The sequence below is a fragment of the Bacillus sp. PK6-025 genome (genome assembly GCF_056530265.1).
Window position 1 is genome coordinate 331,851 of record NZ_CP096509.1, and the last position, 115,343, is coordinate 447,193.

Annotated in this window: 97 protein-coding genes, 1 pseudogene and 1 riboswitch (2 of these 99 cut by a window edge); of the genes and pseudogenes, 64 read left to right on the forward strand and 34 right to left on the reverse strand. The window is 47.3% G+C overall.

What is annotated here, in order from left to right; genetic code table 11:
- Positions 1–243 carry the 3' end of a YcdB/YcdC domain-containing protein gene (locus tag M1D67_RS01810; RefSeq protein ID WP_025810798.1) on the forward strand. 1,155 nt of this gene lie to the left of the window's left edge, so 243 of the gene's 1,398 nt are visible here — the last part of the coding sequence; the start codon falls outside the window, past its left edge; its stop codon occupies positions 241–243.
- Between the two features lie 53 nt (positions 244–296).
- On the opposite strand, the gene M1D67_RS01815 is transcribed toward M1D67_RS01810, so the two are convergent.
- Positions 297–1,148, reverse strand: a complete 852-nt coding sequence (locus M1D67_RS01815; protein WP_186440101.1) for a sulfurtransferase — start codon at positions 1,146–1,148, stop codon at positions 297–299.
- Between the two features lie 154 nt (positions 1,149–1,302).
- On the opposite strand from M1D67_RS01815, the gene M1D67_RS01820 reads away from it, so the two are divergent.
- A complete protein-coding gene (locus M1D67_RS01820; RefSeq protein WP_023857795.1) occupies positions 1,303–1,731 on the forward strand; it encodes a cell wall hydrolase in 429 nt (142 codons plus the stop codon).
- Positions 1,732–1,777: 46 nt separating this feature from the next.
- Here the strand turns inward: M1D67_RS01820 and M1D67_RS01825 are convergent, their stop codons facing one another.
- Positions 1,778–2,770: an LLM class flavin-dependent oxidoreductase gene (locus M1D67_RS01825; protein ID WP_230631817.1), complete on the reverse strand. Its 993-nt coding sequence runs from the start codon at positions 2,768–2,770 to the stop codon at positions 1,778–1,780.
- A gap of 297 nt (positions 2,771–3,067) precedes the next feature.
- Between M1D67_RS01825 and M1D67_RS01830 the strand changes: the two genes are divergently transcribed.
- A complete protein-coding gene (locus M1D67_RS01830) occupies positions 3,068–4,414 on the forward strand; it encodes a C40 family peptidase (RefSeq protein ID WP_023857797.1) in 1,347 nt (448 codons plus the stop codon).
- A gap of 51 nt (positions 4,415–4,465) precedes the next feature.
- Here the strand turns inward: M1D67_RS01830 and M1D67_RS01835 are convergent, their stop codons facing one another.
- Together M1D67_RS01835 and M1D67_RS01840 are read right to left on the reverse strand one after the other, a co-directional pair.
- Positions 4,466–5,278 (reverse strand): ABC transporter permease subunit, encoded by an 813-nt coding sequence (locus M1D67_RS01835; RefSeq protein ID WP_023857798.1) that lies wholly within the window; start codon positions 5,276–5,278, stop codon positions 4,466–4,468.
- Positions 5,275–6,162 carry an ABC transporter ATP-binding protein gene (locus M1D67_RS01840; RefSeq protein ID WP_262723229.1) on the reverse strand — a complete coding sequence of 296 codons (888 nt, stop codon included), beginning with the start codon at positions 6,160–6,162 and terminating at the stop codon, positions 5,275–5,277. Before M1D67_RS01840 ends, M1D67_RS01835 begins: the two co-directional genes overlap by 4 nt.
- A 148-nt stretch (positions 6,163–6,310) precedes the next feature.
- Here M1D67_RS01840 and M1D67_RS01845 point away from each other — a divergent pair, with 148 nt between their 5' ends.
- Together M1D67_RS01845 and M1D67_RS01850 are read left to right on the forward strand one after the other, a co-directional pair.
- Entirely contained in the window at positions 6,311–6,898 is a 588-nt protein-coding gene (locus tag M1D67_RS01845) for a TetR/AcrR family transcriptional regulator (RefSeq protein ID WP_023857800.1), read from the forward strand.
- Between the two features lie 113 nt (positions 6,899–7,011).
- Positions 7,012–8,907, forward strand: a complete 1,896-nt coding sequence (locus M1D67_RS01850; RefSeq protein ID WP_145929806.1) for a DUF2207 domain-containing protein — start codon at positions 7,012–7,014, stop codon at positions 8,905–8,907.
- Positions 8,908–8,951: 44 nt separating this feature from the next.
- Here the strand turns inward: M1D67_RS01850 and M1D67_RS01855 are convergent, their stop codons facing one another.
- Together M1D67_RS01855 and M1D67_RS01860 are read right to left on the reverse strand one after the other, a co-directional pair.
- Positions 8,952–9,440 carry a DUF4188 domain-containing protein gene (locus tag M1D67_RS01855; protein WP_023857802.1) on the reverse strand — a complete coding sequence of 163 codons (489 nt, stop codon included), beginning with the start codon at positions 9,438–9,440 and terminating at the stop codon, positions 8,952–8,954.
- Complete coding sequence (locus M1D67_RS01860; RefSeq protein WP_025810795.1) at positions 9,433–9,996, reverse strand: PadR family transcriptional regulator; 564 nt, start codon at positions 9,994–9,996, stop codon at positions 9,433–9,435. The genes M1D67_RS01855 and M1D67_RS01860 overlap by 8 nt, the downstream gene beginning before the upstream one ends.
- A 315-nt stretch (positions 9,997–10,311) precedes the next feature.
- Between M1D67_RS01860 and M1D67_RS01865 the strand changes: the two genes are divergently transcribed.
- The 10 genes from M1D67_RS01865 to M1D67_RS01910 all read left to right on the forward strand — a co-directional run bounded on the left by M1D67_RS01865 (position 10,312) and on the right by M1D67_RS01910 (position 18,475).
- Positions 10,312–10,914, forward strand: coding sequence for a TerD family protein (locus M1D67_RS01865; RefSeq protein ID WP_020450063.1), 603 nt, complete (start codon positions 10,312–10,314; stop codon positions 10,912–10,914).
- Between the two features lie 27 nt (positions 10,915–10,941).
- On the forward strand, positions 10,942–11,523 hold the full coding sequence (locus tag M1D67_RS01870; protein ID WP_020450064.1) for a TerD family protein: 582 nt from the start codon (positions 10,942–10,944) through the stop codon (positions 11,521–11,523).
- Positions 11,524–11,602: 79 nt separating this feature from the next.
- A complete protein-coding gene (locus M1D67_RS01875; protein ID WP_020450065.1) occupies positions 11,603–12,181 on the forward strand; it encodes a TerD family protein in 579 nt (192 codons plus the stop codon).
- 65 nt (positions 12,182–12,246) lie between these two features.
- The gene (locus tag M1D67_RS01880) at positions 12,247–13,020 is read left to right on the forward strand and encodes a TerC family protein (protein WP_020450066.1); all 774 of its coding nucleotides are present in this window, start codon (positions 12,247–12,249) and stop codon (positions 13,018–13,020) included.
- 92 nt (positions 13,021–13,112) lie between these two features.
- Positions 13,113–14,294 carry an HpcH/HpaI aldolase/citrate lyase family protein gene (locus M1D67_RS01885; protein ID WP_020450067.1) on the forward strand — a complete coding sequence of 394 codons (1,182 nt, stop codon included), beginning with the start codon at positions 13,113–13,115 and terminating at the stop codon, positions 14,292–14,294.
- Positions 14,295–14,444: 150 nt separating this feature from the next.
- Entirely contained in the window at positions 14,445–14,666 is a 222-nt protein-coding gene (locus tag M1D67_RS01890; protein WP_003178729.1) for a helix-turn-helix domain-containing protein, read from the forward strand.
- Between the two features lie 5 nt (positions 14,667–14,671).
- Positions 14,672–16,276 (forward strand): YceG family protein, encoded by a 1,605-nt coding sequence (locus M1D67_RS01895; RefSeq protein WP_231005768.1) that lies wholly within the window; start codon positions 14,672–14,674, stop codon positions 16,274–16,276.
- Between the two features lie 16 nt (positions 16,277–16,292).
- Entirely contained in the window at positions 16,293–17,387 is a 1,095-nt protein-coding gene (locus M1D67_RS01900; RefSeq protein WP_020450069.1) for a toxic anion resistance protein, read from the forward strand.
- A 151-nt stretch (positions 17,388–17,538) separates the two neighbouring features.
- Positions 17,539–18,240 (forward strand): cytochrome c biogenesis CcdA family protein, encoded by a 702-nt coding sequence (locus tag M1D67_RS01905; protein ID WP_026580495.1) that lies wholly within the window; start codon positions 17,539–17,541, stop codon positions 18,238–18,240.
- 34 nt (positions 18,241–18,274) lie between these two features.
- Complete coding sequence (locus M1D67_RS01910; RefSeq protein ID WP_025810794.1) at positions 18,275–18,475, forward strand: hypothetical protein; 201 nt, start codon at positions 18,275–18,277, stop codon at positions 18,473–18,475.
- A gap of 88 nt (positions 18,476–18,563) precedes the next feature.
- Here the strand turns inward: M1D67_RS01910 and M1D67_RS01915 are convergent, their stop codons facing one another.
- Positions 18,564–19,769 (reverse strand): nitrate/nitrite transporter, encoded by a 1,206-nt coding sequence (locus M1D67_RS01915; protein ID WP_079289461.1) that lies wholly within the window; start codon positions 19,767–19,769, stop codon positions 18,564–18,566.
- A gap of 450 nt (positions 19,770–20,219) precedes the next feature.
- Here M1D67_RS01915 and M1D67_RS01920 point away from each other — a divergent pair, with 450 nt between their 5' ends.
- From M1D67_RS01920 to M1D67_RS01930, 3 genes are all read left to right on the forward strand, one after another.
- A complete protein-coding gene (locus M1D67_RS01920; RefSeq protein WP_048350469.1) occupies positions 20,220–21,179 on the forward strand; it encodes an L-lactate dehydrogenase in 960 nt (319 codons plus the stop codon).
- 49 nt (positions 21,180–21,228) lie between these two features.
- Complete coding sequence (locus M1D67_RS01925) at positions 21,229–22,851, forward strand: L-lactate permease (RefSeq protein ID WP_025810793.1); 1,623 nt, start codon at positions 21,229–21,231, stop codon at positions 22,849–22,851.
- 109 nt (positions 22,852–22,960) lie between these two features.
- Positions 22,961–23,599 carry a LysE family translocator gene (locus tag M1D67_RS01930; protein WP_023855684.1) on the forward strand — a complete coding sequence of 213 codons (639 nt, stop codon included), beginning with the start codon at positions 22,961–22,963 and terminating at the stop codon, positions 23,597–23,599.
- Here M1D67_RS01930 and M1D67_RS01935 read toward each other — a convergent pair whose 3' ends face one another.
- The gene (locus M1D67_RS01935; protein ID WP_105980691.1) at positions 23,600–24,934 is read right to left on the reverse strand and encodes an amino acid permease; all 1,335 of its coding nucleotides are present in this window, start codon (positions 24,932–24,934) and stop codon (positions 23,600–23,602) included. It abuts the gene before it with no gap.
- Between the two features lie 176 nt (positions 24,935–25,110).
- On the opposite strand from M1D67_RS01935, the gene nadE reads away from it, so the two are divergent.
- The 7 genes from nadE (at position 25,111) to M1D67_RS01970 (ending at position 33,451) form a co-directional block, all read left to right on the forward strand.
- Positions 25,111–25,929: an ammonia-dependent NAD(+) synthetase gene (gene nadE / locus M1D67_RS01940; RefSeq protein WP_020450077.1), complete on the forward strand. Its 819-nt coding sequence runs from the start codon at positions 25,111–25,113 to the stop codon at positions 25,927–25,929.
- A 121-nt stretch (positions 25,930–26,050) separates the two neighbouring features.
- Positions 26,051–26,578 carry a shikimate kinase gene (locus M1D67_RS01945; protein ID WP_059230719.1) on the forward strand — a complete coding sequence of 176 codons (528 nt, stop codon included), beginning with the start codon at positions 26,051–26,053 and terminating at the stop codon, positions 26,576–26,578.
- Between the two features lie 261 nt (positions 26,579–26,839).
- The gene (locus M1D67_RS01950) at positions 26,840–27,610 is read left to right on the forward strand and encodes a nucleotidyltransferase domain-containing protein (protein ID WP_026580500.1); all 771 of its coding nucleotides are present in this window, start codon (positions 26,840–26,842) and stop codon (positions 27,608–27,610) included.
- A 370-nt stretch (positions 27,611–27,980) separates the two neighbouring features.
- Positions 27,981–28,892: a proline dehydrogenase family protein gene (locus M1D67_RS01955; RefSeq protein WP_171866290.1), complete on the forward strand. Its 912-nt coding sequence runs from the start codon at positions 27,981–27,983 to the stop codon at positions 28,890–28,892.
- Positions 28,893–28,915: 23 nt separating this feature from the next.
- Positions 28,916–30,466, forward strand: a complete 1,551-nt coding sequence (gene pruA, locus M1D67_RS01960) for an L-glutamate gamma-semialdehyde dehydrogenase (protein ID WP_059230714.1) — start codon at positions 28,916–28,918, stop codon at positions 30,464–30,466.
- A 163-nt stretch (positions 30,467–30,629) separates the two neighbouring features.
- Positions 30,630–32,051, forward strand: a complete 1,422-nt coding sequence (gene putP, locus M1D67_RS01965) for a sodium/proline symporter PutP (RefSeq protein WP_229029969.1) — start codon at positions 30,630–30,632, stop codon at positions 32,049–32,051.
- A 155-nt stretch (positions 32,052–32,206) separates the two neighbouring features.
- Positions 32,207–33,451 (forward strand): PucR family transcriptional regulator, encoded by a 1,245-nt coding sequence (locus M1D67_RS01970; RefSeq protein ID WP_023855679.1) that lies wholly within the window; start codon positions 32,207–32,209, stop codon positions 33,449–33,451.
- A gap of 37 nt (positions 33,452–33,488) precedes the next feature.
- On the opposite strand, the gene M1D67_RS01975 is transcribed toward M1D67_RS01970, so the two are convergent.
- Together M1D67_RS01975 and M1D67_RS01980 are read right to left on the reverse strand one after the other, a co-directional pair.
- On the reverse strand, positions 33,489–34,334 hold the full coding sequence (locus tag M1D67_RS01975) for a TIGR03943 family putative permease subunit (protein WP_026580503.1): 846 nt from the start codon (positions 34,332–34,334) through the stop codon (positions 33,489–33,491).
- A 4-nt stretch (positions 34,335–34,338) separates the two neighbouring features.
- A complete protein-coding gene (locus M1D67_RS01980; protein ID WP_050820827.1) occupies positions 34,339–35,250 on the reverse strand; it encodes a permease in 912 nt (303 codons plus the stop codon).
- 179 nt (positions 35,251–35,429) lie between these two features.
- On the opposite strand from M1D67_RS01980, the gene M1D67_RS01985 reads away from it, so the two are divergent.
- The 3 genes from M1D67_RS01985 (at position 35,430) to M1D67_RS01995 (ending at position 37,233) form a co-directional block, all read left to right on the forward strand.
- On the forward strand, positions 35,430–36,386 hold the full coding sequence (locus M1D67_RS01985; protein ID WP_035337279.1) for an acetylxylan esterase: 957 nt from the start codon (positions 35,430–35,432) through the stop codon (positions 36,384–36,386).
- An 86-nt stretch (positions 36,387–36,472) separates the two neighbouring features.
- Positions 36,473–36,901, forward strand: coding sequence for a MarR family winged helix-turn-helix transcriptional regulator (locus tag M1D67_RS01990; protein WP_043054046.1), 429 nt, complete (start codon positions 36,473–36,475; stop codon positions 36,899–36,901).
- Entirely contained in the window at positions 36,892–37,233 is a 342-nt protein-coding gene (locus tag M1D67_RS01995) for a DUF3147 family protein (protein ID WP_020450088.1), read from the forward strand. Before M1D67_RS01990 ends, M1D67_RS01995 begins: the two co-directional genes overlap by 10 nt.
- An 86-nt stretch (positions 37,234–37,319) precedes the next feature.
- Here the strand turns inward: M1D67_RS01995 and M1D67_RS02000 are convergent, their stop codons facing one another.
- From M1D67_RS02000 to M1D67_RS02010, 3 genes are all read right to left on the reverse strand, one after another.
- Positions 37,320–37,646 carry a hypothetical protein gene (locus M1D67_RS02000; protein ID WP_229105605.1) on the reverse strand — a complete coding sequence of 109 codons (327 nt, stop codon included), beginning with the start codon at positions 37,644–37,646 and terminating at the stop codon, positions 37,320–37,322.
- A gap of 533 nt (positions 37,647–38,179) precedes the next feature.
- The gene (locus tag M1D67_RS02005) at positions 38,180–38,863 is read right to left on the reverse strand and encodes an amino acid ABC transporter permease (RefSeq protein ID WP_026580507.1); all 684 of its coding nucleotides are present in this window, start codon (positions 38,861–38,863) and stop codon (positions 38,180–38,182) included.
- A gap of 11 nt (positions 38,864–38,874) precedes the next feature.
- Positions 38,875–39,750: a transporter substrate-binding domain-containing protein gene (locus M1D67_RS02010; RefSeq protein ID WP_026580508.1), complete on the reverse strand. Its 876-nt coding sequence runs from the start codon at positions 39,748–39,750 to the stop codon at positions 38,875–38,877.
- A gap of 183 nt (positions 39,751–39,933) precedes the next feature.
- Between M1D67_RS02010 and M1D67_RS02015 the strand changes: the two genes are divergently transcribed.
- The 3 genes from M1D67_RS02015 to M1D67_RS02025 all read left to right on the forward strand — a co-directional run bounded on the left by M1D67_RS02015 (position 39,934) and on the right by M1D67_RS02025 (position 42,812).
- Complete coding sequence (locus M1D67_RS02015) at positions 39,934–40,485, forward strand: NAD(P)H-dependent oxidoreductase (RefSeq protein ID WP_035337275.1); 552 nt, start codon at positions 39,934–39,936, stop codon at positions 40,483–40,485.
- Between the two features lie 95 nt (positions 40,486–40,580).
- The gene (locus M1D67_RS02020) at positions 40,581–41,306 is read left to right on the forward strand and encodes an AAA family ATPase (protein WP_020450093.1); all 726 of its coding nucleotides are present in this window, start codon (positions 40,581–40,583) and stop codon (positions 41,304–41,306) included.
- A gap of 69 nt (positions 41,307–41,375) precedes the next feature.
- Positions 41,376–42,812: a glycoside hydrolase family 1 protein gene (locus M1D67_RS02025; RefSeq protein WP_479831560.1), complete on the forward strand. Its 1,437-nt coding sequence runs from the start codon at positions 41,376–41,378 to the stop codon at positions 42,810–42,812.
- A 39-nt stretch (positions 42,813–42,851) separates the two neighbouring features.
- On the opposite strand, the gene M1D67_RS02030 is transcribed toward M1D67_RS02025, so the two are convergent.
- Together M1D67_RS02030 and M1D67_RS02035 are read right to left on the reverse strand one after the other, a co-directional pair.
- Positions 42,852–43,250, reverse strand: coding sequence for a competence protein ComJ (locus M1D67_RS02030; protein ID WP_023855672.1), 399 nt, complete (start codon positions 43,248–43,250; stop codon positions 42,852–42,854).
- 17 nt (positions 43,251–43,267) lie between these two features.
- A complete protein-coding gene (locus M1D67_RS02035) occupies positions 43,268–43,714 on the reverse strand; it encodes a NucA/NucB deoxyribonuclease domain-containing protein (protein ID WP_020450096.1) in 447 nt (148 codons plus the stop codon).
- A 302-nt stretch (positions 43,715–44,016) separates the two neighbouring features.
- Between M1D67_RS02035 and M1D67_RS02040 the strand changes: the two genes are divergently transcribed.
- Together M1D67_RS02040 and M1D67_RS02045 are read left to right on the forward strand one after the other, a co-directional pair.
- The gene (locus tag M1D67_RS02040) at positions 44,017–44,184 is read left to right on the forward strand and encodes a hypothetical protein (RefSeq protein WP_479831561.1); all 168 of its coding nucleotides are present in this window, start codon (positions 44,017–44,019) and stop codon (positions 44,182–44,184) included.
- 5 nt (positions 44,185–44,189) lie between these two features.
- Positions 44,190–44,993 (forward strand): serine/threonine protein kinase, encoded by an 804-nt coding sequence (locus M1D67_RS02045; RefSeq protein ID WP_458117744.1) that lies wholly within the window; start codon positions 44,190–44,192, stop codon positions 44,991–44,993.
- A gap of 405 nt (positions 44,994–45,398) precedes the next feature.
- Here the strand turns inward: M1D67_RS02045 and M1D67_RS02050 are convergent, their stop codons facing one another.
- A complete protein-coding gene (locus M1D67_RS02050) occupies positions 45,399–46,139 on the reverse strand; it encodes a ribonuclease YeeF family protein (RefSeq protein WP_075212964.1) in 741 nt (246 codons plus the stop codon).
- A gap of 404 nt (positions 46,140–46,543) precedes the next feature.
- Here M1D67_RS02050 and M1D67_RS02055 point away from each other — a divergent pair, with 404 nt between their 5' ends.
- The 10 genes from M1D67_RS02055 to licTE all read left to right on the forward strand — a co-directional run bounded on the left by M1D67_RS02055 (position 46,544) and on the right by licTE (position 81,420).
- Complete coding sequence (locus tag M1D67_RS02055; RefSeq protein WP_479831562.1) at positions 46,544–48,598, forward strand: hydantoinase/oxoprolinase family protein; 2,055 nt, start codon at positions 46,544–46,546, stop codon at positions 48,596–48,598.
- Positions 48,599–48,600: 2 nt separating this feature from the next.
- Entirely contained in the window at positions 48,601–50,595 is a 1,995-nt protein-coding gene (locus M1D67_RS02060) for a hydantoinase B/oxoprolinase family protein (protein ID WP_448156647.1), read from the forward strand.
- On the forward strand, positions 50,592–51,680 hold the full coding sequence (locus M1D67_RS02065; RefSeq protein WP_105979333.1) for an ABC transporter substrate-binding protein: 1,089 nt from the start codon (positions 50,592–50,594) through the stop codon (positions 51,678–51,680). The genes M1D67_RS02060 and M1D67_RS02065 overlap by 4 nt, the downstream gene beginning before the upstream one ends.
- 9 nt (positions 51,681–51,689) lie before the next feature.
- Positions 51,690–52,808, forward strand: coding sequence for an ABC transporter ATP-binding protein (locus M1D67_RS02070; RefSeq protein ID WP_479831563.1), 1,119 nt, complete (start codon positions 51,690–51,692; stop codon positions 52,806–52,808).
- Positions 52,795–53,661, forward strand: a complete 867-nt coding sequence (locus tag M1D67_RS02075) for an ABC transporter permease (protein ID WP_020450103.1) — start codon at positions 52,795–52,797, stop codon at positions 53,659–53,661. Before M1D67_RS02070 ends, M1D67_RS02075 begins: the two co-directional genes overlap by 14 nt.
- The gene (locus M1D67_RS02080) at positions 53,654–54,466 is read left to right on the forward strand and encodes an ABC transporter permease (protein WP_023855666.1); all 813 of its coding nucleotides are present in this window, start codon (positions 53,654–53,656) and stop codon (positions 54,464–54,466) included. The genes M1D67_RS02075 and M1D67_RS02080 overlap by 8 nt, the downstream gene beginning before the upstream one ends.
- 465 nt (positions 54,467–54,931) lie before the next feature.
- Positions 54,932–55,018: riboswitch (cyclic di-GMP riboswitch) on the forward strand.
- Between the two features lie 184 nt (positions 55,019–55,202).
- Positions 55,203–65,954, forward strand: coding sequence for a lichenysin non-ribosomal peptide synthetase LicA (licA, locus tag M1D67_RS02085; RefSeq protein WP_479831564.1), 10,752 nt, complete (start codon positions 55,203–55,205; stop codon positions 65,952–65,954).
- A gap of 19 nt (positions 65,955–65,973) precedes the next feature.
- The gene (licB, locus tag M1D67_RS02090) at positions 65,974–76,743 is read left to right on the forward strand and encodes a lichenysin non-ribosomal peptide synthetase LicB (protein ID WP_479831565.1); all 10,770 of its coding nucleotides are present in this window, start codon (positions 65,974–65,976) and stop codon (positions 76,741–76,743) included.
- A gap of 57 nt (positions 76,744–76,800) precedes the next feature.
- Positions 76,801–80,649 (forward strand): lichenysin non-ribosomal peptide synthetase LicC, encoded by a 3,849-nt coding sequence (gene licC / locus M1D67_RS02095; protein WP_479831566.1) that lies wholly within the window; start codon positions 76,801–76,803, stop codon positions 80,647–80,649.
- Positions 80,650–80,652: 3 nt separating this feature from the next.
- Positions 80,653–81,420, forward strand: coding sequence for a lichenysin biosynthesis thioesterase LicTE (gene licTE / locus M1D67_RS02100; protein WP_479831567.1), 768 nt, complete (start codon positions 80,653–80,655; stop codon positions 81,418–81,420).
- A 20-nt stretch (positions 81,421–81,440) separates the two neighbouring features.
- Here licTE and M1D67_RS02105 read toward each other — a convergent pair whose 3' ends face one another.
- On the reverse strand, positions 81,441–82,352 hold the full coding sequence (locus tag M1D67_RS02105) for a DMT family transporter (protein WP_020450109.1): 912 nt from the start codon (positions 82,350–82,352) through the stop codon (positions 81,441–81,443).
- A 135-nt stretch (positions 82,353–82,487) separates the two neighbouring features.
- On the opposite strand from M1D67_RS02105, the gene M1D67_RS02110 reads away from it, so the two are divergent.
- Complete coding sequence (locus tag M1D67_RS02110; protein WP_020450110.1) at positions 82,488–83,837, forward strand: aminotransferase-like domain-containing protein; 1,350 nt, start codon at positions 82,488–82,490, stop codon at positions 83,835–83,837.
- An 11-nt stretch (positions 83,838–83,848) separates the two neighbouring features.
- Here M1D67_RS02110 and M1D67_RS02115 read toward each other — a convergent pair whose 3' ends face one another.
- Complete coding sequence (locus M1D67_RS02115) at positions 83,849–84,529, reverse strand: 4'-phosphopantetheinyl transferase family protein (RefSeq protein WP_020450111.1); 681 nt, start codon at positions 84,527–84,529, stop codon at positions 83,849–83,851.
- 70 nt (positions 84,530–84,599) lie between these two features.
- Here M1D67_RS02115 and M1D67_RS02120 point away from each other — a divergent pair, with 70 nt between their 5' ends.
- The 3 genes from M1D67_RS02120 (at position 84,600) to M1D67_RS02130 (ending at position 86,323) form a co-directional block, all read left to right on the forward strand.
- Entirely contained in the window at positions 84,600–85,415 is an 816-nt protein-coding gene (locus M1D67_RS02120) for an alpha/beta hydrolase (RefSeq protein WP_020450112.1), read from the forward strand.
- Positions 85,416–85,455: 40 nt separating this feature from the next.
- A complete protein-coding gene (locus M1D67_RS02125; RefSeq protein ID WP_479831568.1) occupies positions 85,456–85,770 on the forward strand; it encodes a helix-turn-helix domain-containing protein in 315 nt (104 codons plus the stop codon).
- Between the two features lie 67 nt (positions 85,771–85,837).
- Positions 85,838–86,323 (forward strand): GyrI-like domain-containing protein, encoded by a 486-nt coding sequence (locus M1D67_RS02130; RefSeq protein ID WP_311179153.1) that lies wholly within the window; start codon positions 85,838–85,840, stop codon positions 86,321–86,323.
- A gap of 52 nt (positions 86,324–86,375) precedes the next feature.
- Here M1D67_RS02130 and M1D67_RS02135 read toward each other — a convergent pair.
- Positions 86,376–87,014, reverse strand: a pseudogene (locus M1D67_RS02135) (YczE/YyaS/YitT family protein); the annotation flags it as partial.
- Between the two features lie 365 nt (positions 87,015–87,379).
- On the opposite strand from M1D67_RS02135, the gene M1D67_RS02140 reads away from it, so the two are divergent.
- On the forward strand, positions 87,380–87,568 hold the full coding sequence (locus M1D67_RS02140; protein ID WP_020450116.1) for a hypothetical protein: 189 nt from the start codon (positions 87,380–87,382) through the stop codon (positions 87,566–87,568).
- An 8-nt stretch (positions 87,569–87,576) separates the two neighbouring features.
- Here M1D67_RS02140 and M1D67_RS02145 read toward each other — a convergent pair whose 3' ends face one another.
- Positions 87,577–87,825: a hypothetical protein gene (locus M1D67_RS02145; protein WP_020450117.1), complete on the reverse strand. Its 249-nt coding sequence runs from the start codon at positions 87,823–87,825 to the stop codon at positions 87,577–87,579.
- Between the two features lie 237 nt (positions 87,826–88,062).
- Here M1D67_RS02145 and M1D67_RS02150 point away from each other — a divergent pair, with 237 nt between their 5' ends.
- From M1D67_RS02150 to M1D67_RS02165, 4 genes are all read left to right on the forward strand, one after another.
- The gene (locus M1D67_RS02150) at positions 88,063–89,724 is read left to right on the forward strand and encodes a pyridoxal phosphate-dependent decarboxylase family protein (RefSeq protein WP_050820856.1); all 1,662 of its coding nucleotides are present in this window, start codon (positions 88,063–88,065) and stop codon (positions 89,722–89,724) included.
- Positions 89,725–89,738: 14 nt separating this feature from the next.
- A complete protein-coding gene (locus M1D67_RS02155; RefSeq protein ID WP_020450119.1) occupies positions 89,739–91,463 on the forward strand; it encodes a methyl-accepting chemotaxis protein in 1,725 nt (574 codons plus the stop codon).
- A gap of 384 nt (positions 91,464–91,847) precedes the next feature.
- Positions 91,848–92,501: a TetR/AcrR family transcriptional regulator gene (locus M1D67_RS02160; protein WP_035337257.1), complete on the forward strand. Its 654-nt coding sequence runs from the start codon at positions 91,848–91,850 to the stop codon at positions 92,499–92,501.
- A gap of 45 nt (positions 92,502–92,546) precedes the next feature.
- Positions 92,547–93,011, forward strand: a complete 465-nt coding sequence (locus M1D67_RS02165; RefSeq protein WP_035337254.1) for a hypothetical protein — start codon at positions 92,547–92,549, stop codon at positions 93,009–93,011.
- 64 nt (positions 93,012–93,075) lie between these two features.
- On the opposite strand, the gene M1D67_RS02170 is transcribed toward M1D67_RS02165, so the two are convergent.
- The 4 genes from M1D67_RS02170 to M1D67_RS02185 form a co-directional block, all read right to left on the reverse strand.
- Positions 93,076–93,819 carry an amino acid ABC transporter ATP-binding protein gene (locus M1D67_RS02170; RefSeq protein ID WP_003178866.1) on the reverse strand — a complete coding sequence of 248 codons (744 nt, stop codon included), beginning with the start codon at positions 93,817–93,819 and terminating at the stop codon, positions 93,076–93,078.
- A 15-nt stretch (positions 93,820–93,834) separates the two neighbouring features.
- A complete protein-coding gene (locus M1D67_RS02175; RefSeq protein ID WP_020450121.1) occupies positions 93,835–94,539 on the reverse strand; it encodes an amino acid ABC transporter permease in 705 nt (234 codons plus the stop codon).
- On the reverse strand, positions 94,526–95,332 hold the full coding sequence (gene tcyA, locus M1D67_RS02180; RefSeq protein WP_020450122.1) for a cystine ABC transporter substrate-binding lipoprotein TcyA: 807 nt from the start codon (positions 95,330–95,332) through the stop codon (positions 94,526–94,528). Before tcyA ends, M1D67_RS02175 begins: the two co-directional genes overlap by 14 nt.
- A 115-nt stretch (positions 95,333–95,447) precedes the next feature.
- The gene (locus M1D67_RS02185; protein WP_023855659.1) at positions 95,448–96,860 is read right to left on the reverse strand and encodes a sigma-54 interaction domain-containing protein; all 1,413 of its coding nucleotides are present in this window, start codon (positions 96,858–96,860) and stop codon (positions 95,448–95,450) included.
- Between the two features lie 242 nt (positions 96,861–97,102).
- Between M1D67_RS02185 and M1D67_RS02190 the strand changes: the two genes are divergently transcribed.
- The 3 genes from M1D67_RS02190 to rocF all read left to right on the forward strand — a co-directional run bounded on the left by M1D67_RS02190 (position 97,103) and on the right by rocF (position 100,808).
- Positions 97,103–98,305: an ornithine--oxo-acid transaminase gene (locus M1D67_RS02190; protein ID WP_479831569.1), complete on the forward strand. Its 1,203-nt coding sequence runs from the start codon at positions 97,103–97,105 to the stop codon at positions 98,303–98,305.
- 213 nt (positions 98,306–98,518) lie between these two features.
- Positions 98,519–99,922 carry an amino acid permease gene (locus tag M1D67_RS02195; protein WP_223254835.1) on the forward strand — a complete coding sequence of 468 codons (1,404 nt, stop codon included), beginning with the start codon at positions 98,519–98,521 and terminating at the stop codon, positions 99,920–99,922.
- Positions 99,915–100,808: an arginase gene (gene rocF, locus M1D67_RS02200; protein ID WP_020450126.1), complete on the forward strand. Its 894-nt coding sequence runs from the start codon at positions 99,915–99,917 to the stop codon at positions 100,806–100,808. Before M1D67_RS02195 ends, rocF begins: the two co-directional genes overlap by 8 nt.
- Before the next feature lie 48 nt (positions 100,809–100,856).
- Here rocF and M1D67_RS02205 read toward each other — a convergent pair whose 3' ends face one another.
- The gene (locus M1D67_RS02205) at positions 100,857–101,729 is read right to left on the reverse strand and encodes a LysR family transcriptional regulator (RefSeq protein WP_224146471.1); all 873 of its coding nucleotides are present in this window, start codon (positions 101,727–101,729) and stop codon (positions 100,857–100,859) included.
- Positions 101,730–101,850: 121 nt separating this feature from the next.
- On the opposite strand from M1D67_RS02205, the gene M1D67_RS02210 reads away from it, so the two are divergent.
- Genes M1D67_RS02210 through M1D67_RS02225 form a run of 4 tightly spaced genes read left to right on the forward strand, consistent with a single transcriptional unit; the run spans position 101,851 to position 104,573 of the window.
- Positions 101,851–102,420, forward strand: a complete 570-nt coding sequence (locus M1D67_RS02210; protein ID WP_020450128.1) for a non-oxidative hydroxyarylic acid decarboxylases subunit B — start codon at positions 101,851–101,853, stop codon at positions 102,418–102,420.
- Positions 102,421–102,433: 13 nt separating this feature from the next.
- Positions 102,434–103,855 carry a non-oxidative hydroxyarylic acid decarboxylases subunit C gene (locus M1D67_RS02215; RefSeq protein ID WP_023855656.1) on the forward strand — a complete coding sequence of 474 codons (1,422 nt, stop codon included), beginning with the start codon at positions 102,434–102,436 and terminating at the stop codon, positions 103,853–103,855.
- A gap of 19 nt (positions 103,856–103,874) precedes the next feature.
- Complete coding sequence (locus tag M1D67_RS02220; RefSeq protein WP_020450130.1) at positions 103,875–104,102, forward strand: non-oxidative hydroxyarylic acid decarboxylases subunit D; 228 nt, start codon at positions 103,875–103,877, stop codon at positions 104,100–104,102.
- Between the two features lie 15 nt (positions 104,103–104,117).
- Positions 104,118–104,573 carry a PNPOx family protein gene (locus M1D67_RS02225; protein WP_020450131.1) on the forward strand — a complete coding sequence of 152 codons (456 nt, stop codon included), beginning with the start codon at positions 104,118–104,120 and terminating at the stop codon, positions 104,571–104,573.
- A 34-nt stretch (positions 104,574–104,607) separates the two neighbouring features.
- Here M1D67_RS02225 and M1D67_RS02230 read toward each other — a convergent pair whose 3' ends face one another.
- From M1D67_RS02230 to M1D67_RS02270, 9 genes are all read right to left on the reverse strand, one after another.
- Entirely contained in the window at positions 104,608–105,054 is a 447-nt protein-coding gene (locus M1D67_RS02230; protein ID WP_020450132.1) for a hypothetical protein, read from the reverse strand.
- A 25-nt stretch (positions 105,055–105,079) separates the two neighbouring features.
- Positions 105,080–105,421, reverse strand: coding sequence for a hypothetical protein (locus tag M1D67_RS02235; protein ID WP_020450133.1), 342 nt, complete (start codon positions 105,419–105,421; stop codon positions 105,080–105,082).
- A gap of 58 nt (positions 105,422–105,479) precedes the next feature.
- Entirely contained in the window at positions 105,480–105,926 is a 447-nt protein-coding gene (locus M1D67_RS02240; RefSeq protein WP_229129448.1) for a hypothetical protein, read from the reverse strand.
- 20 nt (positions 105,927–105,946) lie between these two features.
- On the reverse strand, positions 105,947–106,627 hold the full coding sequence (locus M1D67_RS02245) for a hypothetical protein (protein ID WP_145930094.1): 681 nt from the start codon (positions 106,625–106,627) through the stop codon (positions 105,947–105,949).
- Between the two features lie 338 nt (positions 106,628–106,965).
- Positions 106,966–107,271: a DUF4176 domain-containing protein gene (locus M1D67_RS02250; RefSeq protein WP_035400541.1), complete on the reverse strand. Its 306-nt coding sequence runs from the start codon at positions 107,269–107,271 to the stop codon at positions 106,966–106,968.
- A 5-nt stretch (positions 107,272–107,276) separates the two neighbouring features.
- Positions 107,277–107,543, reverse strand: coding sequence for a hypothetical protein (locus M1D67_RS02255; RefSeq protein WP_026580529.1), 267 nt, complete (start codon positions 107,541–107,543; stop codon positions 107,277–107,279).
- A 10-nt stretch (positions 107,544–107,553) separates the two neighbouring features.
- The gene (locus M1D67_RS02260; protein ID WP_479831570.1) at positions 107,554–108,942 is read right to left on the reverse strand and encodes a ribonuclease YeeF family protein; all 1,389 of its coding nucleotides are present in this window, start codon (positions 108,940–108,942) and stop codon (positions 107,554–107,556) included.
- Between the two features lie 17 nt (positions 108,943–108,959).
- Positions 108,960–109,238, reverse strand: coding sequence for a YwqI/YxiC family protein (locus M1D67_RS02265; RefSeq protein ID WP_020450144.1), 279 nt, complete (start codon positions 109,236–109,238; stop codon positions 108,960–108,962).
- Between the two features lie 13 nt (positions 109,239–109,251).
- Positions 109,252–109,635, reverse strand: a complete 384-nt coding sequence (locus M1D67_RS02270) for a YwqH-like family protein (protein ID WP_003178893.1) — start codon at positions 109,633–109,635, stop codon at positions 109,252–109,254.
- 508 nt (positions 109,636–110,143) lie between these two features.
- Here M1D67_RS02270 and M1D67_RS02275 point away from each other — a divergent pair.
- From M1D67_RS02275 to mmsA, 5 genes are all read left to right on the forward strand, one after another.
- Positions 110,144–111,133 carry a substrate-binding domain-containing protein gene (locus M1D67_RS02275; RefSeq protein ID WP_309539704.1) on the forward strand — a complete coding sequence of 330 codons (990 nt, stop codon included), beginning with the start codon at positions 110,144–110,146 and terminating at the stop codon, positions 111,131–111,133.
- Complete coding sequence (locus M1D67_RS02280) at positions 111,126–112,889, forward strand: cache domain-containing sensor histidine kinase (RefSeq protein WP_479831834.1); 1,764 nt, start codon at positions 111,126–111,128, stop codon at positions 112,887–112,889. The genes M1D67_RS02275 and M1D67_RS02280 overlap by 8 nt, the downstream gene beginning before the upstream one ends.
- Entirely contained in the window at positions 112,882–114,084 is a 1,203-nt protein-coding gene (locus M1D67_RS02285; RefSeq protein WP_448156667.1) for a response regulator transcription factor, read from the forward strand. The genes M1D67_RS02280 and M1D67_RS02285 overlap by 8 nt, the downstream gene beginning before the upstream one ends.
- A 126-nt stretch (positions 114,085–114,210) precedes the next feature.
- A complete protein-coding gene (gene chvE / locus M1D67_RS02290; protein WP_458117754.1) occupies positions 114,211–115,290 on the forward strand; it encodes a multiple monosaccharide ABC transporter substrate-binding protein in 1,080 nt (359 codons plus the stop codon).
- A gap of 4 nt (positions 115,291–115,294) precedes the next feature.
- Positions 115,295–115,343 carry the 5' portion of a multiple monosaccharide ABC transporter ATP-binding protein gene (mmsA, locus tag M1D67_RS02295; protein ID WP_079289541.1) on the forward strand. 1,520 nt of this gene lie beyond the right edge of the window, so 49 of the gene's 1,569 nt are visible here — the first part of the coding sequence; it begins with the start codon at positions 115,295–115,297; its stop codon lies off the right edge, out of view.

A 115,343-nucleotide genomic window follows, 5' to 3' on the forward strand; every position in this document is an offset into this window, starting at 1 on the left:
AGGGTCGTCGGTTATAACGGTCCGGAAATCGAGCCGGAAGCGCTGGCCGATCTGAGTCCTTCGCCATCTATTTCAGAGGAAGAAGCGAAAGCGGTTTTTGCAGCGGCATTTGATGTGAAGCTGCAATGGGAAAGGGATTACAGTCGGGAAAAGGATGACTTCTACAGGCTTATTTACCGGCCGGTCTACCCGTACTTTATCGATGCCCATGACGGAAAGGCGTTTATGAGCAAAAACATGTAATAAACGGCGGCTGGCTAAGGCACAAAGGCCCCCGGCCGCCGTCTCTTGTAAGATCAGGTGTCGTCCTCTGTCCCAGTGGAGATCGGATGGTCGGGGTAGCTGATCCAATCGCTCCAGCTGCCGGCATACAGCTTCACATTTTCAAATCCGGCTTCTTTCAGGCCGAGCACATTTGGGCAGGCTGATACGCCCGATCCGCAATAGACGACAATTTCACTGTCCGGGTCTAAAACAGCATAGTGCTGTCTGAGTTGTTCTTTGCTTTTCCATAATCCGCTTTCGGTCAGATTGCCTTTCCAAAAAAAGTTTTTGGCTCCGGGAATATGGCCGGCCCGGTGATCGAGTGGCTCGTTTTCCCCTGTGTATCGAGAAGGATCACGCGCATCAATCAGGATGGAGTTTTTTCTGCCGATTCGCTTCAGCACGTCTCCGGCATCAAGGAGTTCGTTTTCTCTGAGCGCCGGCTTAAACTCGCGCTGGATAGGACGGGGAACCTCGGCGGTCATCGCATAGCCCGATTTGATCCAGTTGGACAGACCCCCATCCATAATATAGACGCTGTCATGCCCGAGGTAGTGAAGCTGCCACCAAAAGCGCGCTGCAAACATGCCGCCGCTGTCATCATAAACAATGACATCTGTTTCCCGGTCAATGCCGATTTTCCCAAGCTTTGCGGCCAGACGGTCAGGGTCTTGAAGCGGATGTCTGCCGCCGTGCACTTCCGCATTACGCGACAGATCCTCTTTTAAATCAATGTAAACGGCTCTCGGCACATGGCTTTTCGTATACGTTTTCCGGCCTTCGTCCGGTTTTGTCAAATGAAACCTCACATCGACAATAACCGTTTGGTCCGGATTTTCCCTTAATCGTTTGTATACCCATTCAGGGCTTTTCAATACTGACAATCCGATCCCTCCGCTCCCCTTTGTTTTTTCTCGGGTTCTGATAATAGAAGAATAGCTTTCTTTCAAGGGGAATGTCAAAGATAAATCCCGAAATCGTCATCACCTAAATGAAACAGAATATGATAAAGGTGACGACATCATGGGGGTGACTAATATGGCAGTAGTTAAGGCTTCTTCTAAAGATATCAATCTTTTGGCCAGACTTTTGAGAGCGGAGGCTGAAGGCGAAGGCGTGCAAGGAATGCTGATGGTCGGAAATGTCGGAATCAACCGCATCAGGGCAAACTGTTCCGACTTTGTGGGACTTCGCACCATTCCGCAGATGATCCATCAGCCGCATGCGTTTGAAGCCGTGACGCACGGTTATTTCTATCAAAGGGCACGGGAAAGCGAAAGGCGCTTGGCGCGCAGGGCGATCAACGGAGAGCGGCTCTGGCCGGCAAAGTTCAGTTTGTGGTATTTCAGACCGGCAGGGGCGTGTCCCGCACAGTGGTATAATCAGCCGCATGTCGGCCGCTTTAAAGCGCATTGTTTTTATGAGCCGACAGCGGAAGAGTGTGAGAATGTCTATAATACGTTTTAATAAAAACATCCCTTTTCAACGGATTTTGAAAAGGGATGTTTTTTGGTCAAAATAACTCTGCAAGTCTTTCGTAAGACTGCTTCTTATCTTCAAACCGGTAAACGTTCGTCAAAACCATAAACTCATCTGTTTGATACCGGTCAGAGAGCTCGAGCAGTTTTCTTTTGACCGTTCGAGGAGACCCGATCACCATACGGCTGCGGTTGTGGGCAAGCTTTTTTTTATCGGCAGCGGTGTAAGTGGCAGATTTTGCCTCCTCAATGCTTGGGACAAGACTGTCCAATCCTTTTTCAACTCTTAGAAGCCATAAATCCTGGCTCAAGCAAAGCTCCTCAGCTTTTTCATCGGATTCCGCACAAACGACGAAAACGGCGGCTAAAGATTGGGGGCGCTTAAAGAAAGGAGAAGGCCGAAAGCTTTCCCGATATAATTGAAAGGCGTTCCTCCCTCTTGCGGAATTGATGAAATGTCCGAATACGTATCCCGCTCCCATGTCACCGGCCAATTTCGCGCTGTTTTCTCCAAGCCCTAAAAGCCACACCTCCGGCGGCGAATCTGTCAAAGGGGCCGCTTTGATTCCGAAATAATCGTGTCCGGAAGGGACGGAATCAGTCAAAAAGCCCAACAAGTCTTGAAGCTGTCTCGGGAATTCGTCCAGGCTTTTATGAACCCCGTCTGTCAGCGCCAGCCTCGTTTTGGCTGTGCCTCCCGGAGAGCGGCCGATCCCCAGGTCAATCCTCCCGGGATAAAGGGCTTCAAGCTGCCGAAAGCTTTCAGCCACTTTAAAGGGACTGTATTGAGGAAGCAGAACACCGCCCGAACCGACGCGAATATTTGCAGTTTTTGCCGCAATGTGTGCGATCATGATTTCGGGAGCGGTACTGGCAAGTCCGCGTGTGCTGTGATGCTCGGCAAACCAATACCTTTTGTACCCCCATTGATCCGCGAGCTCTGCCAGCTCTGCAGAATGCTTCAAGGCTGAATACGCATCTGAGCCTTTTGATATTGGAACCTGGTCAAGAACACTGAGCTGCATCATTTGTCACCGGCCTTCCTTTTCAGTAAGACAAGCATATGAAAAACAGCAGGAAGGGTCAAATCGAAGAGAATACGAGAGTTAAAACAAGATGAGTCAAAACATGACACTGCTGAAACAAAAACGAAATATAAATGTAATATAAATTGACGCCTATTGTCGAAAATAGATGGTATAATAACGTCTGTACATCGGTAACGGATATATTAATCATAGGTCATAAGATTCATTTTTTAATAATGTTCAAGCGAATTTACATAATGAAAAAACAAGAATACATAAAGGAAAGAGGAGTAGAAAGTGAAAAAAAAGGTTTATACTTTTGGTTTAGCGTCGATTCTCGGAACAGCTAGTCTATTTACCCCCTTTATGAACAACACGGCATCGGCAGAAACCTCTCAGCAAAAACAAGAAATTCAGCAAAAGCGTTCTGAAGTGAATTCAGGCATCGAGGGCAAACGGAAAGAAATCGCCAAGCTGCAAGACGAGCAGAAAAAGCTTGAAGCCAAAATCCAAGAGCTTGATAAAAAAGCACTTGAAACAAGCAACAAAATCGAAGACAAAGAAAAAGAAAACAAAAAAACCAAAAAAGAAGTGGAAGCTCTGAAAAAAGAAATCAAAGAAACTGAAAAGCGGATTGAAGAGCGTTCAAAAGTGATTAAAAATCGCGTGCGCAGCCTGCAGGAAAACGGCGGATCCCAAAACTATCTGAATGTCCTTCTGGGCGCACAAAGCTTCGGAGATTTTATCACTCGTGCAACGGCTGTTTCAACAATTGTTGACGCGGATAAAGACCTGCTTGACGAGCAGGAAAAAGATAAAAACAAGCTTGAAAAAGCAATGTCTGACTTAAATACAAAACTGGATGAAATCCAAAAAACTTTAGCCGATTTAAAAACGCTTAAATCGGATCTTGATAAACAGCTGAAAGAACAGGCGAACCTTTCTAAGCAGCTGCAAACGAAACAGGCGGCAGCAGAATCAGAGCTGAGCGATCTGAAAAAAGAAGCGGGCTCACTGACAAAAGAAGAAGCCGCTCTTGAACAAAAACTTAAAGAAGAAAGAGCTGCAGTGGCTGCAGCAGCAAAAGCGAAAGAAGAATCTGCTACGGCTGAAAAGTCAGACTCAGGATCAACCTCAGGTTCAGTCAGCAAATCCAACGGATCGTCCAACAGCGGTTCTTCAAGCAGCAAGAAAAGCAGCAGCCCGTCAAGAAACTACTCTTCCGGTTCTGTTGTCAGCAGCAATGGAAACGCAATTGAAGCTGCCATCAGCACAGGTTCAAGCATCGTCGGCAGATCTCCGTACGTATGGGGAGGCGGACGTTCTCAAGCTGATATTGACAACCGTCGTTTCGACTGCTCATCATTCGTACGCTGGGCTTATGCATCAGCAGGCGTAGAGCTTGGATTCGGTGCGACAACAAGCACGCTTGTCGGCAAAGGACGAGCTGTGAGCGCGTCTGAAATGAAGCGTGGAGACTTGGTCTTCTTTGACACATACAAAACGAACGGCCACGTGGGTATTTATCTTGGCAATGGCACATTCTTGAACGATAACAGCTCACGCGGGGTATCCGTCGATTCTATGAGCAACCCGTATTGGAAGAAAGCCTTCAGCGGAGTTGTCAGACGGGTCGTTGAATAAAATATCATACAGAAACAAACGCCGTTCCTGATCGGGAGCGGCGTTTTTATATTACAGCGGCAAGTCGCGCTTTTTAAAGATGAGAATGCTGAGTGCGAAGGCGGCAAAACCGACCGCGGCAAGAACAAGAGACACTTGAGCGATATCGGCGCTCCCGTTTACAATATCGCCAGGTCTGAATAAAGAGAAAACCGATAGGCTCCTCATCCATTCCGTCTTTTCGCTTAGTTTGCCGAGCAAGTCGAAGCTGAAGAATAAAAACGTGATGCCTCCGGAAAGTCCGAGGGCTCTTTTTTCGTCATTTGAAATGGCCGAAAAGAGGAACGAGATGCCGCCGACGGCAAAGAAGAGCAGAAAGCCGAGCAAGTTCAGAACGAGAAACCTTGACACATTAAAATCGTAATCACCGCCCAGCATCAAATGGTAGCCCGCCAGCCCGGCCGCTGTCGTCACGGCCATAATGATCAAAAGACCTGTCGTTAAAACGGCTGCTTGGGTGAAAGCCACTTTGCCGCGCGTTGTCGGCGCAGACAGAATATAGGCCATTGACCCTTGATCCACGAGCTTTGCCAAAAGCTTAGTCGACAGCATGACAGAGAAGATCGACAAAATCACGATAAAGATTAAACCGTAATACTCTCCAGACATAAAATCTTCAAGATTCCCCAGTCCGTTTTCAAACCCAAAAGCATTGAGAAAGCCTTCCGGCATCGATTTGATCATTTTCTCAATATCCTCCGCATTGCCCGCGATGCTTGGATAAATGCCCAGTATCAAAAGAATATAGAAAGCGGAGCCTGCCCCGTAGCTTATGATTCCTTTCATGTTTGTTCTCATCATTTGTTTGTACAGGGAGAAGTTCATTTCACTGTCCCCTTTCTGTCATAGTAGTTCATGAAAATCTCTTCCAGGCTTTGTGAAGAAGAATCAATGTGCCGAATGTGATATTTGGCGGTTTCTTTAATAAATTGATCATGGTTCCCTAAAACGGCCACTTTGACACGATTGTCCGTCCGGGATTCGATTTGCAGACCCGAATTCATGAAGGCGGGAATGTCGCCCTTGTTTTCAAATGTAACTTCGAATACCTTTCGCTGCATCGACTGCAGTTCATGGATATCTTTGACGGCAATGATGATGCCGTCTTTTATAATGGCGGCTCTGTCACAGGTTCGTTCGATTTCAGGAAAGCTGTGGGAAGACATTAAAAACGTCGTTCCTCTCGCTTTTTCTTCGAGCACGATTTCAATAAACACTTTTTGCATCAGCGGATCGAGGCCTGATGTCGGTTCATCAAGAATGATGACTTCAGGGCTGTGCATAAAGGCAGCGACAATCCCGACTTTTTGCTTCATTCCTTTCGACATTTTTCTGATCCGCGTATGAACATCGAATTGGAGCCGTTCGATGAGTTCATTGCGCTTAGCTGTATCTTTTAAACCATGCATGTTTGCCATGAAATCGAGAAATTGTTTTCCCGTCATTCCTTCGATAAATGCAATCTCTCCGGGAAGATAGCCGATATGCCGCTGAATGTCGCCTTGATGATTCCGGACGTTCATTCCGTTTACTTTGATATCGCCTTGATCAGGCTTCATAAACCCCATGATATGTCGAATGGTTGTTGATTTTCCAGCTCCGTTTGGACCTAAAAATCCAAACACTTCACCTTTTTGAACATGAAATGAAACATCAAATATACCTTTGCCATTGGAAAACTTTTTCGTAAGACGTTCAACTGTCAGCATGTGACACCTCCAAAATGAAAATTATGAAATAATAGTGATTAATAATTACAAAACTAATTTTACGTTCTTATGAACTTTTTTGTCAACGGAATTAGTGAAATATTTTTATGTTATAATTTCATTAAGAAAGATATGTAAGGATGGTTATATGAACGGATTTGAAAAAAGGGCTTTGCTGATTAAAGAGAAAATCAAAAAGACGGCTTTGGATATGCTCAAAACATGGGAGCCAAAGCGCATCCGGATAACCGATATCGCAAAAGCGGCAAATGTTTCGCAGGTGACGATCTATAATTACTTTGGAAGCAAAGAAGCGCTCCTGAAAGAGGTTTTCAAAGACTATATCGATCAGTCCATCAGCGATTTTGAAGAATATATGAACAAAGATATTTCCGTTAAAGAAAAGATCGAATTGATGATTTTGCAGAAAAGGGAAGCCAATAATCAAAAATTTGCTCTAACGGTCGTCAAAGAGGTGATGATCGAAGACAGTGAAATAATGGATTATGTAAAGCGGCAATACGATGAAAAAATCATTCCCCTTATGCTCCAAATGATTGAAAAAGGTCATCGGTCAGGCGAAATCTCTCCCAAGATCACCGCGGAAAGCTTTCTCATCTTTATGAATATGATCATTGAACATTCAAAAACTCTGGGTGAAGCCTTTGAAAAAAACAGACAGTTTACAGAGGAAATGATGCATATTTTCTTTTATGGCTTGTGCGGCAGACCGTAGATGTGCTTTTATAATAAAATTGTCATCTCTGTCATTTCTGTGAACCGCTGAAACAATTTCCTTGCTTTTCCGTATATAAGGCAGATACAAAAAACGAAAGGATTTACTAAACGATGAAGCACTCCTTTTTCTTTTTTATGTTCATTGCCTTTTTTCTCGTCACAGGCTTTTCTGAAGCAGGCAAATCCTTTTCGATCGAGCGGGCTGATATACGCGCGACAGTAAAAGAAAACGGTAATTTAAGCGTAGAGGAAGTTTACACATACGATTTTAAAGGCTCTTTCGAAGGGGCGACAAGATCGTTCAGCGAAGAAACCGCGAGCCGCTTGAAGAATTTTAAAGCCTATCTGCTTCCCAATCATCAAAAAAAAGGCGATCAAGCCATCCCGTTGAAGACAAAGAAAGAAGACGGGACTTATTATGCTTATTCGGCATCAAAGGATGAAACAAAAAAAGTGATGTTTCGCTATGTGATCGAAGATGCCGCCCAAAAGTTTGAAGACACGTCGATTTTGATTCATTCATTTTACCAAAAGGCAAATACGGATTTCGGCCGGGTAAAGATTGAAGTGCATCTGCCTGATTCGGTAAAGGCACGTGATATTCATGCGTTTTTGCGTGAAAAAGGAAACGGAAAGATTACGAAGGTGAACGATTCATCAGTCATCTACGAGACAGGACTCTATCGCGCAGGCACGGGCTCGGAACTGAGGATATATTTTCCGCAGAGCGCCTTGAAAGAGGCGGTCCGGCACCCTTCTTATCAGACAAAGGATGAGCTGCTGAAGGAGGAGAAAGACGAGGCGAAACGCTACGCCGATCGGGATGAACGGATTGCCGGCGCAGACAGGATGATTTGGATATTTTCGGGGATTGTCGGGTTCATGGTCATCATGGCTGTCATGCTTTCGTTTTTGAAGAAGAGACGCCGTGCCATGCTTTCGTTTGCAGAACTCGAGTCCTTAGATCCTGTACTTGTCGCTTTTCTTTACAAAAAAGGCCGTTTCACAGACCGTGATCTCCTGGCCGGCATGCTTTCGCTTTATCAACGGGGATTGGTCACTATGCGGAAGGTACAGGCGGAAGAAAGGTTTCTTGACGATCCTGGGGCGCCTGATGACACATACCAATTCGAATTTTCCGGGAGCAAGGCGGATTTGCCAAAGCCTGATCAGCTCTTAATTGAAAAACTTTTTGAGCAAACGGGCAGCGATACCTATATGTTCAGGCTGGATTCCCTCAGCGGGCCGACTGAGGAAGAATGCAAGCATAAGGAACAGCTGGGCAAATATGAACGAAAGAGGATCATTCTTCAAAACGTGGTTCAAAAATGGACGGAAAGTGTCAGACAAGCGCCTGAATTCAAGGAGCTGTTTCAAGAAAACCGCTGGCTGAGAATGCTGTCGCTTTCACTGCTTTCGGTCCATACCGGACTCCTGCTCTTTATCCTGTATGCAGACGTGGTGCATCAGGCCGGATTCATGGCGGCTTGCGTCATATTTGGCTTTGCACTGTCGGCGGGCATTGTTCTTGCAAAATCAAAGCTGTATACGATTTTGTTTTTGGCCGGCTTGTTTTTAGCATCTGTGTTTATCGACAGCATCCATACCATTTTGTATTACGGCATATGCGTCGGGCTGTCTATCTTATTGATTGCCTTCATTCCGGCCGTAAAAGAGAGCAGGTACGCTTCCATCTGCCGAAGATCGATTCTTTCTTGGAGAAACCATCTGAGAAAAGAAGATTTGTTTTCAGGGAGAAGCCTGTCTCAAAACGAAAAGACGATGATCTATGCAATTGTGCTTGAAGTTGAGGATGAATCTGCAGGATGGTTTAATCAATCAGCAAGCAGGCTTGATTACGCTTCCCCTGTCCTGGGTATGGCCGCAGCAGGCTGTTTGCATTATCCGTTTTACAGCTGGCAGCTGCCGTCTTCGCAGGAGCACGCCGGGGCATATGATGCGGGCGGTCCCGGAGCGGGCGGAGGCGACGGGGCAGGAGCTTTTTAAGCAGAAAAGGGGCCTATCGGGTAACCGATAAGGCTCCTTTCTGCTTATTTCCCCGCTATATCTGATCCCCGCATTCGCTGCTCAGCGGTTTTGATTCTGCTGGTGACAGGTTGATGTCCGTACGCTTTTGCCAAGCCGAACAACGGCATGTTATGGTAAAAAGCCTCATAGCGCCCTTTTGGAACTGTATACGTTTCATGATAGATGCCAACGGCTCCTGATGCGGCAGTTTTCTGATAAAAACGGCGCCAAGCCGCCATATGTTTATCAGCCTTTGCATATGCTGTCAAATCTTCGAAAGAACGCCAATATTGAATGAGAAAAATCGTCCTGAAATTGATGGATGATTCCGTTGCCAGAAAGCCGAGGTCTTTGTTTTGATGAAGCTCTTTTATCATAGGGGCCATAGCGGTAAAAACCGGCCACCATTTATGAACAGCATGCCACTTGTTTATTCTCATCCCGATCACAAATACAACGACTTCATCTTCAGGGGCGGCAGTAAAAGGCTTGTTGATGATCGTTTTACCCATTGGTCCCTTCCTTTCCATTCAGCCGGTTGATTGTGGCTTCACACCATTCAATTCCGGCCGAGGTGGTGCGTTTTCCATAATCCAAAGTGAAAAGCCAGTACTCTCTGTCCTTTGAATGGGAGCTGCATGAAAGAATTGACTGCTCGATTGCTTGATATGCCTCAAGCCGTTCTTCAAGCTTTCGTTGGTACTCCTTGACTTTCAAAGCGGTTTTCTCCCGCTCTTCTTCCTTGCTGAAAAACAGCTTCAGCAAAAATTCGTTTTTTTCTGAGGCGATGCCATTGATCGGTTCTTCAAGCCAGCTATGCAGTGCTTTTTGACCTTCATCGGTAATCAGGTACTCTTTTCTGTCCGGCTTTTTGTCCGAGAGCGTCGGAGATGCAGCGACCCAGCCTGCTTCTGTTAATTGGCGCAGCGCGGGATAAATTTGGCCGTAGCTGATTTTCCAAAAATGATTCAAACTTTGGTCGATCATTCGTTTCATTTCGTAACCCGTCTGGTAGCCGGCCGTAATCAATCCAAGGAGAGCGTAAGTCGTGTGATTTCTTTTTGTCATACATACCGCCTTCTGTATCTTTTTGATATATATCTTTTAGATATACTATACCAAACACGATGACTTCGTGCAATCGCTACTATTGTCGTCTCTCTTTTGGCCAGGATGAAAAGATGATAAAAAAATATTGAAAAACCGCGAAACTTTCCCCTGAATCTTTCCGTATATATAGTTAAGCAGGTTAAATAATGATTCATTGGTCTTGTAGTTGTGAAGATATGAATCACGCTGGCGTGATAATTGGATCTATCAAACTCTTATTCTCATCCAGCACTGTGATCTTGAAAGTCATGATTCAACGGAGGAGTGAACAGTTTGGCTATTTCTTTAGAGAAAGGTCAGCGGATTGATTTAACAAAAGGGAAAGCGGGGCTTTCGAAGATTTTGGTCGGTCTCGGCTGGGACCCGGTAGCATCCGGAAGCGGCGGTTTTTTTGGAAAGCTGTTTGGAGGAGGAGCCCCGAATATTGACTGTGACGCATCCGTGCTGATGCTGGAAAACGGAAGAGTCACAGAGAACAAGAACGTCATTTATTTCGGAAACTTGAAGAGCAGATGCGGCAGCATCGAACATACCGGAGATAATCTGACAGGGGAAGGCAGCGGAGATGATGAACAAATCATCGTAGATTTGCAAAAAGTTCCTTCGCATATTCATAAGCTTGTCTTTGTCGTGAATATATACGATTGCGTGAAACGAAGCCAGCATTTCGGAATGATTGAAAATGCCTTCATACGCATCGTCAATATGAACGATCGCGTGGAGATGGTCAAATACAATCTGCGGGACGATTATTCTGGACGGACAAGCCTGATCGCGGGCGAGATTTACCGTGACGGCGCCGAGTGGAAATTCACCGCTGTCGGAGAAGGCACAAACGATACGAGCATTACGGAAATCGTCAAACGCTACGCCTGAAATTCATAAAAGAAATGGGGAGATAACATGGCAATTTCATTAGCGAAAGGACAAAAGATCGATTTAACAAAAACAAATCCCGGATTGTCGAAAGTCGTCGTGGGCCTTGGCTGGGACGTCAATCAATATGACGGCGGCGCTGATTTTGACCTGGATGCGAGCGTGTTTCTGCTCAATGCAGAAGGCAAATGCGCTTCTGAAAAGGACTTTATTTTCTATAATCAGACCGAAGGCGCAGGCGGAGCTGTCATACATACAGGCGATAATCGAACAGGTGAAGGCGAAGGAGACGATGAGCAGGTAAAAATCAATTTGAATGCAGTGCCTGCCGACATTCAAAAGATTTCTTTTGTGATTACGATTCATGAAGCGGAAGCGCGCCGCCAAAACTTTGGACAGGTGTCAAATGCTTATGTTCGCGTGATCAATGAAGACTCGAATGAAGAGTTAATCCGCTATGATCTGGGTGAAGATTTCTCGATTGAAACAGCGCTGATCACGGGAGAGCTGTACCGTCACGGAGAAGAATGGAAATTCTCAGCGATCGGCTCAGGCTATCAAGGCGGGCTGGCGAGGATCGCCACCGATTTCGGCCTGCAGGTCGGCTGATTTTGACGATCCGGACAGCAGTCGCCGCCCTGGCGTCCGTTTGTCCGGTGCCTGACATTTCTTAAAGGAGGTCCTATCGATGGCGATTCAATTATCTAAAGGGCAAAGGATCGATTTAACGAAAACGAACCCCGGTTTGACGAAAGCGCTGATCGGTTTAGGCTGGGATACAAACAAATATACTGGCGGCGCCGATTTTGATTTGGATGCGTCGGCTTTTCTTGTCGATCAGAACGATCGTTGCATCAATGAACGCGACTTCGTCTTTTACAACAACCTCGAGCATCCGAGCGGCGCCGTGATTCATACGGGTGACAACCGGACAGGAGAAGGTGAAGGCGATGACGAGCAAATCATCGTCGATTTCTCAAAAATACCCGACCATGTTGAAAAGATCGGCATCACGGTGACGATTCACGAGGCGGAAAGCCGCAGCCAAAACTTTGGACAAGTCTCAAATGCGTTTGTCCGGCTCGTTGATGAATCAACAAATGAGGAGCTGCTTCGCTTTGACTTGGGAGAGGATTTTTCGATTGAGACAGCGGTTGTTGTTTGCGAATTGTACCGTCACGGAGCCGATTGGAAATTCAATGCGATCGGCAGCGGATTTTCCGGCGGATTGGCATCGCTTTGCCGCAACTACGGCCTGCAAGTCTAGTTTTGCCGGCTGAATCACGTTTGCGTGGTTCAGTCTTGCTTTTTCATCATTAGGAGGTAACCAAAGTGGATTTATTTCATCATATTATGTCAGTTTACGCCTCATTTTTCGATTGGGAAATGTGGGTGGAAGTATTAACGGACCCCGTTTCATGGGGGCTGATCGGCTCGCTGGTCGTGCTGGAAGGGCTTTTATCGGCGGATAACGCTCTCGTTCTCGCCGTCATGGTAAAGCACCTACCGGAAAAACAGCGCAAAAAAGCGTTGACGTACGGTTTAATCGGAGCCTACTTCTTTAGGTTTCTATTCATTGGACTTGGTATGATCCTGATTAAATTCTGGTGGATCAAACTGCTCGGAGCCGCATATCTGGCATGGCTCGTCATCAAGCACTTCTTCATCGGTGAGGGCGATGATGAATCAAACGCCATCAAAAAAGACAGCTGGATGGTACGCGTTTTCGGGGTCTTCTGGGCGACTGTCATTTCGGTAGAACTCATGGACCTCGCATTTTCGGTGGACAGCATCCTAGCGGCATTTGCCGTATCTGAAAAGGTATGGGTGCTTCTGATCGGCGGCATGCTCGGCATCTTAATGATGAGAACCGTTGCGAAATTCTTCCTGACGCTGATTGACAAAGTGCCTGAACTTGAAGCAACGGCCTTTGTTTTAATCGGGATCATCGCACTGAAAATGGCTGCGAGTGTATGGCATATTGAAATGCCGCACAGCGTCTTCTTTATCATTCTGATTATCGCTTTTGCCGTGACATTCATCATTCACTATATGAACAAGCAAAAAGCTGTGAAAGAGCAAACGGCGGCGTCAAAGGAAGAATAACAAACTGCAAAACGTAAAGGGGGGAGTATATCTGCTCCGCCCTTTTTTACATCAAAGGGGTGTATGATTCTTATTCAAAGAAGGTGACCCATATGCAATACTTTGATTTTTTATCCGCCTCTCAAAAAGAAGATGTCTTTTTCAAACTGCCGGGTTCGGTTACTAAAGACTCTCCGAAGCACATTCTGGAGCATGCGCTTGGAGCTGCGCTTTATGTTCCGGGGAACCGAAAAGATATAGCAGATGTCATGATCAATAACAAGTATCCTGAGCTGTGCTCGGTCGTTTTTTGCCTTGAAGATTCGATCGGCGATTGTGAGGTTCTCCAGGCTGAAAACAATCTTGTCAGTCAGGCCGACATGATTTACCAGGCGCAAAAACTGCAGAACATCAGCGGCGATGTGCTGCCGCTGATGTTTATCCGGGTGCGGGAACCGGAGCAAATGCTCGAATTGGGCAACAAGCTCGGCCGCGCGCTTCACTTGTTTACCGGATTCGTATTTCCGAAGTTTTCGATGCTGAATGCGGAGCACTATCTTGATACTTTAACGAAATTGTCGCAAGAATCCGGCATTGTGCTGTACGGAATGCCGATCTTTGAGACACCCGACCTGCTGGCAATGGAAACGAGGGCAAAGGCGCTGCAGGAATTAAAATCAACGCTGGGCTTTTATCAAGATATCGTTCTGAATATTAGGATCGGCGCGACTGATTTGTGCGGTCTGTATGGGATAAGAAGAAAACCGGAAACGCCGATTTATGACGTTTTGGTCATCTCTGATTTCATCAAAGATATCGTCAATTATTTCGGCTTGCAATTTGTGATTTCGGGGCCTGTCTGGGAGTACTTTGAAGATGCTTCGCGAACAGTTCAGACTTTTGGGCCGAATTGGGCTGATGCGGGGGAATCTTCGCTTGTGATCAATCGGTATATAGACGGATTGATCAATGAAACGCTTCTTGATCTGGCCAACGGCATTCACGGCAAGAGCGTGATTCATCCGTCACAAATAAAAGCGGTCCAAAGCCTGCACGTTATCTCAATGGAAGATTATCTGGATGCCCTGAGCATCGTCGAAAGTGCCGACGGCACCCGAGGCGTTGTGAAAAGCTCTTTTTCAAATAAAATGATCGAAATCAAGCCGTACCTCAGCTGGGCCAAAAAAATATTATTAAAGGCTGAAATCTACGGTGTATATCATGAAAACCGCAGCTATACAGACATACTTAGAGCGTCCAAACCGCTTTCAAATCTTGGATCGTTCGGAAGTTAGGCCGGGCCGGGTGTTGAGAAATGGGCAACGCGCCTTTGCTGTATAAATGCCGCACCATCTCTCCGGTCTCAAAAATAAGAGCCGTAGACGGCAATCATATATTGTGAATATTCTCAGGAGAAAACAAATGAATGTTTAGGATGAACAGCCATGATGAAAATAGTCGATCTCACGAGCAGCGAGATTCTCAGTTCCCAGCAGGCTTGTGAAGAGTGGGGGATTGATTCGTCTACGCTCCGAAAGAGAGCGCATGATTTTCCTGCAGGAACAATCCGAAAGTTCGGGACAACCTATGCCGTAACAAGAGCGGGCATGTGTGCCGTATTTGGACGGAAAAGTGACACTGACTCAGAAGAAAGGGGAGACGGCTGAGCGCTATGAATCAAGAGATTAATATTCAAAACGCCCTGGTCAATGATGATGAATGGAAGCAGATCATCAAGAAGCCGCTGCCGGAGAGAACCCCGTATGAAAAAAACGGACATCTGATGATAAGCCGTCTGGCGGGACGGATTCTCGGAACGCCGCACGATGAAACGGATTACTACATATATCTCCATGAGCTGTATGAGTCCGGTGATGTGCATGTGTTAAGCGAGACGCTTGATAAGACCATTTCTCCGGAAAGGTTTCAGGCCATACAGCGCATCCATATGGTCAATCAGAGAGAAAAAGGGCTTTCCGTCAATCGGTTTGCCGCTTTTCTCGACGGGGAGCAGCTCATTCCTAAGCACCCTGACGCCGCGATGCACCGCCATTTAAGGAAGGCGCTTATCGAAGTGCTGCAGATGTTTCAGTCCTTTCATGAAAAAGGATTGAACGATCCGGAGTTTCGCCGGGTCCTCCTCGACCTTGTCAAATGGATGGGCAATCATTTGGAGAAGTGGCTGAAAGAAGCCGACTGCGAAAATGCGATGCCGAAAGTGGTTTGGTATGGGGACACCACAAAGAGCCAACGGTATTTTTTATACTATTTGATGCTTGTCGGATGTGATGTGCTGCTGTTTCATCCGGAGGGAAAAGACGAATTTCGCCAGCTTGATCCTGAGCAAAAGCTTTCTTTTGTTTTCACATACCCGGGCACGTCTGCATTAGAGCCGTTCCCGACTGAAAAGCCTCAGCGAAAATCAACGGTGGCGTACCGTTCCGCGAAGGAGCTGGATACTGTTCTGCACAATGAGGATTCGCTCATGTACAAACCTTGGCAGTTCAGGGAGCATACCCCGGTCTCCGTGACTTTGAAGACCACGTATGATGAACTGTTTTTAATTGCGAAGGAACGCGCCTTTATCAGACCCGATTTTCAAGCGTCTCAATCAACGGTCAACATTCCGAACTTATTCGCGATGGTCATGGGCGTCTCCGGCAATGAAAAAGAGTACTGGGACCGTCTGCAGACGCTGACGGAGTATAAGGAGTCGCATACGATCCGGCGCTTCCCGTTTACAAAGGAAGAGACGTCCAATTATCAATTCCATTACAGCCATGCGCTTGATCAAACGGGGACGATCGATCCGGGCCGATTAATGGAGAGCAATATATGGCGCTACAAGCATTTGCCTGAGGGAGTGCAGCGCGGCATTGCCCAAGCGGTTTCCAGGCTGTGCAAAAGCCCGAAGATGCTGGCCTTGAACAATGAAAAATCAGCCGATGTGCAACTGTATTTGTTCACCCAGGCGGTACAGCTTCCGGCAGCGCTTTTGAATATGATTCAGACATTTGACTATTCACAGACAGTGCCGAAGCTGATCTTGTACCACACTGAACAGACGGGAACACTCACCCGTTCAGACGCGGCCGCCTTGCTTTTGTTAAATGAAATCGGCATCGATATCATCATCTATAATCCGCCGGGCTATAAGTGTATTGACCGCTATATCGATGGACAGCATTTCGATATCCATTGGCTTGATGACATGTCCTTCAACCAGGAGTTTAAAGAGCCGTCAATCGTCCGGAAGTTCATCAATAAAATCTTTTAAGGAGGGAGCCACTCTGATGGCAAATCCAAATGAAACAAGCATCGTCAATATCAGTAAAGAGGAAGAGATCACGATTGAAAAAGCGGAAGACATCCGTGCCAAACTCCGCCGGGAGCCCGATGTGCAAGCTCTGACACGGCAAATTGACGTAAAAAACCAAGTGGAGCTTTTAGAATTCGGAAAAGAGCCCGCTCTTGAAATATCCAAGTTCTCAGACCGTATTCTCTCTATGATGAGAACAAACAGTGTGACAGATTCAGGTGCGATGTTGACGCAGCTCGGTAAAATCATGGACCGCTTTGACAAGAATGACTTTGAAGAACAGAAAGGCCTGCTTTCCAAGTTATTTAAGCGCGGCAACAGCATGATCGAGAAAATATTTAAAAAATATCAAACGCTCGGCGGTGAAATCGAAAAAATCAACGTCGAAATTTCGAAATATAAAGATGAAATGACAAAATCGACCGTGACGCTTGATGAAATGTATGAAAGCAACCTCAATTACTATGTGGAGCTGGAGAAATACGTCGTAGCCGGCCAGATGAAAATAGAAGAATTGCAGCAGCTCATCCCTGAATATGAAGCGAAAGCGGCCAGCGGTAACCAAATGGCACAGATGGAGCTTGATACGCTTCGAAATGGCATTCAAGCGCTGGAAGAACGGGTGTATGATCTCGATATGGCGCGGATGGTTGCGATTCAAACCGCGCCGCAAATCCGCCTGCTTCAGCGCGGAAACACAAAGCTGATCGGAAAAATCAACTCGGCATTCATCATTACGATTCCGATTTTCAAAAACGGCATCATCCAGGCCGTGACCGCCAAGCGCCAAAAGCTTGTCGCCGATTCAATGAGCGAACTCGACCGCCGCACCAACGAAATGCTGAAGCGAAACGCGGAAAATATTTCGAGCCAGTCCGTTGAAATCGCGAGAATGTCCGGAAGGCCGAGCATCGATATTGAAACGATCGAACAGTCTTGGAATACGATTGTCAAAGGCATGCAGGAGACGAAGCAGATTGAAGATGAGAACAAACGCCTGCGCGAAGAAGGGGCAAAACGCATATTGGAACTTCAGGACAATATGAAAAAAGCCGCTTTAAACGGTTAAAAAGGATAGTGAAGAAGCCGTCCGCCGGATGATCTGGCGACGGCTTCAAATATACAAAAAATCACCGCCATGATAGGCGGTTTTTTATGTTATGCTAGAGAAAGAGAATCACATGGTAAAAAATATATAAACATGAAGGGGATGGAAGTATATGGCCGCTTTATGGCTGGCATTCGGCGGCGGTTTCCTGTCGTTTATTTCTCCGTGCTGCCTGCCTTTGTATCCATCATTTATTTCCTACATCACCGGGATTTCGGTCAGCGATTTGAAAGACCGAGATGCAAAGCGCATCAAACAATCGGTGATGATTCACGCGGCTGCTTTTTTGGTCGGCTTTTCTGTAATTTTTTACATATTGGGTTTCTCCGCCAGCTCGTTTGGCCTGCTGTTTTTGCAATACCATAACTTGATCCGCATGCTGGGCGGAATATTTGTCGTCGTCATGGGCCTGTTCCTCCTCGGCGTTTTCCGGCCGGCTTTCATGATGAAGGAGCGGCGCCTTTCGTTTAGAAGAGGGAAAATAGGCTTGTTGAATTCAATGCTTGTCGGAATGGTTTTTGCGGCGGGATGGACGCCGTGCATCGGGCCTATATTCGGAACGATCGCATATGCAAATTTTCAGAACCCTGATTTTGGGAGCGCATTCATGATGATCACCGCATATTCTCTAGGTTTTGCCATTCCTTTTTTGCTCATGGCGTTTTTTATCGGAAACATCAGGCCGCTTATGAAATATTCGAATATGCTCATGAAAATCGGCGGCGCGCTGATGATCGTCATCGGCATCCTGCTTTATACGGACAACATGATATGGATGAATATCTGGTATTCGAATTTGACGAATCTCTTTTGAAAAGCTTCCCGCGCCGCATTATGTGAGTAAGATTGTGAAAAACAGCAAAATCGCGGAGGATATCATGTGCTTGTTTGATCACTCATTTAAGGGACATGAGGATTTAGCCAATCGATTTTGGAAGGTTCGCAAATCTGAAGAGCCAAACGGGCTTTACCCGCTCGATAGCGGGATGCTGGAATTCGCGAAAAAAGTGCTTGAATCTTCATTTCAACAATCGGGAGGATCAGGGTGATATACGCTGCTTCTATTCACACGAGCATCCAATCGTCACGGTCCTGGCAGGAATAGAAAACCGCCCGAAAAGAATCGAGCGGCTCCCTTTATATTCGAATTGATTTCTCCTCGGTTTTCCACTGTTTTTTCCATCCGGCCTGAGCAAGCAAAAGCAGTCCGAGTGCCAAAAATGCGATAACGGTAAAGGTGAGGAATCCGCTTGAATACGTACCCGTGATTTGCTTCAGCGTTCCGAGAATATTCGGGAGGAAGAATCCGCCGATTCCCCCCGCAGCGCCCACGACTCCCGTCACCATCCCGATCTCTTGCTGAAATCGCTGCGGTACAAGCTGGAATATCGCGCCGTTCCCCATCCCGAGGCAGCCCATGCCGATAAATAATGCGGCTGTGACAACGCCAAGAGATGGGAGCATACTGACTGAGAACATGCACAGAGCCACCCCGATAAAGAGGAATTGCAGCAGACGCACGCCGCCGATTTTATCGGCAATCAACCCGCCGACAGGGCGGAGGCAGCTTCCCGATGCAACGACGAGCGTGACAAATTCGCCGGCCCTTACCGCCGGAACGGCATACTGGGATGCAAAAAAGTAGCTTAAAAAGTTGGACAAGCCGACAAAACCTCCGAATGTTACGCTGTAGAGAAGGCAAAAATACCAAGTGTCCCTTTCTTTGAAAACAGCAAAATAGTCTTTGAGCGGTTTAGGCGCCGGCTGATTCGGAGGTTCTTTTGCCATAAGGAAATAGCTGAATAACACGAGTATCAGAGGAATCAGCGCCAATCCCATGACGCCGTTCCAGCCCACTTGCTCCGCCAGGCGAGGGCCGAATAGTGTAGCGAGCAGTGTTCCGCTGTTTCCCGCTCCGGCGATCCCCATGGCAAGGCCTTGCAAGTGCGGCGGATACCAGCGGCTCGCCATTGGCAGGGATGCGGAAAAGCTTGCGCCTGCCACACCGAGTAAAATTCCGATGATATACAGCTCGGCGACCGATGAACCGAACTGCCACCCCCATATCAGCGGAATCATCGTCACCAGCATTCCGCCAATAGCCGTTTTTTTCGGTCCGAAACGGTCGGTTAAAATGCCGAGCACAATCCGGAAAAACGATCCGGCCAAAGTAGGTATGGCGACAATCAATCCGACCTGTGATGGAGATAAATCAAAATCAGCCGTCATATAAACACCAAGCGCCCCCAGCAACACCCAAATCATAAAGCTGACATCGAAATATAAAAAAGATGACAACAAGGAAGGCGCGTGTCCGCTCTTCCTCAAATCCGCCAATTTCAATTGCAACACTCCCCATCCGATAGATTCTAGAATTTATCATGACAAAATAGAATAGGGTTGGCAGTATTTTTGTCAGCTTTACTAACAAACTAAAAGATTGAATATTTAAAATGTTAATTTGGACGGCATTATACCCGGCGATGATTGAATGTTGCTGAAGATTTGAGGTGTTATGACTGTTGAAAAGGGGAAACTTAGATTGGAATGGGCCTGATGCACTTGCAGATAAAGCAGTCTTTTGCAGCACGTTTACCAATTTTTCTTTAGCTGTAAGGCATATTTTTACCAAAAAATGTACAAATTTAAGGAAGAAGTATGTAGAGACACAAAATAGACATAAATAAAAATGTATATCACTTGAAAAAGTATGTGAAGTATTGCACAATATGAATGTGAAGAATTTCACAAACAGCTTAGATTTTAAAACAAACGGCAAAGGAATGATGAGTCATGAGAAACCAAAAAGTAAACCGTACAGTTTTGATCGGTGCGGGTTTTGTTGGAAGCAGTTATGCATTTACGTTAATTAACCAAGGTATCACAGACGAACTTGTGATCATTGATTTAAATAAAGACAAAGCAATGGGCGATGTCATGGATTTAAACCACGGTAAAGCATTTGCCCCACATCCTGTGAAAACATGGTACGGCACATATGAGGACTGCAAAGACGCCGACATTGTCTGCGTATGCGCCGGAGCAAACCAAAAGCCGGGTGAAACCCGTCTGGATCTTGTCGAAAAAAACCTGAGAATTTTCAAAGGAATTATCGGAGAAGTCATGGCCAGCGGTTTTGACGGCATCTTCCTTGTCGCTACAAACCCGGTCGACATCTTGACTTACGCGACTTGGAAATTCAGCGGACTTCCGAAAGAACGCGTGATCGGAAGCGGTACAACACTTGATACAGCCCGTTTCCGTTACTTGCTCAGCGAGTATTTCGGTGTCGCTGCCCACAATGCCCACGGCTACATCATTGGTGAACATGGAGATACGGAGCTGCCTGTCTGGAGCCACGCGAATATCGGCGGAGTTCCCGTCAGCGACTTGCTGAAAAGAAATGAGAAATACAAAGCAGAAGATCTTGATGAACTGTTTGACAATGTTAAAAACGCCGCTTACCACATTATCGAGAAAAAAGGTGCGACATACTACGGAGTTGCCATGAGCCTCGCGCGTATTACGAAAGCGATTTACCGCAATGAAGAAGCGATTTTAACCGTGAGCGCACATCTTGAAGGCGAATTTGGGGAAAATGATGTTTATATCGGAGTTCCGGCGGTTGTCGGCCGATGCGGAGCGAGGGAAATTATTGAGCTCGACCTGAATGAAAAGGAAAAACAGCAATTCAAGCATAGCGCAGGTGTGTTAAAAGCAATTTTAAAACCGCATTTTGAACTGCAGGCATAACTGAACATCATGAAGATACTAACATCATGAAGATTGCGAGATGATGAAAATGTGGCAGCAGATATACGATCCGTTTGGGAATCTGTTTATCAGCGCTTTTGCCGCCATTCTGCCGATTCTTTTCTTTCTCCTTGCATTGACCGTGCTGAAGATGAAAGGAATCATCGCGTCATTTTTGACGCTGGCGGTCAGCTTTATTGTAGCGGTTTTCTTTTTTCACATGCCGGCTGCGAAAGCTGTCTCAGCCGTTTTACTTGGAATTGCAAACGGTCTTTGGCCGATCGGATATATTGTCCTGATGGCTGTATGGCTTTACAAAATTTCTGTCAAAACCGGAAAGTTTAAAGTGATCAGAGCGAGCATTGCCGGGATTTCGTCTGACCAGCGGCTTCAGTTATTGCTGATCGGGTTCAGTTTTAACGCCTTTTTGGAAGGCGCGGCAGGCTTCGGCGTGCCGATTGCGATCAGCGCCGTTCTTCTTGTCGAGCTTGGTTTTAAACCTTTAAAAGCGGCATCTCTATGTTTAATTGCGAATGCGGCATCCGGCGCCTTTGGAGCGATCGGAATTCCGGTAATCACAGGAGCACAGATGGGAGGCTTGACACCGGTTGAGCTTTCCAGAACGCTCGCTTTGATGCTGCCGTTCATCACTTTCTTTGTCCCGTTCCTGCTCGTTTTCATACTGGACGGGTTTAAAGGAATAAGGGAAACGCTGCCGGCTCTCCTTGTATTAAGCGGAAGCTATACGGCGGTGCAGACTTTAACGATGATTGGATTGGGGCCGGAACTTGCGGACATTTTGGCCGCTTTAATCAGTATGGGAGCGCTGGCGCTGTTTTTGAAAAAGTGGCAGCCGCGTCACATATACAGAGAAACCGGGAATGAACATGAACCCGCTGAAAAATATCATGCAGCAGACATTATGAAAGCCTGGTCTCCGTTTTATATCTTGACCGCCGTCATTGCGGTGTGGAGCCTGCCCGGTTTTAAAGGACTTTTTCAGGAAGGCGGATGGCTGAAACAATCGACGATTTTATTCAACATGCCTTTTCTTCACCGGGAAGTGCTGAAAACGCCGCCAATCGCTCCGGAACCGGCACCGCTTGATGCCGTGATGAAGCTTGACTTCATTTCAGCAACGGGTACGGCGATACTGATCGCCGTGATCTTCACGATTGTGCTGAGCCGAAACATCAGTTTCCGCGGAGGACTTTCCAGCCTGAAAGAGACGGTCAAGGAACTGTGGCTTCCTGTTCTGACCATTTGCTTTGTGATGGGTTTTGCAAACCTGGCCAATTATGCCGGATTGAGTTCAACCATTGGACTGGCGCTTGCCAAAGCAGGGGATATTTTTCCGTTCGTCAGTCCCGTATTGGGCTGGATCGGCGTGTTTATCACAGGTTCAGTCGTCAGCAACAATGCATTATTCGGCCACCTGCAAGCTGTCACCGGAGCGCAAATCGGGACAAGCTCAGCGTTGCTGCTTGCCGCCAATACCGCGGGAGGCGTGATGGCCAAGCTGATCTCACCGCAGTCGATTGCGATTGCAACAGCCGCGGTCCAAGAGACAGGGCAGGAATCAAAGCTTTTCAGCCAAACCGTTAAATATAGCTTGATCCTGCTTTTCATCATTTGCATTTGGACATTTGCACTTTCAAAGCTTGGCATATAAAGAAGAGCCTTTTCCCGCAATGGGAAAAGGCTTTTTAATCTGTTTGTTCTATCATCTCCTCTTTTTGAATACATTGTACAAGTTATCCGCGGAAGGAGGACGAGATATGATAAACATCTTCCTGAGTTATGTGTTTTTGGGCTTGTCTTTGGCCGCACCTGTCGGCCCTGTGAATGCGGCGCAGATCGACAGGGGGATGAAAGGTGGCTTCTTTCATGCCTGGCTGTTTGGTCTTGGCGCTGTGACGGCGGATGTCTTATATATGGCTTTAATCTACTTTGGAGTCGCTCAATTTTTGACAGCGCCATTCTTAAAAACGTTTTTATGGCTGTTTGGTTTTTTTGTTTTGACCTATACGGGGATCGAGAGCCTGGTCAAGGCGAAGGAAGTATCGCTGATGAGAGGTGCGGGAGAGAAAGGTTCATACCGCAAATCTTTCTTGTCTGGGCTGGTGATCTCCCTTTCAAACCCGCTGAGCATCATGTTCTGGCTCGGCATTTACGGAAGCATTTTGGCGAAAACGGTAGAAACGTACGAATCATACCAGCTGCTAATATGCAGTTCAGGCATTTTAATCGGACTTTTTTTGTGGGACTTGGCCATGTCTTTTCTTGCGGGGACATTCAGAACATTTTTAAGCCCGCGGATGATCCAAGCAACGACTTGGCTCGCGGGCATCAGTCTAATTGTTTTCGGATGTTACTTCGGCTATCAGGGGATGCTCGAACTGCTGAAGGCGGGAGGCTGATTATGTCTGCCCGTTTTTCTGTTCCTGATGGGCCCACCTTTTTTTCATCAGCATTGTCACAACAGCAATAACGGCAAGAAACAGAAGGCTCACAAAAAAGCCGGGTCTGCTGTTTTTTTCAAATAACGTACCTGAAACGGCAAATAAAACCAGGACAAGCGCTGTGATAATCTGGACATTCCCTTTCATTTTTGGCTTTGTGAGCTTTTTGCTGGAAAGCAGGATAAACATCCAGTTATAGAGCAGCATTAAGCTGGCGGCCGTTGTCATATGTTCATAAAGCTGCTTCGGCAAAAGCAGTGACAGAACGATGGAAGCAGCGAGAACGAGCACCGTCAGGCCGAGTGCCGGCCACGATACTTTCGCCTTTTCTTTTTTCGCAAAGCAGGCCGGTGCATCTCCATTTTTCGCCATTGTTCCCATCAGTGTGGTGACAGCGAACAGGGAAGCAGTCAGCGTTGAAAAACCGGCGATAATGAAAATGCCATTGAAAATATCCATGATCAAATCGAGATGAAAGTCTTTTAATGACGTAATAAACGGGCTGTTCTGTTCGGTAAATGCCCCGTGGGGGACTAGGAGCATGGCCAGCCCGATCGATGCGACGTAAATCACAGCAAGGGTTATGAGCATCAGGCTCCCTGATTTTGATGAATCTTTCGGGTCTTTTAAGTGAATCGCCATCAGACCCATGACTTCTATTCCTCCATAGGCGTAAAATGTGTAAATCAACCCCGTCCATAATCCCATAAAGCCGAAAGGGAACAACTCGTGAACCCGGTCAGGGAACTGCGCGTCAGGCGTTTTTCCTGGTAACAGCCCGCACAATGCCAAGACAGCGATGATGATAAACATTAAAATGGCCGCCGTTTTCAACACGGCCAGTATGTTTTCCGTTTTTTCAAAACTGCTGCGCCCTGTGAAAATGACGATCAGCCCGAGAACCGCATAAATGGAGGCGAACACCCACAGCGGAACCTGGTTAAACCAATGGCGTGTAAACAGGGAGATCGCCGTCAACTGACTCCCGATAATCAGCATTTCCGATGACCAGTAGACCCAGCCATTGCTAAACCCCGCCCAATTGCCGAAGGCCTCCCTGGCATAAGAACAAAAAGACCCTTCAACAGGATGATCCGCCGTTAATTTCGCCAGCTGCTGAAAGACGAGAAAAGTGCCAAGGGCAGCAAGAAGAAAGGCGGCTAATACGGAAAAGCCGCTTTTCTTAATCGCGATGCTTGAACCGAGAAAAAACCCCGTTCCAATTGTGCAGCCGACTCCGATCATGGAGAGCTGCCACCATTTTAAATCTCCTTTTTTCGCTTGTCGTTTCATCGTTTCAACCCCTCTAAATCTTCTTGTTATTTTGCCAGGGGGCGCCTTTTTTATTCACGAAGAAAAGAGGGAGGAAAGGCTCTCTGCGCACCTCAATATTCACTTTGAAATAAAACATATGCTATAGTTAAAGACATAATCATTACGGTTCATTCAGTCAAAAGGAGGAATGACGGATGACTTTACAAGAAAAAATCATGCAGGAACTGAATGTAAAGCCTTCTATCGAACCGAAACAGGAAATTGAAAAAAGGGTCGGTTTTTTAAAAAGCTATTTGAAAAAAACGGGTGCCAAAGGTTTTGTTTTAGGCATCAGCGGAGGACAGGACTCCACATTGGCGGGCAGGCTTGCCCAGCTGGCTGTTGAAGAATTGAGAGAAGAAGGCGTTCAGGCGGAATTTATTGCGGTCCGCTTGCCTTACGGCGTTCAGCAGGATGAAGATGACGCCCAGCTGGCACTCAAATTTATCCAGCCGGACAAGTCTTTTGCTTTTGACATTGCTTCAACTGTAGGCTCTTTTGCTGATCAATATCAGTCAGTCACGGGAGAGGCGCTTGCCGATTTTCACAAAGGCAATGTAAAAGCAAGAGTCCGGATGATTGCCCAATATGCGATCGGGGGTCAAAATCAGCTGCTGGTGATCGGAACAGACCATGCTGCAGAAGCTGTTACCGGATTCTTCACAAAATACGGAGACGGAGGCGCAGACCTTTTGCCGCTAACAGGATTGACAAAGCGCCAGGGCAGAAGCCTGCTGGAAGAACTGGGAGCGCCGGAGCGGCTTTATACGAAGTCTCCGACCGCCGATTTGCTTGATGAAAAACCTCAGCAATCCGATGAAACAGAGCTCGGCCTGACGTATGATAACATCGACGACTACCTTGAAGGAAAAGCCGTCTCCAGCGAGGTGGCCGAGGCGATCGAAAAACGCTATAAGGCATCCGAGCACAAACGCCAAGTCCCTGCTTCAATGTTTGACGACTGGTGGAAATAGCAAAAAAGAGGCTGACTTCAGCCTCTTTTTTTATTAACAGGCACCCTATATCATTCAAGCTGGATTTGCCATATAATTAAGATATTTGATTCCTTTATGCAAGGAGGAGTAGAAGCTGGAAATGAATGCCGCAATGAGAGATAAGAATATCGTGCTGATCGGGTTTATGGGCGTCGGGAAAACAACCATCGGTCAGCTTCTGTCAAAGAAATTAGACCGCGACTTTATCGATATCGACCAGCAGATTGAAAATGACTTTCAAATGACTATTCCGGAGATGTTTAAACAAAAAGGGGAAGCGTTTTTCAGACAGACTGAAAAAGACTATATTTTTCAGATGTGCGAACATACAATGGGCAGCATCGTATCTTTAGGGGGAGGCGCTTTCCAACAGGAGGACATCAGAAAGAAGTGTCTCGAACACTGCTTTGTCATCTTTCTTGATTTAACATGGGAGAGTTGGAAGCAGCGGATGGATCTCTTGATTGAGAACAGGCCGGTTCTTCATAACCGCTCAATCGAAGAAATGAAACAGCTGTTTAATGAGAGAAAGAGCATGTATGCATTCCACAACTTGAAAGTCGAAACAGATCACCGGTCTGCCGAGGAAACGGCCGACTACATTGTGGAGATGCTGGGGCTTAGCTGATCTTAAACAAACGTTTAATTAAGCTGCTTCTATCGCTGTGTCAATATATTGAGCCAATGATTTGTCTGATCATTGGCTCTTTCGGTCTTGTTTGACCGTTTGGCGTCCCGCCGCCATAAAAACGGGCAGGCCGAAGATACACGGCGGCCACTTCTCTGGATAAGATCTTTTCTGGCTCTGCGACCGCAAAAAAGTCGCTTAATGCCTGAGCAGACACTATAATGTAAATAATAGAAACGATAAACTGGCGGTGCACTTATTATGAAACAGCGAATTCAAGAAGAACTGAAAAACATTGAAGCGACATACGGTGTTAAAATCCTCTATGCGGTTGAATCGGGCAGCAGAGCCTGGGGCTTTCCCTCACAGGACAGTGATTACGATGTCAGATTTATTTATGTCCATCAAAAAGACTGGTATCTGTCAATTGATGCAAAGCGCGATGTGATTGAACTGCCGATTGACGATTCTCTCGATATCAGCGGTTGGGAGCTGACAAAAGCGTTAAGACTGTTTAGGAAATCAAACCCTCCGCTTCTCGAATGGCTTTCCTCGGGAACGGTTTATTATGAAGCCTATTCGCTGGCGGAAAACATGAGGCGGCTGAAAAGCCGCGCCTTTTCTCCAGTCTCCTGCATGTACCATTATCTCAATATGGCATCAGGGAATTTCCGCCACTATCTGCAGCGGGAAGAAGTGAAAATCAAAAAATATTTTTATGTGCTCCGCCCAATTCTGGCTTGTCAGTGGATTGAAAGCCGCCGGACGGTTCCTCCGATTGAATTTCAGGTTTTGCTTGACGAACTTACGGAAGATGGACCGCTGAAAACGGAAATCCAACAGCTGCTTGAGAGGAAAAAGAAAGGGGAGGAGTTCAATCTTGAACCTCAAAACCCTATCCTCCACGCATTTATTGATCGTGAATTGGAGCGGCTTCAGACGGTTGCCAAAGCATATAAAACAGATCATGAAGATCTGACGCAGGAGCTTGACCGGCTGTTTAGAGAAACGCTAGACGAGGTGTGGGCATAACATAGTATTCCCTTTAAGTATTCTTAAAGGGTTTTTTCTTTGCATTCATAGGGAAATGGTTGAGTATAACAGAAAGCGTTTTCAAATAAAGCGGCGCGGAACGGCAGAAAGGGCATTCGCAAAAACGGGTTTGCCGAAAACGCATCCTGTTCTTTACCGAAGTTTCTTCCTGATTCTATTGTCGTATACCAACCAAGTTTTAGGAAGAAAGTTTCTGAAAAAATCCCAGCAGATGTAAAACATTGTGGAAAAACCACAAAAATCGTCAGCTTTTTTGTTTTTTCGAAATATTGTGAATCGACCCTTTGCTCTTATAAAATTAAGAATATAAAGAAATATTTCATGAGATGGCGGGGTGTGAGTAATGGAAGTGATAACAAGAGACTTTTTCCTATTCTTATCTAAAAGCAGCATCCTGAATCGCCTGGCGAGAAATTGGGGGAGTTCCGTCGCGACCGGAAAAATTATCGGAGGAAAAGATTTTGAAGCTTCAATTCCGATTATTAAGGGGCTGAACGAACAAGGGTTGACTGTCACAGTTGATCATTTGGGCGAATTTGTAGACAGCAGGGAAGTCGCAAGGGAACGCACGCAGGAATGCATTCGGGCCATTCAGCTGATTGCTCAGGAACAGCTTAATTCACATGTTTCATTAAAGATGACGTCACTGGGGCTCGATATTGACCTTGACCTTGTCAGGGATAATATGACCAGCATTCTGGAATGTGCTGAACAGCACAAAGTGATGGTTACAATCGATATGGAAGATGAAGTACGCTGCCAAAAGACGCTTGACCTCTTTAAGGAGTTCAGGCAGAAATACGAGTATGTCAGCACGGTCCTGCAGGCTTACTTGTACCGGACCGAACAGGATTTGGAGGAGCTTAATCCGTATAATCCGTTTTTCCGTCTTGTGAAGGGAGCTTATAAAGAATCGCCACAAGTGGCGTTTCCTGACAAAAAAGATGTGGATGAGAATTACAAAAAGCTCATTAAAAAGCAGCTGCTGAGCGGCCATTACACAGCCATCGCAACTCATGACGACAAGATGATTGATTACACTAAAGAAATTGCGAAAGAGCATCAAATCGGCAAAGACCGCTTCGAATTTCAAATGCTGTACGGGATGCGCAGCAAAACTCAGGTGGAACTGGTGAAGGAAGGCTACAATATGCGTGTGTATCTTCCTTACGGAGACGACTGGTACGGATACTTTATGAGACGGCTTGCCGAACGGCCTGCCAACATCGCTTTTGCGTTTAAAGGCATGACGAAGAAATAAAACGATAAAAAGGGGAGATTAGCATGACAACACCTTACAAACACGAACCATTTACAAATTTCGGGATCGAAGAAAACCGGAAGGCATTCGAAAAAGCTCTGGAAACGGTAAATAACGAATGGCTGGGTCAGTCCTATCCTCTTGTTATCGATGGAGAAAGGTATGAAACGGAAGACAAGATTGTATCGATCAATCCTGCAAACAAAGAAGAAGTTGTAGGCACGGTATCCAAGGCTACTCAGGATCATGCGGAAAAGGCCATTCAGGCGGCTGCGAAAGCGTTTGAAACTTGGAGATACACAGATCCTGAAGAAAGAGCGGCTGTTTTATTCCGCGCGGCTGCCAATGTGCGCCGCAAAAAGCATGAGTTTTCTGCGCTTCTAGTCAAAGAAGCAGGTAAACCTTGGAATGAAGCGGATGCGGATACGGCAGAAGCGATCGATTTTATGGAATACTATGCGCGGCAAATGATTGAGATTGCGAAAGGAAAGCCGGTTAACAGCCGTGAAGGCGAACGAAATCAATATGTGTACACACCGACTGGTGTAACGGTTGTTATTCCGCCTTGGAACTTCCTCTTCGCGATCATGGCCGGAACGACGGTTGCGCCGATCGTGACAGGAAACACGGTTGTTCTGAAGCCTGCAAGCGCAGCGCCTGTCATTGCTGCCAAGTTCGTTGAAGTGCTTGAAGAAAGCGGACTTCCAAAAGGAGTAGTTAACTTCGTCCCTGGAAGCGGAGCTGAAGTCGGGGATTACCTGGTGGATCATCCGAAAACAAGCATCATTACGTTTACAGGTTCAAGGGAAGTCGGAACGCGCATTTTTGAGCGCGCAGCGAAGGTTCAGCCTGGTCAGACACACTTAAAACAAGTGATTGCTGAAATGGGCGGAAAAGATACGGTCGTCGTTGATGAGGATTGTGACATTGAATTGGCTGCACAATCAATTTTCACATCTGCCTTCGGCTTTGCAGGCCAAAAATGTTCAGCAGGTTCACGGGCTGTCGTGCATGAAAAGGTATATGACGAAGTATTGAAGCGCGTAATCGAAATTACGGAGTCCAAGAAAGTCGGAGAGCCTGACAGCGCGGACGTTTATATGGGACCTGTCATCGACCAGGCATCGTATAATAAAATCATGGACTATATCGAAATCGGAAAAGAAGAAGGCCGCTTAGTCAGCGGAGGAAAAGGCGATGATTCAAAAGGCTACTTCATCGATCCGACGATCTTTGCCGATCTGGATCCGAAAGCCCGGTTAATGCAGGAAGAAATTTTCGGACCTGTTGTTGCTTTCTCAAAAGTCAGCAGCTTTGATGAGGCGCTGGAAGTTGCCAACAACACCGAATACGGCCTGACAGGCGCGGTCATTACTAAAAACCGCGACCATATCAACAGAGCAAAACAAGAATTCCATGTCGGAAATCTGTATTTCAACCGCAACTGTACAGGGGCGATCGTCGGCTACCATCCGTTTGGCGGTTTCAAAATGTCGGGAACTGATTCTAAAGCGGGCGGCCCTGATTATCTTGCGCTTCACATGCAGGCGAAAACGATCAGTGAAACGTTTTAAGGTGTAAGAAAAGGGGTTAAACAGGGGGACGAAGGCAGCCTTTCATAGGCTGCCTTCAAAAAAAGAGAAATTAGTCTAAAAATTTAGATAAACGGCAACTTGGGGGGAGATTCTTATTCAGAACGTACAATTGATCATTTCCATCGTGATTTACATGGTAGGGATGCTTTATATTGGGTATTACGCTTACAAACGGACAGCAAACCTCTCAGACTATATGCTTGGCGGACGGACGCTCGGGCCTGCTGTCACGGCGCTCAGCGCCGGCGCATCAGACATGAGCGGCTGGCTTTTGATGGGGCTGCCGGGCGCCATGTTTGCAACAGGCCTGAGCGGTTCATGGATTGTCATCGGCCTTGTACTCGGTGCATGGGCGAACTGGATTTTTGTGGCGCCGCGCTTGAGGTCATACACCGAGGTAGCAGGCAATTCGATCACCATCCCTGCATTTTTAGAAAACCGCTTTCATGACAAATCAAAGATCCTGCGAATATTTTCCGGAGTCGTCATTATTACCTTTTTTACGTTTTATGTATCATCAGGAATGGTTTCCGGGGGCGTTTTATTTAACAGCATGTTTAATTTGGATTACCATACAGGGCTGTGGCTCATTTCGGGCGTCGTCGTGGCTTACACGCTTTTCGGCGGGTTTTTGGCAGTCAGCTGGACGGACTTTGTCCAAGGTATCATTATGTTTGTCGCGTTAGTTCTTGTTCCGATTGTGACGGTCATTCAGACGGGAGGACCTGGAGAAGCCTTCAGCGAAATCCAGTCGATCGATCCTAACCTCCTCAATATTTTTAAAGGAACGAGTGTCCTTGGCATCATCTCCTTGTTCGCATGGGGCCTCGGCTACTTTGGACAGCCTCACATTATCGTGCGCTTTATGGCGATATCCTCTGTCAAGGAAACGAAGAAAGCGCGCCGGATCGGCATGGGGTGGATGATCTTTTCAAGTGCGGGCGCACTGCTGACCGGATTGCTCGGTATTGCGTATTACTCGAAGAATGGGCTTCACTTGGATGATCCGGAAACGATCTTCATTCAATTGGGGAACATCCTGTTTCACCCTCTGATCACAGGCTTTTTAATCTCGGCGATTTTAGCAGCGGTTATGAGTACAATTTCCTCCCAGCTGCTAGTTACATCAAGTTCTCTAACTGAAGATTTATACAAAACGCTATTTAAACGCTCTGCATCTGACAAAGAACTCGTCTTTTTCGGACGGCTTTCGGTTCTGGCGGTTTCCATTGTCGGACTCTGTCTCGCCTGGACAAAAAACAATACGATTCTCGGTCTTGTCAGCTATGCTTGGGCGGGTTTCGGCGCGTCGTTCGGCCCAGTGATCATCTTAAGTTTGTTTTGGAAGAGGATGACAAAATGGGGGGCGCTTGCCGGAATGGTTGCCGGAGCAGTTACCGTTATCATTTGGGCGGAAGCCGGACTTTCCGATGTTCTTTATGAAATGATTCCGGGCTTTGCCGCCAGCTTGCTGTTTGTGTTTGTCGTCAGTCTATTGACATCAAAACCGGAGCAGCAGGTGCTTGATGAATTCGAGCAATACAAACAAACACTGCAACGATGATGGAGATGGGGAACCATTCTCCGTCTCTCTTTTTATAGGCCTTCTCCCCCCTTCTAACAGGGGATTGATCCCATTTTTTTAAAAGTCGCATATAAGTCTATACAAGAGTGTAAAGGAGAAGTATGATTAAGTTAAAAACGAGTAGGAGAAAGGATATGGAAGAGCTATTAGAACAAGTTGTTTCTCTTTCAAACATTAATGAGATCATTGACTTTATCAGCGGCGAGCTGAAAAAGCCGGTCATACTGGAAAGCGCAGATTTTTTCTTATTAGCTTATAACTCCTATTATATTAACCATTTTGATGCAGCAAACCAGCAAACGATTTTCTCCAAAAAATGTCCGCTGCCGATCTTTGAAAAGTTCGTCGAAGAAGGCATTATTGATCAATTGAAAACGATTCCGACTCCTTTTAGGGTAAAACAGATTGAAGAAATCGGGTTAAACCAGCGGGTTGTCGTCAGCGCCAAGTATAAAGACGAAATTATGGGCTATATCTGGGTGCAGGAGATTGAAGACGACCTGTCTGATGAAGAGCTTGATTTCTTATACAAAGCATCCTTTCATGTCGGGAAGATCATTTATAAGAAAAAACGCCTCAAACAAGAAAAAGAAGAACAGGCGGAAGAGCTTTACAAAAAGGCAATTAACGATCAGTTTCAAACGGAAAAAGAGCTGAAAGCCGCCGCCGATAAGGCGAGCGTTGTCCTGCCGGCCGTGTTTACCGTCATGGTGCTTCAAGTCGTTGACGGGGAGGATGAACTGCTCGAGGATCTGAAGGAAACGATCCGGTCTTATTTAAACCTGAAAGATAATATCAGTCACGTATTGGAGGATCATTCGAATATCGCCATCATTGTCGGCAGTGTGTCGCGCAAGCGTTCCGCGCTGGCTGCGGCCTCAGAACTGATCAACCGTCTGTTGACCCATTTGCGCTCGCAAATGCTGCCTCTTATTTTAATCGGGGTCGGCAATGAGTACAGCAGCCCGCTGTCCCTTGGCAGAAGCTACAGAGAGGCGCTCCAAGTGACGAAAGCAGCTGAAATCACGGGAAGCCAGGAACACATTCCCTATGAATACCAAAAGCTCGGGCTTTTCAGGTATCTTGACCAAATCGCCGCAAAAAACGATCATCTGCAATATGTAAACCCGGACCTTCAGCTGCTGAAAGAAAAAGATAAAGAAAGCCACACCGAATTTTTGAGAACGCTTGAAATTTATCTCGTCAACAACTGCAAGGTCAAGCCATCCGCAGAACAGCTGTTTATCCACCAAAACACGCTCAACTACCGTATCAAACAAATATTAGAAATGACATCGATCGATCTCAATGATTTTAATACTAGATGTCAATTGTTTATCGATTTAATGCTGATGAAGAAAGCAGGCTACAAATCGTAAACAGAAAAAGAAAAGCCGGTGCATGAAGTGCCGGCTTTTAATATGTCCGATAAACGTAAGGATCTTTTGGCTCTTTTATAGGAGACCAATCCTTCACCTTCATCACAGGAATCGTAGATTTGAAAGGCTGATAGTATTCGGAAGACAGCGTTCCTTTTACATGGAGCCACTGATCGTCTTTAATATTCGTATGTTCAGGGAATTCGACCAGCATACCGTAGACTCCCGAGTCGGCGATGCAATGAATGATTCCGAAGCGGAGAACAAACAGCTGTTTATCATTGATCGCTTCCCCTTTAAAGGCAAAACCGTCGAATTCGATCGTTCGGTCAAGGAATTCTCCCGGATATTGATAGATCGTTTCCATGCCCTTCAAAAAATCATCGTCTTTTAATGAAATATGCTGTTTTCCTTTATAATTTTTCAGCGCTTTATTCATCAATTCATCGTACCCTTCCTCGCCGTAGTAGATGCTTGTATCAGGGCGCAGGTACTGGGTTTGGGCATAATGCTCCGGCTGTTCGATCGCTTTGAACGAGAAGCCCTTCGACTTGACGATATTGGAATCAAGCGTCGCTGCCGGCAGAAAAAGTCCGGTGCATAAAGGGAAGATGAACACGAAATAAATGAACATCCTTTTCAGAAAAGGCTTATCTTTTTCATGATCGTGATCATGGCCGCATCCGAAGTCGCGGTCACATCCTTTTTCGTCCGACCCTTTCATATAAATGTAGAATTGCACCGCTGTCAAAATGGCCAGAAGAAAAATAGCGATGTATGAAAGGTAAGCATATTTCATATTAATATATTTTGTCAGATTGCCGGATGCATGAAGATGAAAAAAGAAAAACGTAAACAACATTAAAATGAATGTGCGAAACATGTTCTCACCCCTTTACCAACAGTGATCCGGCTAAGACAATAACGGCGATGTAGGCGATTAAGACAAACACAAAGCGTTTTTTAAAGATGCCGAGCATCATCAGCAGATTTTTGATGTCCACCATCGCTCCGAATACAAGAAAGGCGATAAGTGAGCCGAGTGAAAACGTGCTGCTGAAAGAAGAAGCAATAAAAGCGTCGACCTCTGAACAAAGGGACAGCACAAATGACAGCCCCATCATAACAAGGGAGGAAGATACATCATTCTGCCCGATCGCCAAAAGGGTAGATGTTTTAATATACGTCTGCATTGCCGCTGCGACAAATGCGCCGATGATCAAATATTTTCCGACTGAGAAAAACTCGTCAACTGCATGGCGGAGCGTCCCGCCGAGCTTTTGCAGGAAAGACTGGTTCACATGGGCATGGTGGTGATGGCCGCGTGTCCCGTTCTCGATCAGCTGATTCCCTTTAAATTGATAAGAGATGATCAGCCCGGCAATGAGAGACACCGCAATCGCCAACCCGCCGCGATAGAACACAACATCCCATTTGTTCCCGAAAGCGATGAATGTCGAGAATAACACAATCGGATTGATGATCGGGGCCGTCAGCATGAAGGCGACCGCTGCGTGAAGCGGTACGCCCTTTAAAAGCAGCCTGCGGGCAATCGGAACGATGCCGCACTCGCAAGCCGGAAACAATACCCCGGCAAATGTCCCTGACAAAACGGCGAGAAATCGGTTTTGCGGGATGATTTTCGCCATCATCTCCTCCGTCACAAACATTTGAATCAAACCTGATATAAAAACCCCGATCAAAACGAACGGAATCGCTTCTATTAATATACTGATAAATATTGAGTTCAGCTGCAGAAAGGATTGTGAAGCCACAAAAAAACCTCCGCGCAAATGCATATTTTTAGTTTCAATCTAGCATTATAACATAAATTGAAAAAGCGGTTTTGTGCGGCGGGGTCAGATAATGGGAGGAGCAGAAGTGACAGAATCAATACATATAAAATCCATACACAGCCTTGAAGGGGAATGTTATGATAAGAATATTCAAAAAATGAAAAGAAGAGGGGAAAGACAAGATGCAGCAGCCTTATGATATGCCGCTAGAACAGCTTTACCAGTATAAACCGGAACGGACGGCACCGGCTGATTTTGAAGAGTTCTGGAAGGGTTCATTGGAGGAATTGTCAAATATAAAAGCGGAGCCTGAGCTTGAACCGCATGAATATCCGGCTGACGGGGTAAAAGTCTACTGGCTTACATACAGAAGCACCGGGGGAGCGCGAATCAAAGGCTGGTATGCAGTACCCGACCGCCAAGGGCCGCATCCTGCGATCGTCAAATATCACGGCTATAACGCCAGCTATGACGGAGACATTCATGATATTGTCAATTGGGCTCTTCACGGTTATGCGGCATTCGGTATGCTGGTCCGCGGGCAGAGCAGCAGTGAAGATACAGAGACCTCTCAACACGGACATGTACCCGGCTGGATGACAAAAGGAATCCTCGATCCGAAAACATATTACTACAGAGGGGTCTATTTAGATGCCGTACGAGCAGTCGAAGTGGTCAGCGGTTTTGCTGAAGTCGATGAAAAGCGGATCGGAGTGATCGGGGCAAGCCAAGGAGGCGGGCTGGCTGTCGCGGTTTCGGCGCTGTCCGATATTCCAAAAGCAGCCGTGTCCGAATACCCTTATTTAAGCAATTTTCAACGAGCGATCGATATAGCGATCGACCAGCCTTATCTCGAAATCAACTCCTTTTTCAGAAGAAACACCAGCCCGAATATTGAACAGGCGGCCATGCGGACCCTGTCTTATTTTGATATCATGAACCTTGCTCAAGCGGTCAAAGCGCCCGTTCTCATGTCGATCGGACTGGTTGACACCATCACACCGCCATCCACCGTCTTTGCGGCTTACAATCACTTGAAAACGGATAAAGAAATAAAAGTGTACCGCTATTTTGGACACGAATACATCCCGCCGTTCCAAACCGAAAAGCTGGCGTTTTTGAGAAAGCACCTGAAATGAATAAAAGTGAACACCCGGTGAAGCCGGGTTTTTTTATGTCTTGATTTAAGAATATATCGTATTATAAGATATAATTAGAGAGGGTGATGAAAGTGAATACAGAGAAAATCATAGAAATGATGAATCAGGACTGGACGGATATTTACTACCATCTGCACACAAAGCATGATGATCATTTGTCTCACCACGCGGTTCGAATGCTTCAGCATATCGAAAAAAACCGCTTGGTGACCATTGGTCATTTAGCAAAATTATTGGATGTCTCTCATAATACGGCATCAGAACATGTGAAAAGACTGATACAAAAAGGACTTGTACAGAAAAACCGGGACAGCAGCGATGAACGCAAAGTCTACGTCACGTTAACGCCTGAAGGTGAAGAAGCAGTGAAACGGCATACGAGACTTCATCCGAAAAAACTGCAAAAGGTGTTGGAGCAATTAAATGAAGAAGAAGTTGAAATGATTAAAACAGCATTTTCCTTGTTGAGCCGGGAGGCAAAATCATGTTTTTAATAGTGAAAATCGGGGTTTCTGCAATATTGATCGCCATTATAACCGAAATTGCACGAAAATCGCCTGAAATGGGTGGAATGATTGCGGCATTGCCTCTTGTCAGTCTGCTGAGTTTATTTTGGCTTAGTGTACAAGGGGAATCTTTAAAGCATTTAAGCCAATTCGCGAAAGGCGTGCTATGGGGGTTTCCCGCCACGGCGGTTCTCCTTTTGATCGTGGTTTTGAGTTTAAAAGCATCATTTCCGGTTGTCATTTCTGTTGTGTTTGGAGTATGCGGATGGGGCGGGTGTTTAATGCTGCAAAAGGCTCTCATCCATGCGATATTCGGGTGAAGGGGAATGGAATAAGAAGCCGCTTGTGCTGCCGCACAAGCGGCTGAAACGATCAGGGAGCGGCATACCCCCCCTGTATGAGACTGTCACGTATAAAGCTTGGAGTAATAAATCATCCTCGCCGGAAAAGGAACGTCTCTGTATGGCCCCTCGGGCGGGATGGATGTCGACAGAAATCGGAAATAATGGCTCCCGAGTATTTTTAAGTTTATCGGATAAGTCTGGACGGTTTCAGGAGCGAGTTCATAGGAGAATGCTTGAGCTTTAGATTGACTGACCATGAACTTTTGATATTCCCCGTTTTCAAAGCAATATAAATAGCCCTTTAAACGATGCGCTTCCTGGTTGACCAAAGAGATATACAGATCTTCTCGGCCGTTTTTTTCAACCGGGTTTCCTGCTTTGTCAGACAAGTAAATCAATCTTGTTTGAGATGGGCTGCCGCTGTTCATTTGACAGTTAACAGGTTCAATGCAAGCAGGATGAGTCGAGAGCCGGTCAGAATGCGGGGCATGTGAAATCAATTCAAAATAGTAGGGTGCTACATCGTCGGCATCCCGATTCCATTTGCAATCGTGCTCTGCCTTTGGGTCGAACCTGAAGGACTGGGTGATGATATAAACGATGTGTCTGCCCGCAGGAACATGCTGGAACCTGATTTTGATTTCCTTGGACGAATGAGCGGGAACGATGGATGGAAAGGTTTGCGAGGGCCGGTCATTTCCTTCAAAGAAAACGGATATATGGATGCGGTCTTCGGCATTCGTATGGTTGCAGCAGACGTATGATGCTTGGAAATGGCCTGATGGATCGGTTTGATAGCTTAATTTGTTTCTGTCGATCGTATAAAGGTGATCTGCGTGAAAATAAGTCGATCTGAGGATATGGATAATACCGCCTCCGTTTCACAGTATGGAAAGCCGCCGGAGCACCCGGCAGCTTCTTGCTATTTTTTGATATAAACCTCTGTCCGCTTTTCCAGGAAATCCTGGAGCAAAGCGATCGCCGAGCAAACGGCCCAGTAAATCAAGGCAACTAAAATATACATCGTCATATAGTCGAACTCCCGTCCGCCTACGATTTTTGCCTGTTGAAACAATTCAGGCACGGTGATCATGGCGGCGAGGGAAGACGCTTTAACGAGATCAAGCATTACGTTTGCAAGAGGCGGGAGTGCAATTCTAATCGATTGAGGGACAATCACGTGGCACATCGTCTGCCAGTAGGAAAAGCCGATCGATTTTGCAGCGTCCCACTGCCCTCTGTCAACGGACGACAGGGCCGAGCGGATAATCTCGGCAATGTATGCGGCGCTGTTCATGCTGAAGCCGATTAAGGCAGCAGTCAAAGCCGTAAATTGGATTCCGATATAAGGAAAACCAAAATAAAGAATAAATAGAATGACAAGGATCGGAACGCCTCTCATAAACGAAATATAGATTCTTGCCGGCCAACGAAGCAAAGAGATCTCCGACATGCGCCCAAGCGCGATGAAAAAACCGAGAATTAAACCGGCAAACATGCTCGCGAATGAAATAAAAAGCGTATTCCATATGCCTTGCATCACATAAGGAAACGATTTCGCAGCCAATTCTGCATTAAAAATATACTCCCATTGAATAGAGCCCAATTGACATCCCTCTATTTATTCACATCGACATCGACAAAGTCGATATCCTGCTTTTTCGAAACATCGGCACCGCCGAAAAACTTTTTCGAAATCTTTTTAATTGTGCCGTCCTTCAGCATTTCGTCAATTGTTTTGTCGAATTGTTTTTTTAGTTCTGCGTTTCCTTTTTTCATGATCATGCCTTGCTGATGCGGATAGTATTTAAGATCGGGATGAATAGTCAGATCCAGATCAGGCATTGCGGCGAGCGCGAGTTTTTGAAGGTAGTAGTCGTTTAAGATGACATCGGTTCTTCCATTCGCTACATCCTTTAAAAATTGGTCATTTGTTGCGTTGTCGTAAATGACTTCCTCAGCTCCGTATTGGCGCGCGATATCCATGTAAACTGTCGTAGCTGCGCCAGCGGCTTTCTTTCCCTTTAAGTCCTCAAGCGTGTGGATGCCTGATAGATCTTTTTTGCGGACGATAGCCGTTCCAAATGAATATTTATAAGGCGTAGAGAACAAAAACTTTTCTTTGCGGTCGTCGGTCATTGTAATATCGTTGGCAGCAGCGTCCACTTGTCCGCTCCCCACCGCCGTCAGCATGCCGTCAAAGCCCATTTCTTTAAATTCGACATCCAGGTCGAGCCGTTTAGCCGCTTCACGGATGACTTCCACTTCGTAGCCGGTCAGCTTGTCTTTGCCGGAATCAGTGTCATGATATGAAGTAGGATAAAGGGTTCCCGAAGTCGCCACAACGATCTTCCCTTTTTCCTTTATCTCATCCCAGGCTGTTTTTTGATTTTCAGCCTTATTTTGAGTAGTGCTGCATGCAGCTGTTATAAGAGCGAGCGCTAACACCGTTATCAACAATGTAATGCGCTTATACGTATGCAATTTATTCACTTAAAAAATCCTCCTATTCCTTTAGTCAAGTAAACCATAGCACTGAAGTAGGGATTAGGCAATAAGATAATTAGTATTGGGAAAAAATAAAATAATTGATAGTGCAACCTGCTTTACTTTTTAAGGTGAAAGATGGAATCATAAAGATATTGGTAAATTGAAACACAAGGAGGATAAGAAAAGATGAAAAATATTTTAATCATCAACGGACATGAAGCCTATCCCCATGCAAGAGGACAGCTTAATCACACTATTTTTACAGCGTTGGCGGACAAGCTGGGTGAAAAATATGAAGTGAAAAAAACAGTGGTGGCAGACGGATATCAAATCCCTGAGGAGCACGAGAAATTCAAGTGGGCTGATGCTGTTATTTATCAGACGCCTGTTTACTGGTTCAGTGTTCCTGCTTTATTTAAAAAATATATTGATGAAATTTATGAGTACGGGCTTTTTTATCAAGGGTCTGAAGACTACGGCAGAGGCGGGCTGTTTACAGACAAAAAGTATATGTTTTCAACCACATGGAACGCGCCCAAGGATGTATTCTCCAAAGAGGGGACATTCTTCGAAGGTAAAAGCCTTGATGAAGCGCTCTTTCATTTGCACAAAATGCAGGAATTCGTCGGCATGAAGCCTTTAAAAACATTCTCTGTTCATGATGTCATCAGCAATCCGCAAGTAGATCAATATTTAGCTGATTTGGACGCCCATTTAAAAGAAGTATTTTCGATTTAAGTCAAGAGGTTTGTGCTCAGGCGCAAACCTCTTTTTTCGTTATCCTCTAAGAAAACGTGATACAGTTGAGTAAAAGCAAAGCAGGGGGTGCTCGCATGTTTTTAAAAAAGCTGACTTTACTTCGGGAAAAAGTTCCTTCTTATGCAAAATATCCATTTTCAATTCCTGCTATTCAACATTTAAAAGAGCTGACGTTTCAAAAAAACGTAACATTTTTTGTGGGGGAAAACGGATCAGGCAAATCGACGCTGCTTGAAGCAATCGCAGATAAATGCGAATTTAACACGGCTGGCGGGGGAAGAAATAATACATATGAAGTGTACGGTTCCGGTTCGGATTTGGGAGACTATATTAGATTGTCATGGCTTCCTAAAGTAACAAACGGCTTTTTTCTGCGCGCCGAATCTTTTTATCATTTTGCCACTCATATTGATGAAGTAGACATCACCGGTTTTCGAGGCTACGGAGGCAGATCTCTTCACGAGCAATCACACGGTGAATCTTTTTTATCGCTTTTCAAACATCGTTTTAAAGAGAAGGGAATCTATCTTCTCGATGAGCCTGAAGCTGCTTTATCCCCGGCAAGACAGCTGGCATTTTTGAAAATTCTTCATGATTTGACGAAATCAAACCAAGCTCAGTTTATTATCGCCTCTCACTCCCCCATTTTATTAGGGTATCCGGAAGCCGACATCTTCAGTTTTGATGGTGAACAAATCACTGAAGTGAACTATGAGGATACGGATCATTACACCTTAACCAAGTATTTTCTTCAGCACCGGGAAAAGCTTCTGGCGGAGCTGTTTTTAGATGATGTTTGATCTGAAACGCGTTTCATAGGATATGATAAAGTGCATCCGGATCAAAATACAAAACAGGAGTTGAGCCATATGATTCATCAGCAATTACGCCCATTTCCAAACCATTTCCTATGGGGAGCAGCTTCAGCAGCCTATCAGATCGAAGGGGCCTGGAAGGAAGACGGCAAAGGCCTCTCGGTTTGGGATGTGTTCACAAAGATTCCCGGCAAAACGTTTAAAGGAAGCAATGGAGACATTGCGGTCGACCATTACCACCGTTTTAAAGAAGATGTTGCTTTAATGGCCGAGATGGGGTTAAAAGCATACCGTTTTTCAGTCAGCTGGCCGAGGATTTTTCCCCAAGGCAGGGGAGAAGTCAATGAAGCGGGCTTGAGATTTTACGATGACTTGATTAATGAGCTCCTTGCTCATGATATTGAACCCGTTTTGACGCTTTATCATTGGGATCTTCCCCAGGCTTTAATGGATGAATACGGCGGCTTTGAATCCAGAAGGATTATAGAGGATTTCAATACGTATTGCGTTACGCTCTATAAGCGGTATGGGGACAGGGTCAAATATTGGGTGTCCCTTAACGAGCAAAATTACAATTTTAATCATGCCTTTATCACAGCGTTGCATCCTCCGGGTGTGAAGGACAGGAAACGCTTCTATGAGGCTAACCATATTGCATTTCTGGCGAATGCAAAGGCAATCGATTCTTTTCGCCGGTATGTTCCCGATGGAAAAATCGGACCGAGTTTTGCTTATTCGCCTGCATATCCGCTCTCCAGCCGTCCGGATGATATCCTCGCTTTCGAAAATGCTGAGGAATTTACAAATTATTGGTGGCTTGATGTGTATTGCCGGGGAACATATCCGGGCATTCCTTTGAAATATCTGAAGGAAAAAGGCTGGGCGCCGACAATTGAGGAGGGGGATATGGAGCTTTTAGCAAAAGGAAAACCTGATTTCGTCGGTGTGAATTATTATCAAACCATCACATATGAAATGAATCCTCTAGACGGAGTAGCGGAAGGAAAGATGAATACGACCGGCCAAAAGGGCAGCAACCAGGAAACAGGTATGCCCGGTTTATACAAAACAAAGAGGAATCCTCATCTTGAGACATCGAATTGGGATTGGGCCATTGACCCGATCGGTCTAAGAATCGGGCTTCGCAGGATTTCCAGCCGCTACGGGCTTCCGCTTTTCATAACGGAAAACGGGCTTGGGGAATTCGATAAGGTTGAAAATGACGGCACAATTCATGATGATTACAGAATTGCCTACTTGCGTGCGCATCTTGAACAGTGCAGACAGGCTTTAAACGACGGAGTCGATTTAATCGGCTACTGCAGCTGGTCTTTTACAGATTTATTGAGCTGGCTGAACGGCTACCAGAAGAGATACGGTTTCGTTTATATTAATCGTGATGAAGAGAATGTAAAGGACTTGAAGAGGATTAAAAAAGACAGCTTTTACTGGTACCAAAATGTCATTCAGACAAACGGGGAAGAGCTTTAGGAGAAGGGCGCCGGTGACACCGGCGCCTTTATTCTTTGATCAGGCCTGTTTAAAATCGAGAATATAGGTGATCTTCGCAGTGCTGCTTTGATCAGGCATAATCGTATAGCATGTCAGCTGATAGACGCCTTGCGGGATGTCGCATGACAATTTCTTGGATAGGACGCTTGCAATTTCGACCCCGCCATGAAGCACGTCGAAAGAAACGGTGACGCGCCTGTTAAAGGAGGGAACCTGTTCCTGGACATTCAAACGAACTTCTACTAATGATGCCGTATTATCGAGAGCTTCAAACGAGACCGCGTGTTCTCCCGCTGTGTAGCCTCTTTTAATATCCTCGTCTGTCCAATCCATAACGGGCGGCTTTCCGCCTTTTTGATAAACGGTAAACTGATGGTATGACATCGTCATTTCTTCTGCTTCCCACTTTTTGATCAAAGAACGTACCTCCAGTGTTATTTAATCTTGAAAAGTATTTTCGTGCCGTCCGGATAATCGCTTACCTGATTGCCCACCCAAGATCCTGCTCCACGGTTATCAGAAGGACTGATATACTCGACGGAAGCACCTGTTCCGCCTTCTTCGCACATGGCCATCGGCCACTCGTCGCGGTCATAGCCCGATTTGGAAGGAACATCTTTTAACGATTCCTTTCGGCGTTCGTCGGCTCCGTCCCTGTCGATCGTACAGATTTTAGAATGCCCTTTCTTGATGGCCTTTCGAATGTGCGCGCCTGTTTCAGGATAGCGGTCCGACGGGAAAATCAGCACTTCATCATAGTCTGAGCCGTTTTGCCGGCCTGAAGGCTGGTGTTCTGAAGTGAAAAAATCGCCGGATATAATGCCGATGATCACGACGGCGACGGCGAGCAAGGTGATCAGCAAAGATTTAATTTTGTCCATTCGTGTTGTCCTGCTTTCTTATAAGTTGAATCACTCAGCCGCAGCGGGCCGGAAGTAAATACAACTTTATTATCGTAAAAATGATTTGAGAAATAAAGGGGAGATTAATAGGTTTTTCCTCCTGAAAAGCTGAATTTTAGTCTATCATATCGCCTTTTTTTAAAATTTTGCCGGTTCGTTTAGAAGGTTTTAGAGGTTCAAAATTTAAATTTCTCATATGGAAGAAAAACTTTCGAGCCCCCTTTATCAAGCTTTCCTGCGCGAATGATATGAAATACAAGACAGAAAAGGAGCTGACTGAGTTGCTTCGTAAGCTATTGAAGGCACTTCAAAACGGTAAAAACCGACGATACAGCAGCAGTGACTACGGACGGAAATCATACAAAAAATACAGCAGCGATTATAAAAGAAAAGGGTACGGTCATCACCATTACAAAAGAAAGCATAAGAAATTTTTCGGCAGCAGCTAAATCGCGTGAAAACATTGATGAGATGGCTGTTTGACCGCCCGCTCAAAAAAGGAACCGTCTTGGAGGGGAGATATCGAATCAACCGTGTGCTCGGGATGGGCAGCTACGGTATCACATATCTTGCCGAAGAACTTGGGAGAGCCGGTTTCCGCGTCATCAAGCAGCAGAGAAAGACAAAAGCATGGACATCAGCCGGCCGGAGGTCTTTCAACCGCGAGGCTGAAATTTTGCGGGAATTGGATCTGCCTGCCGCGCCCCGTATATATGAGGTGCTTCAAGCGGCCGGCGAGCGGTTTATCGTAATGGAATATATCGAAGGAAAAACCTTTGAAGATTTGCTCTTTTATGATGGACATGTCTTTGATGAACAGCAAACGATCAGCATATTGAAGGAAGTGCTTCACAGCGTTTCATTTCTTCACAGGAGAGGGATTATTCACCGCGATTTGAGAATTCCCAATTTGATTGTGAGCGGAGGAACGATCCGCATTATAGATTTCGGACTGGCATGCCATCTGACTGAAAGAGAACGTGTTGATGACCGGCACCCGGAAAAAAGGCTGATGCGTGCTGTTTCCGTCAAAAGTGACTTTTATGCGCTGGGACATTTCGCATTGTTTCTCCTGTACTCCGAGTTTACTCCGTCCGGCGAGGAAGAAAAAAGCTGGGAAGAAGAACTCTGCCTATCGTCCGGGTTTACATCCGTTCTGAGGAAGATGTTGCAAATTGATCAGCCGTATGAGCGTGCAGAAGATATTATCGGCGACTTGACTTCCTGTACGGCGAAAAAGATGAAGCATCCGTTTTAACGACAGCCCAGCGTGTCGACAAACCCTCGCAGTCGTTGTCAGGCCTGCTAAGTCGGTCTGACGAATAGAAGGAGGATCGGGAGGCTGACGTTCTGAGGCGTCCTGCCTTAATACCGCGTCATTATATCCTGTGAAAGTCTTCTCCGATGCTCGGCCTTCCTAGACTGTAAGGGATGAGGGTCACGCTAAAAGGATGACAAAATCCCAAAACTAAAAGTCGTTTTGGGATTTTGTCAACGCGAGAAGATTAATTTTTGTCCCCATTTTCAATTTAAATCGTTTTCTCTTTTACTGCATTCCCCCTTTTGTTTCACCAGTATATACATATCGGTTAAGACGGAGACGTTTTGACAAGATGAACAAAAAACCCCGTTGTGAAAACGGGGTTTTAAACAATTTGAAAGCCTAAAGTTCCTCTGCTTTTTCGGCTTTTTTTGTTTCATACTGTTTTTGTTTATTTGCGATGTAGCTTCTGGCCTCTTGATGCATACGCTGTTTCAGTTTGTAGACTTCGCTGTTTTGATAGATATGTGAATTGTAGTTTAGCGGAGATGCATTTTTCCCTTTTCCTGTTGCGTCGATCAAGGCGGAGTAGTCGGACTGGATCATTTGCTGAATTTGCTCAGAGGCCGAGTATTCTCTTTTGAGCAGCCCGTCAAGATCCTCGACAGCTTTAATCGTGTCTTTTCTGTTTTGGTTTGCAGCATCGAGCTGCTGTTTGATTTCATCGGAAGAGAATGGCTGTAGCGATATTAAATCATCAATCTGTCCTAAAATATTCGACAGTTCTTGTTGCTGTGCAGAGACCATGTTTTGAGAGTGAATGTGGACATTTGCAAGCTCCTGTTCAAGAAATTGAACATCAACGAATGTGTCCTCTGAAAGTCCGGCATTTTCGGCGGCAGCAGATACACCATTCAGAAACTGAATCTGCATATCAGCTAAATCCAGCCAGCCGTCTACGATCCCTGATTGGTCTCTGTAAAACGCTTTAATGGCATCGGCGCCTTTTCCTTGGAACTCATCAAGTTCTGCGACGCTGTTTAACGATTGTTTTAAGCTGACGAGCTGTTCTCTCAAGTTTTTATATTCATCAGATCTTTGCTTCATAGCTGATAATAGGGTTTCCGCTTCGTAGACTTTCATTGGAAATCTGCCCTTCCTGCGACTTATTTAGTACAGAGTGTACCACTTTGTCACATGGGATTGGGCAATAAATCCTGAATATCCATGAAAATGAATCTTTGTGATCAAATTTGTAAGCTCTTTAGGCTTTTTGTCGTGATAGGAGACTTTTGATTTAATAGTTAATTAGTCCCTTTTATGGCGGAGTTGTGTCGTCGGACTGAAGAAAAGCAGACAACTAAAAATGTGAAATACTGTGAACAACACAATTGAAAATGTGATGATATGGTATCTTAAAATTAAATATTAAATAAAAAAGACTCGGAATATTGTAATTAAACATAATTGACTACTTTCTCATGCTTGATTAGTATAATAGTAAAATATTTTTAAAAAAGGATATTTTTAAAAGGGGGGGATCGGGAGTGAATGAAGAAGGTTATCGGCTTGGAATTGATATTGGAGGAACTTTTACCGATCTTACATTGTTAAACCAGGCGGACGGGAGCATGACCGCAGTTAAAACGCCGACCGTTCCCGAAGATCCGGCCCAAGGGATCATCAACGGTTTGGCTCTCTTGAAGACCCAGGGTGTTCACCCTTCAGAAATTCATCACTTCGTACACGGCATGACAATCGGTTTGAACACATTATTACAACGCAAAGGGGCTGATATTGCTTTATTCGTAACCGAAGGTTTCCGTGATATTCTTTCGCTTCAACGCCTCCGGCTTCCGATACCGTACGATTTTAGATCGAGAATGCCGGAGCCCCTTATTCCCCGGAAAAACGTGTTTCCCATTCAAGAAAGAATGCTTTATGACGGCTCTGAAAAGCTGCCGCTCCATAAGGAAGAGATCGATGAGGCGGTTGGACAAGTTTTAAGAAAAGGATTAAAAGGAATCGTTGTTTCTTTTTTGCACAGCTATCGGAATCCGCTTCATGAACGCCAGGCTGCAGAACGGATCAGACAAATAGCACCTGAGCTTGAGGTTGCAACGTCTGCGGAGCTTTGGCCGCAAATGAGGGAATACGAACGGACGGTTATGGCCGTCGCAAACCTATACATCAAACCGAATGTCCATCACTACTTTCGAACGCTGAAAGAGAGGCTCGCCCTGGAAGGAATTTCAGCGCAGCCGTTTATCACCCAGTCTAACGGAGGACTGATGGACATTGAATCGGCTGCCGAGGCACCTGTCAAAACGCTTTTTTCCGGACCGGCAGCAGGGGTCATCGGTGCCATCAGAACGGCGGAAACCGCCGGAGAGGCGAATATCATCACATTTGATGTCGGAGGAACTAGCGCGGATATTTCGATTGTTGAAGAAGGGGAGCCGACTTTTACACAGTCAAATCAAATCTCTGGATTTCCGATTACGATTCCGTCTGTAGCGATGTATTCGATCGGTGCTGGCGGAGGGTCGGTGGCATGGATTGACAGCGGAGGTCTCTTGAAAGTAGGACCGGAGTCAGTTGGATCTGATCCGGGGCCGGCTTGTTACGGAAAAGGAACAAAGGCCGCACTTACAGATGCGTTTCTTATATGTCATTATTTAAATCCAAACCGGTTTGCATCAGGAAATATGAAACTGTACCGGGAAAGATCCGAAAAAGCGCTCCTCCCGGTTGCCGAATATTTAGGCACAGATGTGGAGCAGGCCGCGGATCAGATGATTCAGGTTGCGCTTGCCAATATGTACACGGAACTAAGCAATGTTATGGAGCAAAACGGGTTTGACCCGCGTGAATTCAGCCTCATGGCCTTTGGGGGCGCAGGACCGGTCACTGCTAATTTTTTGGCTGAGGAAATTCAGGCCAAAAATGTGCTGATCCCGCCGCATCCGGGAACCTTGTCCGCTTTGGGCGCACTGACGGCGGATTTTATTTATGATGCTGTATGTTCAAGACAGGTGCTGCTTGAACAAATAAAAACGGCCGAGTTAAAAGCGGAGTTTGTAAGGCTGCAAGAGCAAGCGGAAACATGGCTGCGGAAACAGCAGGCGGAGATGCTGCCGGAAATCTCTCTTCTTTACTTGCTTGATGCCCGTTATAAAGGTCAGGCATACGAAATTGAGCTCCTTGTTTCACCGGAATGCCTGGAAGGCAAAAGCACGAGTGAAATCGCGGACTCCTTTCACCTCTTACATGAAAAGCAATATGGACACAGCGATGAGAAAGCAAGCATTGAGTTGATGAATATACGCGTCCGCATCATAGGCAAGACACCGAAGCCGCCAGGCGGAAAAGGAGGCCGAAGTGAGCTGCCCGAGGCTGAACCGGTCAGCCAAAGAAAGATCATCATAAAAGGCGGTACATATCAAACCGCTGTATTTCAACGTTCAGATTTAAGGTGCGGTCAGAGAATAAATGGGCCGGCCATTGTTGAGCAAGATGATACAACGACGCTGATTTTGCCAAATTGGAGCGGAAAAACTGATCATGCCGGAAATTTGATCATTGAACGGAAGGAGAGCTGACCATGCGCACAGATCCTGCCCGGCTGGAAATGATGAGAAGCTACTTTAACGCGATAGCCGCGGGAATGGGACACGTTATTGAACGGACGTCCTTTACCACATTTGTAAAAGAGTCAGCTGATTTCGCTACTGCGCTTGCGACGCCGGAAGGGGAGTTTTTCGTTTATCCGAAAACGGTCGGCGTCACGATTTTTTTAGGCCTTTCATTAAAACGTATCATCGAAGAAAGCGGCCCATTTGAACCGGGAGACATTATCCTCACAAATGATCCCTATACAACGGACGGATTAGCGACCCACTTGCCTGATATACATGTAGTGAAGCCGATTTTCATGGAGGGCGAGGTCATCAGTTACGCGTGGTGTTTTGTCCATTGCAGCGATGTCGGCGGCCTTGTTCCGGCAAGCATTTCGCCGACAGCGACAGACATCCATCAGGAAGGCCTGAGGATACCGCCGGTGAGAATTTACAAAGCGGGAAGAGAAAATCGCGATATATTGAATGTGCTGCGGGCAAACAGCAGGGTTCCCGACTTAAATGAAGGGGATATTCATGCGATGGTGGCCGCGGTCAATACGGCGGAGAACCGATTGACAGAGATGGTCGGCAAGTTTGGAAAAGAAGCGGTCCAACAAGGAATGTATGATTTGCTCGAACAAGCAGCGATGAGAGCCGGCCGGGTTATCAGCGGGATTCCGGAAGGCACATACAGTTTTTCAGACTATCTTGATGACGATATGATTTCTGACGTTCCGATCCGCTTGGCTGTTACGGCAAACGTCTCGGGAGGGGAAATCACATTGGACTTTTCAGACTGTGATCCCCAGGTGAAAACCGCATTTAACCTTGTCACTAATGGAAGCAAACATTCATTTCTATTTCAGGGCCTGATCAACTTTATCATAAGTGAAGACCCGTATATTCCGGTTAACGGGGGACTGACAAGGCCGATCAAAGTCATCGCTCCGAAAGGTACACTGGTTCATCCGGAATATCCAGCGGCCGTCGGAATTCGTCATTCGATTACGATGAGACTTTATAATGCCGTACTGGGCGCTTTGGCCAAGGCGCTTCCGAAAGCTGTGCCTGCAGCAGGCGCCGGTCAGTCAGCGATTGTCGTACTGTCGGTTCCCGACGAATCAAAGGGCGGCCGGAAGATGTCTGTGGTCGAACCGATGGGAGGCGGAGGAGGCGGCCAGCATGACATGGACGGAGCAGACGGTATTGACCATGCATCCGGATTTTTAAAAAATACGCCGATTGAAAGCCTTGAACAGCACATTGACATCCATGTCCGCCGCTATGAGCTGATTAAAGATACCGCCGGAGCCGGTTTTCACAGGGGCGGCCATGCAATCGGGCTGGAGTTTGAAGCGACGGCGCCAGAATCAATTGTGACCGCAAGAGGGATGGAGAGAATGCGATTTCATCCGTGGGGGCTCGCCGGGGGAACGGCAGGAGCGCTCGGACGGGTGCGTCTTTATCCGGAGCAGCCTCAGGAGAAAACGATTTCGAAGATCGACGTTTTAAAGCTCAACAAAGGGGATGTTATCAGCATTCATTCGCCTGGCGGCGGAGGCTGGGGAGATCCATACAGCCGGGAAGCTGAATCGATTTTGAGGGAAGTTGAATCGGGCTTGCTGAGCCCGGAAGCGGCATACCATCAATACGGCGTTGCTGTAAAAGAAAACGATGCAGGCTCATTCATTATTGATCTGGAAGAAACAGCTGAAATCAGAAAAAAGAAAGCAGGCGAACCTCCGAAACATTGGGATTTCGGGCTTGCTAGAGAAGAATACGAACGGTGCTGGACAGAGGAAGCCAGCAGCACATTGGCCCGGATTCTGCGACAGCTTCCGGCTCATCAAAGATCACATGTTAAACATCTAGTCCACCGTTATTTTTCAAAAGAGCATAACGGTTCGATCAGCAAAGGCGATGTTGCGGCTGCTGTGGAAAAACTGGCTGGCAAAAATAACACGGGAATGGTGAGATGACAATGAAAAGTAAAATTTCTGCTTTATTTATTCTGTCTCTTGTAGCGGTGCTCCTTCTTTCGGGCTGCGGCGGAAACGGTAGTCAGGAAAGCAAACAATCAGATACAGTCGTTATCGGCGTCTATGGAGGCGATTGGGAAAAACATATTAAGCCTAGCCTTGAATCTTTTGAAAAAGAAACAGGGCTGAAGGTCAAAGTCGTTGCAGGGACAGACTCTGAATGGTTTACAAAGCTCAAAGCTGCAAATGGCAGAAATGCTCCGTATGATCTCTTAATCCTGCAGCCGGATACGATTCACAGGGCACAGTCGGCGGGGTTACTGGCGCCAATCGATCAGGAAAAGGTTCCGAATATCCGCGATCTGTATCATTCCGTTCAGAAACGCTTCACTGATGATGGAAAGCAGTATGCGGCCGGTTTCAGTATGGGGCAGCTCGGAATTGTCTACCGAAAGGACCTTGTACCGCAGGAGCCTAAACGCTGGACGGATCTTTGGAACAGCAGCTATAAAGGTCATGTGGCCATATCATCGCCGGCTTATTCGGCGGGACTTCAGTTTTTTGTAGGATTAATCAATGCCCAGGGCGGCCTGGAGTCAAATGGGAAAGACGTGGATAAAGCGTTCAACAGTTTGGCGGATTTAAAGAACAACATAACAGCCTATCCCGATAATCCGGGCTCGATACAAACACTTTTGGAACGCGGGGATGCATGGGTTGTCCCGTTTTGGGACGGACGCGCTTTTTCTTTGCAGGACGCCGGTCTTGACCTGGGATTTGCATATCCCGAGGAAGGTGCCGTCGCAGCAGTTGCAAGCTGGGCTTTGATGAAAGGAAGCCCTAATCAGGATAACGCATACAAGCTGTTAAATCACCTGCTCAGTCCAAAAGTGCAAGGAGATTTTGCCGATAGAACATTTTACGGCATGGCCAATAAAAAAGTGAAATACAGCGATAAATTAAAAGGAAAGATTAAAGTAGGGGAGGACTATTACAGGAATTTAAAATGGGTTGACTATGAAGTCGCGGCAAAAGATCTAGGCGATTGGACAAATCGCTGGAATCAAGTACTTGGCGGAAAATAGGTGACAAACATGAGCGCAATTCAGATTCAGCATGTCAGCCGGCATTTCGGAAACACCATCGCATTGGAAGACGTACAGCTTGAAGTCAAAGAAGGGGAATTTTTCTCTCTCCTCGGTCCGAGCGGCTGCGGAAAGTCAACGCTCCTTCATATCATTGCCGGGTTCCTTGAACCGACGTCAGGGTTTGTATATTTAGGAGGAAGAGATGTAACTGATTTGCCGCCATACGACCGACATATTGGAATGGTTTTTCAGGATTATGCTTTATTCCCGCATCTCAGCGTATTTGACAATGTTGCATACGGATTGAAAGTTCGAAAATGGCCCCGCCGCAAGATTGAAGAACGGGTGATGGAAAGCCTCGCCCTTGTCAGGCTTGAAGCGTTTGCTAATCGCATGCCCCGTCAGCTGAGCGGGGGCCAGCAGCAGCGGGTGGCGATTGCCCGGGCATTGGCGATTCAGCCGTCTGTGCTATTGCTAGACGAGCCGCTGAGCAACTTGGATGCGAAACTTCGAAAAGAAATGCAGACGGAGCTGCGCAGCATCCAAAAGCGCGTCGGTATTACAACGATTTTAGTGACGCACGATCAGGAGGAGGCTTTAAGCTTATCAGACAGAATTGGAATCCTCGGCTGCGGCAGGCTTCAGCAGCTCGGCACTCCGTTGGACGTGTACCGCACGCCTGCTAATCAATTTGTCGCCGAATTTATCGGACAGGTCAATTTGCTGAAAGCGCGTGCGTCGAAGATACAGCCTTCATCAGGCGTTTATGGCTATGAAGCGGTCGATTTTGAAATATATGAAGGTGTTCCGCTGACTTTTGAAATCAGCCGGAATCTCTTAAAAAAATCCTCTGTATTGTTCATGGTGCGGCCCGAGAGAATCTCAGTCTCTTTCAAGAAGCAGAAGAACAGGCTGATTGAAATGCCTGCAACGATAACGGAAGTCAGTTATGCCGGGCATGCTCTCAGGCTGAAAGCCGCTGTTTTCAAAGGAGAATGGATCATTCAGGCGCCCGATCCTCAATTTCCAAGATTGCCGAAGGCGGGGGATCAAGTGTATCTTTCTTTGGATCCGGACGATTTTGTTCCGCTCGATGTAAAGGAGGATGCAGATGGGTGCTCTTGAACAAAAACGGTTTTATTGGGTTTTGCTTGTTCCCGTCCTTTTATTTCTCGGCGTTTTTCTCGTGTTGCCGCTTGTTCTGCTGCTGTTATTAAGTTTCAGAGACGTGGACGCTATGATGAATACGCTCGATACGTACAGTTTTTCTCAATATGTCGAAGTGTTCTCTTCGGACATTTATTTGAAAACAATCGGTATAACGCTTTGGACGGCGTTGAAGACCACTGTATTATGCCTTGTGATGGCGTATCCGGCGGCATATTTACTCGTTAAGGCGCCGACCGGCAGGCTGCGGGCTTTGTTTTATATATTGCTTGTTTCTCCTTTACTGACCAGTGTTGTCATTCGGACGTTTTCCTGGATTGTGCTGCTTTCGCAAAACGGGATCGTCAATGAGGCGCTTATCAGCTTGAAGCTGATTGAAAAGCCCCTGCCGCTTTTATGGAATATGAACGCCGTCATCATCGCATATGTCCAGGTTATGCTGCCGTTTGCTGTGCTGCCGCTTGCCGGTTCTTTAAACGAAATGAAACCGGATCTTAAATTTGCTTCGATGAGCCTTGGAGCGGGGAGGCTGCGGACATTTTTTTTCGTGACCTTGCCAATGACGGTTCCAGGATTGCTGACAGGAGCAATGATCGTGTTTTCGCTTTCGGCCGGAAGCTATATTACGCCTCTTCTCGTCGGCGGAAGGATGCAGCCGCTGCTGCCGTTATCAATCTATCAGCAGGTCATGCAAGTCTTTCATCTTCCTCTTGCAGCAGCTATGTCGATTACTTTATTAGCCGTTGTCAGCGTGGTTATTGGAATCCTTGGCTTTTTCCAAAAGCGTTGGGAGGCGAGAATAAATGGGTAGACAATTGCGCCGTCTGTCTGGGGGAAAGTGGATTGATGTGTGCGTTTGGGCGGCGGGTTTATTGGTATACCTTTTTTTGGCGCTGCCTGTATTTGTGATTATACTGTCGGCTTTCAGCCCGGACGAATATCCGAAGTTCCCGCCATCCGGCGTCTCGCTGCGCTGGTTTGCCGGAGTTTTCAGCAGCAGCGGCTGGATGGAATCGATTTGGGTCAGCGGTATGCTGCTCCTCGTTGTAACGCCTCTTGCGGTGATCCTCGGAACAGTTGCAGCCTATGCATTGGCGCGGCTGAACTTTCCTGGAAAACAGGGGATTCAGGCTTTTATTTTATCGCCGTTGATGATTCCTCAAATCGCATTAGGCGTGTCATTTCTCTATTTATTGACAATGCTTGGGGTAAACGGCACATTTGCCGGGCTGGCTGCCGGGCATATGCTGATCAGCCTTCCGTATGTCTTACGGACGGTCGGGGTAAGCATGGCGAACGTGGATCCGAAGCTTGAACTGGCATCCATGAATCTTGGCGCAGGTCCATGGTATACCTTTTTTCATGTTACCTTGCCGCTCATTAAACCGGGAATCATTGCGGGAGCCGTTTTTGCCGCTGTGACGTCATTCGGGGAAGTATCAATCAGTCTGTTTGTTTCTTCACCTGCTGTCACGCCTGTACCGGTGCGCACGTTCAGCTATATTGACCAGACGTTTGATCCGAGTGTTAATGCGATTTCGGTTATTTTTATCACAGTTTCAGTGATCGCGCTGATCATCATCGAGCGGACGATCGGGCTTTCAAAAACCGTGTAGCAGGCGAAACTCAGCCTGCTTTTTTGTATGGAACACCGAAAGTATTTCAAGATACCGTTTAGGAGGAGACAGTTCAGTGATTTTCCGTTCTGCTTCAATGTTTTCGCAAGCTGTTTGTTTTTTCTCGTCAGTTTAAACGGCTGGGTAAAAGAAACGTTTTATTTGAATGAACATTGTAAAAGAAAACGCCTAAGCCTTAACGGATTTTCATGATTTATTCATGAAGTTAAGGCTGTTTTTTTAATATTTTAATATATTCTTTATCTAGGATTTGGAATTTTTTGCGGAATTAAGCGGTTTTTTTCGTTTTCCCGCATATTTTTTTGTCAATTTCGGTATCACGCATTAACATTCATGGATAACATTCGGCATCCCGCATGAAACTTTTCACCTATTTTTCGGTGAAAAAAACAAAATTTTCATTTAAAGTGAACTGTGAGCAGAAAATGAATTTATAGCAATAAAAGCAGATAAAGGCAAACCTGCGGAAACGCAGGGACGCAAAGCCATGGCCTAAGGTACTGACGGTGCTACGGTTGACAGGTTGCCGAATAAACAGGGAGTTCGCCCGTTTTTATTCGGGTGGACTCTTTTCTTTTTTATTTCCAAAATAATGTTTTATTGGAAATGACAAATCTGTGACAGCGCTTTTCGCTCATCGCAATACCGCAACATTGCATTGCGGCTTGGCTGTTCGCATCGTCATACATAGCAAAAGATAAAGGAGGAATAAAAAATGGGAAACACATGTTACCCGCTGACACATGCTCAAAGGAGAATTTGGTACACTGAAAAGTTCTATCCCGGCACAAGTGTTTCAAATTTGAGCGGCTTTGGAAAATTAAAATCTGCCTCCGGAATCGATTCCGGGTTATTGACTGAAGCCATTCGCCAGTTTGTCCGTACAAATGAAACCATGCGATTCAGACTGTTGTTTGATGGAGGGGATGAGCCGAAGCAATATATAGCGGAAGACGAACCTTTCCGGATTGAATATTTCGACGCTTCAGAAATCGGAGGAGCGGACGGCGTTCCTAAATGGGGACAAGCTGAGGCGCGTCGACCCCTGCCTTTGTATGAAAGTCCGCTGTTTAAATTTGCCGTCGTTCGCATTAGTGAGGAAGAAAGCTGGTTTTTTGCAAAAGTTCATCATATCATTTCCGACGGTATTTCGATGACGATCTTGGGCAACCGCATTACAGACATTTATTTGAAGCTTGCTAAAGGGGAAACCGGCCTCGAACCTGTTCAGTCATTATTTACGGAACATATTCAGAGTGAATTGGAGTATGAAAATTCGAAGCGGTTCCAGAAGGATAAAGCATATTGGAACGCACAATATGAAGTGATTCCGGAGCCCGTATCGTTAAAGGCGAGCGACACGTATCAGAGCCAATTGGATGCAGCCCGCTTTTCAAAAGAGATTTCCCCTGCCCTGTATAAAAAAATTCAAACGTATTGTAAGGAACACAACATAAGTGTACTCTCCCTGTTCTTATCCATTTTGCACATTTATATGCACCGGATAACCGGACAAAAAGACGTCGTTCTCGGAACATTTATGGGTAACCGGACAAATGCAAAAGAAAAACAGATGCTCGGGATGTTCGTATCGACGATTCCAATGAAAGCCTCCATTGATGTACACCAGGACTTTAGTGCATTTGTGCAGGAAAGAATGAAAGATCAGCTGAAGATCATTCGGCATCAAAAGTATCCGTACAATCTGCTGATTAATGATTTGCGGGAAAGACAGCCGCATGTCAGCAAATTGTTCGCCGTCTCACTGGAATATCAAGTTATGCAATGGCAGCGGAAAGAAACGTTGTCATTTCTTACCGAGCCGATTTTCAGCGGCAGTGAAGTAAACGATATTTCCATTCACGTGAAAGAGAGATGGGACACAGGGACGCTTGCGATTGATTTTGATTACAGGGAGGAGCTTTTCACCTGTGAAGAAATGGCCGTTTTATATGAACGGCTGATGACGCTGCTTGAAGATGCCCTGTTGTTTCCGCAAAAAACAATCGCTGAACTGGAGATTGTTCCCGCATTTGAAAAAGAGCGACTGTTAAAGCGTGCATCAAGCCAAACCATCGCATATGACAAGAACATGACCCTGCACGGTTTATTCGAACAAAAAGCAGCCGATCATCCCGAAAAAACCGCCGTTGTATATGAAGGACAAAAACTTTCGTACCGTGAGCTGAATGAACAATCGAATCGTCTGGCAAGGGCGCTTCGAAGAAGAGGCATCGGGCCTGACGCTCCGGCTGCGATAGTGATGGAGCGGTCAGAGCGGGTTATTACGGCGATGCTGGGCGTTTTGAAAGCCGGCGGAGCTTATGTACCGATCGATCCCGGATTTCCGAAAGAAAGAATTCGCTTTATGCTGGAGGATTCAAAGGTCAAAGCGGTTATCACAGACAGCGGGCTGACTTTTGAAACGGCCGAAACTGTGCGGTTCAGCGAAGCGCTTTCTGAATCGCTGGAAAACGGTCATCCGTCTTCAGAGGCAGGCGCCGGGCACCTTGCATATATCATTTATACTTCCGGGACAACGGGCCGTCCAAAAGGCGTCATGATTGAACACAGGCAGGTCCACCACCTTGTAAGAGGGCTTCAGCAGGCCGTTGGTGCATATGATCAGGATGATTTGAAGCTGGCACTTCTGGCTCCGTTTCATTTTGACGCTTCCGTTCAGCAGATTTTTACGTCTCTATTGCTTGGCCAAACGTTGTACATCGTACCGAAAAAGACGGTTTCCGACGGACGCGCTTTATCGGATTATTACCGCCGCCATCAAATTGATGTGTCAGACGGTACGCCGGCTCATTTGCAGCTTTTGTCTGCTGCCGATGATCTTTCAGGTGTCAAACTGAGGCATATGCTTGTTGGAGGAGAGGCATTATCAAGGGCCGCAACGGAAAGGCTGCTTCAATTATTTGCAGAAACAGCTGAATCCGTGCCTGCTGTTACGAATGTTTACGGCCCGACTGAAACTTGTGTGGATGCTTCTTCTTTTACGATGACAAACCACGCAGATCTTCAAGGCGATACGGCCTATGTCCCGATCGGTAGACCGATTGGAAACAACCGTTTTTATATTTTGGATGAAAACGGTGCACTCCTTCCTGATGGTGTCGAAGGGGAATTGTATATTGCAGGAGACGGAGTCGGCCGAGGCTATTTGAACTTACCTGACATGACCGCAGACAAGTTCTTGGAAGACCCGTTTGTCCCCGGAGGTTTCATGTATCGAACAGGGGATGCAGTACGTTGGCTTCCTGACGGTACGGTTGATTTCATCGGCCGAAAAGACGATCAAGTGAAAATCCGCGGCTACCGGATCGAGCTTGGCGAGATAGAGTCGGTGCTGCAAGGAGCCCCTGCTGTCGGAAAAGCAGTTGTCCTCGCGCGGCCCGAAACCGGCGGCAGCCTTGAGGTTTGCGCTTATGTCGTGCCAAAACAAAGCGGGGAAATTCACCTTCAGGGGCTGAGGGAGCATTTATCCAAGCATCTGCCTGACTATATGATACCTTCCCACTTTGTCGAGCTTGATGAAATACCGCTGACGGGAAGCGGCAAAGTCGACCGGAAAGCGCTGCTTCGCCATGAAGTCTCTGTCAGCGGGACTGCAGAGTATGCGGCACCGAGAAATGAATATGAAGAAAAAATGGTGGGTATATGGCAGGAAGTGCTCGGAACTGAACAAGTCGGAATCCACGACCAGTTTTTTGAACTGGGCGGCCATTCTCTCAAAGCGATGGCCATGCTGGCAAAAATTCATAAAGCTTTCGGTGTCGAGGTTCCGTTGCAAGTCCTGTTCGAAAAACCGACAGTGGCGGCGTTAAGCGGCTTTGTTTCTGAAGCGGAGAAAGACGGATACACGGTAATTGAACCGGCGCCGGAAAGTGACGATTATCCTCTCTCATTGGCGCAGCAGCGAATTTATATCGTCAGCCAGCTGGAGGATGCCGGAGTCGGCTACAATATGCCGGCCGCGGCGATGCTTGAGGGCACCCTCGATGTTCAGCGCATTGAAGCTGCTTTTCAAAAACTGATTGACAGGCATGAGGCGCTGCGGACTTCGTTTACAGTTGTCGATGGCGAGCCGAGACAGAATATTCATCAAAGGGTTCAGTTCAAGATTGAGAAGGTTGAAGCAGATGGGAAGCCGATCGAACAAATGGCAAAATCTTTTGTCCGCCGCTTTGATCTCGCCAAAGCTCCGCTGATGAGAGCCGGTCTCGTCCGTCTCGCAGACGGCAGACATGTGCTGTTGTTCGATATGCATCATCTTGTGTCTGACGGCGTGTCGATTTCGATCATATTGAATGAGCTGGCCGCACTGTATAAAGGGGAAGAACTGCCGGAGCCGAATTTGCATTACAAAGATTATGCTTTCTGGCAAAGGACGCAGGCACAAAAAGGTTTTCAAAAAGAAGAGGCTTATTGGCAAAGCGTGTTCGCCCGAGAGCTTCCCGTACTGCAGCTGATAACGGATGAGCCGAGGCCGTCTGTTCAAAGCTTTGAAGGAGACAGGGTATCCGCAGTCCTGCCAAAAGACATGAAAGAAAAATTAGCCGTGCTGGCAGAGCAAAACGGCGCGACATTGTATATGGTCATGCTGGCCGCATACAACATGCTGCTAGCAAAGTACTCCGGGCAGGAAGATGTGATCGTCGGAACGCCGGCGGCCGGCCGCAGACATTCCGATCTGGAAGGAATCATCGGCATGTTTGTCAATACGCTGGCGATCCGTTCAAAAGTGGAGTCGGGCAGAACGTTCAGAGACTTCCTGCATGATGTAAAGAAAACGGTAATCGACGCTTTTGAGCATCAGGATTATCCGTTTGAGCGGCTTGCGGAAAAGGTTGGTGCATCGCGCGATTTAAGCCGTCATCCCGTCTTTGACACGATGTTTATTTTGCAAAATGCATGGGAAGACATTCCGATGCTCGGCGATTTGCACCTCTCGATTTATGAAACGAACTTCAATATTGCAAAGTTCGACCTGACGCTGCAGGCGAAAGAAGAGCAGGGAGAATTGATTCTCGATTTGGATTACAGTACAAAGCTGTTTAAAAAAGATACGGCAGAAAGGATGCTGAAAGCATATTTGCACCTTCTGGAGGGCATGACGGCTGATCCGCTGCGCAGAATCGGCGAGTACAGCCTTTTGACAGAAGAGGAAACGAATCGTCAGCTCGTCGCGTTCAACCCCGCGGCAAGCGATTATCCGCGGGAGAAAACGATCGTTCAGCTATTTGAGGAACAGGCGGCGGAAAGAGGCGGACATCCCGCCCTGCAATTTGAAGACAAAGTATGGTCATACGGTGAGCTCAATCGGAAAGCGAACCAATTGGCGAGGCGCCTCCGCGAAAGAGGTGTGCAGCCCGGCACGACGGCAGCCATTCTCACCGCCAGGTCGGCTGAAATGGTCATCGGCATTCTCGCTGTGCTGAAAGCTGGCGCTGCTTATGTGCCGATCGATCCGGACCATCCTGAAAAACGTGTGCAACATTTCTTCGAGGACAGCGGAGCGGCGGTTCTTTTAACGCAAAAGGCGATGAAGCCGCTCGCTGAGGCGGCTGAATTTGGCGGCGACATTCTATTTCTTGAGGATGAACACCTTTATCTGGGAGATGCGTCTGATTTGCGCCTTCCGATTTCACCGGAAGCAATGGCCAATCTAACGTATACATCCGGAACGACTGGGACGCCTAAGGGCAATATGGTTTCTCACCGGAATATATTGCGTACGGTAAAAAACACAAATTACTTGGATGTGATGACATCCGATATCGTTCTTTCAATTTCAAATTACGTGTTTGATGCCTTTATGTTTGATGTGTTCGGTTCATTGCTGAACGGCGCCAAGCTGGTGATAGCTCCAAAAGACACGATTCTTGATATGAGCCGGCTCGCACATGTACTTGAAAAAGAAAAGGTTACCGTCTTAATGATCACGACCGCATTATTCAATCTGCTGACAGACATGCGGCCGGACAGTTTGAAGGGACTCCGCAGGGTTCTGTTCGGCGGCGAACGTGCATCTGTCGATCATGTCAGAAGAGCTCTGAACACAGTTGGCAAAGGACGGCTGCTTCATATGTACGGCCCGTCTGAGAGCACTGTCTTTACAACCTATTATCCAGTCAACGAAGTGCCGGACGATGCGCAGGCTATACCGATCGGAAAGCCTGTCAGCAATACGGAGGTTCTGATTCTTGATTCATTCGGCAATGTACAGCCGGCAGGGGTTGCGGGAGAATTGTGCGTCGGCGGAGACGGCCTTGTCCGCGGCTATTTTAACCGCCCGGAACTGACGGCTGAAAAGTTTACGGAACATCCGTTCAAAACCGGTGAGAAGATTTACCGGACGGGCGATATGGCGAGATGGCTTGCCGACGACGGATGTCTCGAATTTATCGGACGGATTGATCATCAGGTCAAAATTCGCGGACAGAGGATCGAGCTGGGCGAAATCGAGCACCATCTCCTCACACATGAAATGGTACAGGAAGCCGCTGTTCTTGCTGTTGACACCGGGAAGAGAGATCAAATGATCTGTGCTTACTTTACGGCCGATCAGGAGCTTTCTAGTGAAGAGCTTCGCCGATATGCGGCAGAAGGTCTGCCGGGCTACATGATCCCGTCCGTGTTTATGCAGCTGCAGGAGCTTCCGCTCACAGGCAATGGAAAGGTCGACAGAAGGGCGCTGCCTGAGCCGGATGTCACGCAGGCCGCGCAAAAGGAATATACGGCGCCAAGGAGCCGAACAGAAGCACAGCTTGCCGATCTTTGGCAGGAGGTGCTCAATGTACCGAAAATCGGTGTGCATGACAATTTCTTTGAACTTGGCGGACACTCTTTAATCGGAATGACGCTCATTGCCCGTATCCAGCAAGAGATGAATGTTGATCTGCAGCTGAAAGATTTGTTCCAGGCGCCGACAATCGAAACCCTGGCGCAGGCTGCGGAAAAAACTGAGAAAAAATCAGCCGTTTATATTGAAGCGGCGCCGGATCAGGAAACGTACCCCGTATCTTCGGCGCAAAAACGGCTGTACGTCCTACAGCAGATCGAAGGCGCTGAGAAAAGCTATCACATGCCGGCCGTTCTCCAGCTTGAAGGGAAGCTTGATTTGAAGCGCCTCGAGTCTGCCGCGCAAATGCTGATCAAGCGCCATGAAGCATTCCGCACGACATTTGAAATCAAGGGCGGCGAACCTGTTCAGCGGATTTGGGAAGCTGCGGAATTGACCATTGATGTCATCGATGCAGATGAACAAGAAGCGGAAAAGCTGATTAAAGAATTCATCAGGCCGTTTGATTTAACAAAAGCCCCGTTATTTAGAATGAGCATCATACGTTTCACGGGAGAAAAACATCTTTTGCTTGTGGATATGCATCATATCATTTCAGACGGCGCTTCTGTCAGCGTCCTGATCGATGAAATGACAAAGCTTTATGCGGGAGAGGCGCTTGAACCGCTGAGGATTCAGTATAAAGACTTTTCTGTATGGCAGCAGCATCTGCTGACAGAACGGCACAAAGTGCAGGAGGAATACTGGCTCAAGGAGCTGGCCGGCGAGCTGCCTGTTTTGACGCTTCCGGCAGACTATCCGCGTCCTTCTATTCAAACGTTTGAAGGAAGCCGTCTCAGCTTTGCGCTGAAACCGGAGCTTGTCCAGCAGCTGAGAAAACTGGCCAAGGAAACGGACAGCACTTTATACATGGTGCTCGCTGCCTCATACAGCGCGCTTTTATCCAAACTGAGCGGACAGAGCGAGGTCATTGTCGGCTCTCCGGCTGCCGGGCGGCCGCATACTGATTTGAGCCGGATCATCGGCATGTTTGTCAATACGCTTGCAATAAGAACGCGTCCTGAAGGAGACAAGCCGTTTTCTGCATTCCTTGAGGAAGTGAAAGAAACGACGCTCGGCGCGTTTGAGCATCAAGATTACCCGTTTGAAGAACTCATCGAGAAGCTGAACATCCAGCGCGACATGAGCCGAAACCCATTGTTTGATGCCGTCTTTTCAATGCGAAATGCCGATTTGAAGGACTTGTCAATGGAAGGGATCACACTCAAGCCGTATGATTTTGCCCATCAGACCGCGAAGTTTGACCTGACGCTGACAGCGGCGGAAGAGGACGGACTTCTCGTTTTTGAAATGGAATACAATACAGCTCTCTTTAAGCATGAATCGATCGAGCGCTGGCGCGGGTACTGGGTCAATCTGCTCGAAGCGGTTGCCGAAAATCCGGATGCCCGCCTTTCAGAGCTTTCGTTTCTGGATGAAGCAGAAAAACGGCGAATCGTCCAAAATTGGAATGAGACGAGACTGGCTGTGCCGCAGGACAAAACGGTCCATGAGCTGTTCGAAGCGCAAGTTCTCCGCACGCCTGACCGCGGGGCAGCGGTGTACAACGGCGTGAAGTGGACGTATAAAGAGCTGAACGCACGGGCGAACCGTCTGGCCCGGCTGCTGATCGAAAAAGGGGCCCGTCCTGAACAGCGGATCGGGATCATGGTCAAGCCTTCGCTTGAAATGGCCGCTGGCGTGCTCGCGATTTTGAAAGCGGGAGCGGCCTATGTGCCGATCGATCCTAGCTATCCGGCTGAACGGATCGGATACGTGCTGAAAGACAGTGGCGCAGAGCTGCTTCTGACGCAAACAAACTTAGCCGCACCTGAAGAATTCAGCGGTGAAACACTTCTTCTCGATTCGATGCTGAGCGAAGAAATCACAAAAGACGATGAGGTGAACCCACAGGCAGGTACACAGTCTGACAACCTGGCCTACTTGATCTACACATCGGGCACGACCGGCCAGCCGAAAGGCGTCATGGTCGAACACCAGTCTCTCGTGAATTTGTGTTATTGGCATAATGACGCCTTTAAGGTCACCGAACAGGACAAAAGCGCGAAATATGCCGGCTTCGGCTTTGACGCTTCCGTTTGGGAGATGTTCCCGTACTGGATCGCCGGAGCGGAGCTTCACATCATTGATGAAGCGACCCGGATGGATATTACGCGCTTAAATCAATACTTTGAAGAGAACAAAATAACGATCACGTTCCTGCCGACACAGCTGTGCGAACAGTTCATGGAGCTGGACAACCAGTCGCTGCGCGTGCTGCTTACGGGCGGAGACAAGCTGAAACGGATCGCAAAACGCTCCTACACGCTCGTCAACAACTATGGACCGACGGAAAACACGGTCATCGCGACGAGCACGGCGATTGATCCTGATGAAGGAATGCTTTCAATCGGAAAGCCGATCGCCAATACGCGGGTGTATGTGCTTGGACAAAACAACGAAGTCCAGCCTGTCGGTGTCGCGGGTGAGCTGTGCATCGCCGGCCGCGGGCTTGCGCGCGGCTATCTGAACAAGCCAGAGGAAACGGCGAAGCGTTTTACGGAAGACCCGTTTGTGCCGGGCGAGCGCATGTACCGGACGGGGGACGCGGTCAAATGGCTGGAAGACGGACGGCTTGAGTACATCGGCCGAATCGACCAGCAGGTGAAAATCCGCGGCTTCCGGATCGAACTTTCTGAAATCGAAGTCCAGCTCGCGCGGCTCTCTGAAGTGCAGGAAGCCGTCGTCACCGACATCGAAGACGCCTGCGGCAACAAAGCGCTGTGCGGCTATGTCGTTGCGAATGAACAGCTTGATACAGAAAGCCTCGCCCGGAAGCTGGCGCAGACGCTCCTGGACTATATGGTACCGTCATTCTGGGTGCAGCTTAAAGAGCTTCCGGTTACGGCGAACGGAAAAGTCGACCGAAGGGCGCTGCCTCAGCCTGACGTCGAAGCGCAGACAGCCGAATACAAAGCGCCGCTTACAGAAACGGAACAGCTGTTGGCGGACATTTGGCAGGAGGTTCTCGGTATAGACCGAATCGGGATCACAGACAATTTCTTCGCGCTCGGCGGAGACTCGATCAAAGGAATTCAAATGGCAAGCCGGCTTCAGCAGCACGGGTGGAAGCTGGAGATGAAGGACTTGTTTCAGCACTCGACGATCGGAGAGCTGAGTGCTTATGTTCAAGCGGCTGACGATCAGCCGATCGATCAGAACCCTGTCGAAGGGGAAGTCACATTGACGCCGATTCAGCGCTGGTTCTTTGAGCGCCGATTTACGAACGAGCATCACTGGAATCAGTCGGTCATGCTTCACGCTTTAACGGGATTCGACCCGGAAACGGCAGGCAAGGCTTTAAGCAAGCTGATCGAACATCATGACGCACTTCGCATGGTTTATCAACGAAATGGAGACGGGATTGTTCAGTACAACAGAGGGCTGGAAGAAACAGCGGTTCGCCCTGAAGTCATCCGCTTCAATGAATCGGGCGCTGAACTTGAAGCTGCCGTGTTGAAGGCATCAAACCGGATTCAAAGCAGTATCGATTTAACCGAAGGCCCGCTTTTGAAATCGGCGATCTTTAAAACGGATCAAGGCGATCATCTTCTCATAGTTATTCATCATCTCGTTGTGGACGGAATCTCATGGAGAATCCTCCTTGAGGATTTCGCCGCCGGGTACGCCCAGGCTGAAAAAGGGGAGCCGATTATTCTTCAAGACAAGACGCACTCTTTTGCTGAATATGCGGCTCGCCTGGAAGAATATGCAGGGTCAAAAGCTTTCGCAAAAGAAATCGGCTATTGGCAGGAAATCGAACAGGCGGAGACGGCAGCGCTCCCGAAAGACGATGAAGCAGAGGACAAGCGGATGCGCCATACGAAAACGGCTGAGTTTTCCCTCTCAAAAGAAGAAACGGAACAGTTGATGACAAAAGTTCATGAAGCATATAACACGGAAATGAACGACATTTTGCTTACGGCGTTGGGCTTGGCGCTGAAAGAGTGGACGGGGCAGGAAGACTTTATCATCTGCTTAGAGGGACACGGCCGGGAGGACATCATAGACGGCTTGAATATTTCCCGGACGGTCGGCTGGTTTACAAGCCAGTTCCCGGCGCTGATTCAAATGCGCCATTCAGGGGATATCGGCTATCAAATCAAACAGATCAAAGAAGAATTGCGCCACATTCCGAATAAAGGAATCGGATATGGCATTTATCGTTATTTGACCGAAGAAGGCAAAAAGGCGAAGCCGATCAAGCATGATATCAGCTTCAACTATTTGGGCCAGTTTACAGAGATGGCGGATTCGGGTCTGTTCACGAGATCAACTTTGCCATCCGGCGATCCGCTCAGCCCGGAAACGGAAAAACCGAATGCGCTGGACATCGTCGGCTATATCGAAGACGGCATTTTGACAATGTCAATCGCTTATCATTCACTCGAATATAAAGAAAGCACCGTCGCCGCTGTCGCCGCAAGCTTTAAAACTTATTTGCTGCAATTGATCGATCATTGCTTAGAGCGGGATGGGGGCGAACTGACCCCGAGCGATCTTGGAGATGACGAACTCACGCTTGAAGAATTAGATAAATTGATGGAGATTTTCTAACAAAAAAACGAGGTGCCTTATGGGGAAACAAAAGATTCAAAAGGTGTATCCTTTGACACCGATGCAGGAAGGGATGCTGTACCACGCAATGCTTGATCCGGAATCTTCCTCTTACTTCACACAGTTGGAGCTATTCATAGACGGGGAATTTGATTTGGGGATCTTTGAAAAAAGCGTGAATCAGCTCGTGCGTTCATACGATATTCTCAGAACGGTTTTTGTTCACCAGCAATTGCAAAAACCGCGCCAGGTTGTCCTGGCTGAACGGCAGGCAATAGTGGAATTTGAGGATCTTGCGGACTTGGATGAGGAAAGGCAAACAAACCGCATTGACCGGTATAAACAAGAGGTACAGGCTGCCGGGTTTAATTTGGCGAAAGACATGCTGTTTAAAACGGCGGTCTTTCGGCTTGACCGGAATAAGTACCTTCTCGTCTGGAGCAACCATCATATCGTGATGGACGGCTGGAGCATGGGGATATTAATGAAACGCCTTTTTCAAAACTATGAAGCGTTTCGAGCAAACCGGACGGTTCCGCTTGATCAGGGAAAACCGTATGCGGACTATATTAAATGGCTCGGCCGGCAGGATAAGGGTGAAGCGGCATCCTACTGGGAACACCGCCTTTCGGGTTTAGAAAGTCCGAGCGTCATTCCCGGCGGCAAACCGCGGCCGGATTCAGAATCGTACCGGAACGAGGAGTTTACGTTTGTTTGGGACAAGAATATGGTGGATGCCCTTCAACAGGCGGCAAACCGCTATCATGTCACAGCTCCCAACCTTTTTCAGGCGATTTGGGGAGCGGTTCTTGCCAAATATAACAGAACCGATGATGTGGTGTTCGGCACGGTTGTGTCCGGGCGCCCGTCGGAAATTGACGGAATCGAGCATATGGCAGGGCTGTTCATCAACACGATCCCTGTCCGTTTAAAGGTCGATCAAAACGTATCGTTTGCCGAGCTATTCAAACAAGCACAGCAGCATGCGATTGACGCGGAGCGGTACGACTATCTACCGCTCTATGAGATTCAAAAGCAATCGGCATTGGACGGCCGCTTGATCAGCCACCTTGTCGCGTTTGAGAACTATCCGCTTGATAAGGAGCTTGAAAACGGAACGATTCATGAGAGGCTCGGCTTTTCCATCAAGGCTGCCGGAGCTTTTGAACAAACGAATTACGACTTTAATTTGATCGTTTATCCGGGAGCTGAGTGGACGATCAAATTGAAATACAACGGTGCGGCTTTTGATGCGGCTTTCATTGAGCAGGCCGCCGGGCATTTAACGAGACTTGCAGAAGAGGCGATTGCAAATCCCGAGTCAAAAGCAGCCAGCGCCGCCATGTTATCAAAACAGGAGCAACAAACGCTGCTCGCTTTTAATCAAACAAAATCCGATTATCCAAGAGAAAAGACGATCCCGGAGCTGTTTGAAGAACAGGTTAAAGCGTCTCCTGACAAAACGGCTGTTGCCGCTGACGGAAGAAGCCTGACTTACCGCAGGCTGAATGAGAAAGCCAATCAGCTCGCGAGAAGACTGAAAGCTAAAGGCTTGATGCACGGAAATGCCGCCGCCATTATGATGGAGCGGTCGCTTGAAGCAGCCGTCAGCATGCTGGCGGTGCTGAAAGCAGGCGGCGTGTACGTGCCGATCGATCCCGGATATCCTGAAGAGCGGATTCGCTTTTTGCTCGAAGACAGCGGGTCAAAGATCGTCCTTACAAAAGACAGTACGCAGATTTCGCTGGAAGGGTATGAGGTGCTCGCCGTAAATGCGATGGATGCAGAAAAAGAAGATGCCGCCAACCTTGAACATGTCAACAAGCCCGAAGATCTTGCCTATTACATTTATACATCCGGATCGACGGGCAGGCCGAAGGGCGTTATGGTCGAACACCGCAATATCGTCCGCCTTGTCAAAAATGCGGGCTACATCCCGCTGAAGAGCGGCGTGAAGATGGCGCAGACAGGGGCTGTCAGCTTTGATGCCAGTACATTTGAAGTATTCGGCGCACTGCTAAACGGAGGAACCCTTTATCCCGTCCCGAAAGAGACGCTCCTTGATGGAAAAAGGTTCAACATGTTTCTGAAGGAAACCGGAATCACAACAATGTGGCTGACTTCGCCTCTTTTCAATCAGCTTGCTCAGCAGGATCCGGGAATGTTTGCAACCTTGAACGATCTGATTATCGGCGGAGATGCCCTTGTTCCGGGAATCGTCAACAGAGTCAAACGCGAATCACCGGAACTGTCGCTTTGGAACGGATACGGGCCTACCGAAAATACGACATTTTCGACCTGTTTTTTGATCGATCAAGCATATGGGAGGACGATCCCGATTGGAAAGCCGATCGGAAATTCAACCGCCTATATCGTTGATGAACACGGCTCGCTTCAGCCGATCGGCGTGCCCGGTGAACTGTGTGTCGGCGGAGACGGGGTGGCGCGCGGCTACTTGAATCAGCCTGAGTTGACAGATGAAAAGTTTGTCGGCGATCCTTTTGCCGAAGGGAAGCGGATGTACCGTACGGGCGACTTGGCAAAATGGCTTCCCGACGGGAATATCGAATTCCTCGGCCGGATTGATCATCAAGTGAAGGTTCGCGGCTTCCGGATCGAATTAGGCGAGGTTGAAGCGGCTTTAGCCCGCCTTGAGGGGATTTCAGAAGCGGCCGCTGTCATTCGGGAAAACAACGCCGGAGAAAACGAGATTTGCGCCTATTACACTGCCGTTGGCACGAGGCCGGCCGCGCAGCTACGGACAGAGCTGTCCCGGTCGCTTCCGGAGTATATGATTCCGGCCCATTTGATCGAACTCGACAGCATGCCGCTGACAGCCAACGGAAAGGTTGACAAACGTCAGCTTCCGGCTCCTATCGCTGAAGAGACTGCTAGATTCGAAGCGCCCAAAAATGAAACGGAAGAAATTCTGGCGGCAATCTGGGAAGAGATTCTCGGCATCAAGCAGCCGGGAATCGATGACAACTTCTTTTCCATCGGCGGACACTCGCTGAAGGCGATGATGCTGACTGCCAAAATACAAGAGCAGCTCCAAAAAGAGGTGCCGATCAAAGTATTATTTGAAAAACCGACGATCAGAGAGCTGGCCGAATTTCTTCAAGGAGAAACAAAAGAGAAAACCGCTTCGATTACGCCGGCACCATCCCGTCCGAATTACCCGGTTTCGTCCGCCCAACGGCGCATGTACATCCTCAATCAGCTCGAAGAAGCAAGCACGAGCTACAATGTACCGGCGGTTCTGCTTTTGGAAGGCGAATTAGATAAGGAGCGTTTGGAAGCCGCGTTTCGGGCCTTGATCGGCCGCCATGAAACATTGCGGACATCGTTCGAATTAATCGATGGAGAAATCGTTCAAATCATCCATCAAGACGCGGTTTTTCACCTGACGGAATCAGTGGCGGAAGAAGCGGAAGCCGAAGCGGCGATCAGAGAATTTATCCGGCCGTTTGAGCTGAATAAGGCGCCGCTCGTCAGGGCGGAGCTCGTGAAGCTTGAAGAAAAACGCCATCTGCTGATGATCGATATGCACCATATTATTACGGACGGAAGCTCCACCGGCATACTGATTCGCGACCTGGCCGGCTTCTACCACGGAGAAGAGGCGCCTGCCCCTAAGCTCCACTATAAAGATTTCGCTGTGTGGCAAAACGGACCGGAGCATCAGGAGAAATTGAAAGAACAAGAACAGTATTGGCTTGACGTTTTTAAAGGCGAGCTGCCTGTTCTCGATCTGCCGTACGATTTTCCACGGCCGTCAAAACGCAGCTTTGAAGGTGACCGTGTCGTCTTCGGAATCGATCAAAAAATGACGGCAGACATTCAAAAGCTGCTTTCTGAAGCTGATGCGACACTTTATATGTTCCTGTTGGCTGCATTTAATATCCTGCTTTCCAAGTATGCGTCACAGGATGATTTGATCGTCGGATCGCCCGTGGCAGGCAGAACCCATCCGGATTTGCACAACATTCCGGGCATGTTTGTCAATACGCTGGCGCTCCGCAATCGTCCTGAAGGAGAAAAAACGTTTAAGCAGTTTTTGCAGGAAGTCAAAGAGACAAGTCTTCAAGGCTTTGCCAAGCAGGATTATCCGCTTGAAGAACTGATTGAAAAACTGCCATTGCCGCGGGATACAAGCCGAAATCCGCTGTTCAGCGTCTTTTTCAACATGCAGAACATGGAGGTCCCGACGCTGAAACTCGGAGATTTGCAGATTTCGTCTTACTCGGTGCGCCACCGCACGGCGAAGTTCGATCTGTCGCTTGAGGCTGTGGAGCATGATGGCGAAATCGGTTTGAGTTTTGACTATGCCGTATCCTTATTTAAAGAAGAAACGATTAGGCGCTGGAGCGGTCACTTCTTAAATGTGATTAAAAAAATCTGCGAAAACCCCGGCATTAAGCTCAGGGACATCGAACTGCTTTCAGTCAAAGAGCGCGCACTTCTGCTCGAAGAAGCGAGGCGCAGCCAGGCGGAGCGCCTTGAGGAGCGGCCGTTTCATGTACAGTTTGAAGAAAAGGCGGACGAAATGCCTGATCAGCCGGCCGTTGTCTGCGGGGAAACGATCCTCACATACCGCGTGCTCGACGAAAAAGCAAATCAGATCGCAAATGTGCTGCGCAGTGAAGGCGTCGGAAAAGACGATGTTGTCGGCATTATGCTGAATCGTTCTGCAGAGGTCGCAGCAGCGATTCTCGGTGTAATGAAATCAGGAGGCGCTTTTTTGCCGATTGATCCGGAAATGCCGACGAGCAGGGTGCAATATATGCTGGAAGACAGCGGAGTCCGCTGGCTCTTAACAGAACCTTCCCATCAAGCGGATCTCGCGGATTGGTATACCGGGAGACTGATAGATGTCAGAAAAGACACGCTGATGGCAAGTAATAAACGGCCGCATCCAACTACGGACGGAGCGAGTTTGGCGTACATCATCTACACATCCGGAACGACTGGCCGGCCGAAAGGCGTCCAGCTCGAACACCGGAATCTGGCAAACTATGTTTCCTGGTTTATCAGTGAGGCGCACCTGTCAGCTTCGGATAAAACGATGCTTTTGTCTTCCTATGCGTTCGATCTCGGATACACGAGCTTTTTCCCGGTGCTGCTTGCCGGAGGAGAGCTGCATATCGTCCCGAAAGAAACGTATACAGAACCGGAGGCATTTACTCATTATATCGGTGAACAAGGGATCACATATATGAAGCTGACGCCGTCGCTTTTCCATACGGTCGTTCAGCCGCAAAGCTTCGCTTTGGCAAAGGGGCTTCAGTCATTGAGACTGATTGTACTAGGGGGAGAAAAAATCAATCCGAAAGATGTGGAGCGGTTCCATTCCCGCTATCCGGACACCAGATTCATCAATCATTACGGTCCGACGGAAACGACGATCGGAGCAATCGCTAAACCGGTCGAGCCGGACATGATCGGACAATTCGCCGAGCGTCCGACGATTGGACGGCCGATTTCGGGCGCCGGAGCACTGGTATTGGACGCCTCCCACCGGCTTGTTCCCGCCGGAGCAGCAGGCGAGCTGTATATAACGGGAAGCGGGCTTGCAAGAGGATATGTGAACAACCGGGAACTCACGGCTGCGAAGTTTGTCGAAAATCCTTACACGCCGGGCACATTCATGTACCGGACAGGGGATCTCGTCCGCCGTCTTCCGAATGGAGAGATTGAATTTTTGGGGCGGACGGATGATCAGGTGAAAATCCGCGGCTACAGAATCGAATTGAAAGAAATCGAAGAAGCCTTTAACGGGCTTGATGATATAGAGCGGGCTATCGTTCTTTCCTTTACGACTGACTCGGGGTTAGACGAATTGTGCGCTTATATTCAAGCGAAACGACAGCTGCCGGTTTCCGAACTGAGAGAGCGTCTTTCCGAGCGGCTGCCGTCGTACATGATCCCGTCATACTTCGTAACGGTGGATAAAATGCCGCTTTCGGCAAACGGAAAAGTGGACCGCCGCGCGCTCCCGGAGCCGCAAGGTCTAAACGGACGAAGCGATTCGTATAGAGCGCCGTCAACCGAAATTGAAAAAGCCCTCTGCGGCATTTGGGAAGAGGTGCTTGGCGTTCAGAAGGTCGGACTTGACGACAATTTCTTCGATCTTGGCGGACATTCATTAAAAGGAATGATGCTGATAGCGGAAATCCAATCCAGGCTCGGAAAAAAAGTACCGCTAAAAACGTTGTTCGATTGTCCGACCGCCGGCTTGCTCGCCCGCAGTATTGAAGCATCCGAAGGACAGTCACAACAAAGCGCGATTCAGCCTGCCGAAAAACGCGACTGGTATCCGGTTTCATCCGCTCAGCAACGGATGTATGCCCTCCACCATTTTGAAAAGAACGGAACGGGCTACAACATGCCGTCTGTTCTCATGATGGAAGGCGTGCTTGATACGGATCGTTTAAGACGGGCGTTCGCCGACTTGGTGAACCGCCATGAATCATTGCGAACCGCATTTATTGAAATCGATGGCCGTACCGTTCAAATTGTGCATGAAAAAGCGGACATTGACTTAAAGGTTATTCATATTCGTGAAGAGGACGCAGAAGCGGAAATCAACCGCTTTATCAGACCGTTTGATCTCAGCACCGCTCCGCTGATCAGAGCCGAGTTGCTTTCCATCAGCTCTACGCGCCATCTGCTTTTGATTGATACACATCATATTATTGCGGACGGCGTTTCCAGAAGCCTTTTCGTCAAAGAAATCGCTCAGCTTTATAAAGACGCTTCGCTCCCTGAGCCGAAGCTGCACTACAAGGATTATGCGGTGTGGCAGCAAGAACCTGACCAGCAAGAAAACATTCGGAAACAGGAAGATTTCTGGCTCCGTCAGTTTAAGGAAAGCGTTCCGGAACTCAGCCTTCCGCTCGACTTTCCGCGTCCTCCTGTCCAAAGCTTTGCCGGTGACCGGGTTCGCTTTAAAGCATCAAAAGACGCCGCCCTTAAAATGCGCCGTTTGACGGCGAAAACGAACACGACGCTGAATATTGTGATGCTCGCCGTTTTTAACCTGTTTTTAAGCCGTCTATCCGGCCAAAACGATATTGTCGTCGGTACAGCGGCAGCGGGCAGAACGAATGCTGATCTGAAAGACATGCCGGGAATGTTCGTCAATTCGTTGGCGCTGAAAAACCATGTGCCTGATCAAGCATCATTCAGCGAGTTTCTGGAAGAGGTCAAAAACAACAGCCTCGCAGCCCTCGACCATCAGGACTATCCGTTTGAAGAGCTGATCGCCAAGCTTGATTTACCGCGCGACATGAGCCGGAATCCGCTGTTCAATGTCATGATGACAACGGAAGATCCTGATAAAGAGACGCTCGATTTAGACGGTCTGACAATCGAGCCGTACGAGATTTCACATGCAGCTGCCAAGTTCGACCTGACACTTGGGGCTTATGAAAAAGATCATGAAATTGGTCTTCAGTTCGAATATGCAACAGATTTGTTTCAGAAACAAACGATTGAACGCTGGAGCGGATACTTGCTTAACCTGCTCGAAGCGGTTGCCGAAAACCCGGATGCCCGCCTTTCAGAGCTTTCGCTTCTGGATGAAGCGGAAAAACGGCGGATCGTTCAAAATTGGAATGAGACGAAGCTTGATGTGCCGGAGGACAAAACGGTCCATGAGCTGTTCGAAGCGCAAGTCCTCCGCACGCCTGACCGCGGGGCAGCGGTGTACAACGGCGTGGAGTGGACATACAAAGAGCTGAACGCGCGGGCGAACCGCCTGGCTCGGCTGCTGATCGAAAAAGGGGCCCGCCCTGAACAGCGGATCGGGATCATGGTCAAGCCTTCGCTTGAAATGGCCGCTGGCGTGCTCGGAATTTTGAAAGCGGGAGCGGCCTATGTGCCGATCGATCCTAGCTATCCGGCCGAGCGGATCGGATACGTGCTGAAAGACAGCGGAGCAGAGCTGCTTTTGACGCAAAGCGGATTAACGGTGCCAGACACATTTACCGGAGACGTGATCGATTTGAATAGAGAAGGCTCCATTCTGGACGGCGAGCTTTATCCAGAGGATGACATGAATCCAAACGCGCAAGCTCAGTCTGACAACCTGGCCTACTTGATCTACACATCGGGCACGACCGGCCAGCCGAAAGGCGTCATGGTCGAACACCAGTCTCTCGTGAATTTGTGTTATTGGCATAATGACGCCTTTAAGGTCACCGAACAGGACAAAAGCGCGAAATATGCCGGCTTCGGCTTTGACGCTTCCGTTTGGGAGATGTTCCCGTATTGGATCGCCGGAGCGGAGCTTCACATCATTGATGAAGCGACCCGGATGGATATTACGCGCTTAAATCAATACTTTGAAGAGAACAAAATAACGATCACGTTCCTGCCGACACAGTTGTGCGAACAGTTCATGGAGCTGGACAACCAGTCGCTGCGCGTGCTGCTTACGGGCGGAGACAAGCTGAAACGGATCGCAAAACGCTCCTACACGCTCGTCAACAACTATGGACCGACGGAAAACACGGTCGTCGCGACGAGCACGGCGATTGATCCTGATGAAGGAATGCTTTCAATCGGAAAGCCGATCGCCAATACGCGGGCGTATGTGCTAGGACAAAACAACGAAGTCCAGCCCGTCGGTGTCGCGGGTGAGCTGTGCATCGCCGGCCGCGGGCTTGCGCGCGGCTATCTGAACAAGCCAGAGGAAACGGCGAAGCGTTTTACGGAAGACCCGTTTGTGCCGGGCGAGCGCATGTACCGGACGGGGGACGCGGTCAAATGGCTGGAAGACGGACGGCTTGAGTACATCGGCCGAATCGACCAGCAGGTGAAAATCCGCGGCTTCCGGATCGAACTTTCTGAAATCGAAGTCCAGCTCGCGCGGCTCTCCGAAGTGCAGGAAGCCGTCGTCACCGACATCGAAGACGCCTGCGGCAACAAAGCGCTGTGCGGCTATGTCGTTGCGAATGAACAGCTTGATACAGAAAGCCTCGCCCGGAAGCTGGCGCAGACGCTCCCGGAATACATGGTACCGTCATTCTGGGTGCAGCTTGATGAGCTTCCGGTTACGGCGAACGGAAAAGTCGACCGAAGGGCGCTGCCTCAGCCTGACGTCGAAGCGCAGACAGCCGAATACAAAGCGCCGCTTACAGAAACGGAACAGCTGTTGGCGGACATTTGGCAGGAGGTTCTCGGTATAGACCGAATCGGGATCACAGACAATTTCTTCGCACTCGGCGGAGACTCGATCAAAGGAATTCAAATGGCAAGCCGGCTTCAGCAGCACGGATGGAAGCTGGAGATGAAGGACTTGTTTCAGCACCCGACGATCGGAGAGATCAGTTCGTATATTGAATGGGCCGATGCTAAACCGATCAATCAAGGACCTGTCGAAGGGGAAGTCACATTGACGCCGATTCAGCGCTGGTTCTTTGAACGCAAATTTACGAACGAGCATCACTGGAATCAGTCGGTTATGCTTCACGCGCCTTCAGGGTTTGATCCGGAGCTCGTTGAACAGACATTGGCGGCATTGACAGAGCATCATGATGCCTTGCGCATGGTGTATCAAAAGAAAAACGGCCGCCTCATTCAGTATAACCGCGGGCCGGGCGACCGTTCGTTCGCCTTTCGAGTGGTTGACCTTCGATATGTCACTGACATTGAAACGGAAATCGCCGCCCAGGCAAACCGTCTTCAGGCAAGCTTTGATCTCGAAAACGGGCCGCTTGTAAAGGCAGAACAGTATCAGACTGCGGAAGGCGAACATTTGCTGATCGTCATTCACCATTTGGTGATCGACGGCGTGTCATGGCGAATTCTGCTGGAAGACTTTGCATCAGGCTACTCGCAAGCCGCACAGCAGCATGACATTGTCTTCCCCGATAAAACCAATTCGTTTAAAGATTGGGCAAAAGAGCTTGAGGCATATGCACAAAGCGAACGCTTTCTTAAAACAGCCGATTATTGGCGCAGACTTGAACAAGAGCGCATTTGCGAGCTGCCGAAAGATCGGGCTGCCGCAGAAAGAAAAGCGGAAAACAATTCTGCAGTTACGTTTGAATTAAGCGAAGCGGAGACGCGTCTGCTGCTGACGAAAGTGCATGAGCCGTATGGAACGGATATCAACGACATCCTGCTTTCCGCCCTCAGCCTGACAATCAGAGAATGGACGAACGGCTCCAATATTTGCATCAATATGGAAGGGCACGGCAGAGAGGAAATCATTCCGGGGATGAATATTTCGAGAACGGCGGGATGGTTTACCGCGCAATATCCGGTTATTTTAAAAAGCGAAGCAGCGGCAGGATTGCCTGAGACCATTAAAAACGTCAAAGAAACCCTTCGGCGCATTCCTGACAAAGGAATCGGCTACGGCATCCTTCGCTACTTAACAGACCGGAAAAAAGCCGGTGCCGATTTCTCGATCAAGCCTGACATCAGCTTTAACTACCTGGGGCAGATCGACAGGGAGGTGCAGACCGATTTCTTCGGACCTTCTTCTTATGATATGGGCAGACAGGTTTCTGAAAGGTCTGAAGCGCTCTATGCGCTGAGCTTCAGCGGCATCATCAGCAAGGAAAAATTCATCTTGTCATGTTCATTCAATACAGAGGAATATGACAGACAGACCGTACAAGGGCTGATGGACAGATTCAAAGCTTCCCTAACGGCATTGATCGACCATTGTACAGCTAAAGAGGAGCGCGAATTTACACCGAGTGATTTTTCTGCCGGCGATCTTGAGATGGAAGAAATGGGCGACCTGTTTGACGTTCTTGAAGAAAACTTGAAATAAACACCGAGGACTTGCCCGCTTGTTAAGCGGGCGAGCCTATGAAAGGGGGATACGATTTTGAGCCAGTTCAAAAAAGAACATGTCCAGGACATATACTATTTGTCGCCGATGCAGGAAGGGATGCTTTTTCATACGCTGCTGCATCCGGGACAAAGCTTTTATATTGAACAAATCAGCATGCAGGTGAAAGGCTCTTTTCAAAAAGATATATTGGAAAAAAGCATGAATGTCATCATCGGCAGGTATGATATATTCCGAACCGTTTTCGTTCATGAAAAAATGAAACGTCCGGTTCAAGTCGTTTTAAAGGAAAGGTCGTTTCAGGCAGAAGAAATTGATCTATCAGGACTTTCTGAAGCAGAACAAAATAAGAGAATCGAAGATTATAAACGAAAAGATAAAGAAAAAGGGTTTAACCTCTCAAAAGACATTCCGATGAGAACCGCGGTTTTTAAAAAGGGACAGGACCGTTACGAATGGGTGTGGAGCTATCATCATATTCTTCTGGACGGATGGTGCTTCGGGATCGTCGTACAGGAACTGTTTGAAGTGTACAACGCGCTCCGCGAAAACAGGCTATACAGCCTCGGGCCCGTCAAACCTTACAAAGACTATATTAAATGGCTCGAAAGTCAGGACAAACAAAGATCGCTGGCTTACTGGGAACATCATTTAGCCGGATTCGAAGGGCAGACGACATTCAGCGAACAGCGGAAAAAACCGGAGCAAGCCGGCAATCAGCCGGAAGAACTGCTGTTTACACTTCCAAAAGAAGATACAGAAGTGTTCACACAGCTTGCAAAAGAGCATCATACCACGTTGAGCACGGCTCTTCAGGCGGTGTGGTCGGTGCTGCTCAGCCGCTATCAGCGATCCCGCGATCTGATCTTCGGTACAGTTGTGTCAGGCCGCCCCGCTGACATTCAAGGTGTCGAGCACATGGTCGGTTTGTTTATCAATGTCGTCCCGAAACGGGTAACCTTTGGCGCGCACACGACCTTTACGGAACTTGTCGCTAATTTGCAGAAGCAGGCGCTTGAAGCTGAGCCGCATCAATATATGCCGCTCTATGATATCCAAAGTCATATAGCAGCGCCGAACTTGATCGACCACATTATCGTTTTTGAAAATTATCCGCTGCAAGAAGCCAACAAACAGCACGAAGAAAAAAATCTCGGCTTCACAATGGATGATATCACCGTTTTCGAAAAATCGAATTATGATCTGAATTTGCTTGCTTCACCGGGTGAAGAAATGCTGCTGAAACTCGCATACAACAGGAATGTCTTCGAACCATCTTTCATCTTGCAGCTAAAAGAACAGCTATTGACAGCTATTCGCGAGATCATCACAAATCCGGAGCAGCCGCTTGACGACATTTGTGTCGTATCCAAAAAGGAAAAAGAGCGCCTTCTCCATGAATTTAACGGTCAAGTCCAACGGAAGCAAACCGGGCTGACGATCCCGCAACGGTTTGAGCAATGTGCTGAAGCGCTCCCGGAACAGCCCGCGGTATCAGCGGCCGGGCGGACGCTGACATATCGGGAATTGAACGAACAGGCGAACAAGGTCGCGCATCTTTTGCGCAAAAAGAACGTCGGCCGCGGCGAACCTGTCGCTCTTTTGTTCCGCCGTTCGCCGGAAATGGTCATCGCGATACTCGCCGTCTTAAAAGCAGGGGGCGCCTATCTGCCGATTGACCCGGAATATCCTGAAGCGCGAATTCAGTATATGCTGGAGGACAGCGGGGCTGTTTGCATGTTGACACAAGAAGAGCTTGCCGGACAGGCGGCGTCGCTTTCTTTTCATCAGAATACGATCTTGATCGACGATCCGGCGGTGTCTGCAGAAAGCGGGCGAAACCTTGAAATTGCCGCCGAACCGGACGACCTTGCTTATATCATGTATACGTCAGGCACAACGGGAAAACCGAAAGGCAATCTGACGACACATGCCAATATTACAAGAGTTGTAAAAGAGACAAACTACATCAGCCTTTCCGAGAAAGACACCTTGCTGTCCCTTTCAAACTATGCGTTTGACGGCTTCACATTTGATGTGTACGGCGCGCTTTTAAACGGAGCAAAGCTGGTAGTGGCCGATCAGGCGACGATTCTCCATATCGGCAAGCTGACAGAAACGATTCAGAAGGAGAACATCACGGTCATGTTTGTGACAACGGCGCTGTTCAACCTCCTGGTCGATGCGGGAACAGAGTGGATGAAAGGGATTCGCAAAGTTCTGTTCGGCGGAGAGCGCTCATCTGTCAGCCATGTCAAGAAAGCATTTGCCGCCATGGGACCGGACAGGATCATTCATGTATACGGGCCGACGGAAACGACCGTCTTCGCGACGTTCTATCCGGTCAACCGCATTGAGGACAACGCGGTTTCCATTCCGATCGGCAAGCCGATAAACGAAACCAATGCATACATTCTAACGGAAAATAACCGGCTTCAACCGATTGGAGCGGTAGGTGAATTGTGTCTGAGCGGTACAGGGGTATCGCGTGGCTATTTAAACAGGCCGGAACTGACTGCGGAAAAATTCGTGCCGCATCCGTTCAACAGCGGTGAAACGATGTACAGGACAGGGGATCTGGCCCGCTGGCTGCCGGACGGCAATATCGACTTCATCGGCCGGATCGATGATCAAGTGAAAATCCGCGGCCACCGAATTGAGCTCGGTGAAATCGAAGAGGAGCTGATGCGCTGTCAAGGCGTAAAGGAAGCCGTTGTAATCGCCAAGAAAAGAGGGAATGGGGATGCGGCGCTCACCGCCTATGTCGTCCCGGTGCGGGGAGCTGTGGTTTCGAACGAGGAGGTTCGCCGCCAACTGGCTCGGAATCTCCCGGCTTACATGGTGCCGGATGCATATATCATGCTTGAAGAGCTGCCGCTCACCGCAAACGGAAAAGTCAACCGCCGCCTTCTTTCTGAAGCAGATGGCCGGCCGAATCCAACAGAGCACCGTGCACCTCGCAATATGACGGAAGAAAAGCTTGCGATCATTTGGTCTGAGGTTCTCGGTAGACAGCAGATCGGAATAGACGAGAACTTTTTTGAAATTGGGGGACATTCATTGAAAGCTATGGCTGTCACCTCCCGGATGCTGAAAGATCTCGCCATCGATGTTCCGGTGAATGTGTTGTTTGAAATGCCCACAATCGAGGGCCTCGCGGCTTATATCGACCAGGGCGGACATACGGATGACGTGAAAAAAACCGTCTTCAATCAGGAAAGCACCCGCCATTTGTTCGCATTCCCACCTGTCCTCGGCTATGGCATCGTGTACGGCAAACTGGCCGAACAAATGCCGGAATACAAGATTCATGCGTTTGACTTTATAGAAAGCGATGACCGCGCCGTGCGCTACGCAGAAGCCATCTCCGGCCTTCAGCCTGAAGGGCCGCTGACATTGATCGGCTATTCGGCCGGCTGCGGACTCGCCTTTGAAGTGGCGCAAACACTCGAAAAGAACGGGCGGAAAGTCGAAAAGCTGCTGATGATCGATTCATATATGAAGAACGGTGTCAGCGATTTAGAAGGGCGGTCAATTGAAGCTGATACAGCTGCTCTGATGGAAGCCAACAAGGACAATGAATATATGAAAATCAAGACGGTTGCCGATGGCATCGCCAAAAAGATGGCAGCCTATTATTCTTACTTTGTTAATCTTGTCCATCAAGGAACGGTCAGCTGCGAGATTCACTTGATCAAATCAGAGCACGCGAAACCGCTCCCGGAATGGCTTTCGACGTGGAAAGAAGGAACGGAGTCTTCTTATGATGAATATCAAGGTGCTGGAAGACATGATGAAATGCTCGCGGACGTCTTTGTCAAAACCAATGCAGATCTGATCAGACAGATTTTGGGCGAACGTGCCGCTGTAATCGGGGGTGCATGATAAATGAACGAGATCATTAAGCAGTTTGGAGCGCCGGCAGGCGGCACGCAGTTGATCTGTTTCCCGTTTGCCGGGGGATATTCGGCATCATTCGGACCGCTTTATGAACATTTAAAAGCAGATTTTGAAGTACTGGCCATCGAACCGCCTGGACACGGAACAAATCGAATGGCGTTTGTCGACAATTTGGAAGAACTCGTCGATCTGTATATAGCGGCGCTCAAGCCGAGGCTCTCCGCTCCATTCGTACTGTTCGGCCACAGCATGGGCGGGATGGTTGTTTACAGGTTGACGCAAAAGCTTGAACAAGAAGGCATCTTTCCGGCAGCTGCGGTGATTTCAGCGATTCAGCCGCCTCATATTCAGCGGCAAAAAGTGTCTCACAAAAATGATGACGCATTTCTCGACCATCTCATCCAGCTTGGCGGAATACCCCAACAACTGAAAGATAACAGGGAAGTCATGAACTTTTTCCTGCCGTCATTCAGAGCGGACTACAGAGCGCTTGAGACGTTCTGCCATACGGATCATACGCCGCTCATGTCGCCTGTTCATATCCTGAACGGAGATCGCGATGAGAAATGCATGAAGGATGCGCATGGCTGGAAAAAGTGGGCGCGTACGATCGATTTCCACTATTTCAAAGGCGGCCATATGTATCTTTTAGTAAAAACGGAACAAGTAGCCGCGAAGATCAAAACGATTGCCGCGGCCAGCCGCAAGGAGGCCCCGCCCGGCAATATAAAGAAAAACGGAAAATCGGTGTGTTGAAACAGCCGATTTTCCGTTTTTTAGCCTTTTTTCAGCCGACTTTCCGGCCTGACCATCGTCGCTCCGATCAGTCCGGCAATAATCATCCCCGTTCCTGCGAAGTGAAACCATTCAAGTGATTCTCCCAGCCATATGATCCCAGCCAAAATCGTCACCAGTGTCGCCAGATGATTAAACATGCTGATTTTCGCAGCTTCTATTTTTGAGAGAGCATAATTAGATAAAAATGATGTCGCAAACGATGACAACACGCCCAAATACAAAACCGAAAGAATAAACACCGGATCAGTGAAGGGAGCAAAAAATCCGCTCAGCGTGCCGTCTGCCATGTGACTGATCCCGGCGATGCCGTTGAAAAAGAGAAATCCCGCACCAGTGGTCACATATGTTAATTCAAGCGAATTGAAGGTGCGTGTCATCTTTCTCGCGAGCACACTGTAGCCCGCCGATGAAAGCGCCGAAAGCAAAATCAGCGCCGCCCCTCTCAAATCGGAGCTTCCGGTGCCTGCGCTTTTCATCATAAAGATGCAGGCCACCCCCGCCGCTGACAAGACGGTGAAAAAGAATTGCCGCTTCGTAAACCGTTCATTTAAAAAATAAGCGGCGAATATCATCGTAAAGATCGGGATCGCCGCTTGAATGATGCCGGCTTCAGACGAAGACGTGTAGACGAGCCCAAACACTTGAAAAGCAAAAAACATGACAGGATAAAATAAAGCTAAAGGCAGTACCTTCAGCGCATCTTTCATGCTGATGCCGATCTTTACCCATCCAAGCAGAAGGGGAAAAAGCGCGGCCAAAAAAGCGACCGTAAAGCGATGGGCCAGAATATCGACCGGATTCGCTGCAGTGAGAGCCAATTTGACAAAGAAAAAAGAAAACCCAATGATAAAAGCATAGAGCAAAGCTGCCGCATAAGCAGATTTGTTCAAAGTCGATCATCTCCGTTAAAGTATGCATGCAATACAGATATTTTACCGGCTTCTGTCATCTTATACGGAAGCGAAATCTGATACAATACAAAAAAACGGAATCTGTACCGTTACAGATTGGCGAAGGAGACGAACATGCACAAATATGTAGCGCTGATGAACGAATTGGAGGATATGATCGAAGACAAATCCTTTCAGGAAGGGGACAGGCTGCCGTCCATCCGCGAGCTGTCCGTACGCTTCAAAGTAAGCAAAAGCACGGTCATCAGGGCGTTTAGCGAGCTGGAGAGACAGCACCTCATCTACTCAGTGCCGAAAAGCGGCTATTACGTCGTGAAAAAAACGAATCAGCGACCAAATCCCGGAAAGGCTGTGATCGATTTCTCAGCATCTGCTCCTGATCCTGATGTCTTTCCATACATCGATTTTCAGCATTGCATCAATAAAGCCATTGACACATACAAAAACGATCTGTTTATCTATGGGACGCCGAAAGGTCTTCCGTCATTAATCGAGGCCATACAAAAAGAGCTTGCCAACGGCCAGGTGTTTGCGAAAGAGGAACACATTTTTATTACATCAGGCGTGCAGCAGGCCCTCGCTCTGCTCGCTTCAATGCCTTTTCCCAACCGGAAGCGGAAAATTCTGATCGAACAGCCGAGCTATCATTTACTGATTCAATACCTTGAAGTTCACGGCATACCCGCAATCGGCATCGAGAGAACCGCTGAGGGCATCGATATGGACGAGCTGGAGCAAATTTTCCAAACCGAAGACATCAAATTCTTTTATACGATGCCGAGATTCCACAATCCGCTCGGGACTTCCTATACGGAACGGGAAAAAATGGCCATCGTCAAGCTGGCGGAAAAGTATGACGTCTATATCGCCGAGGATGATTTTTTAGGAGATTTGGAGAATCATAAAAAGGCGGACCCGTTACATTATTATGACGTTTCTTCACACGTCATTTATTTGAAAAGTTTCTCCAAGATTATTTTTCCGGGTCTGCGGGTCGGAGCCGCTGTGCTGCCCGATTCTCTGACAGATGTGTTCAACCGGTACAAACAGCTGCTCGACATTGACAGTTCCATGCTGTCTCAGGCCGCTTTGGAGATCTATTTGAAGAGCGGGATGTTTGAAAAGCATAAGCAAAAGATCCGTTCTTCCTATCAAAAAAGATCATGCCTTCTGCATGATCTGCTAAAAGAATGTGCCGCGTCACTGGGGGATGTGCTTGAATTCCATCCACACGGCCATCCGGCCATCCACACCCACATCGAATTGGATCGGACGATCCCGGCGTCCCGTCTGATCAAAAGCTTACAAAAACGGAACGTCCTGCTCGAACCGGTAAACGCTCATTATATGTCGGCCTTTCCAAAAAGAAATCTATTAAAAATCAATACGTCCAATGTAAAGGAAGACGACATCCGCCGCGGCATCGACCGCTTGCGGCAAGCGGTGGAAACCGCTTATTTTTAGAGCGGAACTTTTTAAAGCGTTGACAGTTCAGCGCAGCTTTTCATCACAATGCGGTCTGGAAATTCAGGTGCGGCGGAACACACCGCCATTTTATAGCCTGGGTCAATTTCATAGGCTTGGATATAGCAAGGCGGATAGCCTGGGGGAGTTTCCACCGAAGCGCGTCCTTGTTCGTTCAGTTTGACGGAGAAGGAATCAAGCGGCAGAGACAGGCCTTTTCCCGCCTGTTTGATAAAGCTTTCTTTCATCGTCCACAAATGATAGAAATACGACAGGCGCTCTGAGTCGTCCTTTTCCATGAGATCATGGTGCTCTGAAGGAGAAAAAAACCGCTCGGCAATGTCGAAATTGATCGGCTTGATTTTTTCGACATCCACTCCGATCGGCTTGGTGCCAGCTCCGCACACGATCCAGTTTCCGGAGTGGGAAATGTTGAAATGAAAGTCGTTCAGACCTTCAGCAGCCGGTTTGCCGTACCTTCCTTCCGTAAAACGGATCTGATCGTTCGGTAAATGAAACGTTTCACTGATGATGTGCCTCGCCAGCACTTCCCCGATCAGCGTCCTGCTGGCATCTTCGGGATATCTGTATCTGCCCACTTTTTTGCGCTTTTCTTCAGACACCATGGCCATCATTCGGTTAAATTGGCCGGCTTCCGGCAGCTGATCCATATAAACGGCGTAAATCTTCATCAAATGCAACCTCTTCACATGATATTTTTTCTGCTTTCATTTTAGCAAACAGGCAGCAGGAAAGATAGGCATGATACCTGTGCAGAATGGAGTGATGAACATGATAGACGGAACATTGATAAAAGATACATACTTCGGGAGGGAGCTTTTGATCTATCTTCCTCCTTCATACGGAAGCAGTAATAACCGCTATCCCGTCCTATACGTACACGATCTGGGCGATTTGTTCGATCCGGCACACAGCGGCAGTTTGCCCTCAATCGAAAAGCTGTTTTCGAATCAGGAAGTGCCGGAATTGCTGCTGGTCGGAGTGGCTCCGAAAGACAGGGAAAGCGAATACACGCCTTTTCCCAAACCGCATTTGCTGCCGAATAAACGGGCGTACGGCGGGAAGGGCAACGAATATGCCGCTTTTTTGGCCAATCGGCTTAAGCCCTATATCGACAGGCGCTACCGAACAAATCCAAGCCGTGAACATACAGGAATCATCGGAAAGTCGTTCGGCGGATTGATCTCGGTTTACACGGCGTATTTAGCATCTAAGACATTTGGGAAAATCGGATCTTTGTCAGGGTCTTTCTGGTTTGAAGGAATGACCGAGTTTATGAAGAATAACCGCTTTGAAAATGAGCATCTGCGCATTTATATGGATGTTGGAAGCATGGAAGGAGCAGACAGGGATAATCTGCAGAAGGAGATGATACCGAGGACGAAGGAAGCCTTCAGCCTGTTAACCGAAAGCGCCGCCTTCGAAAAAGAACTGAAGTTTGTCATTGATGAAGGAGGCTCACATCGGCTTGAGAGGTTTGCGAAGCGTTTTCCGGAAGCCGTCAAATGGCTGTTCGGCTCCTGTCACAACAACGCACGGAATGACCGGAATTTCTGATTGGCATGAAGTATCGTTGTAAATGAGAGGAGCGGAAACAATGGACATTCTGAATCGTTTGGCTGAAAGCATCGATTATATTGAAAAGCATTTGGATCAGCCGCTGAAACACGAAGAAATCGCCCAAATCGCATACTGTTCGAACTTTCATTATCAGCGGATGTTCTACATGCTGACGGGTGTTACCCTTGCCGATTACATTCGGAAAAGAAGGCTGACAGTCGCCGCGCAGGAGCTGGCTGCTTCACATATAAAAGTGGTTGATGCTGCTTTTAAATACGGCTACAACACACCGGAATCATTTTCAGGAGGCATTCAGCCGCCTTCACGGTATCAGCCCTTCACAGGCCCGTGAAAAAGGCAGGACGCTCAGGGCATTTCCGCGTCTATCCTTTCATATTCAAATAAAGGGAGTGGAGGATATGAATTACAAGATTGTTGAAAAAGAACCGTTTCAGGTGATCGGCAAAGCGTTGGAGGTTACGGTGAAGGATGATCAAAACAAAAAGGACATTCCGGCTTTTTGGAACGAATTAAATCACAACGGCTTTACCGATTCTTTAAAGCCGGATATCGGCCCGCTCGGCTTCCTTGGCGTCTGCATGGATTTTAACGATCAAGCCGATACGTTCAATTATGTCATCGGGGTCGAAAAAACAACCGCCGATACGCCTGCCGGCTGTGTCGGAAAATCGATTCCCGCCGCAACTTGGGCCGTATTTGAGGCCATCGGTCCCGTCAATCCGGCTGTTCAAGCCACATGGGAAAGAATCTTCTCAGAATGGTTTCCGGCGACGGGCTATGAACTGGCGAACGCGCCGCAATTTGAAGCCTATCCTGAGGACGGGGATATTATGGCGCAAGACCATATCACCGAAATTTGGATACCGGTGGTAAAACAGAAATAATCTGAACGAGAAAAACGGATGAAACGCTCATCCGTTTTTTTTTCAGCGACATATGTACAGGCTTGGCAGCTCTGATGCGCCTTCCTGTCATAGCTGTTTTTAAAAGCTGTTTGGACTGAGGCAAAGAAAACCGCAAAATCAGGCCTGTTAAAATGGCGGTTAAAACAGTGCCGATGCCGATCGGCCCGCCGAGCAGCCAGCCGATCAGTAAAATCGTCAGCTCCATTCCGTTGCGGACCCACTGAACGTTCCAGCCCGTTTTCTCGGAAATCAAAAGCATCAGGGAGTCGCGCGGACCCGCACCAAGATCTGCCGACACATAAATGCCGACTCCGTAACCGATAAAAATGACGCCGATCACGAATACGACAGTGCTTGAAATATACGTTTCCGGGTCTGGAAGAATATAAGTAAAGAAATCTATAAAAATACCGATTAACAGCATATTAAGCACGGCGCCGATTTTCGGCCATGCTTTTGTAAATAAGGACGTTAAACCTACGATAACCGCCCCGACAATAATCGCCCATTGGCCGACTGTAAGGCCCAAAAGCATATACAACCCGTAGTGAAATGCATCCCAAGGACCGATGCCGAGCACTTTCCCTTCAATCGTAAGAGAAACCCCAAAAGACAAAACAATCAATCCGACAAAATAAAAAAGCCAGCGCAAAACAAGTTCCCGCTTCAATGGATTCCCCTCTTTTCAAAAAAACAATCGATTGTCATTGTATCACATTCTTCAGAACGGATAAATGCGGATTTCGGAATGCGGCTCTTCAATTTACATAATTATGATTATATTCCAATTGATGAAAATGATGTATGATAGCTGTAGAGATACATTTTCCATTGTGGAGGGGAGAAATTCAGAGTCTGATAAGGGTCCTGGACCCTTTTGTTTCTTTCGAGGAAGCATCATCTGCCAGTTCTATTCGACAGAGCCAATGGGCGAACCGAGCGCTTGGGCCGTTCTTGTAGGCTGGCTCTTTGCTGTCATTGCGGTTCAGCAGTTTGCAGGGAAAAAACAGCAGATGTTATGAAAAAAGGAGGGGAATGGCGTTGATTTTTTTAGTAAGGCTGATCTGTCTTTCCGTTTTAGCCTGTCTCGCACTGTTGCTTATATTGAACTATGCACCTTTTCTGGCGATGCCCGTTTGGATTGCTTTGATCATTGCCTTGATCGTCTGTCTGTATCTTGCCTTTAAAGAGGAAACGAAGGAATGGAGAAGACGAAAGCACTAAGTTTTTCTTCAGCGTTTTTTCTTGAATGAAAGAACATTTGCCAAAACGAAATAGATGATGGCCGTCCCGGACACAAACAAAAAAAATTCTTTCCACTCTCTTGCCGTCATGTATACAAAGCGGCAGATCTCGAGATGTTCATCCAAGTAAAAAGCCTGGGTATATGCGCTGACTATCATGCCGGTAAAGACGAATAGGCCGACCATATTGAGCAGCATTCTCATACTGAATGTTTTTTTCTCATTTTCTTGTTTCATTTTAAAGAAATCCTTTCCAATATGAATTTATCATTCTATTGTACGGAAATAGCGCTCAAATGTTTCGAAAACTTCTTAATATATCGTTAAGAAGTTTTTTTATTTAAAAGAAAATGTAAAAGATTAAACAATTTCATGAACTTTTTGAGCGAAGGCCTAAAAATATAGGAATATTATACCGATATGGCAAGTGAAAACTTTTTCCGAAATATTAAAGACAAGGCAGGAGAGAAAATCATGCAGCAACGCAATACACCGGATGTACAGAAATGGTTTCCGAGCGAGGACGGAAATGAAGCGAAAAGACATGAATTCCTATCATTGATTGAACAGCTGATCGAGGGAGTGGACGAGCTGAAAAATCCAGATCAGGTCAACCTTGGCGGCGAGAAGAACCGTGAGGGCTTCTTTTATGAAAAGCTGGTCGCAGAGAGCCGGATTCCGCACGAAGGTGCGCCGATGAAAGAGGTCAACGAAGAGCTGTTGAAGCTGTTGCACGGCCATCCGTATCATACCAAATACTTTTTCACAAACATTCTGCCGATGGCGAGCATCCCGGGGATATTAGGCATGCTTACGACGTTCATGGTCAATGGGAACAACCTGTGGGATGTGTACGGTCCAGCCGGAGCGGAGGCGGAAGTGAAAGTTACGGCGATGATGTCAAAGCTTGCGGGGTATGATGCCGAAACAAGCGGAGGCTACACGACGTGGGGAGGACAAGGTGCGGTATACAGCGGCCTCAGAATCGCGATTGCCAAAATGGCGCCGTCATCGCTGAAAGAAGGGGTTCCCGGCAATTTCTACGCGTTTTGTTCTGAAGCGGCTCATTACAGCTTGTATAAGTCAATGGAAGCCGCAGGACTCGGGAGCGATCATTTAATTAAAGTCAAAACAAATCTCGACCATTCCATGGATACGGAAGATTTGCGGGCGAAGCTTAGACAAGTCTGCGAAGCCGGGGGGATTCCCGTTTATATCGTAGCTACAACAGGAACGACAGATGCGATCGGCATCGATGATGTGAGCGCTGTCCGCCGTGCGGCTGAAGAAACGGCGAAAAGCTTCGGGCTGCCGGTTCCGCATATCCACGCCGATTCCGCCCTGGGAGGATTTTTTGCCTTTTTTAATGAGTACGATCTGAATGAGAACGCTTTATCCTTCAGTCCCGGTGTTCTTAGCATGATCAAGCCGATTCAGGAAAAAATGAGGCATCTGCACGCAGCCGATTCGCTTTGTTTTGATTTTCAGAAGCTCGGACAGACGCCTTATGTGACGAGCCTGTTTCTTGTGAAAGATCGCAATGACTTAAAACGGATCGATCTGGATCCTGATGAGACGCCGTATGTCGGCCACCGCGGCTATGGGGACTACCATACGGGCTACACGCTGGAATGTTCGCGCATGGCCAGTTCGATCAGTATGTACAGCGCGTTGATGGCATTTGGCTATGAAGGCTATCAAAAGCTGCTCGGACAGTTTCTTGAAGTCAACCTGCATTTTAGGGAACAGCTTTCTCAGCAGATTCCGGAGGCCGATATTGTGAACCCGGACAACTTCGGCATGTCTACGCTGTTTCGCATTTATCCTGAAGGTGCCCCTAGATTTGAAGACGAAATTTCGGGAGCATGCACCATTCAAGAGCTGGAAAGAAACAATGCACTCACTGAAAAACTATTTGAAAAGCTCGGAACAAAAAGGGACAAGATGTTTTTTGGCGATACGAAAAAGCACTTGCTTGTGAAATCCTGTGAAGGGACTGAGATACCGCTTTGCGTCAGCAAATTTTTCGTCATTTCTCCGTATACCATGCCTGAACATGTCCCGGGAATTATCGATTATTTAAAAGAAAATATTGAGGAAGTCTGCCGGGAGCATGGATCTCTCATGACAAATTAAAGGGGATATAGACGATGAAAACGTTGAAGAAAAAGCTAACAGAACACATTTCAGTCAAAATTATGATTGGCGTCGCCTTAGTGCTTTTAATCACGATCGCATCATTTTCAGCTGTGTTTACTTATATCAGCAAAGACTTGTCAGAGCAGCTGAGACAGCAGTTCCAAAACCGTCTTTATACCGATATTCATCTTGCTGAAAACCAAATCAAACGTCTGGACGGGAATCCGCTTGAAATCGATTCTGCGGACAATCCGCTTTACAAGCAGACAAAAATGGCTGTGGACAGCCTGAAAAAGAAAAACAATCTTGAAAATATCTATATCCTTTCCAATGAGGGCGGGAAGGAGCGGATTCTCGTGCTGTCGGATACGTCCGATGATTTCGGCACGGATTACAGTTTTTCTCCTGAAATGAAAGAAGCCTTAACGACAAACAAAGAGACGGTAAGCGACGTGTATGAGGATGAATACGGCATTCACCAGTCGATTTTTCAGCCGCTTGAGAACAGCTCCGGCGAAAAGGTGGGAATTTTGGGGATCGATCTTGATGCTTCCGTGATTCCGGCGACGGCTGCAAAAGCGAAGTGGTATACAATTGCGATCGCAGCATTTGTCTTGCTGCTCGGAATGGCCATGGCCTATTTTCTCGGTTCTTTTATCGCGAAGCCGATCAGGCAGCTGATGAAGGCATCAGAAAAAATTGCCGACGGCGATCTGTCGGCCGACATTTCTGTCAAGAGCCGTGATGAAGCCGGAAAGCTTGCCGAATCGTTCAAGCGGATGAGCGAAAATTTACAACAATTGATTGGGCAAATTTCAGCTTCCTCTGAAGAGGTATCTAAGACGAGTCTCCAGCTGAAAAATGTATCGGCTGAATCGAGCGAAAGCGCGGCCCAGGTGGCTGAATCGATGAACAGCATGAGCGAGGGGATCAACGAAGTGGTCTCGTCCGTTTCGGATTGCCACACATCGGCTGCCGAAATCGATCATCAGCTTACACACGTCACAGAAGAAGTGAACGAGATGAAGAACGTTGCCGAAGGCGTCAGCAAGGATTCCAAGACCGGACAGGAGCTTGTCGAAGAAACATTGCGGCAGACCCAGACGATTAAAAACGTGATGGAAGAGTCCAAACAAGCAGCAGCAGAGATGCAAAACCATACCGAAGAAATTGAAAAAGTCATCGGAATGATTTCCTCTATTGCCGAACAGACGAATTTGCTGGCGCTCAATGCTTCAATTGAAGCCGCCCGGGTCGGTGAAGAAGGCCAGGGCTTTGCTGTTGTAGCGGGAGAAGTCAGAAAGCTTTCTGAACGCTCGGCAGATGCCGCTTTATCCGTTTCCCAGCTTGTGGCGGGCACGCAGGAGAGCAGCCGGCTTGTCATGGAACGCATTCAGGAAGGAAACGCAGCGGTTGACAAAGGGCAAATATTAATCAACGGCACTTACGAGAACTTTTCAGGAATTTTTAAAGGGATCTCTCAATTTGCCGAACGGACCGATCAGTTGCTTCAGTCTTTGTTAAAAGTCGAAAAATCGTATCAAAACATTTCGGCTGCGATGGAACAGATTTCCGCCGTTACCGAAGAGCAGGCGGCAGGTTCTGAGGAAGTCGCGGCAGCAGCGGAGCAGCAAAGCGCCGGCATGCAGGAAATCGCATCGGCCATTCAGCAGCTCTCCGCTTTGTCGGAAGAATTGAATCAAGCGGCATCCAAGTTTAAACTGGCCGCAGAATAAAAAAGAACAGCCTGATCCAGAGAGATCAGGCTGTTTTGTTGTGTCGACAAACCTTTTTCAGTTTGAATAAATGAGGCGGCAAAAAATGAATAAATAAATCTTTGATTCAAGCGTTATTCGAACCGTTCAACTTCTTAACGGATTCCTAGGGAAGATGTAGAGGTTTTCTACTAGCAGAGACTTGACAATAAAGAGTTTAATTTCGTCGCGGTTGGGCGAGTTTTACTTATCAATCGGAAGCAGTGACGGTCGAGTTGATTCCTTTTACTACCGAAGCTACTAAACGCCCAAGAGACCGTAATGGTATTTCCTTTTGTTGACAGTTTCTCGATATTCTTTTATAATGTTGATTGACATGAATGTCAATGAAAAGAGGTTTTTTTCTTGTCACCACGTACAAAGGAACAGAATGAAGAAATTCGAAGACAGCGGAAACAGGAAATTTTACGAGCAGCCATCTTGGTGTATGCTGAAAAAGGGTACTCAGCTACCGAAATTGGCGATATTGCAGCACAGGCTCGCCTGGCGCGTGGGTTGGTGTATCACTATTTTAAGAACAAGCAAACCTTGTTCCGTGAATTGTATGAGGATATAATGGCCCAGACCAAGCAGAAGACGGTGTCTCACTTTCAGCAGGATAGGCCTCCTTTGGAATTATTAAGCGAGTATGCACGATTAGTATGCATGCAGGTTTTGAAGGAACCAGCCCTTTCACGTTTTTACATGAGAATCAGTCTAGACATTCATTTGCTGTATACCGAAGAACAGCTTTCTCCTTTTGAATGGGTAAAAGCATTTATTGAACCCATCGCTTCGGTCATTGAACAAGGCATGCAACAAGGTTCGATACGGCAAGGAAGTGTAAATCTTATGGCTATGCAATTCTGGGGAGCCATATCACAAGGTATGAACTACTTAGGGCAACTGCAGCAGGAGCAACAACAAAAAGGAACAGCAGAGCAAACAGAAAATCATCAGTTGATGACTGTTATAATGGAAGTTACAGAAACTGCTTTATCTATCGTAAGAGCAGAGTGAATTTTTTATTAACATTTGTGTAAGTCAAAAGAAAGGATGTGGATAATGACATTAGTAACGATAACACAAGCGGAGTTTGATACATTAAGCGATGAGAGGCTCGGATGGGTATGTGTTGAGTCTACCCTACTAAGTATTCGTGGAAAGGATGCCGCGGCAAAATCAGAAGCGATTACTAGTTTGAACAGGAGTCAGCAGGCCCTGTGCATGTTTAGGGTTTTCTATGACCATGCAAAGGACTCCGCCCAAGAGTTTTACTCCTGGGTGTCCTATTTATTGCAGGCACCGGGATATTGGACAGGTGTGACCGGGGCTTTGCGCTATTTCGGTGATGAAAACCTGTTGAAGCTACTCGAAGATACAAAGCAGGTTATTGAAATTAATGGGCACAATGCTGATACAATGAATGAGTTATACGAGCGGTTCCAAGGGATCGTTTCCGGCAGTCTGAAAAGAATTAGTTCTTTCATCCGGTCTAATCCACAGGACTTCGTCATTCTAGCAAAATAATTCGAGATTTGATTGAACGTAAAAAATGACAAACCCCTGATCTTGTCAGATCAGGGGGTCATGTTTATACAGGATTCAAAATCCGGTTTAAAAACTGTTTTGTTCGTTCTTCCTTAGGGGCTGAGAAAATTTGTTCAGGCGGACCCTGTTCGACGATGACGCCGCCGTCGATAAAGACGACTTCGTCTGCGACATCCTGCGCGAATTTGATTTCGTGGGTGACGACAACCATCGTCCAGCCCTCATTTGCAAGGTCTTTCATGACTTTCAGCACTTCACCGACCAGCTCGGGATCAAGCGCCGATGTGGGTTCGTCAAAAAGCATCAGTTCTGGCTTGATGGCCAGAGCGCGGGCGATCCCGACGCGCTGCTGCTGTCCCCCGGAAAGCTGGAATGGATAAAGGTCCATTTTGTCTTCTAGGCCGACCTTTTGCAGAAGCTGAACGGCTTCCTTTTTGACTTCTTCTTTATTGCGCTTTTGCACTTTTACCGGCCCTTCCATCACATTTTCAAGCACGGTGCGGTGCGGGAACAGGTGATAGGCCTGAAACACCATTCCCGACTTTCTCCGCAGTCGAAGGAGGTCAGCCGGTTTATTTTTCTTGGAAAAATCGATGGTAAAATCGTCAAAAGAAAGAATGCCGCGGTTCGGAATTTCCAAAGCGTTCAGGCAGCGAAGCAGCGTCGTCTTGCCGGAACCGGAAGGCCCTAAGATGGCGATCACTTTTCCTTTTTCGATGTTCAGGTCGATTTTTTTTAAGATCTCGTTTTCGCCGAAGGATTTATTCAGCCCTTTGATCGCAAGCATTGTCTATTTCCCTCCTTACCTGGCCACATACCGGTCCAATCGCCGTTCAATCTGCTGCTGAACAAGCGCGAGAACAAAGCAGATGATCCAATAGATGAATGCGGCTTCCATATAAATGATTAAAATTTGGTCTAGATTGCTGGCCCCGATTTCCTGGGCTTTCCGGAATAATTCAGCAACAAGAATTTGTGACGCAAGCGATGTGTCTTTAACCAAGCTGATGAATGTATTGGATAATGGCGGAATCGACACGCGTACAGCCTGCGGCAGGATGACCCTGGTAAGGGCCGTTTTTTGAGTCATTCCAATCGAATAAGCCGCTTCCCACTGCCCTTTCGGAACGGAAAGGATGGAAGCCCTGATGATTTCCGAAGCATATGCGCCGACATTTAATGAAAAGGCAATGATCGCGCTCGGAAACGGGTCAATCGTGATTTGAAATGCTGGAAACAAGTAAAAAATAATGAATAGCTGAACGAGCAGCGGCGTTCCGCGGATCGCTGAGACATAAATGCCGAAAACCGCTCTTAAAATGCGGGATTTGGACATTCTCGCCAGCGCCGTGATCAATGCGATGATCATACCGAATATAAAAGAGAGAATGGCAAGGGGAATCGAGTAATAGATTCCCCTTAAAAAGATCGGCCAAAATGATTCACGCACAAGATCCCAGGGGATCGCCGCGCCGATGGCCGCCGCTTGTATATTATTTAGAAACATCTTCGCCAAACCATTTCTTCGCTATTTTCGCGAGTGTGCCATCCTCTTTCATGTCTTTCAGCGCGGAGTTGACCTTGTCAACCAGCTCGCCGCTTCCTTTGCGGAAAGCAAAATGCGTAGTTTGCGGCTCGCCTGTTTCAAAAGCGACTTTCAGGTTTTTGTTTCCTGATGTCTTCAAATAGTTCAGCACCGCCAGTTTATCGTTAAAGGTGAGGTCGACACGGCCCTGCTGAATCAACTGAAACGCTTGAGCCATTCCTTCCACGCCTTCGATTTCAGCGCCGGCGTTTTTCGCAAGGTCATTATAGTTGCTTGTCAAAGATTGTGCAGCTTTTTTCCCTTTGACGTCCCCTTCAGCTTTTATATCGTTGTTGTCCGCTTTTGTGACAACGACGGCTTGGGAAGTTGTATATGAATCGGAAAAATCATACTGATTTTCACGGTCTTTTTTCCCGACTTGGTTGGCAACGACGTCAAAACGCTTGGAGTTGAGGCCGGCAAACATGCTGTCCCACTGCGTTTCTTTAAATTCAGCTTTCAGGTTGAGGCGCTTGGCGACTTCCTGCATCACTTCGACATCATAACCTGTTAATTGATCTGTTTTTTTATCGTGGAATGTAAATGGTTCGTACGTTCCTTCAGTACCGACGGTCAAAACGCCTTTATCTTTAATTGAAGACCAGAGGCTGTCGCCTGCTGCGTTTTTATCCTTGGAATTGTCCCCTGACGCGCCGCATGCGGCCATCACGGTGATCAACAGCGTCAGTAATACAGCGAATATTGCTTTCTTCATTTTATTCCCCACTTTTCTGATTGGATTTAGTTGATATGATTGTACTTAACGGTCTTACAAAAGTAAAGCATAAACCTTTTTTAGTATGAGTCAAGAAATTCGTTTTTAGTGATAATCATTCTGATTCCTGATCAAAACGGATCTTCCATTTTTTAAGCCTGTATTGCAGGCTCTGCCTGCTGATCCCCAGAACCCGCGCCGCTTGGGACACATTGTAATTGCATTTTTTAACGGTTTTTTGAATATAATATTTTTCGGCATTCTCGATTTGTTCCTTCAAAGGAGCTGCCGAGACGGAAGGAAGCGGGGCGAACAGATCATAGCCCTGCTGCGGCAGCTGCTTTTTTGCCGCTGGTTTTGTCCTGTATTGCAATGGAAGGTGCGTGAGCTCGAGTTTGTCTTCGTAAGACATCAAATTCATGGCGCCTTCAATTAAATGTTCAAGTTCTCTGACGTTTCCCGGCCAATCATATGAAAGCAGAAACCGCTGCACCTCTTCTTCAAAACCTTTGACCTCCATTTGGAACAATGCGTTGTATTTGTCGATAAAATGCTGGGTGAGCGGCATGATATCTTCCTTTCGATCTTTTAATGGAGGAATGAACAAGGTGACGACACTCAGCCTGTAATACAAATCTTTTCGAAGTCTTTGCCCGCTGACCGCGTCGACTGGATCTTCGTTCATCGTCGCGATGATCCTGACATCGATCGGAGTATCCTTCGAAGCGCCGATCCGCCTGATCGTTTTTTCTTGAATCGCGCGCAAAAGCTTTGCCTGCAAGCTGAAGTCCAAAGAATTGATCTCGTCAAGGAGAAGTGTGCCGCCGTCTGCTTGTTCGAAAAGACCCGGGCGATCGACGGCACCCGTGAATGCGCCTTTGGCCGTGCCGAATAAAAGGCCTTCAACGAGGCTTTCCGGGAGGGCTGCGCAGTTTTGTGAGATGAATGGGCCAGTCGACCGCTGGCTTCCGTTATGTATACTTTGGGCGAACAGTTCTTTTCCGGTTCCGGTGTCGCCGACAATGAGAATGGAGGAAGAGGTCCGGGTCGCCCGCTTTGCATGTTCAATGACTTCCTTGAACGCCGGGCTGACGCCGATCAGACTGTCAAACGTATACTTTGTGTTTTCTGTTTTGTTCATATTTTCTCTGATCAGCCGTTCAAGCTTTGTGACATCTTTGGCAATCTCAACCGCTCCTTTCGTATTCCCGTTTTCCATAATGGGAAACGTATGATTGACGGTCGTAATTTCCTGGCCCTTGTTATTGAAGTAGGTCTGCTTGACGTTTTTGTTCGTTTTCCCGTGATGCAGCGCCTGCAGGAGAGTGCTGTCATATTGGCTGGCAAAGGTAAACACGTCCAGCACGTTTTTGCCGAGCACATCGTTGACATCCATCCCTTCAATCTGGCTCATTTTTTTGTTATAGACAACAGATGTGCCGTTTTCGTCGACGACATGCAAGCCGATATCGATTTCATCTATAATTCTTTGAAAAATAAGCTTGAGTAAATCATAATTCTTCAGCAAGTGACATCCCCCTTTGTTCGTAACTGTCTCTCCATTGTAAGTGAAGATTTGATAAGGGTGCAAAAAAATATGCATTTATTTTTGCACCTTTGAATAAAAACCGCAAAATTTTTTGCGAATTATACATGCAATGTTCTGAAAATTTGCGGTTTTAAGATTGGCACGATCCTTGCATATAAAATAGTGTGAAACAAAATACGACATCTGGCATGTATGTCCAAAAATAAGAAGGAGGAATCAGAATGACGGTTCTATCAAAGTCCGAGAAAATTATGAAGCTAACCGCACATTTTGGCGCGAATAACTATCATCCTCTGCCGATCGTGATTTCTGAAGCGGAAGGCGCGTGGGTGAAAGATCCGGAAGGCAACCGATACATGGATATGCTGAGCGCTTATTCCGCAGTGAATCAAGGGCACAGGCATCCGAAAATCATCCAGGCGTTAAAAGATCAGGCCGACAAAATCACCTTGACGTCGAGAGCTTTTCACAATGACCAGCTCGGTCCTTTCTATGAAAAGGTCGCTTCATTAACGGGGAAAGATATGGTTCTGCCGATGAACACCGGAGCGGAAGCGGTTGAGTCCGCGATTAAAGCAGCCCGGCGCTGGGCTTATGATGTAAAAGGCGTTCCGGACAATAAGGCTGAAATTATCGCATGTGTAGGCAATTTTCACGGCCGGACGATGCTGGCTGTGTCGCTTTCATCAGAAGAAGAGTATAAACGCGGTTTCGGGCCGATGCTTCCTGGCATCAAGCTGATTCCATACGGGGATCTGGAGGCGCTGAAACAGGCGATCACACCGAATACGGCCGCTTTCTTAATTGAGCCGATTCAGGGTGAAGCGGGTATTGTCATTCCGCCGGAAGGCTTTTTGAAACAGGCTGCAGAAGTCTGTAAAGAACGCAATGTCTTGTTTATCGCTGACGAAATACAGTCAGGGCTTGCGCGAACAGGCAAAATGTTCGCCTCTGATTGGGAGGATGTCACACCGGACATGTACATTTTAGGAAAAGCGCTCGGAGGCGGCGTGTTCCCAATATCGTGTATTGCTGCAAACAGGGATGTGCTTGGCGTGTTTAATCCCGGCTCACACGGGTCGACTTTCGGAGGGAACCCGCTTGCATGCGCCGTATCGATCGCCGCCCTTGAAGTGTTGGAAGATGAGCGGCTCGCTGAACGGTCGCTGGAGCTCGGAGAATATTTTAAAGAGAAGCTCTCGCAAATCGATAATCCAAAAATCAAAGAAGTGCGCGGCAGAGGGCTGTTCATCGGGGTTGAGCTGACCGAGGCGGCGCGTCCGTATTGCGAGCGTTTGAAAGAAGAAGGCCTGCTCTGCAAAGAAACGCATGAAACGGTGATTCGCTTTGCGCCTCCTCTTGTTATTTCAAATGAGGATTTGGATTGGGCGATTGAAAAGATTACCCGTGTTTTGTCGAAGTAAAGCGGACGGCTGAACAATAAGGGGATTGTTCAGCCCGTTTTTTCGCCGCATGTGCGAAGTTTGTCAAAAATTGAAATATCAGGAAAATGTTCAGAAGATTTAAAAAATAGTCTATATGTCATAGGGGGAGATGACATTAGGGAGAATGGAGACGGAAGGGGTGAAGGCGGTTTGAACCATGAAAACCGTGAACAATATACACTGAAAAGAACGATGAAATCACGCCATTTGTTTATGATCTCGCTTGGCGGCGTCATCGGAACCGGCTTTTTTCTTGGAACAGGATATACGATCAATGAAGCCGGGCCGATCGGCGCGATTCTTTCTTATTTAGCGGGCGGAATGATCATGTATTTTACGATGCTTTGCCTCGGGGAGCTCGCAGTGGCAATGCCGGTTTCAGGCTCTTTTCAGACGTACGCGACAAAATTTATCGGGCCTGCCACAGGATTTGCCGTCGGCTGGATCTACTGGCTCGGCTGGTCGGTTACGGTTGCTTTGGAATTTCTGTCGGCGGGGCAGCTGATGAAAAGGTGGTTTCCCGATGTCGGCGTCTGGATATGGTGTTTGATTTTCGGTCTGCTGCTTTTTTCGCTTAACGCGCTATCGGCGAAAGCCTTCGGGGAATCGGAATTTTGGCTGTCCGGCATTAAAATTATCGTCATCCTTCTGTTTATTATCCTCGGCGGAGGCGCGATGTTCGGATTTATCGATATGAAAGACGGACAGGCTGCACCGTTCTTTTCCAATCTGATTGGAGACGGAATTTTTCCAAACGGATTCGGCGCGATCTTTATCACGATGATCACCGTCAACTTTGCCTTTCAAGGGACAGAGCTGATCGGGATCGCGGCGGGGGAAAGCGAAAATCCGGAAAAAACGGTGCCCCGCTCCATCAAACAGACGGTCTGGCGGACACTCGTGTTTTTCGGCCTGTCCGTATTTGTCCTGGCGGGGTTGATTCCATGGGAAAAAGCGGGGGTTGTTGAAAGCCCGTTCGTTGTCGTATTTGAACAAATTGGCATTCCGTATGCCGCCGATCTGATGAACTTTGTTATTTTAATTGCTTTATTATCGGTGGCGAATTCGGGTTTGTACGCATCGACGAGGATGCTTTACTCCCTTGCGAAAGAAGGAATGGCCGCTCAGGCTTTAAGCCGGGTCAATAAAAGAGGGATCCCGATGAATGCGCTGTGGATCACGCTCGGTTTTGCGGGTTTGTCCCTCGTCTCAAGCGTAGTTGCCGCGGAAACGCTCTACATCTGGCTTCTGTCTCTAGCCGGTTTAAGCGCACAAGTCGGCTGGATCACGATTACGGTATCACAGCTGCTATTTCGCAGAAGATATGTTAAAGAAGGCGGTAAGGTTGAAGACTTGAAATTTAAAACGCCTCTTTACCCTTATTTGCCGCTGACGGGATTTATTTTAAACAGCGCCGTCCTTGTGAGCCTTGCCTTTGATTCAGAGCAGAGGATGGCATTGTACTGCGGGATTTTGTTCATGTCGGCCTGCTACTTTGTTTATCACGTATTTGTGAAAAAACGCCAGGGTCTTGAGCGACAAGAAGCATTGATCTATCAAAACAAAACAAACGATGAGGTGGTTATTGATGAATAAGCAAGTTTCTCTGATTGGAATGCCGATGGACTTGGGACAGGCGCGGCGCGGTGTGGATATGGGACCGAGCGCGATTCGCTACGCTCATATCGTGGAACGTCTGACCGAGCTTGGCTATGATATCGATGATCTGGGCGATGTGCCGATCAATCGCGATCAGCCAAAAGGAGACGAAGGGCTGAAAAATTTAGTTTCCGTACTCGAAGGAAACCGCAAGCTGGCTGATATCGTCGACAATGTCATCGAGCAGCGCCGCTTCCCGCTCGTGTTGGGCGGAGACCACAGCATAGCCATCGGGACATTGGCGGGGGTAGCCAAGCATTATCAACAACTCGGCGTGATTTGGTATGACGCACACGGCGACTTAAATACGCTGGAGACATCGCCGTCAGGCAACATCCACGGTATGCCGCTGGCGGTAAGTCTCGGTGTCGGCCACGAAAAGCTGGTCAACCTTCACGGCTATACGCCGAAAGTCAAGCCGGAGCATGTCGTCATCATTGGTGCGCGCTCGCTTGATGAAGGAGAGCGCAAATATATCCGTGAAACCGGCATGAAAGTCTACACCATGCACGAAATCGACAGGCTTGGCATGACGAAGGTGATAGAGGAAACGATCGAGTATCTGTCAGCAAATTGCGACGGCATTCATCTGAGCCTCGATCTGGACGGTCTTGATCCGAGCGACGCTCCGGGAGTCGGCACCCCTGTCGTCGGAGGCATCAGCTACAGGGAAAGCCATTTGGCGATGGAAATGCTTTATGACGCAGATATCATTACTTCTGCCGAGTTTGTTGAAGTCAACCCGATACTTGATCATAAAAATAAAACCGGTGAGGCGGCCGTCGAACTGATCGAATCGCTGTTAGGGAAGAAGCTGCTATAACCAATGAAAAGGAGAAGGCATCGGCATGATGCCTTTTCTTTTTTGTTATCAAAATAAAGCCAAAAACTCTCTTACGGGCTTCGGCAGAAAACTGCCGGCCCGCCAAACGACAGATGGCTGCAGAATAAACGGATTGTCTTGAATCTCCAATGTCTGAACATGACGCGCAAAATGCGCCGGCAGCATGGACAGCGGCAGAATCGTTGCTCCGAATCCCGAGGTGACAAGGCTGAGGAGCGTTGTAGAATCATGGCACTCACAGACGACACTCGGCTCAAGGTCCAATGAGTGAAAGTGATGGACGACCTCATCATAAATCCCTTTTCCGTGCGACGGTCTGAGCAGAATCAGCGGCAGACCGGCAATTTCTTTCATTCCGGCTTCCCCTTTTAAGCCATACGACTGATTCCCCGGAAGAACGAGCTTGCATGGGACCTCCGGCAGGCTCTTTGCTTCGATATTTTTGCTGTGGAAAGGCGTTGTCGTGACCGCCGCATCGATCTGCCGGTTTTCCAAGAGCCCGCTCAGCCGTGAAGGCTCACCTTCCCAAATGTTAAACATTAAATTCGGGTACATTTCCCTGATCTTCGAGACTTTTGAGAGCAATAGAGCCGCACAGTAAATCGTTGAACCGACGGCAAGGGTTCCGTTGACTTCTTCACGCAGCTCCCGAACCTCCAAGATGGAATCCTCAAGCTTGTGCAGGATTTCTTTTGCTCTTTTCAAAAACACTTCTCCTTCATAGGTCAGCGTCAGGTTTTTCTTTTTGTTCCGGTCAAATAAAACGACTCCGAGCTCCTCTTCCATCTGCTTCAACTGTCTGGAGAGGGGCGGCTGGGCGATATGAAGCCGTTTCGCCGCCGTTGTAATCTTTCCTTCCTGTGCGATCGTAACAAAGTACTTTAACTGGCGAATATCCATTTTCTCGGCACTCCTTTTTATACCTTTAAAGTATTATATATAGATTTAACAGATATTTTCAATATGGTAAATAGAGGCGTATCATTTTAACTGAAGCACCAAGAGGGAAAGGGGGGCGCATATGAACATCATCGTCGGAATTACGGGCGCGACCGGCGCGATATTTGGCGTGCGGATGCTGGAGTGGCTGAAGAAAACCGACGCAGAGACACACCTAGTCATCTCTCCGTGGGCAGCGGCAACGATTCTGCACGAAACGGGATATACGATGAAAGACGTAGAAAAGCTCGCATCTTTTACGTATTCCCACAAAGACCAGGCGGCCCGCATTTCAAGCGGTTCCTTTCAAACGGACGGAATGATTGTCGCACCGTGCAGCATGAAGACGTTGGCGGGCATTCGCACCGGTATGGCGGATAACCTGTTGACCCGTTCGGCGGACGTCATGCTGAAGGAACGGAAAAAGCTTGTGCTGTTAACAAGGGAGACGCCGCTGAACCAGATTCATCTTGAAAACATGCTTGAGCTGACAAAAATGGGCGCGGTGATCCTGCCGCCGATGCCGGCTTTTTATAATCATCCCCAAAATCTGACCGAAATGGTCGACCATATCGTATTCCGGACGCTGGACCAATTTGGAATCCATCTGTCTGAAGCGAAGCGCTGGGAAGGAATGAAACAGAAGAAATAAGGAGGATAACAGAATGGCTTATCAAGATTTTAGAGATTTTTTAAACACGCTGAAAAAAGAAGGACAGCTTCTTGAAGTTCAGGAAGAGGTGAAGCCGGAACCCGATTTGGGTGCCGCTGCACGCGCCGCCAATAACCTCGGAGACAAATCACCCGCTCTTTTATTCAACAACATTTACGGCTATAACAATGCCCAAATCGCCCTGAATGTCATCGGCTCCTGGCCGAACCACGCATTAATGCTCGGCCTTCCGAAAGACACGCCGGTCAAAGAACAGTTCTTTGAATTCGCACGCCGCTATGATCAATTTCCTGTAAAAGTGCAAAGAGAGGAGACAGCGCCGTTTCACGAAAACGACATCACAGAAGACATCAACCTGTTTGACATTTTGCCGCTCTTCCGCATCAATCAGGGCGACGGCGGCTTTTATTTAGACAAGGCATGCGTCATTTCCAGAGATGTCGAGGATCCGGAACACTTCGGCAAACAAAACGTCGGCATGTACAGACTGCAGGTAAAAGGAAAAGACCGTCTCGGCATTCAGCCCGTCCCGCAGCATGATATTGCAATCCACCTGCGTCAGGCTGAAGAGCGCGGCGAAAACCTGCCTGTCACGATTGCGCTCGGCTGCGAACCGGTCATTGCAACGGCGGCATCCACACCGCTCTTATACGATCAATCAGAATACGAAATGGCAGGGGCCTTGCAAGGTGAACCTTATAAAATCGTCAAATCAAAACTGTCTAACTTAGATATCCCATGGGGCGCGGAAGTGGTTCTCGAAGGTGAGATCCTGGCGGGCGAACGCGAGTATGAAGGCCCGTTCGGCGAGTTTACCGGCCACTATTCAGGCGGAAGAAGCATGCCGATCATCAAAATCAAGCGCGTCTGCCACCGCAACAACCCGATTTTTGAACACCTCTATTTAGGCATGCCTTGGACTGAGGTTGACTACATGGTCGGCATTAATACATGTGTGCCGCTTTACCAGCAGCTAAAAGAGGCCTATCCGAATGAAATTGTCGCGGTAAACGCGATGTATACACACGGCTTGATCGCCATTGTCTCAACGAAAAGCCGCTACGGCGGATTCGCCAAAGCTGTCGGTATGCGCGCGCTGACGACGCCGCACGGCCTCGGCTACTGCAAAATGGTGATCCTCGTTGACGAAGACGTCGATCCGTTTAATCTCCCGCAAGTGATGTGGGCCATTTCAACGAAAATGCATCCAAAACACGATGCAGTCATTATCCCGGATTTATCCGTTCTGGCGCTTGACCCGGGTTCTGAACCGGCGGGAATCACCCACAAAATGATCTTGGACGCGACAACACCTGTGGCCCCGGAAACAAGAGGACACTATTCACAACCGCTCGATTCCCCTATAGGAACGAAAGAGTGGGAAGCGAAACTAATGAATCTGCTAAATCAATAAAAGAGGAGAGTGTTTCATCATGCATACATGTCCGCGCTGCGAATTAAAAAAAGCGGAAACCGTCAGCAAGTCACCCGTTGAAGGAGCCTGGGAAGTTTATCAATGTCAGCACTGCTTTTTCACTTGGAGATCATCGGAGCCGGAGACGATCACAAATCCTGAAAAATACAATCCGGCCTTTAAAATCGACCCTTCTGAAGTCGAAACAGCCGTACAAGTGCCAGCGGTTCCAGATCGGAAAATCTAAAGGGAGGCATCCGGCATGGCTCAGCTATCAAACGAATTATTTCAGCTGTTAAACGGAGAGAAACTCGCCGGAAAGCGGCGCGAAGCGATGATGCTCCAGACCGTCACAGAAGAAGGCTGGCCGCACACAGCGATGATCAGCGCCGGTGAAATCCTCGCCTTGAACAAAACCGACATCCGCCTGGCTCTCTGGCAAGGCACAACGACAACCGCGAACATCGCGAGAACAGGCCGGGCGCTCTTCGTCACTTGCTGGAAAGGCAAAGCACATTATGTGCGGCTGTCTTTAAAAAAACTGCCCGAATTAAAAGACGCCAAACACCCGAGAGCGCGCTTCGCCGGCACCGTCGAAGCAGCCCGGGAAGATATCGCAAAATACGCCGATATCATCTCCGGCGTTCAGATTGAGCTGAAGGATGAAGCGGCGGTTTTGCGGCGGTGGGAAGAGACGCTGGAGGAGCTGAGGAACTGAAGAAAAGGACCATGGCGAACCATGGTCCTTTCAATTATTTCTGCAGCATCTTATTCGTCACTTTATAAGCCAAGGTACAGCCAATTGTAATGAAAATAATCGCGATCGAAAGGATCACGAGCTTTTCAGCAACGGTATATATCGACATGGGAATAATAACAGCGCAGACGGAAAACACGCCGCCAAAATAAACAAACAGGATCAGCGGCTTTTTGTATTTTTTCCAAATCACTTGATTAATCCCGTTTCTTTCGGGGTCTGCCGGATGTTTGCGGTCTTCATCTTTCATCAGTTTATTTAGCAACACATAAATGAGAAATGCGAATAAAGTTGCCGAGAAAATATTAAAACAGAGGATAAACAGCTTTTCTCCCAGACTCATCACCGGATTCAGAACAGAGCTGAGAACGGAGCCGCAAACGAAAAACAGGTAGACGGATAAGATAGCTTTGTTTCTTGGTTTTTGTAGAAATTTAGACATTCGGATCTCTCCAATCGTAAATGATTTAAACGCTGAAAATGAGATGGATCAGAAAAGAAAAAATATAAAAGATGATGATGCTTAAAATGCCTCTGCCCAGAAGATAGAGGGCGAAATACAGTTTTCTCAGGAACCAGTTGTATTTTAATAGCCGATTGTAAACAAAGTAACCGGTGCCGACAAGAAGAAAAACGAATGTATTTGTGATTTTATGGGACCATTTTTCAGGTTTTAAAAAGATCATTTTTTCATATTCAATGATCATGTGACTCGCAATGATTAAAAAACCCAAACTGTAAGCGAAATGAGCGGCCAACATACCGGCGATGAAATATTCGGTATATTCAACAAAAGTTTCTGGTGACATCATTACTCCTTTATGAATGGCGGACTCCAGCGTTTTTTTTTCTGCTAAAAAAAGCTTCTCATTCTTCGTCAGGCATTCTTTCCAAACAAGACCGGTTCAGCATTTGATTCGCCGCTTGATAAACAGTAAAAAAGCCGCCAGATATCACGGCAAACAAAATTGCAAACACGCCGGATTTCCAAGCGAGTGAGAGTTCGGGCATGAAAAACACGGATGTTCCCACAATCAGGATGCCGACGAAGTAGAAAGAGAGCGTGAACGGTTTTCTGTATTTCTTCCAAAAGATTTTCGCGACGATGTTGCATCGGGGCGCGCTTTGATCTTTCTTCGGCTTATTTATGAATACATAAGTGATGAAGGCGAATAAAGAAATTGAAACGAACATAAAGCCGATGACGGCAAGCTTTTCCTTCCAGTTCATTGAAGGTTTGACAAGGCCGGTCAAAATAATGATTGCTGCAAGTAGGGAATAAACTGAGAGAATGATTTTATTTCTGCCTTTCAAACATGACCTCTCCTTGTGCCTTAAATCCTATGCTGTCTGATGATATCTTGATTCGCTTTGATGAAGAAGTATTTGTGGATGAATTTGACCCCCATCATAGAAAATAAACAAGCCATAAGCAGATAGACGGTACTCATCAACAAATAAACGGCAGACTCGGAAACTCGCAAAACGGCATGACTTATTACAAAACCGCCTGCCGGAACAGCTGCCAGGAGCATCCTTGTCGGAGCTGCTGTCTCCCTTTTGCCTTTTTTAGAATCAGGGAAAACAACCAAATAATACCGAATGATGAGGAAAATAACGGCGGCATAAATGAATAATGACAGACTGATCAATGGTAAATGAAAACCGATGGCAGAACCCATCATTTTTTGCGCCGTGATCAACTGGCAATATGACGTACCGCTGAATGATACGCCCATAAAGCGAACATATTGAAGGTGATGATGATATCCGGTCATGCTTTTGGTATTCATGATGATCATCCATATATTGATCAGGATAGCAATAGGAACAGCGGCGAATGTGAAAAAATCTGCTTTGTTCACCAGCACAGGTAATATGCTTAAAATATCCAGCATCAACACGATAAAACACGCCATTCCCCATTTCGTTTCCCGGCTGATGGGAGCTGTCAAATGAGACTGAATATTGGTAGGTAAATCTTTGTATAGTATAGTATCTTTCAATTTAAGCAAGCTGTCTTTCCTCCGGTGTTGAAAATGAACATAAGAGAAAGCATCCCGGGAGAGATGCTTTCGGAAAACATTTACTTATTAGTGTGATTGATTAATAATTGTACAATGTTTGTATATTTTTTTACCTATTTGAAACTCCCTAAGAAAATTCTGTTGCATATCTTATAACCTATAAAGATAACTATACTCAACATAACAAATTGAATGGTAAATAAACCTAGTCGTTCGCTCCATGGTATATCAGGAATGACTACAGCGCTAAACCCTATTCCAAATGTAAAAAAGCAGTAGATGAATATGACTATCTTTTTTCTGTAATTCTTCCAAATTTCCAAATGTTAAATCTCCTTATCGTGCATTTTAGGACCTAAAGTTTTTTTGTAGTTGAGTTCTTCATTTGTTACATAGCCCATGTAAAGGATTTCTTCTATCATATGGTGATTAAAGAATAGGTTGTAGTCTTCGGTAATATTGCCTTCAGGATATGGGACTGAAACATAATCGAATTTTTTTTGGCTGGATGATTGAATTTGATTTCTTCCATAAACCATGACAGGTTTGCGGACGCTCTTGATTTTCACTACTGTACCGATAGGAAGCCAATCTTCAGATATATGTTCTTCGTCTTTTTTTTCGTTAAACATGATGCTTATTCCTCCGATTTTCCATTTTTTCGTTGTAATTCAGGATGTTTTTTAAGCCAAATTTTTTTTCTGTAAATATGTAAGATGATTGGAAAAATGAAAAAGAATATGCTAATAACTGATATTGCAAATGGAATCTCTGAAGGCGCTTGTTCTGCTAGGCCCCATATCGCCATGATGACAAAAAAGATACCTACTACAGGGAATAAAATAGTGAAGATTATCATAGCTTCATTTATTTTTTTATTTAGAAAATCCTTTCCATGATTCATAAAAAGCCTCCTATTCGTCTTTTTCGGCTCCTAATTTTAAACCGATGCCCACACCGGCGGCGACTTTAAGTTCAGTTTCTGTCCCGAGTTTAGCTTCAACACCTGCTCCTCCAAAAGTAAATTCAACACCGATATACGGATTATAATCCCAGCCAAACCATTCTTCAAGAGGTTTATAGCCGTTCCAGTTAAATGGGCTGACAACGACTTCTGCGTCTGCAATGCTTGCCGAAGCTCCTATGCCGACTCCATAGTCTTCTATACCTGCACCTGCCTCGGCATGACCGATATCAATACCAACACGCACAGGTGAATTTTCGTGATCGAAGTTTGCCTTTATTCCATTAACTTCTCCTTTAGCACCCATGAAATTGTTTGTAGCATAATTGTCTACAAATTTATCTGGATGATATGGAACACTGATTTCGCCTTCGACGTCTCCCAACTGAAAATAAGTTTCTTTTTCATCTTCTCCTTTATCTTTAAAACCTTTATTTGTATCTAAAATACTTGCATCAAAATTCATATCAACTTCATAATCTTTTCTTGAATACTTAAAACTGGCATTTCCAGCACCAGAATACCCAAATCCCCCTGTTACTTCTGTTTTAAATTCTCCGTCAACTTTCTCGTTACTTGATGTATTACCTATACCATAAAACTCTTTTACAGTGTTCGACTTTTTACCATTCTTAATATTATCAATTTCAGTTGAACTAGTATTCCTTTTCTGCAATTCATTAAACAGGTTTTGAATTGCAGGTTCTTTTTTAAAAACACTGGAAGAGTAATTTTGAATCTCAATCTTCGGCCCCGTATACATCCTCTCCAGCTGCTGGATGTATTGCTTCATTGTGTCGAGGTCATCCCTCGCCGCTTTTAGCGCATTTGTCTGTTCGCGGTCAAAAGTATGAAGCTTTTCAAGCGTCTCGCTGATTTGTCTTTGGGCTTTTTTGGCGTTCTCGTTGACGGCTGAATCGTCGAGGTCGGGCAGGTCGACGATGTTTTTGACCGTTAGAATAGTCATATTGGCTTTTGACGTCAATCTGCCTGTCAGCGATTCGGCTTGACTGACGCCGTCATGGAGTTCGTTTTCAAGAAAGCTTTGCGAGATAAAGCCGTTTTGGTTCGGTTCAAGGGAATGAAGTGCGCTTTTCGTCTTTTCTAAAAGTCCTTTATAGTCGGAAATAAAAGATTCATAAAAAAGAAGAAAAGTGGTGTGGCACTCTTCATAGAACGAGCGGATCGCTTCACCGCCCGCACCTTTTAAGGCGTCGTCAAGGGAGGTGAGACCTTTGACGCTTTGTTTGACTTTTGAAATCTCGTCAGTCTGGTTTTTTAATTCGGTCAGCGTTTTGTCTAGGCCGGTTTGAAAAGCCTGAACATCTAGAGTTTTCAATGCGTAGTCCCTTCCTTCTACTTGGCTTTGATCGATGACGACAGCTTTTTGTCGGCGTCTTTTATGGCGTTGACAGCCTGTTCGGTTTGCGCAATTTGTTTGGCAAGAGCCGAAGCGTATGCTTTTGTCAGACTTTTCAAATCTTTGTTCATGCTTTCAATTTTTTTGACGACGTCAAGGTTGTTTTTGCCGCTGATATCTGTCGGCACGTTCGGTTTTACAGCTTGGGCTGAATGCTTCAGCTTCGAGAGCGCCTGTTTGACTTCGCCTGTTTTGACTTTGATTTCTTGACCCATCGTAATCACTCCTTTATCGGCGGGCTTCTCTTTCTTCTTTTTCCAGCTTTTCAATTTTCGTTTTTAATGAGCTGATATCCTTACCTAGTGAATCAATGTCATCATTTAAGGAAGAGATTTTCTCTTTTAATTGTTTAAACACTTCATTTAACTGTTTTCCGCAAATATCATTGTAGGCCGTTTTCATATCGCTTCTGACATTTTTAAAAGAATCAGCAAGGCTGCCCTGCCATGTTGTCGGCGACAGTTCGGGCTTTTTGATGCTGTCTTTTGAATCGTCAAATTCCTTTTTATCTGCTTCTAATTCAGTTTGGCAATTTTTCAGTTGTTCGAGCTGTTGTTTTTTGATGAGAAGTGTACCTTGCAGCCCGTATAAAACTGTTTTTTCCCAGATCATGTTACTGCCACCTCCCGGAAAATTTGATTCAAATGACCTGTTGGGGTCCGTTCATTAAAGGACCTTATTAATGTTACAACATGGTATAAATGAGTTGAATAGGAAAAATGTACCGTGATTAAAGGATCGAATCAAGCGGTGGAGCAGGGGATTCCTTATTATGACTGCGATTTTGCACATTTCTCCATTTTCTTTCAAGGACAAAAGGCATGGTTCTTAGGGCTGTGTTTTTTGTGATATTTATTTTTTGTTTCACAAACTTTAAGGTAATTTTAAGAAAGAGGCGATCTTGTCGAACACTAAACAAGGTTTTTCGGGCAAAATGTCAAATAGATTAGATATTTCATATAAACAAGGGGGGAAATTGTCTGTTTGTGATGAAAAAGGGGACGGGCGAAATTTCTGTCAGGATGCCTCAGCTGGATTCTAAGAAAAATATGCGGCCAAATATATACTTCATGATAGATTGTAAACGCTGTCTTGTCCTCTGACCAACAGGGGGATGAAGATGAAGAAGCTGTTAGTTGTTTATGCCGTGATGCTCTGTTTGTTTTTTCTGTATGTCTACGACTACTCCCGGGGCGATAAAACCGGATCTACAGAAGCAAGCAAAAGGCCGGCGGCCGGAAGTCTGTCCGAAAAATATGTGATGGTCACGTTTCAATCGGGAATCGAATATTGGAAGAGCGGCCTGAAAGGCTTTGAGGATGCCGCACAGCTTTTCAACGTCTCTGTCGAGTATCGGGGGGCGGCCCATTATGATGTCCATGAGCAGACGACCGTCCTCGAGCAGGTCATTGCAAAAAAGCCGGCGGGGATCGTACTTTCGGCAATAGATCCAAAAGCTTTAAACTCTGTCATCGACAAGGCGTATGAGCAGGGTATTCCGCTCGTTTTATTCGATTCAGACGCCCCGCTCAGCAAAGCCTCTACATATGTCGGCACAAATAATATGGAAGCGGGTGCTGAGGCCGCAAGGCGAATGGCCGAGTTTTTAGATGGAAAGGGAGAAACCGCAATCATTACCCAGCCGCGGCAGTACAATCACCAGGAAAGGACGAAGGGCTTTGAACAAACGATCAAGCAAAAATACCCGAACATGAAGGTCGCCGCGGTTTTGGACGGAAAAGGGGATGAGCTGACGTCGAAAAAAGAAGCAGCGAAAATTCTGGAAAAAAATCCGTCCATCAAAGGAATTTTCACGACAGAAGCCAATGGAGCGAGCGGTGTGGCCCGGGCTGTGAAGGCGGCGGGACTTGAAGGGAAAGTATGTATTATCGGCTTTGATAAAGACAAGAAAACGCTGGACGGCATCAAAAGCGGGTCGATTTCCGCGACAATGGGTCAGGACACATGGCAAATGGGCTATTGGTCGCTGCACATGCTGTTTTTCTCAAATCACCATTTGAAGCATGAACGCCCGCTTCCGGCAGCGATCGATACTGGCATTACGATCATAACGAAAGAAAATGTGGCAGCCTATTATGCGAATGATTAAACGTTTGATCAACAATGCGCCGATCCGTCATAAGCTGATCAGCCTTCTCTTACTAATCAGCATGCTGCCGACGATCGGCCTCGGCATTTTATCGGGATGGGCCGTTGAAAATATTATTGAAAAACAGGTGATCGACCAAACACTGCAGCTGATCGGCGAAGTGAACAAGACGGCTGAAGTATATGTCAGCCACATGCAAAACCTGACATATTTAATATCAATGAATGAAGAAATGGAAGCATTTTTTAATCATGAAAAGGAGGATGGAGAGGCGGATTATAAGCGAAGGACGTTTTTGCAGGGCCTGACTTCTTTATATTCCGAAGCCGCGGGCATTCTCGTCGTCAATGATAAGGGTGAGATGATCAGCAATGAGATGTATGAACGGACGCCGACAGATTTGACAAAAGAACCGTGGTATCTGGCGGCTGTAGCTAATGAAGGGATTTTCAAGATGATCGGAAAGCCTGTCAACCGGAATATCAGAAGCCATGTGCACTACAGAGAAGACGAGGTCGTTTCTGCCGTCAGAGCTGTTATCGATCCTGAGACACAGCGTGTGAAAGGTGTTTTGCTCATCGATTTGAAGCTGCGCGTCCTCGCAGAAGCGACAAAAAATATCCGCTTGGGGAAAACGGGTTATTTGATGATCATGGATGAAAATGGCGGCAATATTTATGCACCGGAGACCTCAAAGCTGTTTCTGCCGAAAAAGTGGTTCAGTCAAGATCGGTCCGGATATTTTTCGAAGCGGATCAAGGGAGAGGAATATCAATTCATTTATGAGACGTCTTCCTTTACGAACTGGACAACGGTCGGCGTTTTTAAAGCGGGTGAACCCGTATTCGAAGTGAAGGAAATCCACTTGTATGTGCTTTTGTTTTTACTGACGGCGGCGTTTCTCGGAATGTCTGCTTCCTATTATTTGTCCCATTCCATGTCGCGGCCGATTTTGAAGCTGAATGCTGTCATGAAAACGGCGGAAAGCGGGAATTTTTCAACATTTTATCAGGAGGAAAGGGAAGATGAAATCGGGGTTTTGGGAAAAAGCTTCAATCGCCTGATGATGAGAATCAGGGAGCTGATGTCGGTCACAGAAAGACAAGAGCGCCAAAAAAGAGAAGCCGAATTAAGGGCGCTGCAGGCGCAGATCAACCCTCATTTTCTCTACAACACGCTGGATACAATCAATTGGATGGCGAGGAAGAAAGGAGCGGTAGAGGTCAGCGGTCTCGTGCAGGCTTTATCCAAGCTGTTCCGCATCTCCTTGAGCAAAGGGAAAGATATCATTCCGCTGTCTGATGAATTTGCACATGTTGAAAACTATTTGAAAATCCAAAAAGCGCGATACCGCGATAAATTAAACTACTCAATCGAAATGACCGGACTTTGTGACGACCGCCTGATATTAAAGCTCGTGCTTCAGCCGATTGTCGAAAATGCGATTTATCACGGAATTAAAGAAAAAAAGGGGCCGGGTCATATTACGATCAAAGGCATGGAGGAAGACGGCTCGCTGATTATCAAAATCGAGGATGACGGAGCCGGAATGGATGAAGAGACGATAAAGCAAATAACCGATCAATTCAAACACAGGGACGATACAGCGGGCTACGGCATGATCAACGTCCATGAACGGATCGCCCTTACATTTGGCGAGCCGTACGGTTTAACGGTTCAAAGCCGAAAAGGAGCCGGAACCGCCGTCACAATACGGCTCCCAATCTTAACAAAAGGGGGAACAAGCCTTGAGTGAATGTTGGCGCGTACTGATTGCCGATGATGAACCGTGGATTCGGGAAGGAATACGGGATGCCGTCTCTTGGGAGCGCTATCAAATGTCGGTGTCGGCTGAAGCGGAGAATGGCGAGGAGGCATTTGAGCTCGCTCTCAAACACGGCATCGACTTATTGATTGTCGACTTGAATATGCCGATCGTCAACGGAATCACGCTGATGAAAAAGCTCCGCGGCGCCCTGCCGCAGTGCCGCTTTGTCATCGTGACGGGCTACGATCAGTTTGCATACGCGCAAGAAGCAATCCGGCTGAATGTCGATGATTATTTGTTAAAGCCGGTCGATCCCGCTCATCTGGAACAAGTGCTCGAAAAGATCAGCTTGTCGCTGGCAGCTGAAAAAAAGAAGCTCAGCGAGCAAAAGCTTGCCGAGCAGCATATTCAACAAAACCTCGGCCTTCTGAAAGAGCATGTTTTCAGAAGCTGGATCGAAGGCCGGGCAGTGGAAGAAGACGTTTACCGGCAGCTCGAATGCCTCCGTCTGCCGGCTCGCTATCCTGAGACGCTCGGTGTCATCGCGGCCGGGCATGTATGGAACAAGCCGTTTGAAGCCGACAGTCTGAAAGAAAAAGTAGAACGCTTCTTTGTCGCTGAACGGGATAAGGCTGTTTTTTTCGACGGAGACCGCCTGATCGCCGCCTGCCTGTGGCGTTCTGTTACAGAAGCTGAACAGCAGGCGCTTGCAGAGATGATCGAAGCTGAAATGCAGGCAAGCGCCGCCGTCTGCTTCGCGAAGCTTGCTGAAAACGGCCGCTCAGCTGCGCAATGCTATCAGCATTGCAGACAGCAAGTCTCGAAAGCATTTAATATCTCGCCGGTTGTCACGAGGGCCAAAGAATATATGCAAAAGCATTTCACTGAAAGGGAGTTTTCTTTAAAACAGACGGCGGATGCGCTTCAAGTCTCGCCCGTCTATTTGAGCAGGATCATGAAGAAGGAGCTCGGCATGACATTTGTTCAGCTTTTGACCGAGATGCGCATAGACCAAGCGGTTCACCTGTTAGAGACAACCCCTCTTTCGATTCACGATATTGCCGAACAAACGGGGTATGATACACAGCACTATTTCAGCACTGTATTTAAAAAAACGATGGGAGTATCCCCCAATCAGTACCGACGCATGTCGGGAATTGAACGAACAGGGAGAAAGTTGTAATGTAAGCGCTTTAAAAAAGTCTGATTTTTATAAAAATAGTTAATTAATTCAAAAGACGGACCTTCGAAAGACATGGTACAGTTGGCATGATTCATGATGGGAGAAATCAAAAGGGGGATACCAAGCATGAAAAAATGCTGGCTGTTGATCACTGCAATGCTTTTCTGTCTTATTGTTTCCGCCTGTTCGGGGAATCAGGCGAGCGGAGGTGGAGACAAAGGCTACGTCGGAATCTCAATGCCGACAAAGTCATCGGAACGCTGGGTGTATGACGGGAAATATATGGTGAAAGAGTTTGAAAAACTCGGGTATAAAACGGATCTGCAGTATGCGGAAGATGTCGTTGAAAACCAAGTCTCACAAATCGAGAATATGATTACAAAAGGCGTCAATGTCCTCGTCATTGCTTCGATTGACGGGGAAGCGCTGACCGACGTCCTTGAAAAAGCAAATAAGCAGGATATTAAAGTCATTTCCTATGACCGGCTGCTTATGAACAGCAAACATGTCGACTATTATGCGACATTTGACAATCATAAAGTCGGAGAACTCCAAGGGAAATATATTGAAGAAAAGCTTGGCTTAAAAGACAAAAAAGGGCCGTTCAACATCGAATTGTTCGCAGGATCGCCCGACGACAACAACGCGCATTTCTTTTTTGACGGCGCCATGTCTGTTTTGAAGCCTTATATCGATTCGGGCAAATTAAAGGTATTGAGCGGCCAGACTTCATTTGAGCAAGGTGCGACGCTCAGGTGGGACGGCGCAACCGCACAATCCCGGATGGACAATTTGCTGAGCGCGCATTATACAAAGGCGAAGCTTGATGCGGTGCTTTCACCGTATGACGGGATCAGCATCGGAATCATTTCATCCTTAAAAGGTGCGGGCTACGGATCGGACAAGAAGCCGCTGCCGGTTATGACGGGACAGGATGCGGAGCTTGCTTCCGTGAACTCGATCATTAAAGGGGAGCAGACCTCAACCATTTTCAAAGATACGAGAGAGCTGGCGAAAAAAGCCGTTGAGATGGCGACATCCGTCTTAAAAGGCGAAAAAGCGGAAGTCAATGACACAAAGACGTATGACAACGGAGAGAAGGTCGTTCCGTCCTACCTGCTTGAGCCGGTCGTCGTCGATAAAGAGAACTATAAAAAAGTGCTCGTTGACGGCGGTTACTATAAAGAATCGGAATTAGGGAAGTGATCCGATGTCTGATTGCATTTTGGAGATGAGAGGCATCACGAAGGAGTTTCCCG

Coding starts and splice junctions, on each gene's coding strand:
- M1D67_RS02170 (WP_003178866.1), bottom strand. CDS start 93,819: ATGCTTGCGATCAAAGGGCTGAATAAATCCTTCGGCGAAAACGAGATC.
- M1D67_RS01985 (WP_035337279.1), top strand. CDS start 35,430: ATGCAGCAGCCTTATGATATGCCGCTAGAACAGCTTTACCAGTATAAA.
- M1D67_RS01845 (WP_023857800.1), top strand. CDS start 6,311: ATGAACGGATTTGAAAAAAGGGCTTTGCTGATTAAAGAGAAAATCAAA.
- M1D67_RS01990 (WP_043054046.1), top strand. CDS start 36,473: ATGAAAGTGAATACAGAGAAAATCATAGAAATGATGAATCAGGACTGG.
- M1D67_RS01835 (WP_023857798.1), bottom strand. CDS start 5,278: ATGAACTTCTCCCTGTACAAACAAATGATGAGAACAAACATGAAAGGA.
- M1D67_RS02270 (WP_003178893.1), bottom strand. CDS start 109,635: ATGATCTGGGAAAAAACAGTTTTATACGGGCTGCAAGGTACACTTCTC.
- M1D67_RS01820 (WP_023857795.1), top strand. CDS start 1,303: ATGGCAGTAGTTAAGGCTTCTTCTAAAGATATCAATCTTTTGGCCAGA.
- M1D67_RS02155 (WP_020450119.1), top strand. CDS start 89,739: ATGAAAACGTTGAAGAAAAAGCTAACAGAACACATTTCAGTCAAAATT.
- M1D67_RS02265 (WP_020450144.1), bottom strand. CDS start 109,238: ATGGGTCAAGAAATCAAAGTCAAAACAGGCGAAGTCAAACAGGCGCTC.
- M1D67_RS02065 (WP_105979333.1), top strand. CDS start 50,592: ATGACAATGAAAAGTAAAATTTCTGCTTTATTTATTCTGTCTCTTGTA.
- M1D67_RS02035 (WP_020450096.1), bottom strand. CDS start 43,714: ATGGACAAAATTAAATCTTTGCTGATCACCTTGCTCGCCGTCGCCGTC.
- M1D67_RS01870 (WP_020450064.1), top strand. CDS start 10,942: ATGGCAATTTCATTAGCGAAAGGACAAAAGATCGATTTAACAAAAACA.
- M1D67_RS02255 (WP_026580529.1), bottom strand. CDS start 107,543: ATGAATCATGGAAAGGATTTTCTAAATAAAAAAATAAATGAAGCTATG.
- M1D67_RS02015 (WP_035337275.1), top strand. CDS start 39,934: ATGAAAAATATTTTAATCATCAACGGACATGAAGCCTATCCCCATGCA.
- M1D67_RS02250 (WP_035400541.1), bottom strand. CDS start 107,271: ATGTTTAACGAAAAAAAAGACGAAGAACATATATCTGAAGATTGGCTT.
- M1D67_RS02175 (WP_020450121.1), bottom strand. CDS start 94,539: ATGTTTCTAAATAATATACAAGCGGCGGCCATCGGCGCGGCGATCCCC.
- M1D67_RS02075 (WP_020450103.1), top strand. CDS start 52,795: ATGGGTGCTCTTGAACAAAAACGGTTTTATTGGGTTTTGCTTGTTCCC.
- M1D67_RS02195 (WP_223254835.1), top strand. CDS start 98,519: ATGAAATCACGCCATTTGTTTATGATCTCGCTTGGCGGCGTCATCGGA.
- nadE (WP_020450077.1), top strand. CDS start 25,111: ATGACTTTACAAGAAAAAATCATGCAGGAACTGAATGTAAAGCCTTCT.
- M1D67_RS01975 (WP_026580503.1), bottom strand. CDS start 34,334: ATGTTTCGCACATTCATTTTAATGTTGTTTACGTTTTTCTTTTTTCAT.
- M1D67_RS01935 (WP_105980691.1), bottom strand. CDS start 24,934: ATGAAACGACAAGCGAAAAAAGGAGATTTAAAATGGTGGCAGCTCTCC.
- chvE (WP_458117754.1), top strand. CDS start 114,211: ATGAAAAAATGCTGGCTGTTGATCACTGCAATGCTTTTCTGTCTTATT.
- M1D67_RS02280 (WP_479831834.1), top strand. CDS start 111,126: ATGATTAAACGTTTGATCAACAATGCGCCGATCCGTCATAAGCTGATC.
- M1D67_RS02165 (WP_035337254.1), top strand. CDS start 92,547: ATGACATTAGTAACGATAACACAAGCGGAGTTTGATACATTAAGCGAT.
- M1D67_RS02235 (WP_020450133.1), bottom strand. CDS start 105,421: ATGTCACCAGAAACTTTTGTTGAATATACCGAATATTTCATCGCCGGT.
- M1D67_RS02070 (WP_479831563.1), top strand. CDS start 51,690: ATGAGCGCAATTCAGATTCAGCATGTCAGCCGGCATTTCGGAAACACC.
- M1D67_RS02125 (WP_479831568.1), top strand. CDS start 85,456: ATGGACATTCTGAATCGTTTGGCTGAAAGCATCGATTATATTGAAAAG.
- M1D67_RS01850 (WP_145929806.1), top strand. CDS start 7,012: ATGAAGCACTCCTTTTTCTTTTTTATGTTCATTGCCTTTTTTCTCGTC.
- M1D67_RS02205 (WP_224146471.1), bottom strand. CDS start 101,729: ATGGATATTCGCCAGTTAAAGTACTTTGTTACGATCGCACAGGAAGGA.
- M1D67_RS02130 (WP_311179153.1), top strand. CDS start 85,838: ATGAATTACAAGATTGTTGAAAAAGAACCGTTTCAGGTGATCGGCAAA.
- M1D67_RS01875 (WP_020450065.1), top strand. CDS start 11,603: ATGGCGATTCAATTATCTAAAGGGCAAAGGATCGATTTAACGAAAACG.
- M1D67_RS02050 (WP_075212964.1), bottom strand. CDS start 46,139: ATGAAAGTCTACGAAGCGGAAACCCTATTATCAGCTATGAAGCAAAGA.
- M1D67_RS02225 (WP_020450131.1), top strand. CDS start 104,118: ATGGCTCAGCTATCAAACGAATTATTTCAGCTGTTAAACGGAGAGAAA.
- M1D67_RS01970 (WP_023855679.1), top strand. CDS start 32,207: ATGGAAGAGCTATTAGAACAAGTTGTTTCTCTTTCAAACATTAATGAG.
- M1D67_RS02120 (WP_020450112.1), top strand. CDS start 84,600: ATGATACCTGTGCAGAATGGAGTGATGAACATGATAGACGGAACATTG.
- M1D67_RS02190 (WP_479831569.1), top strand. CDS start 97,103: ATGACGGTTCTATCAAAGTCCGAGAAAATTATGAAGCTAACCGCACAT.
- M1D67_RS01920 (WP_048350469.1), top strand. CDS start 20,220: ATGAGAAACCAAAAAGTAAACCGTACAGTTTTGATCGGTGCGGGTTTT.
- M1D67_RS02110 (WP_020450110.1), top strand. CDS start 82,488: ATGCACAAATATGTAGCGCTGATGAACGAATTGGAGGATATGATCGAA.
- M1D67_RS01945 (WP_059230719.1), top strand. CDS start 26,051: ATGAATGCCGCAATGAGAGATAAGAATATCGTGCTGATCGGGTTTATG.
- licTE (WP_479831567.1), top strand. CDS start 80,653: ATGAACGAGATCATTAAGCAGTTTGGAGCGCCGGCAGGCGGCACGCAG.
- M1D67_RS01925 (WP_025810793.1), top strand. CDS start 21,229: ATGTGGCAGCAGATATACGATCCGTTTGGGAATCTGTTTATCAGCGCT.
- pruA (WP_059230714.1), top strand. CDS start 28,916: ATGACAACACCTTACAAACACGAACCATTTACAAATTTCGGGATCGAA.
- M1D67_RS02150 (WP_050820856.1), top strand. CDS start 88,063: ATGCAGCAACGCAATACACCGGATGTACAGAAATGGTTTCCGAGCGAG.
- M1D67_RS01895 (WP_231005768.1), top strand. CDS start 14,672: ATGAATCAAGAGATTAATATTCAAAACGCCCTGGTCAATGATGATGAA.
- M1D67_RS01825 (WP_230631817.1), bottom strand. CDS start 2,770: ATGATGCAGCTCAGTGTTCTTGACCAGGTTCCAATATCAAAAGGCTCA.
- M1D67_RS01905 (WP_026580495.1), top strand. CDS start 17,539: ATGGCCGCTTTATGGCTGGCATTCGGCGGCGGTTTCCTGTCGTTTATT.
- M1D67_RS02210 (WP_020450128.1), top strand. CDS start 101,851: ATGAACATCATCGTCGGAATTACGGGCGCGACCGGCGCGATATTTGGC.
- M1D67_RS01950 (WP_026580500.1), top strand. CDS start 26,840: ATGAAACAGCGAATTCAAGAAGAACTGAAAAACATTGAAGCGACATAC.
- M1D67_RS02215 (WP_023855656.1), top strand. CDS start 102,434: ATGGCTTATCAAGATTTTAGAGATTTTTTAAACACGCTGAAAAAAGAA.
- M1D67_RS02025 (WP_479831560.1), top strand. CDS start 41,376: ATGATTCATCAGCAATTACGCCCATTTCCAAACCATTTCCTATGGGGA.
- M1D67_RS02275 (WP_309539704.1), top strand. CDS start 110,144: ATGAAGAAGCTGTTAGTTGTTTATGCCGTGATGCTCTGTTTGTTTTTT.
- M1D67_RS02020 (WP_020450093.1), top strand. CDS start 40,581: ATGTTTTTAAAAAAGCTGACTTTACTTCGGGAAAAAGTTCCTTCTTAT.
- M1D67_RS02220 (WP_020450130.1), top strand. CDS start 103,875: ATGCATACATGTCCGCGCTGCGAATTAAAAAAAGCGGAAACCGTCAGC.
- M1D67_RS01900 (WP_020450069.1), top strand. CDS start 16,293: ATGGCAAATCCAAATGAAACAAGCATCGTCAATATCAGTAAAGAGGAA.
- M1D67_RS02140 (WP_020450116.1), top strand. CDS start 87,380: ATGGCGTTGATTTTTTTAGTAAGGCTGATCTGTCTTTCCGTTTTAGCC.
- M1D67_RS02145 (WP_020450117.1), bottom strand. CDS start 87,825: ATGAAACAAGAAAATGAGAAAAAAACATTCAGTATGAGAATGCTGCTC.
- M1D67_RS02080 (WP_023855666.1), top strand. CDS start 53,654: ATGGGTAGACAATTGCGCCGTCTGTCTGGGGGAAAGTGGATTGATGTG.
- M1D67_RS01885 (WP_020450067.1), top strand. CDS start 13,113: ATGCAATACTTTGATTTTTTATCCGCCTCTCAAAAAGAAGATGTCTTT.
- tcyA (WP_020450122.1), bottom strand. CDS start 95,332: ATGAAGAAAGCAATATTCGCTGTATTACTGACGCTGTTGATCACCGTG.
- M1D67_RS01840 (WP_262723229.1), bottom strand. CDS start 6,162: ATGCTGACAGTTGAACGTCTTACGAAAAAGTTTTCCAATGGCAAAGGT.
- M1D67_RS01980 (WP_050820827.1), bottom strand. CDS start 35,250: ATGCATTTGCGCGGAGGTTTTTTTGTGGCTTCACAATCCTTTCTGCAG.
- M1D67_RS02060 (WP_448156647.1), top strand. CDS start 48,601: ATGCGCACAGATCCTGCCCGGCTGGAAATGATGAGAAGCTACTTTAAC.
- M1D67_RS01995 (WP_020450088.1), top strand. CDS start 36,892: ATGTTTTTAATAGTGAAAATCGGGGTTTCTGCAATATTGATCGCCATT.
- putP (WP_229029969.1), top strand. CDS start 30,630: ATGCTTTATATTGGGTATTACGCTTACAAACGGACAGCAAACCTCTCA.
- licA (WP_479831564.1), top strand. CDS start 55,203: ATGGGAAACACATGTTACCCGCTGACACATGCTCAAAGGAGAATTTGG.
- M1D67_RS02230 (WP_020450132.1), bottom strand. CDS start 105,054: ATGTCTAAATTTCTACAAAAACCAAGAAACAAAGCTATCTTATCCGTC.
- M1D67_RS02115 (WP_020450111.1), bottom strand. CDS start 84,529: ATGAAGATTTACGCCGTTTATATGGATCAGCTGCCGGAAGCCGGCCAA.
- M1D67_RS01890 (WP_003178729.1), top strand. CDS start 14,445: ATGATGAAAATAGTCGATCTCACGAGCAGCGAGATTCTCAGTTCCCAG.
- M1D67_RS01855 (WP_023857802.1), bottom strand. CDS start 9,440: ATGGGTAAAACGATCATCAACAAGCCTTTTACTGCCGCCCCTGAAGAT.
- licB (WP_479831565.1), top strand. CDS start 65,974: ATGGGGAAACAAAAGATTCAAAAGGTGTATCCTTTGACACCGATGCAG.
- M1D67_RS01860 (WP_025810795.1), bottom strand. CDS start 9,996: ATGACAAAAAGAAATCACACGACTTACGCTCTCCTTGGATTGATTACG.
- rocF (WP_020450126.1), top strand. CDS start 99,915: ATGAATAAGCAAGTTTCTCTGATTGGAATGCCGATGGACTTGGGACAG.